We start from the raw sequence: 111,278 nt of genomic DNA on the forward strand, positions 1-111,278 counted from the left end.
AGCGGGGGCGGGTTCGGACAACAGATCGGAGGCGATCCGCATCAGGCGCTCGGCCTTTTCCAGCGGCGCGTGCCCGCTGGTGACCAGATCTTCCAGAAGGTCTGAAAGGTCTCGGTCCTGCGGATTTTTTCCGGCGTTCCGCCCCATCACATGACCCCCGGTCAGGAGGGCAGTTTTCGCAGGACGAAATCCATGACCCGATAATCCAGTTCGGGAAAGATCACCGAACCGGGATGATCCTTACCTTCGGGGGTCTTTTTGCCAACCGTCCCGAGAATACGGACCACCACCTCGTCGGTGCCGTCGTCAAAAGACAACCGCTCGGGGTCGACACCAAGTTTGGTGTCACCGAAATCGCCTGTCACGGCAAGAGTGACCGTGCCCTTCATCGTGCCGGGATTGTTGATGGCAAAAGCCGCATTCACAATCTCGCCGGACTTGCCCGCCAGCAGCAGCGGCGGGCGCGCGGTGTCCTGTGTCGCGGCGTCCTGCGGGGCCCCTTCGGTCACGGCAGAGGTAAAGGCACGCACATATTCGCGGCCCAGGTTCAATAAGTCGGCCGAGTATTTCAGGTTGACCGATGTGGCGCTTCGGATGGTTTCGCTTAGTTTCCTGTCAGCCATTGCCGCCTCCGGCGCGGGCCATTTCCGAGGGGCACGGGCGCATGACGTGGAAATGGTCATACCAGTGCAACTCGTAATCCGGCACGTCGTCCACGCTGACGCAGTGGCAGCAGGGGCGCGTCGCCTTGTCATCGCGGCAGATCACCCAGCGCAGGTAATGATCGGCACAGCCCCGCACCCAGATCAGCAGGTCCAGGTCGTCGCAGTCGCAGCAGCTTGTTCTTTTGTCCGGGTCTCTGTCATTGGCCGGAACGGTGGCACGGACCGAAACCGTGCGCCGTTCCTTGGGGCCAAGCACAAAAGACCGGTCCTTGGCATCCACCTGCACGACACCCGCATCCTGCCCTGCGGCCTTGACCTCATAGCTGTGGGGGCGGAAATCCTCGTTCACGATGTCAATGCACACTTCACCCTGTGCGCCGGGTGCAAGCCTGCATGTCACTTCTCCGACGGCGCGCGGCATCCAGCACGGGTCGGGGATGTCACAACAAGACGCGCCCCGCGGCAGGCTCATGCCGCGTGCGCCATCCGCCAGGATACCGCCCCCTGCCAGCAGCGCCTTTACAAGTTCGCGGCCCAGGCCCAGCTGCGCGGCGATAAGGTCCCCAAGGGCGGAATCGACGCCGCTCATATCCATGTCAGGTCTGCATTTTGAGGTCATCATACGGCTCCGTTTGTGACGGACAGTGAAATGGGAAGGTCGAAATATTCCGTGCTGGCAATCCCGTGAAACCGGCGTCCTGCCCCGATCTCTGCGGGGATGGTCAGCCTGAAATCCGCAGAAAAGGTGGTTGCGGGCCCATGCGATCCAAACCCGCGCGCAATCGCCAGCTTGAGTATCCCGGTATGCGCCTGCCGCAGCCTGCCATGAAACGCCGAGACAAAGGCATCCATCGTGTCGCGCGGCTTGGCATAGCTGGCGGCAAAGGCGGATTCGATCCCGTCATCGTCAAACAGGGCAACCGCAATCGCCCGCGGCAGGGCGACGTCGGTATTGCCGTTATTGGAAAAGGCCAGTGTCACGACGGGCCGCGCGCCGGGTGGGCCGGAAAAATCAAGCGCACCGGTAAGCACGTCCAGGCTGGTATTGGCCAACACGCGCGCCGTGAAGGCATGGCTGGCCTTGCCGGCCGAAATCTTTCCCTTGTAATTCCCCGGCGGGGTCTGCGGTGCAAGGCGCAGGTTCATCCCTGCCGCGCGCCGCCCGGCGCGCCGCACCCGCAGCGCCAGCCGCCCCGGAGAAAGCAACTTGGCCACCGGCCCCGTTATCGTCGCGGGCTGGGCCAGTTCGGGCACTTGTCCAACCGCCACCAGACGCCTGGGCGGACCGATGAATTCGAACATGTGGTTGGCGGTTTTTCCGGTGCTCTTTGCCATGGCCACACCTATCCAACCGGCACGGGTTTCGGTGGTTTCTGAGGCTTCTGCGGCTTGGGCTCGCACGGGTAGGGCACATAAGGTTCCGTGATGAACTGCCCCTGCCCGCACAACGAAACACAGGCCACTTCGCGCCCCAGCAGGTTGAACCCGATCTTGTAGTTCACCGGCAGATGGCCGCGTATCGACGGGATTTCCTTCAGCCGCAGCGACAGGTCGATCGGCCGTATCTCGATGGGCGCCAGCTCTTTCACGCTGACCGAGAAATCCGTCGGTATGTCAATGCTATAGCTTGTCGGAATGTCGATATCGAGACCGCCATCCAGATCAATACCAAATGTAAACTTCGAGGGAATCTTGACGCTCATCCGGCACACTCCGCGGGTACAAAATGGATCAAATATCCATGCATAATAACACATCGCGGCCCCAAACCATAGGCGCGCACCGGTGGATGGCGGTCTTTTGCCGCCTGCTTACGGGCGTGACGGTCCGCAACACGGCCCTGTCGCGTTTCGACATCGCGGGACGCAATCACCCACGGGTGGCGCGAACGGCTGAATTCGGTCGGGCGGGCGCAGTCCCCGGTCGAGGTCGCGATCCTTGGCCCCGATGGCAATGCGCCGGACGCGGACACCGTGAGCGAGATGGCGGTGGTCGGACAGACCGATCCGCGCGACATGCTGCGGGCAGTTCCCGCGGATCACAAGGCGCGCAAACCCGGCCCCTAGTGCCGAGCGCGCCGATCAATAGCTGAAATCGGAATAAATCCGGGTCAGGTCGCCGTGCCATTCTTCGTGGTACCGCGACAGCAATTCGTCGGCGGGCACATTGCCGGTTTCAAGGCTGTCCTTGAGCGCGTTCAAAAAGTGGGTTTCGTCGGGCACCAGCCCGCCAGCACCGGGGCGGGCACGGGACTTGAGGCCGGCATCGGCAATGGCAACGACTTCGCGGGCCAGATCGTGCATTTTGATGCTACCGACCTGCGCCTGCAAACCGTCCTTGGCGCCCTCGATACGCAGTGCCTCGCGGGTCTCGGCGTCCCAGCCTTTCACCAGATCCCAGGCCGCATCCAGCGCGCCCTGATCATAGGTCAGGCCAACCCAGAACGCGGGCAGCGCACATAGGCGGCGCCACGGGCCGCCATCGGCGCCGCGCATCTCCATGAATTTCTTGATCCGCGCTTCGGGAAAGGCGGTGGTCAGGTGATCGGCCCAATCGGACAGGGTCGGGGTCTCACCCGGCAGCGCTGGCAATTTGCCCTGAAGGAAGTCGCGGAACGACATGCCCAGCGCGTCGATATACTGGCCATCGCGATAGACGAAATACATCGGCACATCGAGCGCATATTGCACGTAACGCTCGAACCCAAAGCCGTCTTCGAACACAAATGGCAACATGCCCGTCCGCGCATCATCCAGGTGCCGCCAGATATAGCTGCGCCAGCTTTTCTGACCGTTCACCTTGCCCTCAAAAAACGGGGAATTGGCAAACAGCGCAGTCGCCACCGGTTGCAGCGCCAGCGCCACGCGCAGTTTCTGCACCATGTCGGCCTCAGACCCAAAGTCGATATTGACCTGAACCGTACAGGTGCGCCGCATCATGGCGCGCCCCATGGTGCCAACCTTTTCCATATAGTCGTTCATCAGCCGGTAACGCCCCTTGGGCATCAGCGGCATCTGGTCATGGGTCCAGATCGGCGCGGCGCCCAGACCGATGAAACCCACGCCGATCTCGTCGGCGATATCCTTTACCTCACGCAGGTGGATGTTCACCTCGTCGCAGGTCTCGTGGATGGTTTCCAGCGGCGCACCCGACAATTCCAACGCGCCACCCGGTTCAAGGCTGACATTTGCGCCGTCCTTTTCCAGGCCGATCAGGTGCCCCGCTTCGCGCACCTCGGACCAGCCGTGGCGATCACGCAGCCCCTCAAGCACGGCCACGATCGAGCGCGTGCCGTCGAACGGCAGCGGCTTCAGGGTATCCTTGCAATAGCCGAACTTTTCATGCTCGGTTCCGATGCGCCAATCCTGCTTGGGCTTACAGCCCGATTCCAGATATTCGGCCAGTTGTTCGTGGCGTTCGATCGGCCCGCCGCCGGATTGGGGGATGGACATGAGACCTGTGCTCCGATCCTGATGTGTCTTTCTTGGGGTCAGTCGTGGGCGCAAACCGCCCCGGTGTCAATGCAGCCGAAGATGGGCAGGCCGCATCGGTCGGCGTTCCCAAATGACGACGGGATGGACCGTTTCGCCATTCAGTTCGGCCAGCATCTGTTCGGTTTTCAGACCCGGCAGGTTTGAGAAAACGTCAAACAGCGCCTCGGCGCCTTCGGCATTCACAGGAATGTGAAGCGTCGGCTGCCCCGGCTGGTCCAGCACCCAATGCGCAGGGTTCGAGGTCGGGTCCAGCGCCAGCCGCTCGATCTCGCGGGTGGCGACGATGCCGCCATCCAGCGGGCCCAGATAGGTGATCTGGCCCTCGTCGACGGTCACCACGCCCGGACCGCCCGCTCCGGTACGAAATCGCGCGCGCTGGATGCCGATGACTGCAAGAGCCAGCGAAACCGCCACCAGAACCCAACCCAGCCAGCCCAGCAAACCGCCGGGCCCGCCAATCCAGCTTAGGCCGAGGACAAGCACAAACCCCGCCACCAGAACTTCGCGCCAGCGCCACAGGGTCAGTTTGGCTTCGGGTCGTATGAAACTCATGCCGCGGGTTCCTTGTTGGTGCCGAACGGGGTCCGCGCGATGCGGCCCGCCGGATCGGGTCTTACCGCGATATAGGCACGCGGCGCCGAATCCAAAACAGAAAACACAGCGGCGTGAAAAACACCGGGCGTCAGGTCGCATGCGTTCGCCATCAGGCCCAGTCACCAAGCGCCTGCTGCCACATCGTCAGCGCAGCGACCGCGGCCGTGTCCGCGCGCAGGATTCGAGGCCCGAGGCTGACCACATGGGTAAAGGGCAACCCGGTCAGACGCGACCGTTCGCGCGCTGAAAACCCGCCCTCGGGACCGATGAGAATGGCCCAGGGCGCGCGCCCGTCCTGCCCGGCCAGCCGCAGGGCCGAGCCGACCTCGGCCTCGTCACAGAACATCAGTTGCCGACCGTCCGGCCAGGCATCCAGCACCTTGTCCAGACGGGTCAGGTCCGTGACTTCGGGCACGAAGGTGCCGCCACATTGCTCGGCCGCCTCGACCGCATGGGCCTGCAACCGGTCCTGCCGGATGCGTTCGGAATTGGTAAACTCGGTCTGTACCGGCATGATCCTGGCCGCCCCCATTTCGGCGGCCTTTTCGACGATGAAATCGGTGCGGGCCTTTTTGATCGGCGCAAAAAGCAGCCACAGGTCGGGGGGCAGTTGCAGTGGTTTCGATTGCGCAACGCAGGTCAACGCCCCGCCGCGCTTGCCGGCCTCGGCCACCTCGGCCAGCCACTCGCCATCCCGCCCGTTGAACAGGGCGACCTGGCCGCCAACGGATTGACGCATCACGCCGAACAGGTAATGCGCCTGCTCGCGCGTCAAAGGAACCGATTGCCCCGCACCCAAAGGGTGATCTACATACAGTCTGATCTTTGCACTCATGAGACCTTACATATGCAAGGCAATGCCCCAACACCAGACGGTCAGGTCGCCGATGCCGTCAGCGGCAACTGGGTCGACACCCACGCGCCCGCCTTCGCCCGCCCTTACCTGCGGCTGTCGCGCGCCGACCGGCCCATCGGGACCTGGTTGCTGCTGATTCCGTGCTGGTGGGGGCTGGCGCTGGCGGCTCTGGCGGGCGGCGACGCGCGCCTGGGCGATCTGTGGATCGCGGTGGGCTGCATGCTGGGCGCATTTCTGATGCGCGGCGCCGGATGCACCTGGAACGATATCACTGACCGGGATTTCGACGCCCGGGTCGAGCGGACAAGGTCGCGCCCGATCCCGTCCGGGCAGGTCAGTGTCCGGCAAGCGGTGATCTGGATGGTGCTGCAATGCCTGCTGGCCTTTGCAATCCTGTTGACCTTCAACCGCGCCGCTATCGCGATGGGCGTACTGTCCCTGCTGCCGGTCACCATCTATCCCTTTGCCAAACGGTTCACCTGGTGGCCGCAGGTTTTTCTGGGCCTAGCCTTCAACTGGGGCGCCTTGCTGGCCTGGGCAGCCCATAGCGGAACGGTCGGGTCACCCGCAATTCTGTTGTACCTGTCCGGCATCGCCTGGACGTTGTTCTATGATACAATCTATGCGCACCAGGATGCAGAGGATGACGCCCTGATCGGGGTCAAGTCCACCGCCCGGTTGTTTGGCACGGACACTGCGAAATGGCTGAAGTACTTTTTGGTTGCGACCGTGGCCCTCATGGGGCTGGCCATCATTGACGCCGCCGTGCCGGACGCAGGCTTTGCCGCGCTAGTGGTGGCCATCGCCGGACCCTGGGCCATGGGGTGGCATATGGCCTGGCAATTGCGCGGGCTGGACACCGAAGACAACGCCAAGCTGCTGCAACTGTTCCGCGCCAACCGGGACACCGGCTTGATTCCGCTGATCTTCCTTGGCGTTGCGCTGCTGCTCTGATTGCACCTCTGCCGTCAGGGATATATGAGTTCAGTCCAATCGCCGGAGGAGTCACAAGCCAACCCATGCGCCTGCCGTTTTCCATCACCGTTGCCGCGATCTTTACCGTGTCCGCCCTGCTGTCTCTTTTGGCTGCCGGGCTCATGGTGACCAAGACCGAGGAAGCATCGGAATTTGCCGTGCGGCGGGCCCTGAACCTGAAAGGGCTGGACTGGGCCGAGGTACAGGCCGACGGATTGCGGGTGGTGCTGACAGGCACCGCACCGGACGAGGCGACGCGGTTCAACGCCCTGACCGCCGCAGGCACCGAGGTCGACACCTCGCGGGTCATCGACGAAATGGAAGTTGCCCCAACCGCCGATCTGGCACCGCCCCGGTTTTCGGCTGAAATCCTGCGCAACGACAGCGGTATCTCGGTCATCGGTCTGATCCCGGCCAGCGAGGACCGCGAGGCCCTGGTCGAACGCTTGCAGGACCTGGATGGCGGCACATCGGTTTCCGACCTGATGGAAAGCGCGGATTACCCCAAGCCAAAGGGCTGGGACGATGCGCTGAATTTTGCAATTCGGGCGCTGTCCAGCCTGCCCCGCGCCAAAATCTCGGCCAGCCCCGGCCTGGTCAAGATCACCGCCATCGCCGACAGCCAGCAGGAAAAGGACCGGCTGGAACAAAGCCTGACGCGGTCGGCACCGCCAAGCCTGCGCATCGGCTTGTCCATCTCGGCGCCGCGGCCTGTCATCACACCGTTCACGCTTCGGTTCCTGATTGATGATCAGGGCAGCCAGTTCGACGCCTGCTCTGCCGAAACCGAAGAGGCCCGCGACACGATCGTCGCGGCAGCGCGGGCCGCGGGGATGGACGGGCCTTATTCCTGTACGATCGGGCTGGGCGTGCCTTCGCCGCGCTGGTCGCTTGCCGCGAAGCAAAGCATCGCGGCACTGGCCGAAATCGGCCAGGGCTCGGTAACCATGTCCGATGCCGATATCACCCTGATCGCGGCACAAGGAACACCACCGGGACTGTTTGACAGGGTCGTGGGCGAGCTGGAAAACAAACTGCCGGATGTCTTCGCACTGCACGCGGTTCTGCCCGAGCCGGAAACGCCCACCCAGGCCGGACCGCCCGAGTTTTCGGCCACCCGCAGCCCCGAGGGGCTGGTGCAATTGCGCGGACGTCTGGGCGACGACGCCATGCGCGACATGGTCGACAGCTTTGCCCGCGCCGCCTTTGGCACTGAAGAGGTCCATATGGCAACCCGGATCGCCCCCGACCTGCCATCGGACTGGCCGGTGCGCGTTCTGGCCGGGCTGGAGGCGTTGTCGCAGCTGCACAATGGGGTTCTGACCGTAACCCCCGACGCCGTCGAGCTGAGCGGAATTTCCCACGACGAGAGCGCGCGTGCGACTGTCGCCGGGTTGCTTGCCGACAAGCTTGGCGATGCGCAGGATTACACGCTTGCCATCACCTACCAGGCCCCGCCAGAACCCGCCGATGCCCTGCCCGACCCCGAAACCTGCGAGGCCCGGATTGTCGAGATCCAAACCGGCAACAAGATCGCGTTTGAACCGGGGTCGGCTACCGTCGCCGAAGAATCCCGCGAGACCGTGAACCGCATCGCCGACATCCTGCGCGACTGCGGACCGATCCGCATGGAAATCCAGGGTCACACCGACAGCCAGGGCCGCGAGGAAATGAACCAGCAACTCAGCCAGGCGCGCGCGCAATCCATCCTGAACGAACTGCGGGGACGGCGCGTTCCAACGTCAAGCTATTCGGCCGTGGGGTATGGCGAAACGCAGCCCATCGCCGATAACGACACCGAAGAAGGTCGCGAAGAAAACCGCCGCATCGAATTCCGCCTGATCCGACCCGAGCCGGTGGACAATACGCCAACCGGGCTTGACGCGATAGAAGCTGAAAGCGCAACACCTGAAACCGACGCAACGGATGCGGGCTCGGAGGAGCAGTAAGTTGAACAGAACAGAATTCATCATCGCCACGGCCATCATCCTGTTCGCGGCCTTCTGCATGGGATGGTTCGCAAACTGGCTGGCCCATCGCCTGTCCCGCGTCCGTCAAAGCGACGTGGCGGACCTGGACCGCATGAGCCAGGAATTGCACGAAGCCGAGGAAACCCGCGATCAGGCGATCACCTATCTTCAACAGCGCGAAGCGGAACTGACCAACCAGTTGACGCAGACCGAGGCAGAGCTGGCGGCGGCAATGGACGGGTTGCGCGCCGCCCGGCACGAGGCCGAAGAACTGCGCGGGCGGATCAACAACGCCGACTGAGCCTGCTACCAGCGGGTCAGCGCGTCTTCGTCTTCATCCTTGGCGGCGACCCATTCCGCACCGGATGTGGTGATCTCTTTTTTCCAGAACGGCGCGCGGGATTTCAGGTAGTCCATCAGAAACTCGGCCGCTTCGAACGCGTCCTTGCGATGCGGTGCCGCGGTCGCGACCATCATGATCCTGTCCCCCGGCACCAGCCGCCCATAGCGGTGGATGACCAGAACATCGCCCAGCGACCACCGCGTGCGGGCCTCTTCGGCGATTTTGGTGATGGCACGCTCGGTCATGCCCGGGTAATGCTCGATCTCCATCCTGTCCAGATTGCCCTGGGCCAGGTCGCGCACAACGCCCGTAAAGGTCACGATGGCACCGTTTGCGGTATCCCGGTCGGCAAAGGCGTTGGACTCTGCGCCCAGGTCGAACTCTTGTTCCTGAACCGCGATGCGCATGGTGTCAGCCCCCGGTCATCGGCGGGAAAAAGGCAACCTCGCGCACCCCCGCCAATGAGGCGTCGAAATCCGACAATTCCTGATCCAGCGCCACGCGCAGCGCGGACAGGTCGGCAAAGGCTGCGGCATAGCGGTCTTCGCGCGCGCTGAGCTCGGTCACCAGATCGGCGACGGTTGCGGCGTCGGTTTCGACCCGCTCTTTCGGCAGGCCGATCCGTTCGCGCACCCATGCAAAATACAGCACGTCCATCCCTTAACTCTCCTTCAGATGAGGCATGGCCTTGATGAGATAATCATAGCCGGTGATCAATGTCAGACCAGCCGCAATCCACAGCAGCCACAGCCCCACCTGGCCCGACCAGACCATCCCGTTGTAAAAGCCGCGCAATCCGACCTCGTCGCTGACCTGCCCTGTCAACACCTGTTCAACAAGCGCGGGGTCCATGCCCATAACGGACATGCCCAGGTGGTGTTCGAATATCCCTTGCGAGAACAGGACCGCAATCGCCACCATCTGCGCGGTTGTCTTCCACTTGGCCAGCTTGGTCACCTTAAGCGTTCCGGCCACATCCCCCAGATATTCACGCAGCCCCGACACAAAGACTTCGCGGAACAGGATCACGGTTGCGGGCAGCACCAGCCACGGTGTCCAGTGTTCGGTCGAGTACCCGACCAGAATCATAAGCGCGATCACCACCATCGCCTTGTCCGCGATGGGGTCCAGCATCGCCCCGATCTTGGTTTCCTGTTTCCACGCGCGCGCCAGGTAGCCATCGAACCAATCGGTGATCGCGGCCGAAAGGAACAGGATCAGCGCAAACCAGTCCGCATAGGGCCGGGTAAAGTACAGGAACATCACAGCCAGCCCCGGCGCGGCCAGCAGGCGCAATACAGTCAGAATGTTTGGCAGGTTCCATTTCATGCCCCGGACCCTACATCGCTGTTTCGGAACAGGAAAGACGGGATCATGATTTTCCGCGCCATTCCCTGCCCCGGCGGGCCAATAAAGGCAAAGCGCCGCATGCATCGCTCCCATCACGGAAATGGCCTTGGCTATGGGCTGAAATCGGACCAGATTGCGCCGGATACGCCCTTGGGCGACCTATCCGTTTCCAGCCCGCAGGAGCACAGCTTGCCATGACAGCCCACATACGGACCGACGCGCGGGCAAACCTGGCGGGCAGCGCCTGGATGATTGCGGCCATGGCTGGATTCGCGTTTGAGGACGCCCTGCTGAAAAGCGCAACCGCGGCGGTGCCGATCTGGCAGGTCATGATCCTGTTCGGGGCCGGTGGTGCGCTGGTCTTTGGCTGCGCGGCAGGCTGGCGCAGGGCGCGCCTTTTGCACCCCGACGTCTTATCCCGCCCGATGAAAATCCGCGTCCTGTTCGAAGTACTGGGCCGGTTGTTCTACGTTCTTGCGATTGCCCTGACACCGCTCTCGTCTGCCACGGTGATACTGCAGGCAACCCCCCTTGTGGTGGTTGCGGGTGCTGCGTTGTTTTTCAACGAAACGGTTGGCTGGCGCCGGTGGAGCGCAATTTTCGTCGGTCTCGCGGGTGTGGTCGTTATCATCCAACCGACAGGCGACAGCTTTACCGCCCTGTCCCTGCTGGCTGTTCTTGGCATGATCGGTTTTGCCGGGCGCGACCTGGCCAGCCGCGCCGCGCCGGCGACGCTGGGCACGGCGGTACTGGGGTTCTACGGGTTCCTCTCGATCCTTGCCGCCGGAATCGCCTATCGGTTCTGGGAAGGGGCGCCGATGGTTTCCCTGTCCGCCCATGCGTGGATGCATGTCACCGGCGCGATCATCATGGGGGTCCTGGCCTATGCCGCGCTGATGAAGGCAATGCGCACCGGCGAGGTTTCAGCCGTTACGCCGTTCCGCTACTCCCGACTGTTGTTCGGGGTGGCACTGGGCGTGTTCCTGTTTGGCGAAGGGCTGGACCAGTCCATGTGGATTGGCAGCGCCCTGATCGTTGCATCGGGCCTGTACATCCTGTGGCGCGGGCGCAAGACCTAACCCTTGTCGTGGAAAAAGTCGTAAACCTTCTGCGCCAACCCGGCCGAGATCCCTTCGACCGCTTTTAGATCGGCCAGATTGGCCCGGCTGACGGCCTTGGCGCTGCCGAAATGTGCCAGCAGCGCACGTTTGCGCGCCGCGCCCACACCGGGGATTTCATCCAGCGGGGTCGCTCCGATCGCCTTGGCCCGTTTCGCGCGATGCGTGCCAATGGCAAAACGGTGCGCCTCATCCCGCAGACGCTGAACAAAGTACAACACCGGATCGTTGCGTTTCAGCGCAAAGGGGCGTTGGCCCATACGGTGGAATTCTTCCTTGCCGTGGTCGCGGTCGACGCCCTTGGCGACGCCAATCATCGGGATATCTTCGACCCCGTGCTGGGCCATGATCTCATGCACCGCGCTTACCTGCCCGGCCCCGCCGTCGATCAGCAGAAGATCGGGCCACAGCCCCTTGTCCCGGTCAGGATCTTCCTTTTGCAGACGGGTGAAACGGCGGGTCAGGACCTCTTTCATCATCCCGAAATCGTCACCGGGGGTCAGGTCGTCGCCGCGGATGTTGAACTTGCGATAGGCGTTCTTCATGAACCCTTCGGGGCCAGCCACGATCATACCGCCCACCGCATTGGTGCCCTGAATGTGGCTGTTGTCATAGACCTCGATCCGGCTGGGCGGCGCATCCAGTTCGAACGCCTCGGCCACACCGCGCAACAGCTTGGCCTGCGTGGCGCTTTCGGACATCCGGCGGGCCAGCGATTCACGCGCGTTGCGCAGGGCTCCGGCCACCAGTTCCTGTTTCTCACCCCGCTGCGGAACAAGGATTTCAACCTTGCGCCCGGCCTTTTCGGCCAGAGCCTGTTCCATCAGGTCAGCGTTTTCGATCCCGTCCGACAGGATCAACTGACGCGGTGGCTCCTTATTGTCGTAGAACTGCCCCAGAAAGGCTTCCATCGTCTCTGCGGGCGAAACCTCGGCCCCGACGCGCGGATAGAAATCCTTGTTGCCCCAGTTCTGGTTGGCGCGGATGAAGAACACCTGAACACAGGCCTGCCCGCTGTCCATATACAGTCCGATTACATCCGCCTCGGTCACGCCGCGCGGGTTGATGCCTTGGGACGTCTGAACCTGCGTCAGCGCCCGGATGCGGTCGCGCAGACCGGCGGCGCGTTCGAACTCCATCGCCTCGGATGCCGCCATCATCTGTTCGGCCAGTTCCTCCTGCACCTTGGTCGACCGACCCGACAGAAACCGTTCGGCATCCTTGACGCTTTCGCGATAGTCACCTTCTGTGATCAACCCGACACACGGCCCTGAACAGCGCTTGATCTGATAGAGCAGGCAAGGCCGCGTTCGGCTGTCGAACATCGAATCCGAGCAATTGCGCAAAAGGAATGCCTTTTGCAGCTGGTTCAGCGTCCGGTTCACCGCACCGGCACTGGCGAAAGGGCCGAAATAGGCACCCTTTTCCTTTTTCGCGCCGCGGTGTTTCTTGATTTGCGGAAAGGCATGGTCCTTGGCCACCAGAATATTCGGAAAGCTCTTATCGTCCCGCAGCAGCACGTTGTATTTCGGCTTGAGCTGCTTGATCAGGTTCTGCTCAAGCAGCAGCGCCTCGGTCTCGGTCCGCGTGGTCAGAAACATCATCGACGCGGTTGCGGCGATCATCTTCTCGATCCGCCCCGAATGGCCGGGCCGCGTATAATTCGACACCCGCGCCCTGAGGTTGCGCGCCTTGCCCACATAAAGAACACGACTGTCGGCATCCAGCATCCGGTAGACACCGGGCGAGCTGTCCAGCGTCTTTACATAGCTCTGGATACAGGCATAGCCCGTGGGCCGCGTATCAATCGGAGGGTCATCCTGAGGCGTCATGACTTGGACATATGATTCTCTGCGCGGGGCTGCAATCTTGGGCCTTTCAGTTCAAGAGAAAACAAATCCACGGAATCTGTGGATAACTGTGCAGATAACTTTGACAGCGCCATGAATTTCCCTTGTGATCAAGCCATTTCCGTTATTTGCCCAATTATTGGGCAATATTGTAATGCCTTGATTTTATTGTATAAATTTTTTAGCGCGCGACAAGTGTATGAAAAAAAAGACATTTTTGTAACGGAACGGTAACGCACCGGTGTGCGGTGCAAAACTTGACTCGGATTTGTCTATTCCACGCCCACGATGTCAGGAGTTTGCCAGCCCAGATGCTGGCCTCCGTCAACGCAAAGCAACTGTCCGGTTACCGCCGGAGCGTCCAGGAAATAGCCCAGCGCGGCGGTGATATCCGACGGGTTCGAGCCGCGTTCCAATATCGTGTTTTCGCGTTGCGCCTGAAAATGCGCCGCGCTTTGGCGGTGGCCTTGCAACGTGGGGCCCGGGCCGATCGCATTGACACGAATGGCAGGTGTCAACGCCTGTGCCGCGGTGCGCGTAAGGGCCCACAGCCCCATTTTCGCAATCGTGTAAGACATGAATTCGGGCGTAAGCTTGCGCACGCGCATATCGACCATGTTCACGATCAGCCCCGTGGCCACGGGTTCGCCCATATCGTCGCGTTCGGGCTTCAGCCCCTGTTCGGCCATGGCCTGGGTCAGGACGAAGGGCGCGCGCAGGTTGCTGTCGATATGGCGGTCCCAGCTTTCGCGGGTTGCTGTGCGGATATTGTCATATTCAAAGATCGACGCGTTGTTCACCAGGCAGGTGACCGGACCGCCCAGCGCCGCGACCGCCTGGGGCACAAGGGCACTGACCTGTGCCTCATCCAGAAGGTCCGCGGGCAGCGCAACCGCGTTTCGGCCCATCGCCTGGACTTCGGCAACGGTTTCAAGGGCCGCGTCCTGCGAGGTGGCATAGTGGACGGCCACGTCCATACCGCGCCGGGCCAGGTACAGCGCCATGGCGCGGCCCAGTCGCCTGCCGGCGCCGGTTACAAGTGCGCGGGTCATTCGCGGTTTCCTTGGGTCAGATCAAACCAGTAGGGTGATGATGTACATCGCATAGAGCAAGGTCAGAACCAAGCCCCAGATCCGCGTGATATCCTGTTTGAAGAATACGAACGGAACCAGCAGAAGCGACGCGCCCAGCATGACCCACAGGTCGAAACGCAGGAATTCGGGGTCGACCGGAATTCGTCCGAACAGGGTCGCAACCCCGACGATGGCCAGCAGGTTGAACATGTTCGACCCGATGACATTGCCCAGTGCTACATCCGCCTGCCTGCGCAACGCCGCCATGACCGTCGTCGCCAGTTCGGGCAGCGATGTGCCGACGGCAATCAGTGTCAGCCCGATCACGGTTTCGCTGACCCCATAGGTCCGCGCGATCACGGTCGCGTTTTCGACCAGCAGATGCGCCCCCATCGGCAGGCCGACCAGACCCAGGATGAGGTATACCGAGACCTTCCAGTACGGCATGTTCGGATCGGCCTCTTCAAGGCCCTCAAGGTCGTCATCATCGCTGCAGGCGGGTCCACATGCCTTGCGGTGAGCGTGGGCCTCGCGGAAGGCATTCATCAGCATCAGGGCCAGTCCTGACAACAGGATGGCGCCGCTGAACAAGGTGAACGTCCCGCAAAAGGCCAGCGCAATAAACAGCACCGAGGCCAAAAGCATGAAGACATAGTTCTTGCGGCTGTCACATTCGCTGGTGTGAAGCGTCGCCAGCAGCGCCGGCAAACCCAGGACCAGCAGGATATTGGCCGTGTTCGACCCGACGACATTGCCCAGCGCAATACCCGGCGCATTTTCCTTGATCGCGCTGATCGCAATCAGCAATTCCGGCGCCGAGGTGCCAAAGGCGACGATTGTCAGGCTGACGATCAGGGCGGGGACGCCCAGTCGCAGGCTGAGGTTGACGGCACCACGCACAAGCGCATCGCCGGCCAGCAGCAAGATCAGCAACCCAAGGCCTGAAAGCAGCCACGCCGTCATTTTCGACCCCTTTCTTCACACGCGCACGGCCCTTTGCCGATCTTGAAACGGCCGCAGCGCGGGCATTTGGCCGCGTCCAGACGGTTCTGCCCCGGAAGGCGGAGCTTGCCGAACATCGCCAGAACGACAATCGCGATGAGGAAAAGGAAAACGACCTTGATAATCACGTTACAAACCGAAACGCGCATAGGCCGCGCGCTCCTCAAGCCCGGCGATTGCATCCTGTGCCAGCGTGGCCCCGAACCGGGACCAGATCGGTTTGCGAAGCCCATAGCGGCGGAACTTGACCTTGTCGCCGTACCGGTCCTGCATCATGGGTTCCAGGTGTCCGATCCCGTCGATCAGACCCAGTTCACTGGCGCGCCGGGCCAACCAGATTTCACCGGTAAACAGGTCCTGAGCCTGATCCAGCTTGTCACCGCGCCGGGATTTGACATGGGTGATGAAATTCTGATGGATGTCGCCCAGCAGCCGCTCAAGCCGTTCCACATCTTCTTTCTTTTCCGGGGAAAACGGGTCCAGCATGGATTTCGACTGCCCGGCGGTGTGGACGCGGCGCTCGACCCCTTGCCGGGCCAGAAAGACATGCGCGCCGAACCCGGCCGAGATCACCCCGATCGACCCCAGCACAGAGCTGTCATCGGCCCAGATTTCGTCAGCCGACGCCGCCAGCCAATAGCCGCCCGAAGCCGCGACATCCTCGACAAAGGCAAAAACCGGTATCTTCATCTCGTCCGCCAAACGTCGGATGCGCGCCCCGATCAACGAGCTTTGAACGGGCGATCCGCCGGGTGAGTTGATCTCAAGCGCGACGGCCACCGGTTTGCCCTTGCGGAACGCCTTCTCAAGCACCGGCGCCAATGTGGTATCGTTCAGCGCCCCGCGCCCGGTCAGACCGATGGCACCGGACATACGCACTATGGCCACGCAGGGCTGCTTTTTGAGAAACGGAAGGCTGAGTTTCATGGATGCCGATGTAGAGCCCCCACAACCCGTAAACAAGGGACCGCGGCGGGCCAAGACGCGACGTGATCCAATTTCGTGACCGCGATGGGCAAAAATGCAACGCACGCCCAGGCCTAGCTGCGGATGCGCCAACCGGTTTTGAAAATCCACCAGATCACCGCCAGGCACAGCCCGGTAAACGCAAGAATGGCCAGCAGGCTGAACACGACCGGAACATCCGCCAGGCCATAAAACGACCAGCGGAACCCGGAAATCAGGTACACAACCGGATTGAACAGCGTGATGGTCTGCCACAGCGGCGGCAGCATCGTTATCGAATAGAACGTGCCCCCCAGAAAGATCAGCGGCGTGACAACAAGCTGCGGTATCAGGGATATCTGTTCGAAATTGCTGGCCCAGATTCCGACGATGAACCCCAGCAATGAGAAACTGAGACAGGTCAGGATCAGGAACGCAGCCATGGCCAGCGGATGTTCGACGCGGATGTCCACGAAAAAGCTTGCGGTGATCAGGATGACCACACCCACGAACAACGCCTTGGTCGCAGCAGCGCCAACATAGCCGATCACGATCTCGATGAACGTTACCGGCGCCGACAGCAATTCGTAAATGGTGCCCAGAAACTTGGGGAAATAGATCCCGAACGAGGCATTTGAAATGGACAGCATCACAACCGAAAGCATGATAAGCCCCGGCACGATGAACGCGCCATACGATACCCCTTCGACCTCTTGTATCCGGCTGCCGATGGCGGTGCCGAACACCACGAAATACAACGAGGTCGACAGCACCGGCGACAGAAAGCTTTGCGCCAGGGTCCGAAAGAACCGCGCCATTTCAAAGCGATAGATTGCAGCAATGGCCGTCCAGTTCATGCGGGCTCTCCCGACACAAGGTTTACGAAAATCTCTTCCAGGCTCGACTGGCGCGTCTGTACATCGCGCAGGACCAGCCCGGCTTGTGCCACGTCGTTCAACAACGTTGTTATACCGGTGCGTTCGGCATGGATGTCATAGGTATAGATCAGCGTGTCACCTGCGCCATTCAGGGTCAGGTTATGTGCCGCCAGCGACGCAGGGATTGCGGCCACCGGTTCGGTCAACGTGACCTCGATCTGTTTCTTGCCCATCTGGGCCATCAACATCTTCTTTTCCTGCACCAGCAGCAGCTTGCCCTTGTCGATGACGCCGACACGATCGGCGATGGCCTCGGCCTCTTCTATGTAATGCGTGGTCAGGATGATGGTGACACCGGCCTGCTTGAGTTCGGCGACGATCTCCCACATGTCCTTGCGCAGTTCGACATCGACACCGGCCGTCGGCTCATCCAGGAAAAGAATGCGCGGTTCATGCGCCAGCGCCTTGGCGATCAGGACGCGGCGCTTCATGCCGCCCGACAATTCCTTGATCGAGCTTTTGCGTTTTTCAAACAGCGACAGCTTGCGCAGAATTTCTTCGATCCGGGCATTATCCGGCCCGTGACCAAACAGGCCACGCGAAAACCGCACCGTGTTCCAGACCTTCTCAAACGGCTCCAGCGCAATTTCCTGCGGCACAAGGCCGATCATGCGCCGCGCGGCGCGAAAATCGCCGACAATGTCATGCCCGCCGACCGTAACCGTACCCGAGCTTGGCGTCGTGATACCGCATATGGTCGAGATCAGGGTCGTTTTGCCAGCACCGTTTGGCCCAAGCAAAGCGAGGATCTCGCCCTCTTTTATATCCAGCGACACCCCTTTCAAGGCCTCGAAACCGCCGGCATATGTTTTGTACAGGTCCTTGATGGACAGAATAGTAGTCATGCGCGTCCCCGTTCTGGCGCCGACACTATCGCGCCGATCCGGGGCCGAACAGACCCAAAACGCACGACGTTTCAGGCAGGAAACTCCCGCAAGCCGCCGCGCGCTCTAGGCGGCGCTTTTCATTTCGGCGATCCGTTTCTGCACCAGTTCCAGATGCAACCGCGCGTCGTATTGAACCTGCCGATAGGCCGGTGGCAGGCGCAGCGCCGCCAGCTTGTCATCCAGGTCTTGCAACTGCACGCGCATCTGGTCCAGTTCGGTGATGCCGGGGTCTTTTCCCAAGTCCAGCTCGATCTGCCGGATTTCGGGATAGTGATGCCAGACCCGCCAGCGCATTGCATAGCCATAGGCCAGCGGCAACAACCGCAACAACGGCACGACGATAAAGAAGAAGGGCAACAGCAACAGCAAAACACGGTTGATCTGTGCCGCAATCCAATAGGGCAACCAGTTATGCCAGGTCGTGGGACCTTCCAGGATCAACTGGCGCGCCGTGTTGTTCACGGTCAGCCCGGTTCCTTCGATCCCCGGAAAGACACCGGGGTTCGTGATGATCCCCCGTGCGCCGTGCAATTCAATGGCCGCCATCGTCAGCCGGTTGACAAGGGCCGGGTGCATATCGGGCCGCACAAGCAACCGCGCCTGCAGCGCAATCAGGTCAACGGGCCGTGGCGGCAATACAGGGTCCAGAGACATCCCGCCGGCCGGCACCGTGACCACCGACGCATAGGACAACCGCCGCGAGATCGCTTCGACATATTCAAGCTCCAGCACCCTGAGCGCGGGTTCGTGATAAGCCGCGACCAGATAAGGTGCGTCGATGGGGGCGACGTAAACGGCGATATCAAGCTCGCCCGCCAACAGGGCCGCCGCCGCATCGGCATAAGCTATCGATAGATGGGTGTTGTCCTCATATGCCAGCCCGACCGCCGTCTCGAAATCCCGGAACGTCGCGGCTGTCCCCGATCCGGGCGCCCCGCTGTTGATACGCAGGTTGCGCCATTGCGAGGGGTTGCGCGGGATGATGGCATCACCGCGCACAAGAAACACCACCGGCTCGAAAAAGACATTGCCCAACGCCTCGGCGCGTTCAGTGTCCACCGGGATGCCGCCCTGAACAAAGGCGGCATCTACCTGCCCCTGGTCAATCAGCTCGGCGTTTTCGACAGACCCGGCCGTTTCGGCAATGTCCACATGGATGCCGTCGCGCGCAAGAATTTCGGCATATTTATTGGCTTCGGTCTCATAGGCACCGCCCCGCGGGCCAGATGCCAGGCGAAAGCTGCCCGGCGGCGGCAACTGAATAGCCAATATCGCCACGACGGCCAGCACCAGCGCCAGCCAAAGAAAAACCCAAAACCGCATCCGTTCCTCACGCGATCCATCCCGTTGCAGACGCTAAGCCGCCGCGGGGACGGTGGCAAGTATTCGCACCCTTTCCCGGCCCCCGGCCCTGCGCCCCGTTCCACAAACGCCACGTCGTGACATCCAGGTCTTGCAATCAGCGCGGACCACCCCGAGGCTCAGACCCAGGGAGATCTACAATGCTCGACGGAATCCGCGTTATCGAACTCGAAGGCCTGGGCCCCGCCCCTTTCGCCGCCATGCTGCTGGCCGATCTTGGCGCCGATGTCATCACCATCCACCGCAAGGGCGGCCCCGCGACCCCCGGAATGCCGGACCGCTCCGTTCTGGACCGCGGCAAACGGTCCATCGAACTGGACCTCAAGGATACGACCGACCTGGCCGTGGCCCGCAAGCTGATCACCGGGGCCGACACCCTGATCGAAGGGTTTCGCCCCGGCGTGATGGAAAAGCTCGGCCTCGGGCCCGAGGTCTGCTGCACCGCAAACCCATCGCTTGTCTATGGCCGCATGACCGGTTGGGGACAAAACAGCCCGCTGGCCGAAACCGCAGGCCACGACCTGAACTACATCGCGATGTCGGGCGCCCTGTGGTACGCCTCCGCTCCGGATCAGGCCCCGATGACCCCGGCAACACTGGTCGGCGATATCGGCGGCGGGGCCATGTACCTTGTGGCGGGCCTCCTGGCGGGCCTTTTGAAAGCCCGGCGAACCGGCGCCGGAACTGTGGTGGACGCCGCGATCTACGACGGCTCGGCCCATATGATGAACCTGCTCATGAGCCTGCGCCAAAGCGGCAATCTGTCCGAAACCCGCGGCCAAAGCCTGCTGGACGGCCCCCATTGGAGCCGCTGCTACCGCTGCGCCGACGGCGGCTTCCTGTCCGTGCAATGTCTCGAACCCAAGTTCTACGCCTGCTTTCTGGATGTACTGAACCTGTCCGATGACCCGAACCTCACCCCCCAGTTTGACCGCACCCGCTGGCCGCACCAGACGGAACGCCTGGCGCAGATCTTTGCAGGCAAACCCCGCGATCACTGGGCCAGCCTGTTTGACGGAACGGATGCATGCGTGGCGCCTGTTCTCAGCCCGTCCCAGGCACAGGCCCATCCGATGAACCAGACACGCCAGGCTTGGGTTACCGAAAACGATGCCCCGCAAGCCGCCGCCGCGCCGCGCTTTTCCACCTATGACTGGCAAGCCAGGCCCAGCCCCACCCGCGGCCAGCACACAGCCGAGATACTGGCCGAACTCGACCCTCCAGGCGGGTCCGCCCCTTCATCTGGCCAAAAATATCCCGGGGGTTGAATTGGCCAAAGGCCAAGAAGGGGGCTGGCCCCCTTCGCCCGCCTACGTCCCGCGGACCGTGTCGATCATCAACTGGACATTGTCAGGATCGGCATCCGGCGTGATCCCGTGGCCCAGGTTAAAGATATGCGGCCCCTTGCTGAACGCCTGCACAATCGCGCGCGTTTCATCCACCAGAGCCTGCCCGCCCGTCACCATATGCGACGAGGCCAGGTTGCCCTGCACGCACCCGTCACGCTGAACGTTCTCGGCAGCCCATTGCGGCGCAACCGAGTTGTCCAGCGCGACGCAATCGACACCGGTCGCTTGCGCAAAACCGACATATCCCTTGCCAGCTTCGCGCGGGAAACCGATGACCGGAATGCCGGGATGGCGCTCTTTTATGGCCTGCGTGATGACCCTGCAGGGTTCAACGGCGTATTTCTCAAAATCCGCGCCCTTCAGCGAGCCGGCCCAGCTGTCAAATATCTTCACCGTTTCGGCACCGGCCTCGATCTGCATCGAAAGATACTCGATCGTGGCCGCCGTGATCCGCTCAAGCAGGGCTTCGAACAGCGGCTGATCTTCCTGGCGCAGCGCATGGGCCGGGCCCTGATCGGGCGTGCCGCGCCCCGCGATCATATAGGTCGCAACAGTCCAGGGCGCACCGGCAAACCCGATCAACGCTGTCTCGGAGGGCAGTTCCCGCGCCAGGATCCGCACGGTCTCGTAAACGGGGGACAGGGTTTCATGGATGTCCGCAACCGGCTTCAACCGATCAAAATCGGATTGCGCCGTAATCGTCGACAGGCGCGGCCCTTCACCGGTCACGAACCACAGATCCGCCCCTAGCGCCTGCGGCACCAAAAGAATGTCGGCAAACAGGATGGCCGCATCAAACCCATAGCGGCGGATCGGCTGCAAAGTCACTTCGGCAGCCAGGTCCGGCGTATAGCACAAGGACAGAAAATCCCCGGCCTGCGCCCGGGTGGCGCGGTACTCCGGCAAATAACGTCCGGCCTGACGCATCATCCAGATCGGCGGCACATCCAGGACCTCTCCTGCAAGCGCACGCAGCAATTTCTTTGTCTCGGCCATAATCGCCCCCTCGTCCGGTTTGGTGCAACGGGTCTGCCTTCGGCGACAAAATGTCAAGCTCAGCCCCCATTGTCAGGGCAATGTGACGCGACTAAAGCTGTGATCATGACTTTGACCCTGCCCACACCCGCCTCGCCTCTCAGGATCGGCACGCGCGGCTCGCCCCTTGCGCTGGCCCAGGCCTATGAAACCCGTCAGCGGCTTGGCGATGCCTTCGATCTGCCACAGGACGCCTTTGAGATCGTCGTCATAAAGACGACCGGTGACAACCGCGCCATGATCGACGCGGACCGGCCGCTGAAAGAGATCGGGAACAAGGGCTTGTTCACCAAGGAAATCGAAGACGCCCTGCTGGGCGGCAAGATCGACATTGCCGTCCACTCGACCAAGGATATGCCGGTGGAACAGCCCGGCGGTCTGGTCCTGGATACTTTTTTGCCGCGCGAAGACGTGCGGGATGCTTTCGTATCGCCCAGCCTGAGCGCGATCCACGACCTGCCCCAGGGCGCGGTTGTCGGCACGTCTTCGTTACGGCGGCGGGCACAGTTGCTGAACCGCCGACCAGACCTGCAGGTGGTCGAATTCCGGGGCAACGTGCAAACCCGGCTTAAGAAACTTGCCGATGGCGTGGCTGATTGCACGTTTCTGGCCATGGCAGGCCTGCGGCGTCTGAACATGACCGAGGTCCCGGCCACCGCCATCCCGACCCAAGACATGCTGCCCGCCATTGCCCAGGGCACCATCGGGATCGAACGGCGCGCCGCAGATGGCAGGGCGGCGGAAATGCTCGAAGCCATCCACCACGCGGAAACCGGGCAGCGCCTGGCCGCCGAACGGGCCTTGCTGGCCGCGCTGGACGGGTCGTGCGAAACCCCGATTGCAGGCCTGGCCGAGATCAGCGACGGCGATTTGGTCTTGCGTGCCGAAGTTCTGCGCCCCGACGGCAGCGAGTCCATCGCCAAAACGGCCCGCGGCGCGGTCGCGGATGGTGCCGATATTGGCCGGAACATGGCCCGCGACCTGCTGTCCGAGGCTGGACCCGGATTTTTTGATTGGCGCCAGTAATAAAAAATTAACTTAATGTGAACTACATCACTGTCGTCCACTCCAAAGTGGGGCACTAAGGTGCCGTAAGGATCGGAACAGCGGATTGGTCTCGAATATATCGAAAGGTTTAGGTTGTTTTGTTTTAGATAGTATTCGAGGGGGCGAGACCAATAACCCTTTCTGATCAAAGCGGGTCGCTGTGTATTAGGACAGCGGCCCGCTTTTTTCGTTCGCCTAGTGCCGCCGGGGCCCGGAAATGTCCGGGCTGTGATGGCTGAACAGCAATTGGTCTGACCGCACATCGGACCGGAAGTCGGCCGCCCGCCCCGGCAATGCGCGGTAAAACCCCTCAAGGCCGGGGTCGACCCGCATTCCCATCGCGATGCAATCGGCGCACAGCTTTTGGATATGATCAAAGGATTTGCGCGACCGTATGGCCCGGATAAGCTTGGCATGGACCTGTTCGAGGCCACGAAAGGCGTCCTGATTGATCGCCGCGCGGTCCCCGACCAGCACGAAGACGGGTTCAAGGTCGCTTTTGCCCTTGAGATCGACAAACCCCGCCTCAAGCATCGCGAGATCGTGCTGCACCACGTCAAACACCGAGCGGGACAGCAATATGTCATAGTTCACGTGGCGGCAGGTCTGCTCGATCCGGGCCGCGACATTCACCACGTCACCGATGACGGTATAGTTGAACCGACGTCGCGACCCGATATTGCCGACGCAGGCACGACCCGAGGCGCAACCCGTGGCCAGGGCAAGCGGCGCGCGCCCCCGCATGACCTCTGACGCGTTGAATGCCACCAGCGCCTGCCGCATCAGCAACGCCGCCCGCGCGGCCCGAAGGGGATGATCCTGCACCGGCAAGGGGGCGTTCCAGAACGCCATGACGGCATCCCCTATGAACTTGTCGATCGTTCCCCGTTCCTGCAGGATCTGGTCGCCAATTTCCGAAAACAGCGCATTCAGCAGGGTCACCAGCTCGGTCGCCGACACAGATTCGGACAAGGGTGTAAAGCCCCGGATATCCGAGAACATGACGGTGATTTCCTGCGTTTCCCCGCCCAGTTGCAGCTGGTGGCCTGTGGCCTCCATTTCTTCCAGGATTTCCGGCGCGACGTAATGCGAAAAGACCTGTCGGATCACCCGTTTCTCGCGCTCGGTGGATATGAACAGATACCCGGCCAGCAACCCGAAATTGGCCATTCCGCCCATCAGCGGAAAGGTCACGTCAAACAGAACCAGCTGGTTCTGAAAGGCCAGCCAACTGATGACGATAACAACCGCGGCGGCAATCCCACCGGCCAGGAATGATGCAACGGCACCAAAGCTTGACATAACAGCGGTCACCACCAGCCCCAGCACGACAAAAGCCAGCAGTTCCAGCGCGGCCGTCACGTCCGAACGGCTCAGCATTTCGCCCATCAGCACCTGTTCGATCACCTGCGCGTGGATCGACACGCCCGGCACGGATTCCCCCAGCGCCGTCTGGCGCATGTCGAACAACCCCGCCGCAGATGTGCCCACCAGCACGATCCTGCCTTCGATCTGCGCCCGCAGGTCTGCGGTATCGGTGCCAAGCATGATGTCATTCGCCGACAAGTAGGCATCGGGCACGTCGCGTCGATACCTGACCCAGATTTCCCCGTTTTCCGTGGTCGGCAGGCGAAATCCGCCAACCTCGACGCCCAGCACGATACCGGATTCGTCCGGTGCGCCTTCGGCCAGAATGACGGTTTCGCCCATCGCCACCCTCAGCGCCTCGATGCCGAGGCCGGGCAGAATTCCATCAGGCCCACCCCACAAAACCGGGACGCGCCGAACGACATTTGTTCCCCCCAGTGGCGAGACATTGACCCCGCCGATCCCGGCCGCGTCACGGTCCAGCGGGATTGCGGGCGGGGTCCAATAGGGGACGGTTATCAAGCCCTGACCTGGCGTTTCGCCAATTTCGATGATCCCCGCCTTGGGCAAAACCGGCCTGTCCCCCGGTGTCAGACGCGCTGCCGCCCCCAGGATCACGGGCCATTGGGCGATCACCTCGCCGAATGCGACGTCATTGTCCATCTCGCCCGCCGCGCGGTCGACCTTTAACACCCCCGCCAGCGCCGGGTCGCGCACCAAACGGGCTGGCGAATACCGGTCCGGTTCCACGAACAGCATGTCAAATGCAATTGCCGCGGCGCCCAGTTCACCAAGGCGCCCGACCATCTCGGCCAGCAGGGTGCGGGGCCAGGGCCATTGCCCCCAGGTCGACAGCGACTCTTCGTCGATATCCACGACGCGTACCGGTATCTGGGGGTCATAATCCCGTGGCGAAAGCCGTTGCAGCACGTCGAAATAGATCAACCGCGACATCCGAACCGGATAGGGGTCGACGACCCGGATGAAACACCCGAACAGGATCAGGCCCAACCCGACCAGCAAAAAGGCGAACCGCCTGCCGTTCCTTTCTTTTCTTCTGCCAATCATCGTTGCCCCCGGACCACGCATCCGGGTCTGTTTGAACCGCCACGGATTTCAGCAACCGGTGCCGCGCGGCCGCACAACCTACCGCCCCGGATCGATGTTCGCGGCCGGCACATCCCGTCGGCTGAACGGATCCCTCTGAACCGCAGGTGCCGGCTTTGAGACAGGCTTCGACGCCTGCCTTTGGCGCGGCGCGGGCGCATCTGACTTGGCGCGCCGCACAGGGGCCGCCTCGCGCGCGCAGCCCTCAACCTCGGCCTGGAACGGGCGCAACAATCTTGCCTGGGACTCGATAAAGGGAAATCCCAGCTGCAGCGCCTTTTCGTACTCGCCCTGGTCAATCGGACGCCCGACATTGCCGCGCTGGCTGGTTGCAAAAAGGCTGCATTGCCGCCCCGTCGATCGGCAACCGCCGCGCAGACCGCACATGCGTACCGTGCCTTCCAGCACCACCATTGCGCTTTGGCTGCCCGGGACCACCCACATGTCAAAGATTGTTCCGCGCACCGCCATGGTGGCAGTTGGCGTCTTGATGGAATAGGCGCGTTTTCTGCTTTTGCCAGAGATAAAGCGGAAACTGCCGCCCAGCGCCTGAACCGCAAAGCTTTTGGCCTTGCGGTTGCCGCGCAGCATCGTCACGTCCAGGGTCATTCGGGCGTTCGGCCCGATTGCAATCTTGGTTTCATCCACAAAGACCAGTTGCACGACACCGCTGCTGTTGGTGGAAATTGCGTCGCCCGAAGCGACCTGCATTCCCTGCCGCAGAGGTTGCGTTTTGCCCGCCCTGGTGATTTCCGCACCGGGCTTTACACTCAACACCTCGCCTATGGTCGATAATGCCTGCGTTGGCAGCACCCACACAAACCACGTAACCAAAAATACCTTTAACCACACCAAAACCGGTTCCCCTTCCCCCAAAAGGTTCATGTCAGACGTTCTCGTCTGCTGCCCGGTCTACCCCTCGAAAATTCTTTTATTGTTCGTTCAATAATAGATTAAACCTGCGCAAATATGCCTTGAACATGGTCCATTTGGCAAGGTTTCTGTTTGACCCGGCAGGTTTACAGCCAATTCAACGCCAAATTCAGGTGCCGCAAGGCCGGTGGCCCCAGCCAGACCCGCGCGGCGTCGCAGCCTGCGACACACAGGTTGCCGCGGTCAAGTTTCCGCCAACTTACGGCCGCCAAGCTGCATTTCAGAAAAATGTCGCGGGTCGGGAAAATCGCCTTGTATCTGGGTGACTGGCAAGGATATACCCGCCAGCGGAGACGTGGCCGAGTGGTCGAAGGCGCTCCCCTGCTAAGGGAGTAGGCGGGAAACCGTCTCGAGGGTTCGAATCCCTTCGTCTCCGCCATAAAAACTCATTAATGCATCGAATTTTATAGATAAAACTATAATTCAATATGCTGGTTCCCACATTTATTCCCACACCTTACTGTGCTTTACCCGCCTGGCGCTTCAATCACCCAAAACGTCATCATCTGACTCGCCGGTAACAAGCGCGCGTTGGCGTTCGCGGCTGATTTGGCCGTAGCTGCGCAAAGTCGTTAAAACGTCTGTGTGGCCGAGGTTCTGGGATGTTGCGACAAGTTCGGCGACGGAGGTGCAGGTTTTGGCGACGTGGCGCGCGAGCATGTGGCGAAACGCGTGCGGGCCGAAATTTGGAAGATCTGCAGCCTTAAAGGCAGTGTTGACGATCTTGCGGACAGGTTCTGTGCTTTTCCAAGAGCGGCGATCGAAACCGGTTGCCTGAAATCCGGTGTTTGCACTGCAGGTCAGCGCGGTTGCAGGAAAAAGCGGATCGTCCGGGCCATAGAGAGCGGTTTCGTCCAGATAGGTCAGCCATGACGTCAGAACGGCTTCGGCCTCTTCAAAATCTTTCGCAAAGAACGTGTCGATAGGCTTGCCAAACTTTGTCGCAACCTCACGCGGGTTTTGGGTCACGGACTTCTCGGCAAGGTCGATGTGTTTGATGCGGAGAGAAATAAGTGCACCGACCCTGATGCCCGTCAGGCACAAAAGCGCGAAGACGGCCTTGTCACGCAACTCCTGTGGCGTGCTTTCGGGCATAGCGGCGTATCAGCTTCCCAGACACACTGATTTGACCTCTCGCAAATGCAATCCGAGCATCAGTAAGGTCGGCCAGAGTAGATAGGTTTGGATTTCAACGTTCTCTCCAAAGGTCAGCAGGAGAACTGTGAGCAACAGCCCGAGCGGCAGCCTCCCGCGTTCCGACTTTATGGCGTCCAGGGTGACGATTGCTAAATGACCGAGGAAGGGAACGAGAAACGCTGCAAATCCGGTCAGCCCTTTGACGAATAGCAACCCGTACCAAGTGTGGTGGCTGCCGATCGGCATGTATTCAACTAGATGTGCTCCGGGTCTGACCGTGCCATGCCCGAAGATCATCGCATCTGACTGCCATCGTTCATATGCGATACGCTGCAAGGTTTCACGCACACGGGTGCTGTCGGCGCGCGCGGATTTGAAACTGTAGAGGGCTCGGTTCCCGATATCGACAAAGGCGGCGCCCCAAACGGCTACGGCTGTCGCGACTGCGGACAATAAGACCCAACCCAAACTGCGGGCGACAAGGGGCAAGAGGCGCGGTGACATTGAGCAGACCACCAATCCAACCAAGCCCATGCGGGATTTGGACATCAAGATCATCAGAACTCCGGCGGTCAAACCGATAGCCTTCCATCTGCGGTGCTTTTCTTCCAAAGCGAACAGGACCATGCAGACGCCCAACAGTGCAGCGAAGGGCGACCAGGGCGCAAAGAATTGCCATCGCGGCGTACCGCTGGCGGGGTCGATTGTATACAAGTAGACCGAGAAATATTCAGGTCCCGGGCCGCCAACTGCTTTCAGTGGAGACGTAAACAGCAGATGCGGCAGTCCGGCATAAGGGGCGACAATGAGTAGTGGCAGAAGGCATAAGGTCCAAAGGCCCAGCACGCATTGCCCTCTGACCAAAACCTCGCGCCGTATTGGCAAAACCGCCCCTGCTAGGATAAACAACGGGATCAGCGCCCAACCCTTTGCCCATCCGATACTCGATTTGATCGTTTTGGTGGTGCCAAGGTTCCAATCCGCGTGACCTGCCCAAAGTGAGATTAGCATCACCAGCATGCTAACGCTCCAGATCCAGACCATAGCGGGTACAGGTCCCGTTGCTCGCATATCTGAGCGGATCGCAGGGCCGAGATAAAGTGACAACCCGGCCATCGCAGCCAGCATCCAACCCAGCACCGGACCGACGACATAAAGCGCGCCAAGCCCGTAGAACGGCCATGTCCAGATCAGCGTACACCAGACGATCTTTTCGGCTGGCGTTTGAGGGGCAACACGCGTCAAACTGCGGCCTCTTTCTGGTCTTTCAGCAGCTTTGAGATCAGCGGGTTTCGGATCCATGCCAGAACCAAACCCATCAGCAGCATAAGGCTTGCAGCGATCCCCGCGGCAATCGAGATCTTCTTGTTTGGTGAAGACGGGCGTGATGGCAGCGATGGGTTTTCCAGCACTTGGATCAACGGGTAGGAGGCATAGACATCGGTCTTCTTCGACTCGGACCGAGCGATGGCAGAGGCGAACACGGCCTCTGCCACGGCAAAATCTCTTTGACGGTCCTCCAGCTCAGCGGCGATGGGGGCGAGGTCCGACAGGCGCAGGGTTTCCAGACGGACTTGTTCGCGCAGTGTCGCGACATGTTCTTCCAATCCGGCACGCAAGGCATCCTCGCGCACCAACTCACTGAGCAACTGCGCCCGTTGCCCTTCCGGCGCGCGATCCAGTCCACCGAGCTGCTCGGCCGTGAGGCCCGTCACCTGCGACGCGCGTTCCAAAGCAACCGATCGCGCCCCTTCATAGTCGTTTTGGGCATTCACGTAGATCGGATGCCGCGATCCATAGGTTGCATCGGCCTGCGCCAGCTTTGCAGCCCCCACCGATACGTCCTCAAGCAGCGACAGGTACTGCGCATCAGCATAGAGTTTCAGCGTTGCCGCCGCTGCATCAGAGGGCAGATTCAACGCGACTTGAAGCGCGGCGACACGTTCCGATTGGCGTGCCAGCTCGCTCTCCTGCGTACGCAATTCTTGCTTTGCACGGTCATTTGCGGCGACCTGTTCTTGGTATTGCGCCACCGAGATCAGCCCGCTTTCTGATTGCAGCTGTTTGATCTCGGCCCGCGTGCCCTGAATCGCGCGGGTGTAGTCTTCGATCGCGCCTGTATTGCTGGCCTCTCGGGTCGCAATTTCATCAGCGCGCAGGGCGTCAATCTCAGCGAAAAAGGCGGCCACCAAGGCGTCACCATATTGCTGAGCGTCTGCCGGAGAGGTCGCCTGAAGCTCAATATGAATCAGGCTGGTTTGATCGACCAGTTGAACCCGCGGCTTACCAAACGCGTCCCGGTCAGCCTCTACCGCCTTGGCCGCCGCATCGAGGATCCTGTCGGCCGACAACAAACGTTTGTATGTTTCCGTCGGGCTGATCGACCCATTGGCAAAGGCAGAGTTCGCGTACGAAGATGCCTGACCGATATTGGCCAGATTGACTGAAGCCGAAGCGCCAGATCCTGGCAGGATCAATGATGCATGTGAGGTGTATTTCACAGGCGCGGTTGCCAGATATCCGCTGATCGGGGCCCAGATAAAGCTCGTTCCCAGAAGGAACAGAGCCACATAACGGGGCAGGCGGCCTGCGTCGCTGAGGCGTCCGCCTTTTACGATCCGACGCCACCCGAGCGTTCTGAAATTAGATCGCGAAATGCGCGCCCAGTGCAGAAATTGCGTGTCGCGCGTGGAAGCAGAGGAGTTCGAAATCTGTTGCGGCATGGAAAAACCCTTTCTTGCAAGGGTGATACACCGCAACTTATCGCTGATCATTCGCTCAGCAGGCTAGGGGCCGAGGGGATTGGGAGCGCCCCCTATCCCTTCGGATAGTGACGCTTAGAACAATCCGGCCTCACGCGCGGCCAGGGCGGCCTGCGTTCGATTGCTGACACCAACTTTACGGTACAGAGTCTTCATATGAAGTTTGATCGTCGGTTCGGACAGATCCAGATCACGGGCGATTTCCTTGTTGGATTTTCCTTCGGTCAAGCCTTTCAGAACCTGCCGCTCACGCTCGGTCAGTTTTTGAGCCATCGGGTGGGAGTCTTCCGGCTGCTCTGCGTTCATGAAACCCGCAGGAAGGTACTGTTCCCCCATCGCCATGAAGCGGATCGCGTTGACCAGGGATTTTGCCGGTAGAGTTTTGGGGACGAAACCCGCTGCCCCAAGCTCCAGGGCGCGTTGCGCCAGATCACGCGAGGTGTCGCCGGTAAACAGGGCCACGTGCTGCGCGCCTTCCATGGCTATGCAGGTTTCAAGCCCGCTCAACCCGTTCATACCGGGCATGTTCAGGTCCAGAAGGACCAGATCAAAGGCTCCGTCGTTTTCAATCAGGGTTCTCGCGGTGGGAAAATCCGGCGCGGTCTCTACCTCGATCCCGCCTGCGGCGTCTATGAACGCAACGAGCGTGTCCAAAATAAGCTCGTGGTCGTCAGCAATAAGAACTTTCATCTCAAATCTCCGTCTACCCCAACCACCCCTAAGTTCGTCAATAGTTCTTTGCGCGCATGGCATGAAGCCTGGCAGTCGGGCAGGTGAATATCCGATCGGATAGGTGAGTGGGCCATTTTCTCCACGCTATGTGCTGCGGGGTCGCTTGAATAGACCTAATCTCCGATTCCTCTCCTGATGTTCGCCTATCGGTTGCGAATTCAAATTGGCAGTCTGAAGGCACAGATTGTCATCGTTGATCGGAGAGTTCCATGCAGTTCCTGTCAGTCCAAGATATGTATGAGGGTGCGCAGCCAATACCAGGCCCGGCTCTGGGAAAGACAGAGATTATGGGGTTGCCAATAGTGAATGCCCAATCCGGACAGGTGATTTCGAAACTGCTGGATGGGACACGCCGGACGGTGTTCTTCCTGAATGCACATTGCGCAAATATTCGGGCCCGCAACCATACCTATCGAGCGGCATTGGCCCGGGCAGATATGATCCTACCTGACGGGATTGGGGTAGCGGTCGCGGCGAAGTTGCAAGGTGTTCAATTGGTCGAGAACCTGAACGGCACGGATTTTGTTCCCAAGCTACTGCAGCGTGCCGCGCAGATGGGTCAGTCGGTTTTCCTCCTGGGCGGACGCCCCGGAACGGCTCAGGCTGCGGCAACTCGGTTGCAGCACATGATCCCTGATCTGTCCGTAGCCGGTATGCGCGATGGCTACGAAGGGGCCGCGCGCGTTGATGAGGCCATTGACGATATTAACCAGTCCGGCGCAGACATCTTGTTGGTCGCAATGGGCGTCCCGCTGCAGGAGCTGTGGATCACGCAATACCGCCATCGACTGGACCCTCGCATAGCAGTGGGCGTGGGTGCGTTGTTCGATTTCCTCGCTGGAAATGTACGTCGCGCACCGAGTGTCGTTCGGCGCGCACGGATGGAGTGGGCATGGCGCCTGGCGATGGAGCCGCGCCGTATGGCCCGTAGATACCTGTTGGGCAATTTTGAGTTTCTCGGGCGCGCGTTACGCGATTCCGTTTCCAAGTTGACAGCGTGTCGTTTCCTGGACCTGGGGCTGGCGATGGTCGCGTTGTCGGTTCTGGCCCTGCCCATGGGTGTAATCGCAGCATTTGTGCGATTGGACAGTCGCGGCCCAGCATTTTTCCGGCAGACGCGAATTGGTCAAAACGGGGTGCCTTTCACGATGTACAAGTTCCGCTCGATGGCGCAGGACGCTGAAAAGCGTCGTGCGGACCTGCTCGCCCATTCAGATCGTGAGGGCGTATGCTTCAAAGCCAAAAATGACCCACGCGTTACCCGCGTCGGAAAGGTTCTGCGTCGGTTCTCGCTGGATGAACTGCCGCAAATCTTCAATGTGCTGAAAGGGGATATGTCGCTGGTCGGTCCGCGCCCCGCTCTGCCCGAAGAGGTTGCCGCCTATCCTGAACAAGCGCTGGAGCGCCTGCAGGTGCGCCCCGGTATCACTGGCCTATGGCAGGTTTCGGGCCGCGCCGGCATCGGCTTTGACCGCATGATCGAGCTGGATACGGCCTATGTCCGCTCTCGCTCGCTTCTTCTGAACCTCATCCTTATCGCAATGACCGCACGCGCCGTCGTGTCGGGCAGAGGCGCTTACTGATCAAATCTAGGAGTATTGAAATGACACGTATTCGCAAAGCTGTTTTTCCGGTCGCGGGTCTGGGCACAAGATTTCTTCCCGCTACCAAATCGGTGACCAAGGAGATGTTGCCGCTGATTGACCGCCCCCTGATCCAATATGCGGTGGACGAGGCCCGCGCGGCTGGGGTTGAGGAGTTCATCTTCATCACCTCAACCGGCCAATCCGCGCTTGAGGCGTATTTCGGGCGCAACTCGGGGCTGGAGCGCAAACTGAAAAATGGTGGCAAAACCAACCTGCTGAACCGCTTGCGCCGCACGAACCTTGAGGATGAGACATACAGCTTTGTCCAACAAGATAGCCCACGCGGCCTGGGCCACGCGGTGTCTCTGGCACGTGACATTGTTGGTGATGAACCCTTTGCCGTGATCCTGCCGGATGATGTGATCCACGCGCAGCGCCCGGTCCTGGCGCAAATGGTCCAGAAGTTTGAAGGCAGTCACATGATTGCGACCGAGGCTGTGCCGTCCGACCGGATCAGTGCCTATGGCGTGGTCGATATCGAGCGCAGGTCAGGCCGGGTGCAGCATCTGCGCGGTTTGATTGAAAAGCCTTCTGCCGATCAGGCGCCGTCAGAGTTTGGCATTGTTGGGCGCTATCTCCTGCAACCTTCGATCTTTGATCGTCTGGATGGCCTGGCGCCTGGTGCGGGCAATGAAATTCAACTGACCGATGCGATCGGGGCCGATATTCAAGGGACCGGATGTAGCGGCTTCGCTTTTGAAGGCGAGCGCTTCGATTGTGGCTCGGTCGCGGGTTATCTTGAGGCGACAACCGTCTTTGCGTTAGAGCGCGCCGAGCTGCGCGACGGGTTCCAATCAATGCTTCGTCAACGCATGAACCTTATGTCTGCTGCAGCATGAGATATTGGCACCTATCCGTTCGGATAGGTGCTTATCCCCATGCCCCCTGTCGCGGCGAACCTCTTTCTGGTTTCTTTTGGTCAAAGGAATGGAGACAATGATGCGAATGCTATTTGCTATCCTCACGGCAACTTTCACCTTTAGTCTGGCTACTGCTCAGGCAGAAGACCTGACAACTCCGCAAGGTGACGTCGTTCTGACCATATCTGGTAATGTCGCGAAGACCGGGCCGGAAGGAACTGCGCAGTTCGATATGGAAATGCTGCAGGCCTTGCCCCAGCGTAGCTTCGAAACTTCGACGATCTGGACCGAAGCCGAGACCAGTTTTGTCGGCGTACCGCTATCGGTCCTATTGGAGCATGTCGGGGCACAAGGTACGACGATCCGGGCAACGGCAATCAACGATTACACAGTGGAAATTCCGGTGGCTTCAATCTCAGCACGGGACCCGATTGTCGCCTATGAAATGGACGGGGCGGCCATGTCCAGACGACAGAAGGGGCCGCTGTGGATCGTTTACCCTTATGATAGTGATACCAAATACCAGGCCGAGGTGATTTACTCTCGCAGCATCTGGCAACTCGACAGGTTGGAGATCGTGAAATAGCGTGGGGTTGCAACAAAGTCCCGGGCAGTGGGTGCAGGAAATAGCTTGACGACCGAAAAACCAAACCACTCGCGACGCCGGTGGGCCTTCGGGCTCATCGGTATCGCCGTTTTAGGTGCCCTTGCATTGGTCGTCTTACTGTCAGTCAAGGTGATAGCTGACCTGCGCGACCGGCAATCCGCCCAAACGGACAACGTGCAATGGACGCTGACGCAGGTTGAGGTTGAATTTCTGTATTACCAGAACGCGCTTGTGGCAGGTGTTTCGGATACAGAGCTAAAGCCTGAAAGCCTGGACCTTGTACGTCGTCGTTTCGATCTTTTGTACAGCCGCATCGATATTCTGAACACCTCGCGGCTGTTTGAAACCCTGCGCGGTGATCCTAAGTTTTCCGAACCTCTGGCGCGGGTCGCTGACTATCTTGAGGTATCGGTTCCCACAATCGACGCTGAGGATCAGTGGCTAAGACTTGAGTTGCCGGATCTTCTTAGAAACGCCGAGGGGATCGCACCACAAGTACGCGCACTGTCGATTTCGGCACTCGCTTATTTCGCGCGCCAGTCTGACCAGAGACGCGAAGAAACCGCGTTGAGCCTTGTACAACTGGCCGTTTTGTCCGGAGGGTTGCTCCTGACACTGGCCGCAGCCAGCGCCTATCTATTAGCGGTTAACCGCAAAGCCATTCGACGGGGGCGCGCGATCCGGCAGGCCAACCAGCGAATGAATACGATCCTGTCGACATCATTGGACGCCGTAATCGTGGTGAACGCCGCTGGCAAAGTGCTGGAGTTCAACGCGGCGGCACACGCGATTTTCGGGTATTCCGAGTCAGAGGCCAAAGGGCATTCGATCGGTGAATTGATCGTGCCTTCGCATCTACGCGCTGCCCATGATGAAGGCATAGAGCGGATGCAAAGCGGAGGCGACCGACATGTCGTCGGCAAAGGGCGCGTTCAGCTTGAGGCGATGCGCAAGAACGGTGATGTCTTTCCCGTCGAACTGGCTTTGCAATCCGCCCAGGCCGGGGACGAGGAAATCGTCATCGGCTTCGTGCGAGATATTTCGCAAAGTGTGGCGGATCAAAAAGAGCTCGTCTTGGCCCGCGACCGCGCTCTTGCCGGGGAAAAGGCCAAGTCGGATTTCCTGACTGTCATGAGTCATGAAATCAGAACGCCATTGAACGGGCTGCTCGGCAACCTCACCCTGCTCAAAAATACTCGCACGACCAAACAGCAATCGCAGTTTGTCCGAAACATGGAAATCTCGGGCCAGGTATTGCAGAACCATGTAGATACGGTGCTAGACATTGCTCGATTCGAGGCGGGTAGACTGTCCGTCGCGAACGAACCGACGGACCTGAACGCGATGCTGCAGGACCTGGTGGATGGCCAAAGCGGCAATGCGGCTTCGCGCGGCAACTCGATCTCGTGGCAATGGGTGGGTGGGGCCTATCCGCATGTTGCGGCTGATGCGCAAAGGTTGCGGCAAATTCTGCTGAACCTTGTGGGCAATGCGATCAAGTTTACCGAAAACGGCCGTGTGTCGATTGAGGTCGAAAGATGTGAACCGGCAGATCAGGGTAAGGCACATGTCTATGAAGTGCGTGTGATCGATACCGGCGCAGGCATCGCCGAGGATGAGATCGACGCCATTTTTGATGACTTCTACACCAGCGATCCCTCAATCGGTCGCACGGTCGGAGGAACCGGGCTTGGTCTGGGGATTGCCCGTCGTTTCGCGCAGGCGATGGGCGGCGAGGTTGGTGCGGAAAGCACATTAGGCGAAGGCAGCGTCTTCTGGCTGCGGATACCGTTGCAGCCGTCTGCGCGTGACCAACTGCTAGATGCTGCTCAGATCAATACAGAGACCGTGCGCCCTCTGAACCTGCTGGTGGTCGAAGACAACGAGATAAACCTCGAAGTCATCTGCAATATGTTGGCGCTGGATGGACATCGCGTCACGACGGCGGAAAATGGGCAAGTTGGCGTCGAAAAGGCTGGCCGTCAGAGGTTCGACGCGATTCTGATGGATATCAGCATGCCGGTGATGGATGGGCCAACCGCTGCGCGCCATATTCGTAACGGCCAGGGACAGTCGGCGGATGTGCCGATTATTGCGGTGTCGGCCAATGTCCTGCCAGACGCAGTTGAGACTTTTCGCGCGGCTGGGATGACGGCTTTCATTGGCAAACCGATCTCGATTGATGCCCTGCGCAAGGCGCTTTCGGTGGTCACACGTACTGAAGGGCGGGTTTCGCAAAGCGCGCAACCTGATGCCTTGGCAGAGTTGAAAGACAGCCTCGGGCCCGAGGTCTTTGCCCGTCTGCATAGCAAATTTATTGCTGAAGGGGATGAGTTCGTTGCACGGCTACGAACCGGAGCATTTGACCATTCCGATTTAGACCAAATCGCACGGGCTTGTCACAAACTGGCTGGCAGTGCGGCGACCTTCTGTGCGGAAGAGTTTCGAGAGGCGTTAATTGCGGTAGAGACTGCAGCCAAGGAACACAAAGATATCACTGACAAACTCGCTGCAGTCTCCGCCGCATGGGAACGGGCGAAAGCATCGCCCGCTCGGGGTTGATTTAGGGGGCCAGCAGCGCCGCTGCGCCAACGATGCCTACCGCGCGGGCGACTTCGGTCAGGCCGGTCACTTTGCTGTCGTAGCAGGCAATCGCATCACCCGGCAGAACATAGGGGTCATAGTCATCCCGATCCCCGCGTCGCAGCAGCTTTTCGATGTTGCGTTCAATGACGATCGAGTTTCCGGTCATCGGGTTTCGTGTGAACAGGACCGCGCTGCGATTGGCATTGGTGGTCTTGGCCCCGCCGACGCAGTTGGTATCGACTACGGCCTGCAGGTAGCGCGTGCCATAAGGAACCTCACGCACGTCGCGTCCAATGGCCGACTGCGCGTTTCCGGTCGCAGGTTGTGTGAGGTTGGACATATAGAGCGTCACGCCGGGTGGGCTGATCGGGCTGGGTCGCATCAGATCATCCTGAAAACACCCTCGACTGTTGACCACGATCTGATCCCCGGTCAACAGCATGATGTCGGTCGGGTCCGAGCCTTCGAATACGCCGCGCAGGTCCATGCGATAGATTGTGCCCTGCCGGTGCAGCTCGACCGCCGACAGATCCGCATCTGGGCGCACGCCTCCGGCGGCGCGAATGGCGACTGACAAGTTGCGCGCCTCGGTCGACGCACCCAGCACGCCCTGACGCCCCCGATCCAGCGCGTCGCCTGGAATGCCTCCTATCTCGACTGAGTGGGGCTCGAACACTGCTCCTTTCACGCCGACAGTGACCGAGGCGAAATCGCTGATGCGCGCCGTTACGCGCGGGGTGCTGTCGTAGAACTGCGCCGCCACCAGAACGCGGGCAACATCCCGTTCCACCTGTTCAGTCGTTCTGCCTTGCGCGCGCACGGGCGGCAGGTAGGGCAGCTTCAGATCGCCATCGCGGGACACAACATAGGTGTCACTGAGGAGCTCATCCCCGTCGATGGTGATCTGCACCATGTCGTTGCGCGAAAGCTTCTCGCCCAACAGCGGGCTAAGTGCGGGCTGGGACCATTTGGCAAAGGCGTTTGCGCCCTGATCACCGGTCTGAGGCATACATGCGCGCCCGTTCATATGCTCTGCCTGCAGCAAAGGTGCATTTGTCCGGTGTCGCGATGGGGCGCGGTACTGCGCCTGATAGCTTTCGCCTTTGGCGACGGGTTCGATGTTGCGCGGGGTTTTCATGCTGCTGCACCCCGACAGCGCAATCGCGCTGACGGCCCCTAAAACCAAAACTTTGAAATGTCGTGTCATTTTGAACTCTCCTGAACTGCATCCACAGCTACAGCAGTGTCTTGATGTGCGTCAGACCGGCATCGGGATTGCCGCTTATCCCATTCGGATAGGTCGCTCGCCGGATGGTTCGTATGGCTGTCCTCCCGCGTCTGGGACAGGGATATCGCGGCCAATTAGAACTGGTCCCAACACTGTTTTTGGACATTTGGCGACATGACTCAGCGATTGGCACATTCCGGTTTCTTGCGGCACTTGCTGGCCTATGCGGCCTCCGAAGTGGCTGCAAAGGCGTCGCGCCTTGTGGTCGTTGTCGTCGTGGCCCGCAGCCTTAGCCCCGAGGCTATAGGGCTGGCTGCCGCTGCCCTCGCGGCCGGGGATATCCTAAAGGCGCTGACCGAGAACGGCGTGGGGCAGAGGATTATTCAGGCCCCACAGGCCGATCTGGAACAGCGTTGCAACACCGCACATCGTATTTTCTGGGTTTGGTGTGGAGGGCTGTTTCTGCTGCAGGTGGCAATTGCCGTTGTCCTTTACGCGATGGGGTATCAGACTTTGGCTCTGCTGCTCGCCATTCTGGCCGGAGAGTATCTGTTCATGCCTGCAGGTCTGGTGCAGGCCGCGCTTGCGATGCGCGAAGGCAAGTTGCAACAAACCGCAGCCATTGCCGGGGGGCAGGTGCTTGGTGCGAATCTCATGGCGGCGCTACTGGCGCTGCTCTGGGCCTCGCCGCTTGCCTTGGTGCTGCCCCGTTTGCTGGCTGCACCGATCTGGCTGGTTCTGATGCGCCGCCTGCGCCCCTGGGTTTCGGACGCGACACATGGGTTCGCCGCCCTTCGCCCATTTGTTGACTTCGGCTGGGCCGTGCTGGGGGTCGAGATCGTCAAAGTTCTGCGTTTGCAGGCCGACAAGCTTGTGGTTGGCGCGATACTGGGGGCTGAGAGTCTTGGCATCTACTTCATGGCCTTCAACGCCGGGCTCGGCTTGGCGACATCTTTCACGCAGGCCTTTTCAGTTGTTCTTTTCCCACATCTTTGCGCAGCCCCGGATAAAACCAAGGCGTTGCGTCACGGGCTCGGCACGTCCCTCCTGGTGCTGAGCCCGCTGGTTTTGCTACAAGCCGCCCTTGCACCGGTCTATGTGCCGCTGCTGCTGGGGGCCGAGTGGAAACAGATTGCGCCGGTGGTCTCGGTGCTGTGCCTTGCCGCATTGCCAAGCGTCATCTGGTCCGCTGTGGCGGGTTGGCTGCGGTCCGAAAATCGCGCGATTACCGAGCTTCGGGTCAGCGCGGCCCTTGCATTCGCATTGATCCTCAACACCGTGATCATGGCGCCGTTCGGGCTGATGCCAGTGGCGGTCGGATACCTGCTGACCAGTGCTGCCCTGATGTTGACGGCCTCATGGGTGCTGCTGCCTCGGGATCACAAAACAACAGAAAGGTTCGGCTTCCAATGACCCTCTTTACCATTATCGTTCCGTTTCACAACGATGCGGACACAATTGCCGAAACGCTGACCAGCATTCGCACGCAAAGTTTCACGCATTGGGAAGCGATCTGCGTCGGCGATCGCCCCTCCAAAGCGTGCTTGTCTGTCGTGCGGGAACACATTGAACAGGATTCACGCATCCGGGACGCAAGCAGCCCGTTTGATGGCCCAAGTGCCGCCCGCAACTATGGGGCCAAGGTGGCCAACGGGGATATACTCGCGTTCTGTGATGCAGACGACCTGTGGCACAAGGACAAGCTGGCGCAGCTTAACGAAGCCTTCCAATCCTCGTCGTCCGACGCGGTTTTCGGGCAGATTCGGTTCTTCGCCGATCAGCCTGGAGATTCTCAAACATGCTCGACCGTTCCTGTCTCGCCACTGACCATTCAGAATCTGTTGGCTGAGAATCCGGTCTGCACCATGTCCAATCTTTCGATCCGCCGAGAGGTCTTCAACGCCGTTGGCGGGTTGGACACGAGAACAGTGCATAACGAAGACTTGGAGCTGCTGATCCGCCTCGCAGGCGAAGGCTTCACCATCAAAGGGGTCGATCAGTTCCAGGTCTGGTATCGTACGAGCGCTGGGGGCTTATCTTCGGACTTGAACGCGATGCGCGCTGGGCGGGGCTATGCGGTAAAAACGGCTGCGTCTTATGGCGTGTTCCCGTCGCGGTCGTCCGAGGCCGTCTATCTGCGCTATCTCGCGCGCCGGGCGCTGCGGTTGGGGCACCACGGTCAGGCCCTGTCTTTCACACGCAACGGCTTAGGCCTTCATGCGCGCAGTTTCCTGCTGCCGTTGCGTCGGGGCCTGCCCACAGCAGCAGGGGCAGCACTGGCCCCGATCCTGCCGCAAGCAATCAAACGCGCGTTGTTTTCATGAGAATTCTGAAGGAGATCACCATGCCCACAGCATCCATCGTTGTACCCGCCTACAATGCCGAAGCAACCTTGGCTGAAACGCTCGCCTCACTGCAGGCGCAAACCTATGATGATTTCGAAATCATTATAGTCGATGACGGATCGCAGGACGCGACCTCGGAGATTGCCCGCACTCACCAAGGCGACCCACGCGTGCGACTTGTCCGGCAAGCTAACCGCGGGCTGGCGGGGGCCAGAAATACCGGCATCGCTGCTGCGCGGGGTGCGTTCATCGGCTTTTGCGACGCCGACGATCTGTGGATGCCCGAGAAGCTGGCGGCTCATATTCACCATCTCAAGGCAGAACCGGATGTGGGGGTAAGTTATTCCGGCAGTGCCTTGATCGACGAGGCGGGGTGCATGATGGGGATCAAGCAAGCACCCCGCCTGAAGGATGTGACCGCAGCACATGTTCTGAACCGCAACCCAATCGGCAACGGATCGGCAGCCGTTTTTCGAAAAACAGTGCTGGAGGCTCTGGCGTACCGCCCGAGTTTTGAGACCGAGCGGGATTGGATCTTCGATGAGACCTTCCGGCAATCCGAAGATATCGAATGCTGGATGCGGCTAATGTTGAAGACCGACTGGCAGATCGAAGGTATCCCGGGGTTGCTGACCCTCTATCGGATCAACGCAGGCGGACTGTCTGCGGCTTTGGATCGCCAGTTAGAGGCGTGGGAGCGGATGGTCGCGAAGCTGCGCCCGCTGAACCCTGAGTTCTTCGCGCGGCACGAACCCTCGGCCCGCGCCTATCAACTGCGTTATCTGGCACGGCGTGCGATCACCAACCTCGACCGGGACACAGCTTGGGAGTTGTTTGCGCGAAGCGTCCAGGAAAGCCTCCGTCCGGTGTTGGAGGAACCTGCAAAGTCGTTCAGCACTTTCGCCGCAGCCTTCGTGTTGAAAACGTTTGGACCCGGCCCAATCACTCGGCTGGGGCAAACGAAATCCAATGTGCAATCGATCTGAGTGAGGTATAATCATGGCACAGAAAAAGATACTCCACCTTGTAGACGACACCACGGCGGGTGGCGTGATGCGGATGCTCGACCATCTTTTGGCGCAGTCAGATCTGTCCGAAACGGTCGATCAAAAGGTGTTGAAGGTCAAACGGACTGCATTTTCTTGGGGCAAACTAAATGCGGATGTCATTGTGTCCCACGTCGTACCAAGCTGGAGAAGCCTGCCCGCGTTCTCGGCCCTTCGCGCGATGCATCTGGACACACGGCTGGTCCATGTCGAACACAGTTACACCCGGGCATTCACCACCCTGAATGTCCCACACAAACGTCGGTTCTTTGCCATGCTGAGGGTGATCTATTCCTTCTTCGATCAGGTGGTCGCAGTCAGTCACGCGCAATCGGACTGGATGAAGGAGCGACGCCTGGTCTCTGCGGAAAAGCTGACCGTTGTTCCTCCTACTGTTGATCTTGAGCAGTTGTCGCGAAAGACGATGCCCCCCAAGTCAAAAACCACAATTGGTGCCATAGGGCGTTTGGAGCAGCAGAAAGGTTTCGACGTCTTGATCCAGGGCTTTCGGTCAACCCAATTGCCTGAGGCGCGCTTGTTAATCTTCGGGGAAGGCAGTCAGCGTTCATACCTTGAGGAACTGGCAGAAGGTGACCCGCGCATCGAGTTTCGGGGCCACGCCGAAGATCCAGCAGAGGCTTACCAAGCAGTCGATATCATTGCGATTCCATCGCGTTGGGAGGCATACGGACTTGTGCTGGACGAAGCGCTTGCCGCACAGCGCAATGTGATTGCAAGTAAAGTTGATGGGTTACGTGATCGTGAAGGAGATACGAGAATTTCATTCTGCAACCTTGACCCTTATGATTGGCGCCGTGCGATCAATAATTTTCTGCTTTCCAACACTATTGAGAAAAGCAGCTGAATCAAAATTTGACACTGGATCTTTTGTGTTTTAGCCGAGCCATTCGCTGCAAAATCAATTGTGATTTCAAAGAAATTGCCTGAGGCCAGCTTTGCGTTTTGTGCGCGAGCCTACTTAGCGCAGTAAATCTTGGTGCCCTCTGTGGACTGCGAGCGGTTATTGCCTTGTGCCAAGTGGACGGCAGCTATGTCCCGCGACTTTCTAATTGGTGCAAAGTGCAGCGAAAGGCACGTCGGTTTGAACCAGCTCTTGATACCGTTCGCGGCGAAACAACCTGAAGAGCCCAAAGCGGACACAGTTTCTTTGAAAGAAGATCGAGCATTATGCGGTATCCAAAAAAACCGAGCGCGCGATACAGCGAACCTTACTGGGACTTCGCTGGGATGTTCTGCGAATAGTCTTTTCACTCGTCCACAACACGAAACTCACCGGAAGGCGCATCAGTAGGTGGTTCCTCAAACTCATTGGAAATCAGACCGCGGCGGATGAGTTCTCTAATGGCGGCCGCTCTGGATGGCAGTCTGTTCTCGAACCGCCAATCATCAATGGCTTTAAGCTCTTCGAGGTCGAGCATCAGTTGCAGTTTTTCCGTGCGCTTTGGCGGTCGATTTTGATCAGACACTGGCATGACCTCAGTAGCTTACGTCAGTTACTCCAAGCATGTATGGCAATGGGCCTGTGTGTCTACATCAATCTTGGCATGTTGTGCCGGATACCCAGGATCATGAAGCGCCCCATGATGTGTCGGATACCTAACTTAAGTATATGATTTTATTTGAAATTTTATGAATCGCTCTTAGGTTTACTCCGCAAGCAACGAAACGGAGTGAAAATGATACAGCAAGTCTTAAAGTCTGAAGTTCAGGAAGAAACCAACGACACAGGCATCGACAAGAACGCCTGGATCGCCAACGCGGTGACGGAAGTACTGGCCGATACCATGGTCCTGATGGTGAAAACACAAGGCACACATTGGAACGTCGTGGGCCCGCTATTCCTGCCGATCCATGAACTAACAGAGCGTCAGTATCGCGACCTGTTCGAAGCTGCGGATGAATTGGCCGAGCGTGTGCGTGCGTTGGGTCAGGTGGCACCGATCTCGTTCACGGACATGGTTAGCCAAGCCAAGCTGACCGAAGAAGAGACGGTTAAAGATGCAGAGGGCATGATCAAACAATTGGTCGCAGACAACGAAGCGATTGTCCGGAACCTGCGTGAGACGGCTGCGACCGCCGCTCGTTATGGCGATGGGGCTACAGAGGACCTGATGAACGCCAGGATGGCGAAGCATGAGGAAGCCGTCTGGATGCTCAAGGCAATTGTTGCGGCCTAATTGGCGGCTCCCCTCGATTTGAACCAAGGTTTGCGAAGAAAGGAAAAACGATGACACGTGTTGGGTACGAGAAAAAGGCACAGCTGCAACTGGATAGTTGGAATGCCCAGATTGATGTTCTCGAAGCCAAGCTGAAGGTGGCCGAAGCGGACGCCAAACTCGAGCTCGAGGAGCAGCTCAGCAAGCTCTACAAGGCAAGATCTGACGCAGAGGCTCAACTGAATGATTTGAAGTCGACTAGCGACGAGGCCTGGGAAGATGTCAAAAAGGGCTACGAGGCTGCATGGGGCGATATGCAGAGTGCTTTGAAAAAAGCGGCCGACCGGTTCTCGTAGAGCTGTGTTTGTGAACAAAGCTCGTGTCGTAAATGGAGACAGGAATGCAAACACCTAGAGAATTAGTGAGGTACTTTCGTGGGTTCCTAACTATCCCTGCCGCCATTAGTCTTTCAGGGCTTTTGGTGGCTGGGATTGTCTTCAAGACGGAGCAAGCGCTCGCGAGTTGGGGTTGGTCCGCTTCCGATTGGCTGAGCGTTTCTAATCGTACTGCGAGCGATGTACTAAGCGCAATCTCGGCAGCATCCATGTCCGCGTTGGTCATGGTCTATTCCATTGTTTTGCTGGTCTACACCTTAGCAGCCGGATCAATTGGGCCCAGGCTCTTGCAGCGTTTTGGCGAAGACAGGGTAAATCAGATTGCAGTTGGCTCACTTGGAGCGACGTTTTTATACAGCTTGTTGATCTTGTGGCTGATACGCGATGACACATCCGTAAATTTGGCCGTTGCGATTGGAATAGTCTATTCGATCATCTCAGTTCTTTTGCTGTTGCTCTTCGTTCATACAGTATCGACGCGCGTAACCATTGATCAGGAGGCGGCGCGGATTTCTGAGGCCTTGGATCGCCAAGTCAGCACCGCAATCGAAAACAGCGCAGATACTCCATCTTCAGAGGCAGTCCCTGAGGAGGGAGACAAGCGCCAAGTCTTGGCTTCGGGCACTGGATATGTGAATTCGATCAATACCGAAGGTCTAGTGAGTGCGGCCAAGGAAGCCGGAGCAGTCGTCGTTTTTGATGTGCAGCCAGGAGACTTTATGGTTCCATCGGACACTTTGGCCAAGGTTTATGGTGATAGTGACGAAAGTCTTAATGATCTGGTGCAAGCGGCAGCTCCGTTAATCTCCGCGCGAGATCCTAATGGCGATATCCGCTTTTCTGTCCATCTTCTCGTTGAAATCGCACTTCGGGCGTTGTCACCGGGTGTCAACGACACGTTTACCGCAATAGTCTGCATCGACCGACTGTCGGCGTCTCTGGCTCGAGCGTGGTCGTCAAAGCTCTGCACGGGTGTGTATCGGGATGATGACGGAAACGTACGGGTGGTTTACCCGTCCATCACGGCTGAGGCACTGTTTCACGACTCTATGCCAGCTCTAAGACGCGCTGCCCGGGGTAATGGCCTCGTAACGGCCGCCCTTATTCGCGCTTTGGTGCGCATCGCAGAGGCAGCTCCAGAAGAAGATTTGCTGGCTGTTGTAGATGAACTATCTGCGGTCAGAGATGAGACCCGAGAAAGCGATATGCTTGAGCGCGATATTGATAAGTTTTGTGGCCAGGTCGAAACCGCAATTGAAGGGTTTTAGTCAACCGTCCTGGACAATTGCAGTCCAGTGCGGCTGGGGGGTGGTTTGTGAGTGGGCCATCCCCCAACTTATGGAAAAGTGCTCTTCGAAAGGTCTTAGTTACATTTCAACGAAAGGTAGTCAGTGAGTGGCGAAACCAAACGGCTACTTTGTCCGCACTTTTCGAGTTGGTGCGCTGCGCAGCGAACGGCATACCCTCCCAGACCAGCCGCTCGTAGATCATGCAGCGAAGGTGTCAGAAGAGCCCAAGTCACCGAATGCTGCGTCGCAACTAGATTATTCGTTGTTCAAGTTCCGAAGCGTCATCCACGTCGACGTGCCAGAATGCGTCTGATCCTTCGGGCATTTTCTGAAGCACACGCTCGAAGTCTCTTTTGTTCGTGCAGCGCCGGATCGCCCATGCAGTTGCTTCGATCGCATTGTCCGGGGTCAAGTTGTGGTTCACGCGAACCTGCTTTACTTCGCTCGTCAGTTCAGTCCGCTCGGAGAAGCGAGCAGGATGCGCCGCAGGTTCCCAATTGTTCACGAAAATCGCACGAAGCACACTTGGCAGAACCGACGCGAAGTCCAAGCCCTGTTGTGCAGTCAGGCGACGGCGAAACACCTGGAGTACTGCGTCAACGGCGGTGTAGGTCATGTTGTCTGACTCTAGACACATGCGCTCTTTCGCATCATCGAGAAACGCTCTCCATTCCTTTGACGCGTGTCTATATGTCCATGGCATGGGCATGTGAGGTTTCGTTCCTGAGAAATTCCAACAAGGAAAGCCTACCAAATCTGGTTCCGAGCTGTCGATAAATGAACGGCAGCTCCGTCCGCACAGCCGTCATTGAAGATGCCAGAACCGGTTAAATGCCCAACCAAAACCGTCAGATGTCAGCTTCGAGCCCAAACTGTTAAATGCTGCACACTGCTGGAAAAACCGCGAGGCACCAGAAGCCGACATTTGCAGGTACCAGGGTTCCTATTAACCGACCTTGAATGCGAACGAACAAACCGTCCTTACACCCGTCGATCCAGGCATCGAAGTATCAATCCTTCGCGATTGCGGGCCGAATTTCAACGCGGGCACCGTAGTTGTTTTGGCCAACCGAGAATGGAAACGCGGAGAGCGCGGCGTCGGGCAAAACGGAGCTTCCTTCAGTCAAAGTGTTGAAATCGGGCCATCCGTCGCGCATCCAGACAGTGCCTTCAGGCATTCGGCGCGTGACCTTGGCGCGCGCGTGGAATGCGCCGCGTGCGTTAAACATTTCTATACAGTCACCATCCGTGATCTCGCGTGCCGATGCATCATCGGGGGCAATCCAGAGTTCTGGTTCCGCCTCTCTCGCAGCAAGGGTTGGAAGTGCGCGACCGTGATCAAAAAATGCGTGGAACTGCGCGAAAGTGCGCCCGTGTGCAAGGGCGAGCCCATCGACTGGCGGTTCATTTGGCGGCATCGGCAAAGGCGGAAGACCCATGGCTTGCGCGCGCTCGGAGAAGAATTCGATCTTACCGGATGGGGTTGAGAACTCAAGGGTGGGATACGCTACATGAGAGATCTTGAGAGGCACGCGCCCGCCGTTCGCACGAAGTGTTTGGACCGTGGCATGACCAGTCGCAGGGTGGTCGAGCACAGCATTAATAGCAGCTTCTTGATCGACCCATGGGTAGACGTCCTTGACGTCTAGTCGCGCTGCAAGCCCTTTATAGAGATTATAGACTGGGCGCGCCTCGCCCGCAGGAGGCAGAACCCGGTCAGACAGATGAACATGGGAGTTTGTGGATTTCGCGCCGATCTCTTCTAGCCATATCGTCCCGGGTAAGACGATATCGGCCAATTCTCGGATCGTTTGATTGGGGAAGATGTCGTAAGCAACGACCAAGTCGGCCTTAGCAAGGGCAGCTCGGGTGCGTGCAGTGTCCGCAAAACAAGACAGCACGTTTGAGCCAATTGTGACGAAGACCTTGACCGCACCACTTTCCAGCGCCTCCACAATAGCTTCCATCTGGTTGGGAATGTAACTGCCGGGTGGCCTCCGTTCAGCCGCAGAGACATCATTGAAGCCGACGCCGTGGCTGCGCCCTCCGTGGCGCGGGCCTATGCCGCCGCCTTTGACCCCGAAGTTGCCCGTGAGCGCGGGCAGGCAGGATATGGCGCGCGCCGCCTGCCAAGTATTTCTACCTTTGTGGAGCGAAGATCCTCCGATGACGATCATCGCTGGTTTGGTGGCCGCGTATTGGCGTGCGAGCTGAACGATCTGCTGCGCCGACACGCCCGTGATGGCGGCGGCCCAATTGGGTGTCATGGAGGCCACATGAGCGCTCAACGCGTCCAGCCCGATCGTATTTGCGGCAGTAAAGTCGGTATCGTGAGACCCATCGGCTAAGATCACGTTCATCATTGCAAGTGCGAGTGCCGCGTCGGTTCCGGGCTTCACGAGGATGACGTCATCGGCCAATGCAGATGCCTCGGTGCGACGCACATCAATCACGACGATCCGTGCTCCGCGCCGTTTTGCGATTTCAACGTGCCGCAGTGTATTGGCCTGGCTCACAGTGTTAGCCGCCCAGAGGATCACAAGCTCAGAGTTTGCGCCAAGGTCCTCTTTGGTCGAGGTCTCAAGAGCACCGGTGATCCCAACACCAAAGCCACCCAAACCCCAGCAGATCATTGCAGGGTTCCAATACTGGCAGCCGTATAAGTTGGCGAACCGATCCATCTGCGCGCGCTTGAGGCCAAATGCGTAGTCATTGCCCCAGTTGCCGTGTGCTTGCCAGAACCCGACCCGCTCACGTCCCACGTCCTGCATCTTTGCGGCTATGTAATCCATGGCGGCATCCCAGCTCACATCTTGCCAGGTCTCACTTCCGCGCGAACGGCGCATCTGCGGTGTCAGCAGGCGCTTGTCGTTCCCCACGATCTCGTGGGCAGCCTTTCCCCGCATGCAGAGGAAGCCTGCGCTGTCGGGATTCGTCTCATCCCCTTCAATAAGAACCTGCCCGTCGTCGTGTTTAGTGACCTTCATCCCGCAGAGCGTCGGATGACAGTTCATTGGGCACATTGTTGTGAAGGTTTCCAACTGGGGGTCATGCCTGTCGTTTTTTGCAATCACTTAACCTTAACTGAGGCAAGCGAGTCTGAGAAGGCTGTTAGCTCCTGAAGCCAACGTCAGCTTTACCGTCTCATCAAAGTATTACTACATTCGTTCGCGCCCAAAGCGGACCCCGTAAGTTCAAGGTTGAAAGGTCGCTTCGTCCCGCGGTGCGGACCTTCTGGGTGGCAGAAACCGAGCAAGCGCGGCGAATGTCGGCAAAGCGGGCTGCAGCCGCAGCATCTAAATGGCCCGCCAAAGGTCGGCTCTGGGCCGTCCCTGGTGTGGGCGCGCAACCTGTCAGGCAAGCATGCTGCGACCGATCTAATGGCGGCAGCGAGCCCAACCTGCCAATTTGATATTCGTGCTGCGCGTGCTCGCGGCGAAAATTTCTCTGCAGCTGCATTAGTTGCAGAACCGCAGCGCGGCCAGAAATCCGGTCGTTTAGATTTTGCGCAGCGCAGTTGGGCTTGCCAACTTACAGGTCGCCTGAAAATTATGGGGTTGACCGAAATAGTTTCATAGCCCAGTAATCAGTTCGTCGGTTTTCTTACGAAATTAATAGGGAATTCGCGGCGTACTTTGTGCGTTAAACGAAACTGCCCCCGCAACTGTAGATGGCGAGCCACATTTCAATATCCACTGAGCCTACGTGCTTGGGAAGGCGAAATAAAGCAAAGATCCATCAGTCAGGAGACCTGCCGACGAAGACACTTTAACCGGACGGGGATGTTCGGGGTGGATCGTGGCATTATGGTTTAGGTTGATCTTTTCAACTGCGCGTCCCTTCCCGGTGACCTCGCTCAACATTGGCGAAGGAGCCTAATAATGATGAAAACGCTTTATGTGCCAGGGGCGATGGCACTTGCACTGATAACGACAGCCGCAGCGGCGCAACAAACAAACTATCCGCTGACAATTTCTAACTGTGGCTATGACCAGACTTTTGACGCGGCTCCTGCCTCAACCGTCACCATCGGTCAGTCTACGACCGAACTTCTGTATATGCTTGGCCTTGGCGACAAAGTTGCCGGTACATCTGTTTGGTTCAACCCAGTTCTGCCTGAGTTTGAAAAACTGAACGCTGGTATCGAGCGTCTAGCAGACAATGATCCAAGCTTTGAAAGCGTTGTGAACAAAAAACCAGAGCTGGTGACCGTCATGTATGAATGGCACGTTGGCGCAGAAGGTATCGTTGCAACACGGGAAATGTTCCACGATGTTGGCATTCCAACCTACACCATGCCGACGGACTGTGAGAAAAAGGACAATCTGACAGGTGTTGACGGCACCCGGTCTGAGCTTTTTTCAACAGAGACCTTCTACAAATCGATTTCTCAGCTGTCTGAAATTTACGATGTTCAAGCCCGTGGTGCCGAACTGGTGGAAGAGCTGAAAGCCGCCGAAGCCGACGCAATTGCCAAAGCGGCTGCACTAGATCTGCCCGAAGGGACGTCAGGCCTGTTCTGGTTCTCTTCCGCCGATATGGAAGCAGATCCCTATGTTGCAGGTCAAAAAGGTGTACCTGCCTACATGATGGACAAACTGAGCGTTGAGAACGTCGTTCAATCTGATGAGGAATGGCCACTGGTTGGTTGGGAAACCATCGCCAAAGCAGATCCTTCTTTCATCGTCATCGCTGAAATGGATCGTCGCCGCTTCCCAGCGGATGATATCGAAATGAAGCGTAAGTTCCTGATGGAAGACCCAGTTGCCTCTGAAATGACCGCTGTGAAAGAAGGCCGCATCATCACCATCGATGCACACGCGATGAGCCCAACCGTTCGCGCGATCCTGACACTGGGTCAGGTTGCGGACGCTTTGGAAAGCTATGACCTGAAATGAGTGTGACCGACCGGATACCTGTCCGGTCGGCCTCTCGCAATATCTGGAAGTGGGCGGTGATCGCGCCGCCTCTTCTTTTTCTTGCTTTGGTGGCTGGCACGGCTTTAGGCGAAACCCACATCCCGATGGACGTTGTTCTCAAGGTGCTGGCCAATAAAATAATTGGTGCAGACTATGCAGTAGATCGCATCGATTCCGGAATTATCTGGAATTACAGGCTTTCACGTGCTGTTGTAGCCGCTTGCTGCGGTGCTGGTTTGGCCCTGTCTGGTGTCGTTTTGCAGGCTTTGTTGAGGAATGCACTGGCAGATCCTTATTTGTTGGGCATTTCTGCAGGCGCTTCGACTGGCGCAGTCACCGTCGCAATTCTTGGCATCGGAGGCGGCGCGATCTCGATGTCCGCTGGCGCATTTGCAGGTGCTATCTTTGCCTTTGCCTTTGTCGCAATGCTGGCCCAGGTCGCTGGCGGCGGCACAGGGTTAAGAGCCGCTGGCGTCATCATTTTGGCGGGGATCGCTGGGTCTCAGCTTTTTAACGCCTTAACCGCATTCATCATTGCCAAATCCGCCAGCGCGGAACAGGCCAGAGGTATCATGTTCTGGCTCATGGGAAACCTAAGCGGAGTTCGTTGGCCTGATACAGTTGTGGTTGTGCCCGCCGCCTTGTTTGGTTTGATAGCCTGTCTCTTTAATGTTAGGGCGCTGGATGCTTTCATCTTTGGCGCAGACAGCGCGGCATCCCTCGGTATCGCGGTTCGGCGCGTGCAACTTGGCCTGATCGGGATTGCTGCCCTTATGACCGCGGCAATGGTGTCGATCACCGGATCCATCGGCTTTGTCGGGCTTGTGATCCCGCATGCCATGCGGATGGTCGTTGGCACGCGCCATCGTGCTTTGATCCCAGCTTCGGCTTTGGCTGGCGCTATTTTCTTGATCTGCGCTGATGTGATTTCGCGCACAGTGATCCCAGGGCAAGTTCTGCCAATTGGTGTGGTCACAGCACTGGTTGGCGCGCCAGTATTTGCCCTGATCCTGATCGGGCGGAGGGCAGCAGTATGATCTTGCGATGCGAAGACCTCGGCTGGCGTATCAAACGGAAAGCGATCGTCTCAGGCGCAAACCTGACCGTGAATGAAGGCGAAATGCTGGGGCTGATCGGCCCCAACGGCTCGGGCAAATCAACCCTACTGCGAATGCTGGCCGGGGTCAGATTTCCTAGCATGGGTCGTGTCTTCTTAGGTGATGCCCCAATGGCGGGGTTGCGACAACGAGAGATCGCACAAAGGCTCGCACTGGTAGAGCAACACGCTGATACCGAAGAACGCATCACCGTGCGCGACGCAATTGAACTGGGTCGCACGCCTTTCCTGTCGGCGCTGCAGACTTGGGGCCACGACGACGAAGCAATCGTCGCGAATACGCTGGCAGCGGTCGATTTGCAGGGGTTTGAAGATCGGGTTTGGCATACCTTGTCCGGTGGCGAACGTCAGCGCGTTCAAATTGCCCGTGCTTTGGCCCAGCAGCCGAAGGTTTTGCTAATGGACGAACCGACAAATCATCTGGATATCAAACATCAACTGGCGATCTTGCACCTTGTCAGAGAGCTGCCCATCACAAAAGTCGTAGCACTGCATGATCTGAACCAAGCGATGATGTGTGATCGCATCTGTGTCATGCAGGCTGGAAAAATCGATGCTCTCGGCACGCCCGCTGAAATCCTTACTGAAGAACGTTTGATACAAACATTCGGCGTCTGCGGTCACTTTATGACCGACCCTTTCGACGGCTCGCCAGTTATTCGGTTCCACAGCGCCCATAAAGGAGAGTGATCCATGCGCTTTATGCTTTCGTTCCTGTTACTATTGATACCAAGTTTGGCATTGGCTGAAATGTATGAAGTTCAGATGCTGAACCGGAATGCCAATGGATCCATGATCTATGAACCGCCTTATTTGAATGTTCAGGTTGGAGACAGCGTAAAGTTCTTGGCGACACGCCCAGGCCATGATGCGGTCAGCATCGAAGGGATGGTACCAGAGGGGGCGACGCCGATCAAAGGCAAGCTGAACGAAGAAATCACTGTGACATTTGATGTCGACGGTCTCTACGGCATCAAATGCACTCCGCATTATGCAATGGGCATGGTGATGTTGATCGAAGTGGGTGAGCAAAAAGCCAAGTCAGAAGATCTACCACAGGATATTCCTGAACGCGCTTTGGTTCGTCTGCAAGACTATTTGGATCACACGAATTGAGCAACTATCGACTGCATGCACGTCTCGGCTCCGGCAGCTTCGTCATTGAAGCTGTCTTGGCGTTGCTGCAAATTCCCTATGAATTGGTTTCGATCGAAAGCACGCCCAGCACGCCCTTACCGGAGGAGTTTGTAAAAACAAACCCCTGGAAGCAAATCCCTGTTTTGGAACTTGAGACGGGCGAGACATTGACCGAGGTTGCAGCAATCCTGTTTTGGCTAGAAAGACACCATCCCGATGCCTTCCACAGATCCGACTTTAGTATTGCGGATATGGCTGCGTTTTATCGTTGGACCGTCTTTCTTGCTGTAAACATCTATGAAGGAACGCTTCGACGGTCCTATCCCCGCCGTTTCGTCAACATTCCACATGCAGACAATCCCGAAGTTATTCAGGCTATCCAAAGCGCTGGGTTTACCCGAAATCAGGAAGCCTTTCGCCTATTGGAACGGGAACTGCAAAATCAACAAGGCCTTTGCGGCGACTGCCTTTCTCCAACTGATGTATTCGCAGCGATGCTGTACGCATGGCACAATGAGCAGCCGGATTTACCACTTTGCGCTGAGCTGACTAGCAGAGTCGCAAATCACCCGGATATTGCGCCGATATGGACTCGGAACTTCGCTCATAGACTGGATCATAACTGGGTTAGGTACACCGCCGTTGCATGAGGTACATGATATACGTCTCGCTGATGCCGCTCTTTGGCAACAGGATGAGAAGGTACGAAACTCTTGGCGCATCCTAAGTGCCTCTTGAGGTTTTACTTTCGTGTAGCTTTGCACACCTTACTGCAAGGCCATACGATCGAATTACCGCCGTGACAAACAGCAGTGACAACAGCATCCCCGAGTGACCGCTTGGGTGACGTAAGTTGCAACGCAGCAAAAAGGTGCGCCGTGAATGCAAACGGATGCTGCATCAGCAATAGCTGCGGTAGCGCAAGGCGGCTTCGTCCGCATGTGAGACATTCATGCCCGGTGCAGCGAACGTCCAGTGCTAGCCAAAGCGGCCTTTCAGAACCAAAACTCTGAGCTTCCAGTCGCGAAAGCGCAAATTTAAGCCTTTGGTGAGAGCTCTCGCAGTAGCAGAACGCTCCCCATTGGCTCTATCACGACAAAGTCACAACATTGCCGCCCAGTTCGCGTTTCATTGCTACCGAAGCCCACGCTTCCATCAGATCGCGCCGCTTGTCGAACAAATCTGATCGTGCGTAGGCTGCTTCGGCCTTGTCTTTTATGCCATGGGCCAGCGCCGCTTCAATAACTTCGCGTGGGAAGCCAGTAGTCTCGCCCGCCCAATCGTGAAAAGTGGACCGAAAGCCATGTACTGTGATGTCGTTGCGCTTCATTCGGCGCAGGACCGCTGTCATGCTCATGTCGGAAATGGGTCTTCCAGGCTTGATTTCGCTTTCAAAGGCCAGCACCGTATCATTACGGCGCGCACCAAGACACGCGATAGCCGCGTCGCTCAACGGCACACGATGTTCCTTGCCCGCTTTCATCCGTTCGGCAGGAATGGTCCAGAGTTGTGCGTCCAGATCGATTTCGGCCCACGTCGCCCCGCGTGTCTCGCCGGATCGCGCCGCGGTTAAGATAGTGAAGCCCAATGCGCGCGCGGCGACGCCACTCCGGGTGCCTAAGTCGGACATGAAAGCTGCAATTTCGGCATGAGGCAATGCTGGGTGATGCTTGACCGCTCGCACCTTTGTAGGTTTGGGCAAGAGGTGATCCAGATGGCCCCGCCAACGTGCTGGATTGTCTCCGGCACGGATGCCAAGGGCGGTCGCGTAGTCCAGAACTGCCTCAATCCTTTGGCGCACACGGTTGGCGGTTTCGGGTTTTTCAGACCAGATCGGTGTCAGCGTGCCGATGATGTCAGCGGTTTCAATCTTGCTAACCTGTATTTGCCCGATCTTTGGAAACACGTAGGTTTCGAGTGTCGACGTCCATTGCGCGGCGTGCTTTGCATTCTTCCAACCGGACCTTTTGCTTTCGATCAGTTCCTGCGCCGCTTCTTTGAAAGTTTTGGCTTTGGTTTGTTGTTTCTTGGCGATCGGGTCTTCCCCCTCGACAATGAGCCGCCGGGCTTCCGTTGCGCGGTCGCGGGCCATTGCAAGGGTCACGTCAGGATACGACCCCAAACCCAGGTCGCGCCGGCGTCCTTGTACTTGATACCTCAACACCCAAGAGCGTGCGCCTGACGGCTTCACATAGAGAAATAACCCGCGGCCGTCGCCATGCCTTCCTGGCGGTGCCGATTTGACCTTTTGAACACTTAGCGACATTTCGTTCCCACGTTCGTTCCCACATATTTTCTTGATTTAGGATGAACGCGCGTGAACGCCAACGAGTGAGGATGAAACTAATGCACTATAAAACATGCGATAAAACGAATTGTAACGAATTACAGCGAACGCCAGAAAACAGGGGTTATACGGACTTCGTCTCCGCCACTGGCTTTTCGCGAAGCGAAACGCCAAAGACCTCAGGGACAAAATGCTGGGCGGCCGTCGTTTCGAAGAAGCGGCGAGAGCGTCTTGGGCTTGAACTCTTTCCGGTCAGGTACGCTATAATTCTTGCACCACGCCTCCCGCGGATGGGGCCGACCAACGGGACGCCGGGTCTGCAAAGAAATCAGGGCGTTCCGAATTGGAACGCCCCCCGGGTTGGCTTCAGGTCAGACCGTGCTGCCTTTCAGGCGGATTGCGCAGCCAAGGCTGCCTGCGCACAGACCTACGACCACGGCAATCAACAGGTCCAGGGTGCCGATCTGGGAAAAGTCCCAATGGGCAAAGACCACCGTTTCAGCGACCCCCACCATGGCCCCCATCAGGGCGCCAAGCCAGAGGCGCCGGGTCATCATACCCAGCGCGAGGCCAAGAATGCCCGGCAGGCTAAGGATATTGCCACCTATGGTTCCGAGAATCTCGAGCATGTCTTGCCTCTTTTCAATCTTTACGGGTGGTCAGGAAAGACCGGATATCGGCCCCGTCGGCGGCTGCCTGCTGATGTGCCTTGGGCACGGATTGTGCATTCAATGCTTCGGTAACTTCCTGATATTTCTCAAGGTATCCCGGCGGCAGGCTGTGGGCGATGCCCTGATGGCAGTCAATGCAGGTCATGTCATTGTCGATCGCTCGCTGGTGTTCGGACGCCGCGCGCGTTTCCTGGATGGTGAAATCCATGTAGTCGAAATTGTGACAGTTCCGGCATTCGCGGCTGTCTGACGCTTTCATCTTTTTCCAGACGGCAGAGGCCATGCTCAGGCGGTGATCCTCGTATTTTTCCGGCGTGCTGATGGTGCCGGCCAGTTCGTGGTACACGTCCTTGACCGCCATGATCTTGGCCTTGATCTTGTGGTTCCATTCATCCGGAACGTGACAGTCCGAACAGATTGCGCGCACACCCGAGTGGTTGTTGTAGTGGACCGTTTCCCGGTATTCGCCCAGGTTGGTTTCCATCGTGTGGCACGAAACACAGAACTCCTCGGTGTTTGTCAGTTCCAGCGTCCAGTGAAAGCCACCCCAGAACAGAATGCCCGCAAGAAACCCCGCGATCAGAAGAAACCCGGCGCTCAGCATGGCTGCGGGTGTCCAGAACCAAGTCCAGATGCGACGGATAAAACCGCCTTTTTCGGGAGAATCGGCCATTTTCAGTACTCCTTTCAGACAGGTTTTGGATTAGTTGCCAGAGGAGGGCTGAAAGTCGTTATCGACCAGCGCAGGCGCATCAGCCTGCGGAACGTGACACTGGTTGCAGAAATACCGGGTGCCCGCGATCTGATCCAATTCGTTGCCTTCACGATCCAGGTAATGGGTCATCGACAAGGTCGGGGCGCCCCGTTCACCTGCCTTGGTCCAGTCGTGGCAGGACAGGCATTGGTTGGTGCGCAGGTCGATCTGGTATTGATCGATCTTGTGCGGCACCAGCGGCGGCTGTTGTCGGTAATTCCGCTGCATGCGGCCTTCGACGTTGCGATGCACCTGGTCAAGCACGACGGGTTCGTCGACTTCGGCGCCCCGGAGCGAGTCGACCTGGGCGGATTGCGCAAGTGCAAGCCCGCTCAGGAGCAATACTGGTATCAGGGCTATTCCGCCTGTAACGATTGGCTTTTTCATCATGGCACTCCCTTAAATAGGTCTGGCGGCGCGCGATTCTGGCGCGGCAACTGGATCGGAAGGCGCGACGAGGCTGTCGTCGAACCGGTGAGTAAAGGTGAAGACATCGACCGCGCAGACATCAATGCAACGGCCGCAATTGGTGCAATCGGGTGACAGGATCACGGGCGAACTGCCCGGCTTGCCCTTCAGCGCGGGGGATATCACCTGGTTTTCGGGGCACACCGCATAGCAATCCATGCAGTCATCGCAGGCCGAGCGGTTGGCGGCACTGACCCGCAGCAGGCTTTTCGAACCGACCAGCCCGTAAAAAGCCCCGACCGGGCAGATATGCCCGCACCAGCCATGGCGCGCGACGAAAAGGTCAAAGACAAAGATCCCGGCAATCATGGCCCAGACAAAGCCCATTCCGAACACCAGGCCACGGTGCAGCATCGTGATCGGGTTTATCAGCTCCCACGCAATGACCCCGGTCAGCGCGGACACGATCAGAACCATGGCCAGCACCCACAACCGGGTGGAACGTTTCGGCTGCCAGCCCTTGGGCAGGTTCAGACGGCGATGCAGCCAATGAGCGGCGTCGGTCACGGGATTGATCGGGCAGACCCACGCGCAATAGACCCGACCGCCAATCATCGCATAGGCGACCAGAACGATCAGCCCACCGACCAGCGCGGTCACCTCGGGCCAGTGCCCTGCGACCATGCCTTGAAGCAGGACCAGCGGGTCGGTCAGTGGCAACACGCCAAGTGTCAGTGACCCAGCCAATGTCCCTTGCACGACCCACAGTCCGAACCAGGGCCCAAGCAGAAACAGGACCAGGAAGAAAGCCTGGCTCAGGCGTCGCAGCAACAAAAAGCGATGCGCGCCGATCCAGCCCTTGGCGGCTTGCGCTTCGTGCCCGACGGGTATCTGGACACGCGCGCTCATTGGCCGACACCCGGCAAATCGTATCCCGGAGCAAACCCGCCCGGTGCCACCAGGTTATCCGTGCCCGGTCCCGGCAGCCTGTCGGGCAGATCAATCAGCCCTTCGACGATTGGCCCGCCCTTGGCCTCTTTTTCTTCCCAGCCTTTCAAATAATGCTCAGCCGAGCTGCCGCGGGCCAGTCGGGCCGGAAGGACCTTGATTGCAGCTTCGGGCAGCACGCAGCTTTTTTCGCACATCCCGCACCCGGTGCACCGGTCCGCATGGACGGTGGGCGCGAAAATCGCGTGATGACCGGATCGGGTATTGTGCGAAAGCTCAAGCGTGATCGCCTCGTCGATCACGGGGCAAACGCGGTAACAGACGTCACAGCGCAGACCCAGAAAGTTCAGGCAGTTTTCCTGATCGACCAACACGGCCACGCCCATTTTCGCGTCGTCGATATCGTCAAGGCCGGGGTCCAGCGCGCCCGTGGGGCAGGCCGCGACGCAGGGGATGTCGTCACACATCTCGCAGGGAATGTCGCGGGCGGTGAAATAGGGCGTACCCGTGGCCACGACATCGACGCCAAGCTCGGCCAGTTTCAACGTGTCATAGGGACAATCCCGCACGCACAGACCGCAACGGATGCAGGCGGACAGGAATTCTTTTTCAGGCAATGCCCCAGGAGGGCGCAGGGCCTCGGCCGGCAACGCGCGGGCGTCGCGGGCCAGATAGGCCAGCAACGATCCGGCGACGATGCAACCGCCCGCCGCACGCGCCGAATCCTGCAGGAAACGGCGCCTTTGCGGCGAAAGGGGTGTTCCGGCGAGGGACATGGGGATTACCTTTGCGATCCGGGCCGGTTATGCGCGCTCGACCTTGCAGGCGCACTTTTTGAAATCGGTTTCCTTGGACAGCGGGCAGGTCGCATCAAGCGTCAGCTTGTTGGTCAGTTGCCCTTCGTCAAACCACGGCATGAAAACCAGGCCACGCGGCATCTTGTTGCGCCCGCGGGTCTCGACCCGGCTGGTGACTTCGCCGCGTCGGGTCGACAGCACGATTTCCTGCCCGCGACGGACGCCGCGATCCTTGGCGTCTTCGGGGTGCATATAGACAACGGCCGCCGGGAAGGCGCGGTGCAACTCGGGCACGCGCCGGGTCATCGAACCCGAATGCCAGTGTTCAAGCACGCGACCGGTGCACAGCCACAGATCGTATTCCGCATCAGGTTCTTCGGCGGCCGGTTCATATGGGGCAAAGATGATCTTGGCCTTGCCATCCTTGTGGCCATAGAACTTTACGTCCGCGCCTTCGGGGACATAGGGGTCATAGCCTTCGCGGAAGCGGTACAGCGTTTCCTTGCCGTCCACGACCGGCCAGCGCATGCCCCGCGCCTGATGGTACATTTCGAACGGCGCCAGGTCATGCGCATGGCCGCGCCCGAAACCGGCGTATTCCTCGAACAGGCCTTTCTGGACGTAGTACCCGAAATGCTCGGCATCGTCGTTGTCGAACCCTTCGGCGGTTTCGGACAGCGGGAACTTGTCGATGCTGCCATTTGCGAACAGCACGTCATACATGGTCTTGCCGCGATGTTCGGGCATCTTGGCCAGCTGTTCCTCGCCCCAGACCTCTTCGACGGTGAAGCGTTTCGAGAATTCCATCACCTGCCACAGGTCCGATTTCGCCTCGCCCGGCGCTTTGACCTGCTGGCGCCAGAACTGGGTGCGGCGCTCGGCGTTGCCATAGGCACCTTCCTTTTCGACCCACATGGCGGTGGGCAGGATCAGGTCGGCCGAAACCGCCGTCACCGTCGGATAAGGATCGGACACGGTGATAAAGTTGTCCGGGTTGCGATAGCCGGGATAGCCCTCTTCGTTCATGTTGGGCGCGGCTTGCATGTTGTTGTTGCACTGCACCCAATAGGCGTTCAGGTCACCGTCTTTCAGCTTGCGGTGCTGCAATACGGCGTGAAAGCCGGGCTTGGCCGGAATGGTGCCTTCGGGCACGTTCCAGGCGGTCTCGCAAATCTCACGGTGCTTGTCGTTCATCACCACCATGTCGGCGGGCAGACGGTGGGCAAAGGTGCCAACCTCGCGCGCCGTACCACAGGCCGAGGGCTGGCCGGTCAGCGAGAAGGGCGAGTTGCCGGGCTCGGAAATCTTGCCGACCAGCAGGTGGACGTTGTACATCAACGAGTTCACCCACGACCCGCGGGTGTGCTGGTTGAAACCCATGGTCCACAGGCTCATGACCTTGCGGTTGGGATCGGCATATTGCTTGGCCAGCTTTTCAAGGCTTGCCGCAGGAACACCGGACAATTCCGCAGTATATTCCAACGTGTATGGCGCGACCGACGCGGCATATTCTTCAAAGCTGATCGCTTCCAACTTGCCCGAGTTCGGGTTTTCTGCCTCTTGCTGCAACGCGTTGTTTTCACGCAGACCATAGCCGATATCGGTGGCGGTCTTGGTGATATTGACGTGGTTTTTGACAAAGTCCTCGTTCACCGCGCCGGTCTGAATGATGTAGTTGGCGATATAGTTCAGGATCGCCAGGTCGGTCTGCGGCTTGAAGATCATGCCATTGTCGGCCAGCTCGAACGAGCGGTGTTCGAAGGTAGACAGAACATGCACTTCGGCACCCGGTTTGGTCAGGCGCGTGTCGGTCAGGCGCGACCACAGGATCGGGTGCATCTCGGCCATGTTCGACCCCCACAGAACAAAGGTGTCCGCGTGTTCAAGGTCGTCATAACAACCCATCGGCTCGTCGATGCCGAAGGTGCGGATGAAACCCACCACGGCCGAGGCCATGCAGTGCCGCGCGTTGGGGTCGATGTTGTTCGACCGGAACCCGGCTTTCATCATCTTGGCCGCGGCGTACCCTTCCCAGACGGTCCACTGACCCGAGCCGAACATGCCGACACTGGTCGGGCCTTTCTTGGCCAGCGCCTCTTTCCACTTGGCGGCCATGACATCAAAGGCTTCGTCCCAGGATACGGGCTCAAACTCGCCGTTCTTGTCATATTGGCCGTTCGACTTGCGCAAAAGCGGCGTGGTCAGGCGGTCCTTGCCGTACATGATCTTGGACAGGAAATAGCCCTTGATACAGTTCAGGCCCCGGTTCACCGGCGCGTCCGGGTCGCCTTGGGTGGCGACGACGCGGCCTTCCTTGGTGCCGACCAGGACGGAACAGCCGGTACCGCAGAACCGGCATGCGGCCTTGTCCCAGCGAATGTCCGGGCCCGCGGCTTGTGCTGCGGCGTCGCCCGCGGCCAGGGGAATACCCGCGGCCGAGGCGGTCGCGGCGGCGGCGGAGGACTTGAGGAAAGTACGACGTGATTCAGAGATGGTCATGGCATGGGCCTCCTGCTTGTCGGTTGGCTTGGGGCATCAGGGCGCGGAGTGCTTTCCGCGAGATCTTCGAAATGGTGGTAGGTAAGGCTGAGCGAGATCACACCGGGGATCTGATGCAAATCCATGATGGTCTCGGACGCCAGTCGATCCGGCGTATCCTCTACGACGACGACAAAGCGGCCATCTTCGGCCGCTGCGTGAATTTCGACACCGGCGGTGTCGCTGACGGTGCGACGGGCGCTGTCAACGCGGTCAGGTGCAACATGTATCAGGCATCCGCAGATGTTCATTGGGCTGCTTTCGTTTGGTGTTCGGGTTGACGTTCAAGCGCGATGGCCCCTGCCGGGCAGGACGCGGCACAAGCGCCGCATCCCGCGCAGGCATCGCGGTCCAGAACCGGTTGCGCACGACCGCCCAGTTGCAGCTTGAACCGGATCGCATCGTGATCGCAGTTGTCGTGACACACCCGGCAACTGACACCGTTCAGGGACAGGCACGTATCTTCGACCCTGGCGCGCCAGGGCCAGGCATCCATATGGTCAACATCCAGCGCGCCGGTCGCACAGGACCGAGCGCAATCGCCGCAAAAGGTGCAGGGGCTGGATTGCAACTGGACATATGGGAAACCGTCCTGCCCGAACGCGATGATCTCTTCGGGGCAGGCCTGCGCACAATCACCACACGCCGAACACAGATCGTCAAACCTGTCCTCGATGGCCCCCGGCGGCCTGATCGCGTCGGGTTTCCGACGCAAAATGCGCGCGCTGAGAAAGGCGCGCCTGTTGGTAACTGTACCCATGTGCTGGTGACCTATGTTCGCTTAGGTAACTTGCTTTGCAGGATCGTGCTTACCGCGATTGCAGCTTAACAGAATTGACCTAGATCATATCAGTCTTGCATTATTTTTGCGTGCCCCGGTCCGGTTTTCACTTGCAATACAGCGCTTTCACAACCGCTACATGCAAGGCCACGGCCCGATCTGTCGCAAAAATTTCACACGAAACCAGGCACAATACCGCTCGAATCATATTGCGGAAATCCTTTATTTCGATAAAACGCGAAATATGGAAACAACGATCCCTCTCCGCCTTTCGGTCCTTGGACATGCGCAACGCCTTGCGGTGTTCCGGCTGCTTATGCGCCGGTATCCCGACAAGGTCCCCGCCGGTGAGATTGCCGCCGCGCTGGACGTGAAACCCAGCACGCTGTCCTCTTACCTGTCTGCATTGATGCAAGCGGGGCTGGTGACGCAATCCCGCGATGGGACGTGGCTGTTCTATCAGGCCGACATGGGCGGGATTCGCGAAACGATGGATGCGCTGTTCCTGGACTGCTGCCGCGGTCGCCCCGAAATCTGTCTTAGCGTTTACCCTCATGACGATCCGGAGAACACACCGATGACTGACACGACCTATGACGTATTGTTCATCTGCACGGGAAATTCCGCGCGCTCGATCTTTGCCGAATGCCTGTTGCGCGACGCCGGCAAGGACCGCTTTAACGTCTATTCCGCAGGGACCAGACCCAGCTCGGAACTGAACCCGTTCGCGGTGGAGGTTCTGCGTGCGAAAGGGCACGACGTCGAAACGCTGCGCTCCAAGAATGTCAGCGAGTTCATCGGGGAAGATGCCCCCCAGTTCGACTTTGTGTTCACCGTCTGCGACCAGGCCGCAAACGAAGAATGCCCGGCCTGGGAAGGGCAGCCGATTTCCGGCCATTGGGGCATGCCGGACCCCGTCAAGGTCTCGGGAACCGAAGCGGAAAAGAGCCTTGCCTTTCAACAGGCCTATGGAACACTGAAAAACCGCATTCGGGCGTTTTCGGCGCTGCCGATCCAGCAGCTTGACCGCATCTCGCTGCAAAAAGCCGTCGACGATATCGCGATCAACCACTGATCCGCGACGCCAAAGGAAGAAAGAGAATACGATGACTGTCTATGCGTTGAACGGCCTTGGCCGGATGGGAAAACTGGCCCTCAGGCCGTTGCTGGAAAGCGGCGCTGAAATCGCCTGGATCAACGATGCCGTCGGCGATCCGGCGATGCATGCGCATCTTCTGGAATTCGATACCGTGCATGGCCGTTGGCAGGCGGCTTTCGCCGCGGATGCGGACGCGATCACCATAGATGGCACACGCCTGCCGGTGCACAACGCCAAGCGGATCGAAGACCTGCCGCTGGATGGTGTAGATGTGGTGATCGACTGTACCGGCGTCTTCAAGACCGAGGCCAAGCTGGCCCCCTATTTCGAGGGTGGCGTGAAAAAGGTGATCGTGTCTGCCCCCGTCAAGGATGGCAACGCAGCCAATATCGTCTATGGCGTCAACGAAGACACATACGACCCCGCGCACCACCGTATCGTGACCGCAGCCAGTTGCACGACCAACTGTCTTGCGCCGGTCGTCAAGGTGCTGCACGAGGCGCTGGGAATTCGTCACGGCGCGATCACCACGATCCACGACGTGACCAACACGCAGACCATCGTGGACCGACCCGCCAAGGACTTGCGGCGCGCCCGCTCGGCGCTGAACTCGCTGATCCCGACCAGTACCGGCAGCGCCACGGCGATCACCCTGATCTATCCCGAACTGACCGGCAAGCTGAACGGTCACGCGGTCCGGGTTCCGCTGCTTAACGCGTCGATCACCGATTGCGTCTTTGAAGTCGAACGCGAGACCACCGCCGAGGAAGTCAACGCCCTGTTCAAATCCGCCGCCGAAGGACCTCTGTCAGGCATCCTGGGCTATGAGGAACGGCCGCTTGTTTCGGCCGATTACACCAACGATCAACGCTCTTCTATCGTGGACGCACCCTCGACCATGGTGGTGAACGGCACGCAGGTCAAAATCTACGCCTGGTATGACAATGAAATGGGCTATGCGCACCGTCTGGTCGACGTCGCGCGCATGGTGGGCGAAGGATTATGACCGCAACCGGCAGACCTGGCGGCAAGCCATCCGGGCTGTCGGCCTATGTGGCGGTCACGGCCGCCTATTGGGCCTTTATGCTGACCGATGGCGCCCTTCGGATGCTGGTGCTGCTGCACTTTCACACATTGGGTTTCACACCGGTTCAACTGGCCTATCTTTTCGTACTGTACGAGTTCGCGGGCATGGCCACCAACCTTTCCGCAGGCTGGATCGCCGCGCGGTTCGGCCTGGCCTCGACGCTGTATGCGGGGCTGGGATTGCAGGTCGTGGCATTGTTGGCGCTGGCGCAGCTGGACCCCGGATGGCAAATCGGCTTTTCGGTCGCGTTTGTCATGGTGGTGCAAGGGCTGTCAGGCGTGGCCAAGGACCTTGCCAAGATGTCCTCGAAATCCGCGGTCAAGCTTTTGGCCCCAAAAGATGGCGACGGGCTGTTCCGGTGGGTGGCGGCGCTGACCGGGTCAAAGAACGCGGTCAAAGGCCTGGGTTTCCTGCTGGGGGCCGGGCTGCTGGCGCTGGCGGGTTTCACGGTGGCAACTCTGGCCATGGCCGCGGTGCTGTTCGTGATCCTGATCGCGGTGGCCCTGGCCATGCCTGCTGGCCTGCCTGCGGGTCGAAAAGACGCCAAGTTCTCTGAGGTCTTTTCGAAGTCGTCCAATATCAACTGGCTGTCAGCCGCCCGCGTATTCCTGTTCGGCGCGCGGGATGTCTGGTTCGTGGTCGGTATTCCGGTCTATTTCTACGCCGTCCTGTCGGATGGCACCGAAGAGGGAAACCGGGCCACGTTTTTCCTGATCGGCAGCTTCATGGCGCTGTGGATCATCTTTTACGGGGCCATTCAGGCCTCGGCCCCGCGCCTGTTGCGGGCCGCGGACCGCAGCGAGGCTGATCTGATCGCAGCCGCGCGTCACTGGGCCAGCGCGCTGGCGGCCATTCCGGCGCTGCTGGCGATAGCCGCCTGGGCTGCGGGACAACCCGCATTGTGGCTGACCGTGACGCTGGTATTGGGCCTGCTCGCCTTTGGGGCGTTGTTTGCGGTGAATTCTTCGCTGCACTCATACCTGATCCTTGCCTTCACCAAGGACGAGCGGGTCACGATGGATGTCGGGTTCTACTATATGGCCAACGCAGGCGGGCGGCTTCTTGGCACTGTACTGTCTGGCCTGACCTACCAGCTTGGCGGCGTTCCCGCGTGCCTTGGCACTGCGGCGGTGATGGTGGCCCTAAGTGCATTGGCCGCTGGCCGTTTACAAAAAAACACACAATCCGAGGCTGAGGCATGAGCATTTTCGAAAGATACCTGACCGTCTGGGTGGCGCTGGCAATGATCGCGGGGATCGTATTGGGGAACATGGCCCCCGGCCTTGTCGACGCGATTGCCGCCGCCGAGGTCGCAAATGTGAACCTAGTCGTTGCAGTGCTGATCTGGGCCATGGTCTATCCGATGATGATCGGAGTAAACCCGTCCAGCCTGAAGGACGTGGCCCGCCAACCCAAGGGATTGGCCATCACTCTGGTCGTCAACTGGCTGATCAAGCCATTCACCATGGCGGCTCTTGGCGTATTGTTCTTCGATGTGGTCTTTGCCCCGTTTGTACAGCCTGCGGATGCGCAGCAATACATCGCCGGGCTTATCCTGCTGGGGGCGGCGCCCTGCACCGCAATGGTCTTTGTCTGGTCACACCTGACCAAGGGCGACGAGAACTATACGTTGCTGCAGGTTTCGGTGAACGATCTGATCATGGTCTTCGCCTTTGCCCCGATCGTCGCTTTCCTGTTGGGTGTCACTGACATCGAGGTTCCTTGGAACACGCTGATCCTGTCGGCGGTGCTGTTCGTGGCGCTGCCTCTGGCCGCCGGGCTGTGGACCCGCAGCCGGTTGCACGACGAAGAGCGGATCGCGGGATTCCTCGCGCGGATCAAACCTGTTTCAGTGGTTGGCCTGATCGCCACCGTGGTGATCCTTTTCGGACTGCAGGGCCAGGTCATCCTGGACCGCCCCGCGGTGATCGCAATGATCGCGGTGCCGATCCTGATCCAAAGCTATGGCATCTTTTTTGTCGCCTACGGTGCCGCCTTTGCCCTGCGGGTGCCGCACCGGATCGCCGCGCCCTGCGCGCTGATCGGCACGTCGAACTTCTTTGAACTGGCGGTCGCGGTGGCCATCAGCCTGTTCGGCCTGCATTCGGGGGCCGCGCTTGCGACAGTCGTCGGGGTGTTGGTCGAAGTTCCGGTCATGCTGACCCTGGTCGCCTTTGCCAACCGGACACGCGCGCGGTTCGCACCCGTACCCGCGCCGCAACAGCGGGTCTGAACCGCCCCCCGTTGATCGCGCCGGTTCGCGGAATGACGCGCGTGCCTTGCGGCAAAAATGTTTGTTCTTGTCGAATCAAACCGAATTGTGTTCAGTCGCCGGGATGGTTCCCGCTGGCACACTGCCGGTTGGGATAAAAGGGAATACGGTGCGGCCATGCAAGTGGCCAAATCCGTGACTGCCCCCGCAACTGTAGGCGGTGAGCGACCCGAGATCGTCCACTGGGCATTCGCCTGGGAAGGATCGGGACAGCTTTGACCCGCAAGTCAGGAGACCTGCCATCCGAATTTTAGACCTGGGCGGGGTGTCCCAGAGGGAGATGACAATGTTTCAAGCGGTTCCTGCCGTTCAAACACTTGCACTCGCTTCGCCCCCGTCCGAACGGAGGAGGCGATGCTGTTGTCATTGCAAAACACTGGTTCCCGGCCCTGCACATTCGGCAGCACTCGCTGTGCGTCTCTGGTCATAGTTTCAACTGACCGCACCTTGTCCCGTCGGGGCAGACAATGACACGGCGGGGCGATCACTTTGACGCCGCCACCAGCCGGGGCCGATGCCTGACCGAGCTCAGCGTTCCGGTGCTTGTGGCTGGTGCCCTGATGATGTCGGCGCTGCTTTGGCTCGCCATCTACGCGGTGATCTGATGTCTGCCGTTCTTGAACTCCGCAACCTGTCGCTTGGATACCGCGACCTGACCCTGTTCAGCCGCCTGTCGATGGACATTCAGGCCGGAAGCACCCTGGCCGTACTGGGGGCCAACGGGTCTGGCAAAAGCACCTTTGTCAAAATGCTGCTGGGCCTGATGGATCCGCTGTCCGGCAGCCTGAACTGGCCCAAGGGACGCCCCGCTGAAATCGGATACCTGGCGCAGATGACCGAGTTCGACCGGCGCTTTCCCATTCGCGTGCGGGATCTTGCCGCGATGGGGGCCTGGCGCGGTTTTGGCCATCGGTTCGGGCTGGACAGCGCGGCGCGAGACCGGATGGTTTCCGCGCTGGACGATGCAGGTGTTCTGGATATTGCCGATCGTCCGCTTCACATGCTGTCAGGCGGGCAACTTCAGCGCGCCCTGTTTGCACGGGTCATCATGCAGGACGCCCCGCTGATCTTGCTGGATGAACCCTTTGCCGCCGTCGACCAAAGCACCGAGGCGCATCTGCTGTCCATCATCCGACGGTGGCAGGATGAGGGCCGCGCGGTGGTTCTGGTGGTCCACGACCTGTCATCTGTTCTGGATCATTGCAGCCACGCCCTGCTTTTGGGTGGCCGCGAGGCCACCCATGGCCCCGTAAACGACGTCCTGACCCCGGACCGCCTGGTCGCGCAGGGCTATCTGTCGGAAAGCCAGGCCGCGTGGATGTTCCGAAGCACGCCCCCCGCAGCGGAGACCGCGCATGTTTGATCTTTTCGCTGAAATGTGGGGCTTTGCCTTCATGCGCCGCGCTTTCGTGGCGACCACGGTGCTGTCTGTATCGGTCGCGCCCGTTGGCGCCTTCCTGGTTCTGCGCCGATTGTCGCTGGCAGGCGAGGCCATGGCCCATGCGATCACGCCGGGCATCGTCATCGGCTTTGTCACCGCGGGCCTTTCGGTCATGTCGCTGCTGGTCGGCGGCCTGATTGCGGGGGTCGGCGTTGCCCTATTGACCGCATTTCTGGCCCGCCGCACCATTCTGCGCAGCGATGCCAGCCTCGCATCCCTGTACCTGATCGCACTGGCTGTCGGGATTTTCATTCTGTCGGCGGCAGGGTCGGCGGTGCCGTTGAAAAGCTTCCTGTTCGGCTCGATCCTCGGGATCGACGACGCCTCGATGCTGCTTGTGGGCGGTGTCGCAACGGTGACGCTTGTGGCCTTTGCCTTCCTGTTGCGCCCGCTGATCGTCAGCACCTGCGACCCGATCTTCTTTGAAACCCAGACCCGCCGCCCCTGGCTGGTTGATCAGGGTTTCATGCTGCTGTTGGTCCTGAACCTTTTGGCCGCGTTCAAGACCCTGGGCACGCTGATGGCCGTTGGCCTGATGATCCTGCCCGCAACAGCCGCCCGCTATTGGGCCAGCACCATTACGGCGCAGCTTGTGCTGGGCTTTCTGTTTGCCCTGGCCAGTTGCTGGATCGGGCTTACGCTGTCCTACCTGTTCCCGGAAACACCGTCCGGCCCGGCCATCGTGCTGGTCGCGGGGGCGTTTTTCCTGTTCTCGGCGATATTCGGCCCCCTTGGCTTTGGCAGGCCGTTGCGCAAGCGATCTGCTGCAAAAGACCTTCCCTTGACGCAAATCCAACAAGAAGAGAGTGCGAAATGACCCTGACGAAATCCCTGTATGCCGGAATGGCCTCGGCATTTTTGGCCTTTGCGGCGGTCCCGGCCTTGGCCGGAGACGACCATGTGCACGTCGTCGCCAGCTTTTCGATCCTTGGTGATATGGTGCAAGAGGTCGTGGGCGATCTGGCCGAGGTGACGACAATTGTCGGCCCCGACGCCGACGCGCATGTCTATCAGCCATCGGTTGCCGACGCCAAGGCCGTGGCCAAGGCGGACATCATCTTTGTCAACGGCCTTGGGTTTGAGACCTGGTCCGACACCTTGATTTCAGAATCCGGGACCGAAGCGTCCGTGCATGTTGCCACCGACGGGATCACTCCGGTTGAAGTTGAGGGCGAGATTGACCCGCATGCCTGGAATTCCCTTTCGAACGGCGTGATTTACGTGACCAACGTGGCCGACGTGATGAAACAGGCGATGCCCGAACATGCCGACGAGATCGCTGCCAATGCCGACGCCTACATCGCTGAACTGGAGGCTCTGGATGCGGAAACCAAGGCTAAACTGGCCGTTCTGCCCGCAGACCGCCGAACCGTCGTGACCGCGCATGATGCGTTTGGTTACCTGGCGGACGCCTATGGGATGACATTCCTGGCACCTGTGGGAATCGACACCGAGGCCGAACCTTCCGCGAAAGACCTCGCTGTCCTGATCGACCAGCTCAAGGCCGAAGGCGCGGCGGCGCTGTTTGTCGAAAACATCACCAGCCCGGCCCTGGTTCAGCAGATCTCGGACGAGACCGGCATCGAAATCGGCGGCCGCCTGTTCTCGGACGCCCTGTCTGAACGCGGCGGCCCGGCCACCAGCTATCTGGCGATGTTCAGGCACAACCTGGGCACGCTGATGGACGCCCTGTCGCGCGGCACCGAAAGCTGATCTCCAAACACGGCACAGGGCGTCCCCAAGGGACGCCCTGTGCTTTGGCATTGATGACGGGAAACGACCCCCGGCGAACACAAAATATTAATATTACTCAGAAATCCAGATTCTCGACGCTCAGGGCGTTTTTCTGGATGAACTCGCGGCGCGGTTCGACGACGTCACCCATCAGCTTGGTGAACAGGTCATCGGCCTCGACCATGTCGTCCACCTGAACCTGCAGCAAAGTGCGTGCGTCCGGGTCAAGCGTGGTTTCCCAAAGCTGATCGGGGTTCATCTCGCCCAGCCCCTTGTATCGCTGCAGGGACAGGCCCTTTTCACCTTCGTCCAGAATGGCTCGCAGCAAATCCAGAGGGCCGTGGATGACCTGGCTGCGATCGCGGCGGATCAGTGTGGCTGAGGTGCTATAGACCTCTTGCAGGCTCTGCGTAAAGCTGCCTGTCTTGCGGGCCTCGCCCGAGCGCAGCATCGGGCCATCCAGTGTGCGGACCTCTTCAACGCCGCGCAGGATGCGAGCCAGGCGGATACCGTGATCCTGGGTGATCCGGCCCTGCCAGCCGCGCTCGTATTCCAACGCGATCAGGTCAAGACGGGCGGCAACCTTGTCGGCCACGCCTTGCAGGTCGGCATCAACCGCGCCGGGCACAAAGGCGCCGGCAACGGCAGCTTGTTCCAGAATGTGGCGCGGGTAATGGGTTGGGAAAGCGTCCAGAACGCGCTTCAATTGCCGCGCCTCGTCGACAACGCGGGTCAGATCCTGGCCCACGATCTCTTCGCCCGAGCCAAGCTTCAGAACAGCACCCTCGACACCCTGGTTGATCAGGTAATCGTCCAGCGCGGCCTGGTCTTTCAGATACACCTCAGACTTGCCACGCGACACCTTATAAAGCGGTGGCTGCGCGATATAGAGATACCCGCCTTCGATCAATTCCGGCATCTGCCGATAGAAGAAGGTCAGCAGCAGCGTCCGGATATGCGCGCCATCGACATCCGCATCGGTCATGATGACGATCTTGTGGTAGCGCAGTTTCGAGATATCGAACTCATCCCGGCCAATGCCAGTGCCCAGCGCCATGACAAGGTTGCCGATTTCCTGGCTCGACAGCATCCGGTCAAAACGCGCACGTTCCACGTTCAGGATTTTCCCGCGCAGGGGCAGAACGGCCTGGGTCAGACGATCCCGGCCTGTTTGGGCGGACCCGCCGGCCGAGTCCCCCTCGACCAGAAAGACTTCGGTTTTGGACGGGTCTTTCTCGGAACAATCCTTCAGCTTGCCGGCCAGATAATTCACATCCATCGCCGTCTTGCGGCGCGTCAGTTCGCGGGCCTTGCGGGCGGCTTCGCGGGCCAGCGCGGCCTCGATGATCTTGCCGACGATCCCTTTGGCCTCGTTCGGGTTCTCTTCGAACCACTCGGCCAGCTTTTCATTCATCAGACCCTCGACTGCGGGGCGCACTTCGGACGACACCAGCTTGTCCTTGGTCTGGGATGAGAATTTCGGGTCTGGCACTTTGACCGACAACACACAGGTCAGACCTTCGCGTGCATCGTCACCGGTAAAGCTGACCTTTTCCTTTTTCGCGATCCCGCTGGATTGCGCATAGTTGTTGATGGTCCGCGTCAACGCGCCCCGGAAACCCGCCACATGGGTGCCGCCATCCCGCTGCGGGATGTTGTTGGTAAAGGGCAGCACCGTTTCGTGATAGCTGTCATTCCACCACATGGCGATTTCGACGCCGATATCGTCACGTTCGCCCTTGATATAGATCGGTTCCGGCATCGCAGGCGTTTTCGAACGGTCAAGGTATTTGACAAATTCCTTGACGCCGCCGTCATAAAACAGCTCGGTCTCAAGCCGTTCGGCGGGGCGTTCATCGATCAGGATGATCCGCACGCCCGAGTTCAGGAAGGCCAGTTCGCGCAGCCGCTTTTCCAAAGTATCAAACGAGTATTCGAGGTTCGAAAACGTATCGGTCGAGGCCAGAAAACGGACCTCGGTTCCCGTGCGATCACCGCATTCCTGGACCACCTTAAGGTGTTCGGCTGTCTCACCGCTCTCAAACCGGGCGACATGTTCCTTGCCGTTGCGCCAAACGCGCAGCTCCAGCCAATCGGACAGGGCGTTCACCACCGAAACGCCCACGCCGTGCAGACCGCCAGACACCTTGTATGAATTGCTGTCGAACTTACCGCCCGCGTGCAGCTGGGTCATGATGACCTCGGCCGCTGAAACCCCCTCTTCGGGGTGAATATCCACCGGGATGCCACGGCCATTATCGCTGACGGAAACGCTGGAATCGGCGTGAATTTTCACCGTCACATGGTCGGCGTGACCCGCCAAAGCCTCGTCAATTCCGTTGTCGACAACCTCGTACACCATGTGGTGCAGACCCGAGCCATCGTCCGTGTCACCGATATACATGCCGGGGCGCTTGCGAACCGCCTCCAAGCCTTTGAGAACTTTGATGGAATCGGCGCCATATTCCTGGGGTGCCTGTGCGTCTTCGGACATGCCGTGAGTACCTATATTATTTTGGTAACTTATACGTTTTCTGGTGGGGGTTGTCACGCGCTCCCCCCATATTTTGTGGTTTTGATCCGCTTTATTTGCGTTTCAAAGCCGATCAATATCTGCGGCGATATCCTCGGCGATTTCCAACGCGTTCACGTCGTCACGCTCTGCCGAAAGACGCAGACCCAAAAGATCGGACTGATACCGCGCCGCAAGACGGTCCGGGTCATGATCCGGCGATATCTCTCCGGCCGCCTGCGCGCGGCGGAACAGGTCCGCAAAACAGGCTTTCATCGTGACCATATGGCTGCGCGCCTGGCCCGCCAGTTCGTGATCCTTGGCCTGCAATTCCGCATATGTCTTGGCCAGCATGCAGGCTTTGGTCGGCGCGCCCGATGCGTCGATCACGCGGCGCAACTGGGCCTTGAGCGCACCAAGCGGCCCCAACAGCTGCGCCATCTCCTCCAGGTTGGTCACCCCATCCCGCGCATACCGCTCCAGCGCCATGGCATAAAGCGCATCTTTCGACCCAAACGCCGCGTAGAAACTGCCGGGTTTCAGCTTCAACTCGCGCTCAAGGTCCTTCAGCGACGTACCGGCCCAACCGTGACGCCAGAAAATGTCACGCGCCTGATCGATCAACGCATCGCGGTCATATGAGGGTTTGCGGGGCATCATCTCACCGTTTCTTGAACGTTCGCTCAAATATATACTTGAGTGATCGCTCAAGAAACCCTAAATACGACCAAACGCGCCAAAATCAGGAGATTAGAAATGGCCAACTTCCCGTCCCACGACCTCGAATCCGCTCCGGAAGCGTCCAAACCGCTGCTGGAAAAATCGCAGGCCGCCTTTGGCCGCCTGCCTGGCCTGCACAAGGTAATGTCCGAAAGCCCGCAGCACCTGGAAGGCTATCAGGTCCTGCACGGCCTCTTCCTGCAGACCGATTTCGACAATGACGAGAAAACCGTCGTCTGGCAGACCATCAACGTTGAAAACGAATGCCACTACTGTGTCCCCGCCCATACCGGCATCGCCAAGATGATGAAGGTTTCGGACGAGATCACCGAGGCCCTGCGCAACGAAACCCCGCTGCCCTCGCCCAAGCTCGAGGCGCTGCGCAGCTTCACCCTGCAAGTGATGGAAACACACGGCAATCCGGCCCAGGAACAACTGCAAGCGTTCTTTGACGCCGGTTACTCGCACCGTGCGGTTCTGGACGTCGTGCTGGGTCTGGCGCAGAAGACAATGTCGAACTACGTCAACCACATGGCCAAAACCCCGGTCGATGAGGCCATGCGCGGCTTCCTGTGGGAACGCAAAGTCAACGAACCGGCCTAAAGCGTTTTGCGATTCAACTGAGACAAAGCGATCTAAGCCGACACGACCGAGCCCTCTTCGCCTTCGGTCACGATCAGCGTTTGGGCCCGGTCGCCCAATTCCGCAAACAGTTCAGGCCCGGTGCCCGTCATCCAGGCCTGAGCGCCCAGCGCACAGATCTCATCATAAAGCGCCGCGCGACGCCCGGCATCCAGATGCGCGGCCACCTCGTCCAACAACACGATCGGCGGCGCACCGACGATCCCGGACAGCGCCCGTGCGTTGGACAGGATCAACGAAACCAACAGGGCCTTTTGTTCACCTGTGGAACAATCCTTGGCCGGAACGCCCTTGGCCGCAAACACCCCATACAGGTCTGACCGATGCGGCCCAACCAATGTGCGCCCCGCCGCCAAGTCCCGAAACCGGCTCTCTGCCAGTGCCTCGGACAAATCAGCAACGGTCTCGGGCATGGCCCCTTCGGTTTGAACCAACGACAATTCGGCCGAGGGAAATGCGGTTTCGGCCCGGTCCTGCGCCGCACGCAAATGATCCAATGCTGCAATACGCGCGGCATGAATGCGGTACCCTGTCTCGGCCATCTGCCCCTCAAGCGCCGCATACCAATGGGCATCCCGCACCTGCTCCTTCAACAGCCGGTTGCGTTCGCGCATCGCTTTTTCATACGTCAGCGAAGCCTCGGCATGGGATGGGTCAAAGCTCAGCGCAATCCGATCCAGAAACCGCCTTCGCCCTTCGGCCCCCTCGATCCACAGCCGATCCATTGACGGGACAAGCCAGACCACCCGCGCCAGGTTGCCCAGATCAATCTGGCTCGATGCCTTCTCGTCAATACGAACCTGCCGCGCAGACCCGCCTTCCGACCATGTCTCAACCTCAAACCCACGGCCCAGGACCCGCAGCACCCCGCTCAGCTTCCAGCCCAGCGCCTCTGGCCTGCGCGTCATTTCGGCCGCGCTCGCCCGCCGCAACCCGCGACCGGGCGAAAACAATGATACCGCTTCCAGAATATTGGTCTTGCCCGCGCCATTCGGCCCATGAATGGCCACCGGTCGCCCATCCAGCGACAACCGCGCCAGCTTGTGCGACCTGAAATGCGAGACCGTAAGCTCGGTCAGGGCCAATCCCATGACCCCTCCCTTCATCTTTTCAAAAATACTCCCGCCGGAGGCATCGCGCCTGCGCGATCAGACGCGCATCGGCATAACGACATAGACGGCGCTCTGATCATTTCCTTCGCGCATCAGGGTCGGGTCACCGGCGGAATTGAACATGAAAACGGCGTTCTCGCGATCCACCTGGCTGGCGATCTCAAGCAGGTATTTTGCATTGAACCCGATCTCAAGCCGTTCATCGCCGTACGCCACGGCCAGCTCTTCCTCGGCCGCACCGCTGTCCGGCGCGTTCACCGAAAGCACCAGCTTGTCCCCATCCAGTTGCAGCTTCACCGCACGCGAACGTTCCGAGGAAACGGTTGCCACACGATCCACCGCCTGCGCGAATTCAGCCGCGTCCACTTCCAGTTTGCGGGTATTTCCCTGCGGGATTACCCGCGTATAGTCCGGGAAGGTCCCGTCGATGACCTTCGACGTCAGCGTAATATCCGGCGTCGCAAACCGCACCTTGGTTTCGCTGACCGAAACCGCGATATCCATTTCATCATCGTCCAAAAGCTTGCGCAACTCGCCCACGGTCTTGCGCGGAACAATCACGCCCGGCATGTCCGCCGCGCCCTCGGGCACATCCGCATCAATGCGCGCAAGTCGGTGACCGTCGGTGGCAACACAGCGCAGAACCTTGCCGCCCTCGGGCCCATCCGCCACATGCATGTAGACACCGTTCAGGTAATACCGGGTTTCCTCGGTCGAAATGGCAAATTTCGACTTGTCGAACAGCCGCCGCAACATCGCCGCCGAAGCGGTGAAATTCGACTGGTACTCGGACGAGGCCATGACCGGGAAATCCTCTTTCGGCAACGTCGCCAGGGAAAAGTTCGACCGGCCCGCCTCGACGGTCAACCGGCCCGCCGCGCTGTCGGCTGTCAACGTCACCAGCGCCCCGTCTGGCAGTTTGCGCACGATCTCGTGCAGCGTCGTGGCAGCCACGGTGGTGGCACCCGCCTTTTCCACCTGGGCGGTCGCCTTGTCGACCACTTCGATATCCAGATCGGTGGCTCGGAACAGGGCTTGGTCGCCTTCGGCCTCGATCAGCACATTGGCAAGGATCGGGATCGTGTTGCGACGTTCCACAACGGATTGGGCCTGCGAGACGGCCTTGAGAAGGGTGCCGCGTTCGATGCTGATCTTCATACCCTCAATTCCTCTGACTTGAGTGCTTTCATGGGCGGGACTGGCACGTTAGCGGTTCAGCCCTGAGGCACAAGGATTTTTTATGGTTTTCTGGGTCGGAATGGCCCAAGCGTCAAGGGCCTCGTGCTGCTGCGGGCACAGATCGCGGCTGACCGTGGGCAATTGCGCACATGAAAACGCCCCGGTTTTGGTGAACCAGGGCGTTGCTGAGTGGATTGGGGATGTAACTCAGGCTTCCAGTGACCGGCGCAGCATTTCGACGTCTTCGGCAATCTGCCCGTCGGTCACTTTCAATTCTTCGATCCGCTTGACACCGTGCATGACCGTGGTGTGATCCCGCCCGCCGAACCGGCGGCCAATCTCGGGCAAAGACCGGCTGGTCAGTTGCTTGCACAGATACATCGCCACCTGACGCGGGCGCGCATAGGACCGCAGCCGTTTGGGGCCAATGATGTCGCTGAGGCGGATGTTGTAATACTCGGACACTTTGCGCTGGATCTCTTCGACCGTGATCTTGCGCTCGGATGCGCGCAGAACATCGGCCAGGCAATCCTGCGTCAGTTCCATATCGATTTCCCGCCCGACCAGCGAGGCAAAGGCAAACAGCCGCGTCAACGCACCTTCGAGAACGCGCACATTGGTCGAGATGCGATGGGCCAGGAACTCCAGCACGCCATCGGCAATGCTCAGGTCGGGATAGGTGCTGCTGTATTGCTGTACCTTGTTCTGCAAAATGCCCAGGCGCAATTCGTAATCGGTGGGGTGCAGGTCGACGACCAGACCGCATTGCAGGCGCGATTTCACCCGATCCTCAAGATCCTTGATCTCACCCGGCGCACGGTCGGCCGAGATGATGATCTGCTTGTTCTGATCAACCAGCGCGTTGAAGGTGTGAAAGAACTCTTCCTGCGTGGAATCCTTGCCCGCGATGAACTGCACATCATCGACCATCAGAACGTCGACCGAGCGGAACAGGTGTTTGAAATCCATCATCCGACGTTCGCGCAGCGCCTGAACAAAGCGGTACATGAACTGTTCAGCCGACAGGTACAGAACATTCAACTCGGGATGCTTGGTTTTCAGCTCCCATGCGATGGCGTGCATCAGGTGGGTCTTACCCAGGCCAACGCCACCATACAGAACCAGCGGATTGAACGTGACCGGGCCGCCTTCGGCCACGCGGCGCGCGGCGGCATGGGCCAGTTCATTGGGCTTGCCGACCACAAAGCTGTCAAAGGTAAAGCGCGTATCCAAGGGTGCGGCCTGCAGCGAATCCAGCGCGTCATTGCCCGGTTCGGCGCGATGCGGAATGTCGGCTTGTTGCGTGGCGGGCGCAGGCGATGCCGCGCCTGTTGCCGCGACCGGCACCGGACGGGTCGGAGAATTGGCCGCGACACGAAACGCCAGCCTCTGAACGGTTTCACCCGACGTATTCAGTTCATACAGGATAAGATCAGCGAAATTCTGGCTGACGTAGTTTCCCATGAAATTCGTCGGTACGGAAAAAACCGCCACACCGTCTTGCAGTTCCTGAAACTCCAGCGGCTCGATCCAGGTGGTGTAATTGTTCCGGCCGACGGTCTTCAGCAACTTGTTACGCAGTAGTCCCCATTTTTCTTGTGTCATCAAGCGCCTCACGCATCCCATTCTTTATTGGCCTGTCGGCCTTATCACTGTGGCCGGATGACCGGCCCGTTTTATGGCGTTCACTCACGCAAAGGTATTGCGGCGCCGGACCAGAAGGTTCGGCGATCAATCCGTATTTGGTAGCGCAATCCAGATCAGGCCACGTTCCAAATAAGAACGAGTCCGGCGCCTGTATGCGCGTCACCTTCAAATTGTTCGACAGGGCCGAGGTCACCGGTAAACCCGGGAACCCGTAGCAGATCGTCAAACCGGCTCTGGCCGGTTGCCGACATTCGTTCCTTGATCATCCTGATGCCCGTCAGTCAGATCGTTGGAACAGCCTGTCCCCCCAAGCGAGTGAATCGCTGAATCAGTGGTAACAAGAGCGACAGGTGCGCGGCAACGAAACTCTGATATTGACTCGGCTGTTTGGCCGAAAGAATCTCTCAGATTTGTGTAGACGCGGTTTTCCGGCAACAGCAAAAAGGCGCCGCAATGCGCGACGCCTTTTTAAATAGTTCAGCCTTGTTTACCTGACCTGAGGTCAAGGCAAATGTCAGCCCAGCGCTTTGACCCGCGACGACAGGCGGGACATTTTGCGTGCTGCGGTATTCTTGTGGAAGACACCTTTGGTGACGCCGCGCATCAGCTCGGGCTGAGCTGCGCGCAGGGCAGCGGTTGCCGCCTCTTTGTCGCCGGAAGCAATCGCTTCTTCGACTTTGCGCAGATAGGTGCGGATGCGCGAACGACGTGCTTTGTTGATTGCGAAACGCTTTTCGTTCTGACGCGCGCGTTTTTTAGCCTGGGGCGAGTTAGCCATGTGTTTCTGACCTTTGTTCGGTACGGTTATCTTGGGTTGCGCGCCACGGAGTTATCCGCACCGGATCAGAAATCACGAGTGTGAGTCGGGCCAGGCGGGCCGCACGCGCATGTATGACGGCGGTCTCTACCTAAGTTTACCGGCTTTGCCAACCCGATTCTGTCTTGTTGAAGACCGCACAAGAAAAAGGCGGGCCAGGCCCGCCATTTCCGAAGCCCAAAATTGGGCGTTTACCTGTCGCGGAACTGCGCGGCGCGTTTTTCAAGAAACGCTGCCATGCCTTCCTTTTGGTCTTCGGTCGCGAACATGGAATGAAAGACGCGGCGCTCAAACAGCATGCCCTCGCTCAGCGCAACCTCGTAGCTGCGGTTCACCGCCTCTTTGGCGGCAATCGCGGTCAACTGGGATTTCTCTGCAATCTTCTGCGCAGCGCCGGTCGCTTCTTCCAACAGTTTCTTGGCAGGGACCACACGGCTCACCAGCCCCGCGCGCTCGGCCTCTTCGGCGTCCATGAACCGGCCCGTCAGGTTCATGTCCATCGACTTGGACTTGCCGACAAAGCGCGTCAGCCGCTGGCTTCCGCCCAACCCGGCAATGACGCCCAGGTTGATCTCAGGCTGACCGAACTTGGCCGTGTCTGCCGCGATGATAAAGTCGCACAGCATGGCCAGCTCGCACCCACCGCCCAATGCGTAACCCGCAACCGCGGCGATGATCGGCTTGCGGATCGCGGTGATCCGGTCGTTGGCATCGGCAAACAAGTTGATGTTCGAAACATCAACAAAGCTCATTTCGGACATCTCCTTGATGTCCGCACCGGCGGCAAAGGCCTTGTCCGAGCCGGTAATGACGATGCAGCGCACCTTGTCATTGCTGTCGGCTTCTTCCAGCGCTGCGCACAACTCACCCAGCAATTGGGTGTTCAGCGCATTCATCGCGTCCGGTCGGTTAAGCTTGATAAGGGCGACGTGGTCTTCGATTTCGACGATGATCGTCTCAAAAGCCATGAGGTACGAGCTTTCGGTTGTTCCGTTCAGGTACGATTCCTTATCACGCGAAAAACTTCGATCAAGCTATCTTTGGCATTGCGCGCAATAGAAGGATGAGCGACCGGATTGGGTGATTCTCTGGATCATTGCCCCGCATCCATCGCTTCGGCATGGCTTTCCTTCGCGGCCGTAGACATCAAAGCTGTGCTGAAAATATCCAAGTTCTCCATCGGCTTGCCGGAAATCGCGCAGGGATGACCCACCTGCTTCGATGGCTTCCTGCAACACCTGACGGATAATCGGCACCAGCAGGGCAACGCGGCTTGCGGAAATCCGGCCCGCCTTGCGACGTGGCGACACACCGGCCCGGTAAAGAGCCTCGCAAACGTAAATGTTACCCAGCCCGGCAACGATTCCCTGATCCAGCAACGCCGACTTGACCGGAGTGTTCCTGCCCCGGAACGCCGCAATCAGGTGCTGTTCGTGAAAGTCGTTGCCCAAGGGTTCGGGCCCCAGAATCGCCAGCAGCTTGTGGTCTTCGGCGGTGGCCGTGGGCAACAGGTCCATCGCACCGAACCGCCGGGGATCGTTGAAAGTGACGCGCGCGCCGTTGGCCATGTGAAATACCACATGATCATGCTTTTGCATCGGCGGATGATCATGCACGAACTGCCCCAGCGGGTCACCGGAAACCGTCATGCGCCCGGACATGCCCAGATGAATCAAAAGGGTCTCGCCGCTGCCAAGATCCGCCAGGATGTATTTTGACCGCCGCCGCAACCGCTCGATCCGCTGCCCCGTCAGCCGTTCGGCCATGCGGTCGGGAAACGGCCAGCGAAGATCCGGCCTGTTCACGTCCGCCCGTTCGATGATGGCGCCCTCCATCGCGGGTGTCAGGCCGCGTCTTACTGTCTCGACCTCGGGCAATTCGGGCATTAGACGCCTCCTATTCCAAAGGGCCGCATTGTGCCCCGGTATCAACGCCCTATAACAGAGGCGAAATTCGACAAACGGCAAGGCTTATGTCCGACAACAGCGACAAGACCACTCATTTCGGGTTTGAAACCGTCCGCGAAACCGAAAAGGCCGGGCGCGTACAGGGCGTGTTCAACTCGGTTGCTTCCAAGTATGACGTCATGAACGATGTCATGTCGATGGGCATCCACCGCGTGTGGAAAGACGCCATGATGGACTGGCTTGCGCCCCGTCCCGGCCAGCGCCTGCTGGATGTCGCGGGCGGCACGGGCGATATCTCGTTCCGCTTTCTGAAACGCGCGGGCCACGGGCATGCCACCGTTCTGGACCTGACCGAACCCATGCTGGTCGAGGGCCGCCAACGCGCCGAGGCCGATCAGATGGCCGACAGCCTGAACTGGGTGGTGGGCGACGCGATGTCCCTGCCCTTCGAAGACAACACGTTTGACGTCTACACGATCTCATTCGGCATCCGAAACGTGACCCGCCCACAAGAGGCGCTGAACGAAGCCTACCGCGTGCTAAAGCCCGGCGGCCGCCTGATGGTGCTGGAATTCAGCCAATTGCCCAATGACGGTCTGCAAAAGCTATACGATCTCTACAGCTTCAACGTCATTCCCCGCATGGGCAAAGCCATCGCGGGCGACTATGATAGCTATCAGTACCTGGTGGAATCGATCCGCAAATTCCCCGATCAGGAAACCTTTCTGACCATGGTGCGCGCCGCAGGTTTCGAAAACGCCAAATATCGCAACCTCAGCCTGGGCATCGCCGCGCTGCATTCCGGCTGGAAGATCTGATGCGCGGCCCACACAACATCATTCGGCTGATACGCACGGGCGCCACCTTGGAACGCACCGGCGCCATGAACGTGGTGCTTGATGCGTTCGAGGCACCAAAGGCAATTCGCATCCTCGCGCATGTTCTGGGCAAGCCGTTCCAATGGCTCGGCTACAAGGGTGACCCCGAGATGCCGCCCGCAACCCGCGCCCTGAACGCACTTGGCCCGGCCTATATCAAGTTCGGTCAGGTCCTTTCGACACGCCCCGACGTCGTCGGCGATGAACTGGCCGAGCAATTGCGCGTCCTGCAGGACAAGCTGCCGCCATTCCCCAAGGCCGAAGCCATGGCAGAGGTCGAGAAAGAACTAGGCCAACCCCTTTCCGACATGTTCAGCGATTTCAGCGAACCCATCGCCGCTGCCTCGATCGCCCAGGTCCACAAGGCCAAGCTGGCCAGCACCGGCGAGGATGTCGCCGTCAAAGTCCTGCGCCCCGGAATCGAACGTGCCTTTCGCAAGGACGTGGACGCATTCTATTTCGCCGCGCGGATCGTTGACCTGTTCGCCCCCGGCGCGCGCCGCCTGCGCCCCATGGAGGTGATCGAACATTTTGACGGTGTTGTGCGCGGCGAGCTGGATTTGCGCCTGGAAAGCGCCGCGGCCTCGGAATACGCCGCCAACACCAAGGACGACACCGGGTTCTGGCTGCCGCCGGTGGTCTGGTCCCTGTCCGCGCGCCGGGTCATGACGCTCAGCTGGGCTGATGGCATTCCGCTGGGCGACAATGACGCGCTGGACGCCGCGGGCCACGCCCGCAGCGACCTGGCCGAACGCGTGCTGCGCCTGTTCCTGCTGCACGCCCTGCGCGATGGCTATTTCCATGCCGATATGCACCAGGGCAACCTGAAGGTCGCCGCAAACGGGGACATTATCGCCTATGACTACGGCATCATGGGCCATATCGACGAATACACCCGCCGGGTCTATGCCGAAATCCTGTTCGGCTTCATCCGCCGCGACTATAAACGCGTGGCCGAGGTGCATTTCGAAGCCGGCTATGTTCCCGCCGGCCAGGATGTCGACGAATTTGCCCGCGCCCTGCGCGCCGTGGGCGAGCCGATTTTCGGCATGGATGCCACGCATATCTCGATGGGCCGCCTGCTGAACTACCTGTTCGAAGTCACCGAACGGTTCGGCATGGAAACAAGAACCGAACTGATCCTTCTGCAACGCACGATGGTGGTGGTCGAAGGCGTGGCCCGCTCGCTGGATCAGCATATCAACATCTGGGAAGTCGCCCGCCCGGTCGTCGAAGACTACATCAAGCAATCAATCGGCCCCCGCGCCGCCCTGCGCGACTTCGGCAGAACCGCTCTGGTCCTTGCACGTTTCGGACCGCGCCTGCCCGCGCTGGTCGAAAACGCGCTGATCGCACAAACCCACAAGGAAGAGCCGCAAAAGACCCGTTTCGCCGACTGGCTGGCCCCCGCACTGATCGGCGCTGCCTCGGGCGCGGTGATCATGCTGGTGTTCATGACGTTCGGCTGACGTTTTCCGCCTGCTTCATCTGGCCCGAAATATCCTCGGGGGGAATCGCGCCAGTGGCGCGATGGGGGGCAGACAGCCCCCCGCATGCCCGGGGCTCAGAGCCGCTCTATGGCGATGGCGATCCCCTGACCGCCACCAATGCACATCGTAATCAAACCTTTCGACCCACCGACACGCTCCAATTCATAAAGCGCCTTCAAGGTGATGATCGCACCGGTTGCCCCCACCGGATGGCCCAGCGCAATTGCACCGCCATTGGGGTTCACCTTCGCCGGGTCCAGACCAAGCTCCTGATTGACCGCCAGGGCCTGCGCGGCAAAGGCTTCGTTGCTTTCGATCACATCGAAATCATCCGCCGACAGGCCTGTCTTGCGGAACAGGTTCTGCACTGCGGGAACCGGGCCGATGCCCATCACCTCGGGTCGCACCCCGGCATGCGCATAGCCGATCACGCGCGCCTTGGGCTTCAACCCGGCCTTCTCGGCGGCGTCGGCGGTTGCCAGAACCATTGCCGCGGCACCGTCATTGATGCCGGACGCATTGCCTGCTGTGACACGGCCATCCTTCTTGAAGACCGGCCGCAATCCCGCCAATGCCTCGGCTGTGGTCGCCTTGGGATGCTCGTCCACCTTGAAGTCAACCATGTCGCGCCTGACCTTGACCTGCACCGGCGCGATCTGGCTTTCGAAAAACCCGGCCTCGATCGCCGCCGCGGCGCGGGTCTGGCTGGTCATCGCAAAATCGTCCATCTGCGCCCGGCTGATCTGGTGTTCGTCGGCCACATTCTCGGCCGTCACTCCCATATGGCCGGTGCCAAACGGGCAGTTCAGCGCGCCCAGCATCATGTCCATCGAGGTGACATCGCCCATCTTGGCGCCCCAGCGCGCCTGCGGGACGATATAGGGGCTGCGCGACATACTCTCGGCCCCACCGGCCAAGGCAAACTCGGCATCCCCCAGCATCAAGGACTGAACCGCCGACACAATCGCCTGCGCCCCCGAACCGCACAGCCTGTTCACGTTCATGGCGGGCGTCCCGTTCGGTATCCCCGCCTGCATCGCAGCAACCCGCGACAGGTACATGTCGCGGGGCTCGGTATTGATGACGTGCCCGAACACGACATGCCCGATCTGCGCCCCTTCGACCCCGGATCGCTCCATCGCGGCCTCTGTTGCCACGGTTGCCAGGTCAATCGGCGCAGTCGAGGCCAGCGCGCCGCCAAAAGTGCCTATTGCGGTGCGGGCACCGTCGAGAATAACGATATCGGTCATGAGTTTCTCCTCCGGGATTCGCGGGCATTATGCACCTGCGGCAAGAGCCTGTCCCGCAAGACGTACCGTCACGGTCCGAATTGACATCTGCCTGCACAAGGCGCATGGATTCCGTCATGACGGACAACCCTGACGATATTCTGACCCGCCTGCCCGCCCGCCTGAAAGAGGCGCGCCGCGCCAAGGGGCTGTCACTGGAAGCGGTGGCCAATCTCAGCGGCGTGTCCCGTTCGATGGTCAGCCAGATCGAACGCGGCGAAAGCAGCCCCACCATATCGACCCTCTGGAATCTGACCCGTGCCCTGCAGGTCGATTTCGCAGGGCTGCTGGAAGACGGCAAATCCTCGGACCAGATCGAAATATTGCGCAAGGCCCAGGTCCCCAGCATCGACAATATGGGCGACAAATGCAGTATTCGCATCCTTTCACCGCCCGAAGAGGCCGGCGGGCACGAGGTCTATGACATTCGGTTTGATGCAGGCGGGGCCCTGAACAGCCAACCGCATGCACGGGGCGCGCGCGAACAGCTGACAGTGCTGGATGGCACGGTCCGCGTCACCTCGGGCACGGCGGTTTCCGAACTTACCCAAGGCGATACCGCGCGCTATGCCGCCGACATTGCGCATTCCATATCCGCCGACCTTCCTGCCCGCGTTTTCCTGATCGTGAAAAACGCCTGAACCGGCAAAATTCCGCCTTTACGGATTTTTTTCCTTCATACTGCAATTCCCCTATTTGGGAATTTCATCCGCTATGTTAGACGTGCGACTCAGTCAAACGGAGGCCGCCATGGCAGATGCATTCCTGTCCCATATCACGGACACACTCGCCCAGATCGAAGCCGAAGGTCTGTATAAACGCGAGCGAATGATCACCTCGCCGCAGGGCGGTGAGATTACGGTGGGCGACAAACAGGTGATCAACCTGTGCGCCAACAATTACCTGGGTCTGGCCGATCATCCGGCCCTGATCGATGCCGCCAAAGGCGCGATGGAGCCCAAGGGGTTTGGCATGGCCTCGGTCCGGTTCATCTGCGGCACGCAGGACATCCACCGCGAGCTTGAACAGAAACTGGCCCAGTTCCTGAACAAGGATGACGCAATCCTGTTCGCCGCCTGTTTCGATGCCAATGGCGGGCTGTTTGAACCTTTGTTGGGGCCTCAAGACGCGATTATCTCGGACAGCCTGAACCACGCCTCGATCATCGACGGTGTGCGGCTGTGCAAGGCCAAGCGGTACCGTTACATGAACAATGACATGAACGACCTCGAAGCCTGGCTGAAACAGGCGCGCGAGGACGGCGCGCGGCATATCATGATCGCGACCGATGGCGTGTTTTCAATGGATGGTTACCTGGCCAACCTGCCGAAAATCCGTGAACTGGCCGACAAGTACGATGCGATTGTCATGGTCGACGACTGCCACGCCACCGGTTTCATGGGGCCAAACGGTGCCGGTACGCCGGATCACTTTGGCGTCGATGTGGACATTTTGACGGGAACCTTGGGCAAGGCACTTGGCGGGGCAATCGGCGGTTATATCGCCGGGCCGCAGCCAGTGATCGACCTGCTGCGGCAGCGGGCGCGGCCCTATCTGTTCTCGAACTCGCTGCCGCCCTCGATCGTCGCGGCCGGTCTCGAGGCGATCCGCCTTGTCGAACAAGGTGACATGCTGCGCAAGCAATTGTTCGGCAACGCCAAATACTGGCGGGACGGGCTTGAAAAGCTGGGCTTTGACCTGCTGCCGGGCGAACACCCGATCATCCCGGTGATGCTGGGTGAGGCGACGCTGGCGCAGGACATGGCGTCACGCCTGTTTGACGAAGGCGTCTATGTCTCGGGCTTCTTCTTTCCGGTCGTCCCGCGCGGGCAGGCCCGGATCAGGACACAGATGAATGCGGCCCTGACCAAGGACGAGCTGGACCGGGCGCTGGCCGCCTTCGGCAAGGTCGGTAAGGATCTGGGGGTGATCTGATGCGTGCAAACACGATGAAGGCGCTGGAAAAGTCCAGGCCCGAACAAGGGCTGTGGGCGGTACAGGCCCCGGTGCCCGAGATCGGCCCCGATGATGTGCTGATCCGCGTCAACAAAACCGGTATCTGCGGTACGGATATCCATATCTGGAACTGGGATGACTGGGCCGCACATACGGTCCCGGTTCCGATGATCACCGGGCATGAATTCGCGGGTGAAATCGTCGAGCTGGGGCGCAACGTGACCGGGCTTGAAATCGGGCAGCGATGCTCGGGCGAGGGTCACCTGATCGGCACTGACAGCCGCCAGAGCCGCGCGGGCAAGTTCCACCTTGACCCAGGCACCCGCGGGATCGGCGTGAACGAACAGGGCGCGTTTGCTGAATACCTGAAACTGCCCGCCTTCAACGTCGTACCCTTGCCGAACGACATCCCGGACGAGATCGGCGCGATCCTAGACCCGTTGGGCAATGCGGTACACACCGCGCTCAGCTTCGACCTGCTGGGCGAAGACGTCCTGATCACGGGCGCGGGGCCGATTGGCATCATGGCAGCAGGCGTTGCCCGCCACGCCGGGGCCCGCCATGTGGTGATTACCGATATCAATCCCGACCGCCTGAAACTGGCCGAACATGTGGTGCCAACCGCACGGGCCGTCGATGTCAGCCGCCAAGACCTGAAGGCCGTGATTGCAGATCTCGGGATGAAGGAAGGCTTTGACGTCGGTCTTGAGATGTCGGGCTCGCAAGCCGCGCTGGACCAGATGGTCGAGGCATTGGTCATGGGCGGCAAGATCGCCCTGCTGGGCATCCCCCCCGGCAAGTCGCCCGTCGACTGGAGCCGCATTGTCTTTAAGGCCATCACCATCAAGGGCGTCTATGGCCGCGAGATGTTCGAGACCTGGTACAAGATGATCGCCATGCTGCAAAACGGTCTGGACGTCAGCCGGGTGATCACGCATCGGTTCACCGTCGATGAATTCGCCAAGGGGTTCGCCGCCATGAAATCGGGGCAATCGGGCAAGGTTGTTCTGGACTGGACATGAAAAACGGTTGATTTCACGCCCGCGCTGTCCAAGGAATACCCTGACGGAAACAGGGGTGTTTGATGCTGTATCGCGGGTTTTCCCAAGCCGAGCTTGAAGAGCAATATGCGCCAAGCTCGATGGTGGGCGGCGACCTTGCGCCCTATCTTGCCAGCTATGGCGCGCTGAGCGCCCAAGCCCGCAATGACCTGTCACCGCGTGAGAACCTGCGCTATGGCGATGGCCCGGCACAGGTGATGGACTTTTTCCCGGCACAGGGTGTCGATGCGCCGCTGCATGTCTTTATTCATGGCGGATATTGGCAGGCCCTCAGCCAGCGCGAGTCGGCCATGATGGCCCCGGCGCTGGTGCAGAACGGGCACGCTTTTGCCTGTTTGAACTACACCCTGGCCCCAAAGGCCCGGCTGGGCGAGATGGTCCAGGAATGCCTGAATGCCTTGCTGTGGCTTGCCGCACAGGCCAGGTCACTGGGGATCAACCCGTCGCAGGTCACCTTGTCCGGGCACAGCGCCGGTGCCCATCTGGCCGCGATGGTCATGGCCACCGCGTCCGATGCCCTTGCCCGAGCAGGCATGCGGGTGCGCGATGTCATCCTGATCAGCGGCGTCTATGATCTTGAGCCTATCAGCCTGACCCCCGTGAACGATACGCTGCACCTGACCCCGGTTGAAATAAACGACCTGTCACCCGCGTTGCACCTTCCCGCGCCGGGGCCGCGATACCGGATCACCGTCGCCGAACGGGACACGGCCGAATTTATTCGTCAAAGCCGCGATTATGCGGAGTTGCTGCGCAAGGCCGGGCATTCTGTCGGCTTCGATCTGCAAAAGGGAATGCACCATTTCGACATCATCCTGCATCCCGGCACATTCGCGCCGCTGAAACAGCGGTAACAACAACAAAAAACAGCGGCCACAATGGACCGCTGTTTTTCTTGTTCATTCCGCTTTCCCGGATCAATCCAGGGTGCGGGTGACCTCTTCGCGCTCGAAAATCTCGATCACGTCGGCAGGGCGGATATCGTCGTAGTTTTCGAACGCCATACCGCATTCCTGACCCGACTGAACCTCGGCCACTTCGTCCTTGAAGCGTTTCAGCGTCTTCAGCGTGCCTTCGTGGATCACCACGTTGTCGCGCAGCAGACGCACACCGGCAGACCGGCGGGCGACGCCTTCGGTGACCAGACAGCCCGCAACCTTGCCGACACCGGTAACCTTGAAGACCTCTTTGATCTCGGCATAGCCGATGAACTTTTCGCGGATCTCGGCGCTGAGCAGGCCGGAAGCGGCCGCTTTCACGTCATCCACCAGGTCATAGATCACCGAGTAATACCGGATCTCGACACCCTTCTGGTTCGCGGTGTTCCGCGCCGATGCGTTGGCACGGACGTTGAACCCAAAGATCGGCGCGCCGGATGCTTCGGCAAGGCCGACATCCGTTTCGGTGATCGCGCCCACACCCGAGTGCAGGACACGCACGCGCACCTCGTCATTGCCGATCTTCTCCATCGCCTGAACGATAGCCTCGGCAGAACCCTGAACGTCGGCTTTCATCAGAATGGGCAGTTCGGTGACGTTCTCGTCTTCCTTAGCCTTCTGCATCAACTGCTCAAGCGTGGTCGCGGCACCGGCGGCGGCGCGTTTGTCCTTGGCAGCCTTTTCGCGGTATTCGGCGATTTCGCGGGCCTGTGCTTCGGTTTCCGTCACGTTCAGCACGTCGCCGGCTTCGGGCGTGCCGTTCAGGCCCAGAACCTCGACCGGGACCGAGGGGCCAGCTTCCTTGACGCGTTCGCCCTTGTCGTTGATCAGCGCGCGGACCTTACCGTACTGCTCGCCCACAACAAAGATGTCGCCCTGGCGCAGCGTGCCGTTCTGAACCAGAACGGTGGCCACGGGGCCGCGGCCCACATCCAGCTGCGCCTCGATCACGGCACCTTGGGCGGCGCGGTCGGGGTTGGCTTTCAGTTCCAGAATTTCGGCCTGCAGCGCGATGGCTTCCAGCAATTCGTCCAGACCCTGTCCGGTGATGGCCGAGACTTCGACGTCCTGAACCTCACCCGACATTTTCTCGACGATCACTTCGTGTTGCAGCAGATCGGTACGCACCTTGTCGGGGTTGGCGTCCGGTTTATCGACCTTGTTGATTGCCACGATCATCGGTACTTCGGCCGCTTTGGCGTGGTTGATTGCCTCGATCGTCTGCGGCATCACGGCGTCGTCAGCCGCAACCACCAGAACCACGATATCCGTGACCTGAGCACCGCGCGACCGCATCGACGTAAACGCCGCGTGGCCCGGAGTATCCAGGAATGACAGCGTGGTGCCGCCATCGGTTTTCACCTGATAGGCGCCGATATGCTGGGTGATGCCACCGGCCTCGCCTGCAACAACACGTGCGTCGCGGATTGCGTCCAGCAGCGAGGTCTTACCGTGGTCAACGTGACCCATGATGGTAATGACCGGCGGACGCGGCTTCAGATCTTCGTCCGTGTCCTCGACCTCTTTGATGACGTCCTCGACATCCGAATCGGATACGCGGGTCACCTTGTGGCCGAACTCTTCGATGATCAGTTCCGCGGTATCGGCGTCGATGGTCTGGTTCTGCGTGACCATCATGCCCATGTTCATCAGCGATTTGACGACATCAGCCACACGCTCGGCCATACGGTTGGCCAGCTCGGACACCATGATGGCCTCGGGCAGCTGAACGTCGCGGATCACCTTTTCCCGCTCGACCGTGCCGCCCATGGCTTTTTGGCGCGCGCGCTCTTGCTTGCGCTTCATCGCGGCCATCGAGCGTTGGCGGTTGCCTTCGCCGCCGGTGGCCTGACCCAGTGTCAGCTTGCCCGAACGGCGGTTGTCGTCACGGCCTTTGCCACGACCGCGCTGTTCGCGTTCGCGGTCCTGCTTGCGCGGCGCTGCGGCCGGGGCTGGTTTGTTGACCGGACCACGGGCCGCCTTGGGTTCTTCGGCGGCAGGTGCCGCGGCTGCGCGTTTCGCGGCGTCTTCCGCCTCTTTGCGCTTGCGCTCGTCTTCCTCGGCCTTGGCGCGGGCTTTCTCTTCGGCCTCACGCTGTTCGCGTTCCTTGGCCTCTTGTTCGGCACGGCGACGGGCGCGTTCCTCTTCACGCGCCTTTTCGGCGGCCTCACGGGCGGCGGCCTCTTCGGCCTCGCGCGCCTTGGCAGCCTGAAGGGCCTTCATCCGGCGGGCCATTTCAGCGTCGGAGATACCGGCGGGGCGACGCGACGGATCACCCGAGGGCGTTGCTCCGCCACCCGGTTTGCCGGCGCCCGGCTTGGGAACCACCACGCGTTTGCGTTTGGTTTCCACCACGACATTCTTGGTACGCCCGTGGCTGAAACTCTGTTTCACATTTCCGGGGCGTGCCCCGCCACGAAGACCCAATGTCTTTTTGCCGTCATTATCGCTCATAAAGCTTCTTACCCTTCCGAGCGGCCCCTGCCGCCGTCATCCGTTTCGCGCAAGCCACGCAGGCGCTGCGCTTCCTCTACAACACGTTTGGCGAGTCCGCCAGAGGCCAGCGCCGCATGAATCACGGTTTGGCGCCCAAATGCCTGTCCCAACTCGTCCGCCGTCAGCCAGCCGATATATTTGCCGAAGTGCGGCGTGCTGAGTTTCGACTTGCCGCGCCCCGATCCGTCGGCGGCCTGAAGCAGAACACTCGCCTCTTCCCGATCCAGCCACGTCTTGACCTTTTCATAGCCCGCGACCGCATCCCCGGACTTGCGCGCAAGGCTGAGCAATTCAACCACGCGGCGCGCGATCTGTTTCTCGACCTCGTCCGTCAGGTCCTTGGGCACCGCGACCTGCGCCTTGAACCCGCGCGTGAACAATTTCTTGTTCACGGCCTTGTCCAGCGCCTCGCGGCTTGCCGCCACATAGACCCCGCGCCCCGGCAATTTTCCCGCGACATCGGGATAGACCTGTCCGTCGGGCCCCGTCACAAAGCGTATCAACCCATATTTAGGCTGAATATCGCCGGTGGCGATGCATTTCCGCTCAGGTCCTTCGGACCGATCCTTATGGACGCCGCCGCGACCCATCTGCGCCACCCGAGGCCCTGAGATCAGGCCTCGGCTTCCTCTTTGGCAACATCGGCGTCGACATCTTCTTCAGCCTGTTCCAACTCGGCCGGATCAACCCAGCCCAGCATGATGCGCGCGGTCATGACCAGATCCTGCGCCTCTTCCAGCGTCACGCCAAAGGGCTCCAGTACACCGTCATCCTTGATGCGCTCGCCGTCGACCGTGGTCCAGCCACCGGCCAGTTCCCAGTCAGCGCAGGTGGCAAAGTCTTCCAACGTTTTCACGTCGTCCTTGGCCAGCGCTTCTACCATCTGGGGTGTCAGGCCTTCGAATTCAATAAGGCTGTCCTCGGCGCCCAAGCTGCGGGCCGCGTCCAGGGCGGCCTTGGCCTGCGCCTCAAGGAATTCACGCGCACGGGTCTGCAATTCCTGCGCGGTGCCCTCGTCAACGCCGTCAATGACCAACAGTTCGTCGATCTCGACATAGGCAACCTCTTCGAGATTGGTGAAGCCTTCGGACACCAGCAGCTGTGCGAAGAACTCGTCCAGATCGAGGCTTTCCATGAACAGTTGGGTGCGGGCTTCGAATTCTTTCTGACGACGCGCCGATTCTTCGGCCTCGGTCATGATGTCGATGTCCAGATTGGTCAGCTGGCTGGCCAGACGCACGTTCTGACCGCGGCGACCGATGGCAAGGCTCAGTTGTTCTTCGGGCACCACAACTTCGATCTTGCCGGCTTCTTCGTCCAGAACCACCTTGGAAACCTCGGCAGGCTGCAGCGCGTTCACCAGGAAAGTCGGCTGATCTTCGTTCCACGGGATGATGTCGATCTTTTCACCCTGCAGCTCGTTCACAACGGCCTGCACACGGCTGCCGCGCATACCGACGCAGGCACCGACGGGGTCAATCGAACCGTCATAGGAAATCACAGCGATCTTGGCGCGCGAGCCGGGGTCGCGGGCCACGGCCTTGACCTCGATGATGCCGTCATAGATTTCCGGCACTTCCATCTTGAACAGCTCGGCCATGAATTCCGGCGCGGTGCGCGACAGGAAGATCTGGTGGCCACGAACCTCGCGGCGAACCTCTTTGATATAGGCACGCACGCGATCGTTCGGGCGATAGCTTTCGCGACCGATTTTGTCATTGCGGCGCAGAACGGCCTCGGCACCGCCCAGATCGACGATGACATTGCCGAATTCCTCGCGCTTGACCGCACCGTTGATGATGGTGCCCGCACGATCCTTGAATTCTTCGTACTGACGGTCACGCTCGGCTTCGCGCACCTTTTGCAGGATCACCTGCTTGGCGGATTGTGCCGCGATACGGCCCATTTCGACCGGAGGAACCTCTTCGACAAAGACGTCGCCAACCTCGGGCGATTCCATGTATTGTTTGGCCTGCTCGACGGTCATTTCGGCCTGATAATTCTCAAGCTCTTCATCCTCGACCACGGTGCGCACGCGGGTAAAGGTCGCCTTGCCGGTCTTGCGGTCGATCGAGACACGAATGTCCATTTCAGCGCCGTAACGGCTCTTGGCGGCGCGGGCGAGCGATTCTTCCATCGCTTCGACAACCAGACCGGGGTCGATCATCTTTTCGCGGGCCACGGCCTCGGCGGTCTGCAGCAGCTCCAGCTGGTTGGCTGAGGTGATTGCCATCAGTTCGTCTCCTCTTCGGACCCTTCGGTCTCAATCTCGTCGAAAGCGTTTTCGTTCAGGGCGCCCGCGTCTTTGCGCTGGCGCAGCATTTCCTTGATCAGGTCATCGGTCAGGACCAGCTTGGCGTCGCTCAGCCAGTCGAATTGCAGACCGATGGTAATGGTCTCGGACCCTTCGGGGATGTTGATCAGAACCTCGTCCCCTTCGATCCCGGCCAATTCACCCTTGAAACGGCGGCGGCCGTCGATCAGCTCGGCGGTTTCGATCTTGGCCTCGTACCCTTCGAAATTCTCAAAGTCCTTGAGGCGGGTCAGCGGCCGGTCGATACCGGGGCTGGAAACCTCAAGCGTATAGGCGTCAAGGATCGGGTCCTCGACATCCAGCGTGGCGCTGACCGCGTTGGAAATCTCGGCGCAGTCATCCACTTCGATACCGCCATCGGGCTTGTCGGCCATGATTTGCAGCGTGGTGGTCTTGCCGCTCATCAAACGGATGCGGACGAGTTCATACCCCAGATCCTCGATCACGGGGGTGATGATCTCGGCCAGTCGCCGGTCAATGGCCGCTTTGGCTATCAGGTCGTTTGTCATCAGGTTCTCTACCCTATCGATCGGGCACAAAAAAACGGGCGCGCGGCCCGTCGAATTTTCCGGTGGAGCCTTGGACCAGAAGTCCAACGCGCCGCTGTTGCAACTGCATATACGCAGGAGTTCCCGAGTCTGCAACCCCCGGCGAAAAACGTGACCGGATTTACGCCAGCCACCACCGTTCTGCAATGCGGCCATCATCCAGGGCACGGCCCTGAGCGATCTGGCGCGGCATCCCGACATGAGAGGCCACGGCCAGCGCCATATCCGCCTCGCTGGGGTGATACCGCAACCCGCGCTGACCCCTGAGATCGTCGCCTTCGGGCAAAGCGGCGATGTCTACATATCCGTCGCGCAAAGCCTCTGCCCGGACACGGGCATCAGGGATCACGATGATTTCCAGCGTATCGGCCCAACCGGCCTGACCATCCTTATAGTGCCCCGCAACCCTGCGACCCAGGAAATGCCGCCCATCCTCGGCGCGCTCGACCCGGTAACATCCGGTTCCGTTCGCCGCCTGCAGAGGCGTCACGCCGTGCCCGTCGCGCGTTACGACGAAACGGTTGTCAGCCAACAGAAAGGGCAGCCCTGTATTAGACGCGGCCAGCTCCAACCTCACGCGGTTGGGGGACAGGGCCTCGACCCGTCCCAGCTCGGCCAGCACTGCCATGACATCATCGACCAACAAGGCTGTGCCGTCGTGAAACACGACATCCGCGCGAATATCAAAGCTCCAAATGCGGGCGTTTTCTTCGGTTTGCCAGCCGGTCGCCAACTCGCCGCGCAACGTGCCATCTGGCGCGATCTCGGTCAGCGTATCGAATACCGCGCCGCGCGCGACTTTCTCAAGGCTGCCATCGCGCGGAACCGCCAGACGCAGCGTGCCGCCCGCCTTGGGCGTATCCGCCAGCGACGCCCCGGTCGCGGCCAGCAAGGCGGCGGCGGCACCGGACGCGAATAATGCACGGCGATCAATCCGGGTCATACCGTCCCCTCTGCGATTCGGTCCATGATCCGGACCAGTTCAGCACTTATGCCGGGCTCGGACAGGGCGTGGCCCGCGTGGCGCACCATTTTCAGCTCGGCATTCGGCCAACGCTCTGCCAGGGTCCAGGCGGCCTGAGGCGGGCAGATCATGTCATAGCGGCCCTGAACGATAAAGCCCGGAATATGCGCAATCCGATCCATCCGGTTCAGAATCTGCTGATCCCGATCCAGGAATCCTTCGTTGATGAAATAGTGGTTTTCAAGGCGCGCAAAGGCGCGCGCATATTCCCCCGGGGTTTCACCCGCTGCCCCGTTCGAATGAATTGACGCCAGCGCATTTTCCCAGGCGGACCAGGCGCGGGCATACAGGATTTCGGTGGCGCGGTCGCCCGAGAACAGGCGCCGGTGATAGGCCCCGATCGTGTCCGACAGCTCGGCCTCGGACAAAAGCGCGGTGAATTTCGCCCATTGCTCGGGCCAGAATTTTCCCGCCCCGCCGCCATAAAACCAATCCAACTCCGCGCGGGTCATAAGGAAAACGCCGCGCAGCACCAGCCGGCTGACCCGGTCGGGATGCGACTGCGCATAGATCAGCGCCAGCGTGGCACCCCAGCTGCCGCCAAACACCACCCATTCGTCAATGTCGAACAACGTTCTCAGCCGTTCGATATCATCCACAAGGTGCCAGGTCGTGTTGTCCGTGACCGAGGCATGCGGCCGCGAACGTCCGCACCCGCGCTGGTCGAAAAGAATCACCCGATAGGTTTTCGGGTCGAAATACCGCCGCATGGCGGGGCTGCACCCGCCGCCCGGGCCACCATGCAGGACAACCACAGGCACCCCATCGGGATTGCCGCATTGTTCCACATAGATACGATGCCCGTCGCCCATATCGACCATACGCTGATCGAACGGGTCAATCGGCGGGTAAAGATATTGAACTGCGCGCTTTTGGTCCGGGTACTTGTCCATTATGGCCCTATATAGTCCTTGGGACGTAAAAGAGCATACGGAGACAGGAATGCAAGCGCATCCGAACACGGTCGACCCCTCCGAGATCGCAAAATTCGAAGCGATGGCAGAGGAATGGTGGGACCCGCATGGTAAATTCAAACCGCTGCACATGCTGAATCCGTGCCGTCTGGACTATATCACGCAGCAGATCGCGGGCGAGTTTGACCGCGACCTGAAAGCACCGAAACCTTTCGAGGGCCTGCGCCTGTTGGATATCGGCTGCGGCGGCGGGTTGCTGAGCGAGCCGATGGCGCGGCTGGGCGCTATGGTCGTCGGGGCGGATGCCGCCGAAGGGAACCTGCCCGTTGCCCGTATTCATGCCGCTCAATCCGGTCTGGAAATCGACTATCGCCACAGCACGGCCGAAGACATGGCCGCCGCGGGCGAACAGTTTGACGTGGTGCTGAACATGGAAGTGGTCGAACATGTCGCCGACCCGCTGTCCTACCTGACCGCCACGCAACAATTGCTGAAACCCGGCGGGTTACAGATTTGTTCGACCATCAACCGGAACCCGAAATCCTATGCGATGGCCATTTTCGGCGCCGAGGTGATCATGCGCTGGCTGCCGCGCGGGACGCATGAATGGAACAAGTTCATCACTCCGGATGAGCTGTTCGACCTGCTGCGCCAGGCAGGGCTGGACCCGGTGGACCGCAAGGGATTCGTGTTCAACCCGGTGCTGTGGACATGGTCGATCTCGGACCGGGACCTAAGCGTCAATTACGTGACGGCCAGCGTCAAACCCGGCTGAGGTCACTCGTCTTCGAGTTTCTGCCGCAGGTCCCTCAGCACGGGTAGCGTGCTGCGAACGCGTTCCCGCCCCAGGTCGCCAACGACGCGGTTGATCAGGGGCGCGATGGACGAGATCGCCTGTTCGCGGGCCCGCCGCCCGGCCGGGCTGATGGCTACCATCTTTCGCCGGGCGTCATCCCAATCGGGGCGCACATGCACATAGCCGGCCCATTCCAGCTTGGCCAAAGTATTGGTCATGGCACCACGCGTCACGTGGAACGTGTTTGCCAGCTGCGCCGGGCTGCGTTCGCCGCCGACAAAGACCAGGTGATTGAGCACCGAGAAATGCGAAATCTCCATGCCCTTGGGCAGAACCCGGCTAAGCCGGTTCCGCAAAAGCTGGTCGGCGGCAAGAATCTCGCTGAACAGCGTCACCGCAAGGGCATTGTTTTCGTCGTTCATGGTCCGGTTCTGGATCAGGGTCCGTCAAAAGGACGGATATGGGACAAAGACGGCACTCGGCGCCGCGCTTCTGTTACAGAAGTATCATCCAATTCGAAAATGTGAATGCCCGGTTCCGTCCCTGCGTCGATCAGCACCTCTCCCCAGGGTGCGACGACAAGGCTGTGACCATAGGTGTGGCGGGTCCGGCCGCGGGTCTTGGCATGCGTCCCGGTCTGAGCCGGAGCAAGTACCCAACACCCGTTTTCTATGGCCCGCGCCCGCAAAAGCGGCTGCCAATGGGCGGCACCGGTAACCGGTGAAAAAGCGGCCGGAACGGTCAGGATACGCGCGCCTGCCCGTGCCAGGCCAGCATACAGATGTGCAAAGCGCAGATCGTAACAGACGCTCATCCCGACCGCGCCAAAGTCGGTTTCGGCCACAACCGCCCGGTCGCCGGGGCGGTAATTTGCCGATTCGCGAAATGTCTCGGTCTCGGTGACCTGCACGTCAAACATGTGGATTTTGTCATACCGGGCCACGACCTGCCCCTGCGGGCCGACCATGTAGGACCGGTTGGCAAAACGGCCGTCCGCGTCACGCGTCTTGATGGCCAGCGACCCGATCAACAGCCACACGCCAAGGGCTTGCGCCTGTTCGCGCAGCCCCGCAAGCGTCGCGTCGTCTTCCTCATGCTGCAGCACCTGGCGCTGCCGCGTCGTGCTGGTGGACACGCAATTCGTGACCTCTGGGGTAAGGATGAACCGGGCGCCCTGCCCTGCGGCGTCTGACATCATCGCTTGGACGACCTGCAAATTCTCGGCCGGGTCGTCAGACGATGTGATTTGCAGCAGCGCCGTCTTCATCACGCGGCCAGCAGACCATCCAACTGGCCCGCGCGATCAAGATCAAAAAGATCATCGCAGCCGCCGACATGGGTTTCGCCGATGAAAATCTGCGGAACCGTGCGGCGCCCGCCTGCCCGCTCAATCATCTCGGGCTTGCGCTTGGGATGCAGCAAGACGTCAATTTCATTGAACGTGACGCCTTTCTGTTTCAGCAGCCGCTTGGCCGCGTGGCAAAAGCCGCAAAGCGGCGAGGTGTAGATTTCGACCGGTTTCATGATCCGTTCCCCTGAGTTGGCGTAATTCTGGGGGAATTAGGTATCCTTGGCAACGCGCGCCAGCACCAACACGAAAATATTACGTGCGCCGGACGCTAGGCAGGCCCGCGAACAGGCGGACAGGGTGGCCCCGGACGTCATCACGTCATCGATCAGCAGGACATCGCGACCACGCAGCCGGTCGCCCCGGCCCGGATGCACCATCAGCGCCCCGGCGACGGTTTCAGCCCTTTCAGCGGCGGATTTACCGTCCAGCACTGGTGTCCGAACCTTGCGGACCAGCAGGTCGGGGCAATGCTCCAGCCCGGTATCGCGGCCGATATGCTGCGCCAGCAACGCAGACTGATTGTATTTTCGCCGGATCAACCGCGACCAGTGCAAGGGCACGGGCGCGATCAGCATGCCGGGGCGGAACAGGTCTTGGCCCGCCTGTGCCATCCATCGGGCGGCTGGCCGGGCCAGCTCGGGCCTGTCACCATGTTTCAGCGCCAAAATCAGCGACCGCGCCTTTCCCTGGTACAACAGCGCCGCACGCCCGTCCCGCCATGGCGGCGGCGACCTGACGCAGTCATCGCAGGTAATCCGGTGCCCGTCGGATGTGCCCGGCACCTGTGTGCCGCAGCTGTCGCAGACGGTGCCGCCAATGAACGGCGTATCAACCCAACAGGCAGCGCACAGCCCGAAATCCGTTTCCGTCAGCGCTCCGCACCCGATACACTGCGGTGGATAAACCAACCCAACGGCGGTTTGAATTCGCTGCAACATGCGATAATTGCGGCCTATGAAAATGCCAGCGTCCAATCCGCCCTCTTTGTTTGATCGCAAGACACTTGCGTTGCACCGCACCCGTATTCAGGACGACGCATTGTTTCTGCACCGCGCCTGCGTGGATGAGGTGGAGGATCGCCTCTCCATGGTTAACAAAAGCTTTACGGCTCCGGCGGTCGTGACACCCTTTGCCCATCTCTGGGAGGGCATCCTGCCGCAGGCGACGATCGTCCCGGATGACGAAACGCTGTCCCTGACGCCTGGCGCGCATGACCTTGTGATCCACGCGATGGCGCTGCATTGGGCGAATGACCCGGTTGGCCAACTGATCCAATGCCACAGGGCCTTGCGGCCTGATGGCCTGATACTGGTGGTCTGCCTGGGGGGCGAAACCCTGCACGAACTGCGCGCGGCCCTGGGCCAGGCCGAGGTCGAAACCTCGGGCGGGCTGAGCCCCCGCGTCGCCCCGATGGCCGAGCTGCGGGACATGGGCGGGCTGCTGCAAAGGGCCGGTCTGGCCCTTCCCGTGGCTGATCTGGCGCGCCGTCAGGCCAGTTATCGCGATATCTATCACCTGATGCACGACCTGCGCGCCATGGCCGAGACAAATGTTCTGGCAAACCGCCTGAAACACCCCACACGGCGGGCCGTTTTCGAACGGGCGCAGCACCTGTACGCGCAACATTTTGCAACGCCCGAAGGCCGCCTGATGGCGACCTTTGACCTGGTTTGCCTGACGGGGTGGTCCCCCGATGCCAGCCAACCAAAACCGCTCAGACCGGGCTCGGCCCGCCACAGCCTTGCCGAAGCGCTTGGAACCAAAGAAGGCAAACTGCCTGATTGACGACAGGTTTTTTCCCTTTATCTCAGTGCGGAATGCCAGAACTCAGGAAGCAGCCAATGACCGAAGCAACCCGACCCGCAAACGCGCCCTCGGACCACCCCAAGGTCAAGTCAGGACGCGTCGGCGTTTTGCTGGCCAATCTTGGTACCCCCGACGATTATGGCTATTGGTCGATGCGCCGGTATCTGAACGAATTCCTGTCCGACAAACGGGTCATCGACTATCCGGCCTGGAAATGGCAACCGATCCTTCAATCCATCATCCTGACCAAGCGCCCGTTCAGTTCGGGCGAGGCCTATAAGTCGATCTGGAACCACGACAAGGGCGAAAGCCCGCTGATGACAATCACCAAGGACCAGACAGCCAAGCTGCGCGATGCGATGCGGGACCGCTATGGCGATCGGGTGATGGTCGATTTCTGCATGCGCTATGGCAATCCTTCGACCAAATCCAAGGTGCGTCAGATGGTGTCAGAAGGCTGCGACCGCATCCTGTTTTTCCCGCTATATCCGCAATACGCCGGTGCAACCACTGCCACGGCAAATGACCAGTTCTTTCGGGCGCTGATGGAAGAAACCTGGCAACCCACCAGCCGGACCGTGCCTGCCTATTTCGACGATCCCACCTATATCGACGCCCTGGCGCAATCCGTCGAGCAGGCCTATGAGGCGATGCCGACACAGCCGGATATCCTGGTCTGTTCTTATCACGGCATGCCGGAAAGATACCTGCAGCAGGGCGACCCCTATCATTGCCAATGCGCCAAGACCACGCGACTGCTGAAGGAACGGCTGGGATGGGCGGACGATCAGCTTGTTTCGACATTCCAGTCCCGCTTTGGACCCGAGGAATGGCTGAAACCCTATACGGTGGATCACGTGGCCACGCTGGCCCGGCAGGGCAAAAAGAACATCGCCGTCATCGCACCGGCATTCTCTGCCGACTGCATCGAAACGCTGGAAGAAATAAACGAAGAAATCCGCGAAAGCTTTGAAGAGGCCGGGGGCGAAAGCTTTACCTATATTCCCTGCCTCAACGACCAGGACAGCCATATCGCGGCGCTGGGCGCGGTCATCACGAAAAACCTGCAAGGCTGGTTGGACTAAATGTCCGGCCCCGACCGAACCCTGACAGGGTGGCGGCACAAAAAAAGGCGGTGGTTTGACCCACCGCCTTTTCTTTGAATGTCGCTTGTCGAATTAGCTTGCAGCAACAGCTGCGGCAACGACAACCAGCAGGATCAGCGGCAGGATGATGCCCTGCGACGAACCCTGAGTTTCTTCTACAACAACAGGTGCTTCAACAACCGGCTCTTCCAGGTTGCCTGCATAAGCGGTCGAAGCAGCAGCGGTCAGTGCAGCGGCGAGAACGAGTTTCTTCATATTAACCTCCAGAATTTGCGCGATTCCATCATTAGGAACCGCACACCCAAGACTTACCTCGTGGGTTTTTCTAATCAGCAATGGCACGGGAATGCAATTGCAACTTGAACCTCGGGCGCGTTCGCGCGCGAAAATGTCGTCAAATTAGCAACACTTGCGTGCCGACCTTCGCCATTGAAAACAGCTCGGCGATGTCCTCGTTGAACAAACCGATACAACCGTTGGACGATCTGCGCCCGATTTTGCGCGTGTCATGCGTTCCGTGGATGCGGTAATACTTCCAACCCAGATACAAAGCATGCGTTCCCAACGGGTTATCGGGCCCCGGCGGGATATAGTCCGGCCATTCCGGGTTTCGTTTCTTCATCGACGGCGTCGGCGACCAGCTTGGCCCTTCGACCTTGCGGATGACGCTTGTCCTGCCGCGCCGGGTCAATTCCTCGGTCAAAGGCACTGACGAGGGGTAAAGTTTGTAAACCGACTGGTCGTCCGACCAATAGTGCAATGCCCGCGAAACCGTATCCACCAGTATGGCGCCGTTTTTCGTGTTCGAGAAATAGGGCTGCCATTCAAGCGCCCGAAAGCCCGAAACGTTGCGGCGCACCGCCGGCTCGGCTTCGGGGGCGGGGCGCAGCGGGTCGCCGGGGATATATTGCGCGACCGCAGGTGCGGCAAGCGCAGCGCCCGCGCTGGCCAGAAAACCGCGGCGGGTGGACAGACGAATGTGTTTCTTGACCATATCAAACGGTCCCTTGCTATGATTGGATGCAAATTTTGGACCATTTTATTGCCAGAATGCTTCAGTCGCAAATCAAACCGGCAGAATCACGCGAGGTTGTGTCATTGCGCGTTTACTCAAGGCGGCAAGGCAGGCTATTCCCCAATACGAAACCACAATCAGGCCGATCATGACGCGCATTGTTTCTTTTCTATTGATTTCATTCCTCGCCCTTGCGGCATGTACCGACACCAGCGGCACGACGGCCCTGGGCGCAGACGGACGCCCGCTGCCGACCGTTTACAAAATTCGCGGCAATCCCGAAAAGCTGCAATACCGCATGCTTGATTCGGTCAATGCCCTACGCCAGTCCTCGGGGCTTCAACCTGTGCAGCTGAACGCCCAGCTCAACGCGGCGGCGGCAACCCACTCCAAGGACATGTCGCGCCAGAACCGCCCCTGGCACTTCGGCTCTGACGGGTCATCGCCTTTGGATCGGGCCCAGCGGGTTGGGTATTACGGCACCTTCCTGGGCGAGGCGATTTCGGAGACCTACGAAACCGAAACCGAAACCCTGGCCGCCTGGATGCAGGAACCGGGGCCGCGGTCGGTCATCATGGACCCGAAAGCGACGCAGATGGGCTTTTCCTGGCATCAGGAAGGCGGCGGCAAGATCTGGTGGACTCTTGAAATGGGCACCGGCGGCTGAGACCCGGCGATATTCCAACACAAAAAGGCCCCCGGCATCGGGGGCCTTTTTTGTGTCAGCACGAAACGTGTTTGGTCAGTAAATCCGCAGGTCAGGCAGCCTGCATGGATTGCGGCGCGGTCAGGATAGCGTACAGCTTAACCGGGTCGGGATTGGCCCGCAGCTTGGCGCATATCGACTGTTCGCGCAGGGTCCGGGACACCAGAGCCAGCGCTTTCAGGTGGTCAACGCCGCCATCTTCAGGTGCAAACAGCGCAAAGGCCAGATCGACCGGCTGTCGATCCACCGAACCGAAATCCATCGGCTTTTCCAGCATCACGAACACACCAACCACGGCGTCCAGCCCGGACAGGCGCGCATGCGGCAGGGCGACACCGTGGCCAACCCCGGTCGGCCCCAGGCTTTCACGTTCCAGCAGACCATCAACGATTGCCTGCGGGTCCAGCCCAAGCGTTCCGGCCGCCACGTCACCGATTTCCTGAAACAGCCGCTTTTTGCTGGAGGCGGCGGATAGAACGCGCACCGCCTCGGGCTTGAGAATGCTCGAAAGCTCCATAGTCATGCTCCGTGGCGTCACCCCCCGCATACGCGGGAGGGCGCCTGTTAACCTTGCCTATTACGGATCAATCCAGCCGATATTTCCGTCTTCACGACGATAAACGACATTCAATCCGTCCTTGTTCTCGTTCCGGAACACCAGCACCGGGGCGCCTGCAAGTTCCATTTGCATCACGGCTTCACCCACGCTCAGCGACGGGATCTTGGTTTCCATCTCAGCCACAATCATCGGCTGCAGAGATTCGGGTTCGTCGGCCGTAGACGATTCGTCAGAGGCGAGGATATAGGACGACGCCCCAAAGAGTTCAACCGGTTCGGACCGATCCTTGTGGTGGTCCTTGAGACGACGCTTATAGCGCCGAAGCTGCGTTTCCATCTTGTCGCAGCAACCCTCGAAGGCCGCATAGATCTCGGTCGCGTGGGCCTTGGCCTGCGCCGTCAGGCCGGTGGACAGATGCACGGTCGTTTCGCAAACATATTCATGCGCTGAACGGGAAAAGACGACATTGGCATCCGTCGGCCGCTGGGCGTATTTGCCAACAACCTCGCCAAGTTCGGTCTGCACGTGGGTTTGCAGGGCGGCACCGATGTCAATCTGTTTTCCGCTGATTTGGTAACGCATGTGATCTCCTTCACAATTCACACCCATTCTGAAGCCGCGGGTCGCGGCATACGTGTTTTTATCGGGTGGGGGGTAGCGACATATTCAGCGGTTGCCTTTGATCCGGCCCTTCAGTGAAGGGACATCGAGATCCAGACTGGAACCGAAGAATTGCCATGGCCCAATTGAGGCAAGAGACGGCGGAAGAGTCAATCAAAACAGGTGTGTATATACGCGATTTCCGGCATGCACCCGGCGCAAATCCGCGCAAGGTCATGAAATACGGAAATTTTCACCAAGATAGACCCTGCGGACGTTTTCGTTTTCGACCACTTCATCGGGGGTGCCTGACATAAGCACCTGGCCGTCATGCAGGATATAGGCGCGATCAACGATCTCAAGGGTTTCGCGGACATTGTGGTCGGTAATCAGAACCCCGATCCCGCGCTTTTTCAGGTCGGCCACAAGATGGCGGATATCGCCGACGCTGATCGGGTCGACACCGGCAAACGGCTCGTCCAACAGCAGGTATTTCGGATCGGCCGCCAGACAGCGCGCAATCTCGACCCGGCGGCGCTCACCACCCGACAGCGCCAGTGCAGGCGCGCGGCGCAGGTGTTCGATGGAAAAGTCGGACAGCAATTCTTCCAGCCGTTCCTTTCGCCGGTGGGCATGGTCCACAGTGATATCCAGAACCGCCGCGATATTGTCTTCGACGCTCATCCCGCGAAAGATCGACATCTCTTGCGGCAGATAGCCGATGCCCATGCGCGCGCGCCGGTACATGGGCAGGGTTGTGACGTTCTGGCCATCAATGGTGACGGTTCCGGCCTCGGGGAACACCAGGCCTGCGACGGAATAGAAGGTCGTGGTCTTTCCCGATCCGTTCGGGCCAAGCAGGGCAACGACCTCGGACCGGTCAAGGGTCATGGTGACGTCACGGATAACCGTTTTCTTGCGATAGGATTTCCGGAGCTTCTCGATCCTCAGACCCGATGCGCCCTGGGCCACTGACAGGTTGGGACGGGCCATCAGTTGCCACCCGGCTGAAGAATGGTCTTGACCCGGCCAGACATCGTCGCGGTGCCCGCCGACAGGTTCGCGACCATCTGATCGCCACTGATCGTGCTGGGGCCCTGCGTCAGCAGGACATTGCCCTTCATCACGATCACGCCGCTTTTGATCGTGTATTCCGCCCAATCGCCCTCGGCTGCATCCGGCGGGCTGACAAGCACAACGTTTTCGGTGGCCTCCATACGCTCGATCGCTGACCGTTCCTGGTTATAGATGACCAGAACGCGTTCAGCCGTCAGGCGCATTTCACCCTGAATGACAAGCACCTCGCCCACGAATTCGGCCGACCCGGTTTCCTGGTTTACATTCAGCGTTTGCGACGTGACCTCGACCGGCAGCGTCGGGTCGGCTTTCACCGATCCGAAAGCAACCTGTGCTTCTTGTGCGAATGCCGGGGCCATACCGGCGGCAAGGGCGATGCAAACTGGGACTAAACGAAAATCGAACACAGGTTATCTTTCTGCCTTTTCCGGCTCATATACCAATTTAACGCCATCTGTAAAAAGAATATGGACCGGGCCGTCCTTTTTGTCAGCGCCAAAGGTCATGCGCCCGGCGGTGAAATTTCCAATCGGGCCGGTTCCGTCCACCTGACCGGGTGTATCGCCCCGAATCTCGTCAAGCGATGTGTTCAGCAAATCCGTCGTGACCCGAATTCCGTCGGTGGTGGTGATGACGACATCCCCAACGAAGGTTGCAGTGCCCTTGTCAGGGCGTATCGACCCGGTCTTGGAATCCAGCGTGATGATACCGCCGTTCAACAGGTCAAAGCGGCCATGGAATTCATTTGCGGTCGCCGAGGTGCCATTGCCCCCCTGCGTGGCCTTGCGCGCATCGACCCGGATATTTTCGCCCTTTCGGGTGGTGCCTCGGTAATGCGGGCGGGTGACGACCTGACCTTCGATCCGTTCGCGGATGTCCTGCTGGGTAAAGGGCCCGGATACATTTGTCTCGATACTGCGCGAGAACAGGAAGACCGTCGACAGCAACAGGATCGCTGCCAGCGGAAGAAGGACCTTCAGCAACTGCACCATGCGTGAATAGCGGTCCACCTCAGCCTCCTGTCAGCCCAGACCGACCCGCAGGCAGTCATGGATGTGCAGCAATCCCTGAACCTGGCCCGGCCTGTCGGTGTCCACCACAAACAACGAGGTGATCTTGTAGCGGTTCATGATTGCAACAGCCTCTTCGGCCAGCGCATCGGGGGATATGGTCGTGGGGTCCTGGGTCATGACCTGCTTGGCCACATTGTCCAGCAACCCGTCCATGTGCCGCCGCAAGTCGCCATCGGTAATGATGCCTGCCAAACGGCCCTGCGCATCATTCACGCCCGCGACACCAAACCCTTTTTGGCTGATTTCGATCAGCGCGTCGCCCATGGGCGTGTCAAGCGACACCAGCGGCAGGGCCGTGCCGGAATGCATCAGGTCGCGCACCGTGCTCAGGCGCGCCCCAAGCTTGCCGCCCGGGTGAAAGGCCCTGAAATCCTCGGGCTTGAAATCCCGGTATTTCATCAGCGCGATGGCCAGCGCATCGCCCATCGCCAGGGTCAGGGTCGTGGAAATCGACGGCACCATGCCAAACCCGCAGGCCTCGCCCAGGGACGGGATCAGAAGATGCACGTCGGCCTGTTGCATCAGCGTGCTTTCGGGTTTGCTGGACAGCCCGATCAGCGGGATGCCGAACCGTCGCGTAAATGCCAGAAGATTGGCCAGTTCCGGCGCTTCGCCCGAGTTGGATATCGCCAGGACCACGTCGCCCCTGGACACCATGCCCAAATCGCCATGGCTGGCTTCGGCGGGGTGCACGAAATAGGCCGGTGTGCCGGTACTGGCAAGCGTCGCGGCGATCTTGTGGCCGATATGCCCGGATTTGCCGATACCGCTGACGATGATCCGGCCATTTGCGCCCAGGATCAGGTTCACGGCCTCGGCAAATTGGTCGTCAAGCCCCTCGGCCAGCGTGTCCAGCGCGCGGGCTTCGTCGGTGACGACCTGTCGTGCGGTTCTCAGAAATGCGTCGTTGTCGGTCATGAGTGCGCAAAAATATCCGTTTCAGGCCATCCGGCGAGGTCCAGCTTGGCACGCATAGGAAGAAAGTCGAAACAGGCTTGCGCCATCTCGACCCGCCCCTCGCGCTCCAGCCGCTTGTTCAGGGCATCGCGCAAACGGTGCAGGTACAGAACGTCCGAGGCCGCATAGTCCAGTTGCGCATCGGTCAGGTTCTCTGCGCCCCAGTCGCTCATCTGTTGCTGCTTCGAGATATCGACGCCGATCAGTTCCTGGCACAGGTTTTTCAGCCCGTGCCGGTCGGTATAGGTACGCACAAGGCGGCTGGCGATCTTGGTGCAATACACCGGCGCGGCCAGCGCGCCGAATGTGTGATACATTGCGGCAATATCGAAGCGGCCAAAATGAAACAGCTTCAGCACGTCCGGGTTTTCCAGCATGGCACACAGGTTCGGGGCGCTGGTCTGGCCTTTTTCGACCTGCACGATATGGCTGTTGCCGTCGCCGCCCGACATCTGGATCACGCACAAACGGTCGCGATGCGGGTTCAGCCCCATGGTTTCGCAATCTATGGCCACAACCGGGCCCAGGTCCAGCCCGTCCGGGAGGTCATTCTTGTACAGCGTATTTGCCACCGCGTTTTCCTTTGTACGATCGTGACCCCGAGATAGGAGGTTTGGCCGGCAAACTCAACGGCATCAGTGCCGCGCGCCCATTTCGGCACGGGCCCGTCACCATCCCCGGCTTTGCCCCCACCGCCGTTACCCGGCACATCCCAGGCCCCGCACAAAATCCATCCGCATCGGCGATCTGCGTGGCCAACACCCGCGCAAGCCTTGAGTATTGGCGCCCAACCAACATAAAACGGGCCATATCCCGAACGGAGCCGCCATGGATCAGCTGGATCGCCGCATCATAAACGCCCTGCAACATAATGCGCGCGATTCCACCACGCGGATCGCCGCCAAACTGGGCGTTGCCCGCACGACCGTGCACGAGCGTATCGCCCGGATGGAAGATCGCGGCGTCATCGCAGGTTATTCCGTGATTCTGCGCGAAACCGAGGATGCCCCGAAAGTGCAGGTCATCGTACTGCTGGAGGTGCAGCAGAACGAAACAACGCGCATCATCAAAAGGATCGAGACCTATCCCGAGGTAAAGCTGTGCCTGTCGATCAACGGCGAATTTGATTTGCTTTTGTCTGCCGAAGCCCCCCGGATCGAGGATCTTGATATTCTGGTCGATGACCTTGCGCGCATTCCGGGCGTATTGCGCACCAATACCAGCGTCGTTTTTGGCCGCCGGATCGACCGCAATTGAATCGCCGATAACGGTCTGTAAACGGATCATTGGCTAGGCTGCCCGGACCTGAGCAGAATCCGGGACCGGCAGAATGCCACGACACCACATCACGATCGCCTTGCTGGCCGCGCTTTACGGCATGGCACAGCCTGCGCTTGCGCTGACCAAAGCCCGGCCAGACAGTGTTTGCGACCTTGCCGCCCGTCGCGCGGCCCAGTCCGAGGGCGTGCCGCTGAACGTCCTCAGGGCCATTGCCCGCGTCGAAACCGGCCGGACCCGGAACAACCGGCTTGAACCCTGGCCCTGGACGATCAACCTAGAAGGCAAAGGATACTGGTTCGCGTCTGAGGCCGAGGCGAAATCTTACGTGTTCGACATCTTCAAATCAGGGGCCCGCAGTTTCGACATCGGCTGTTTCCAGATCAATTACCGGTGGCACGGCAAGGCTTTTCGATCCATCGACGCCATGTTCGATCCGGACGAAAACGCCACATATGCCGCACGGTTCCTTAAACAGCTGCACGCCGAACTGGGGTCCTGGGACCGGGCCGCCGGTGCCTATCATTCCCGCACGCCCGCGCTGGCCACCGCCTATGCAACGCGGTTTCAGACTGTCCTTGCAGGGTTAGAACCAGACGCCCCCGTGCAACTGGCCGCCAAGGAGCGCGATCCGTTCATTGGCGCGGCCGCACCGCTGATTTCGCATCAGGCGGGCGGCGCAGGCGCCCGGCCGGGCGCGTTGGGGTCGCTCTTGCCTGCGGCTGGCGACGTGCGCGCCTTTATTGCCTTCAACTAGGAGAACCGCGTGCCCCGCATTGATGCCCGTTCGCTTTTTTCCCCGACAGTCCTGCTGGCGCTGGCGCTCATGACGGTCATCGTGATGATGATCCTGCCCATGCCGGCATGGGTGCTGGATGTCGGGCTGGCCGCGTCATTTGCACTGGCAATCCTGATCTTCACGCTGACCCTGTTTATCGAACGGCCCTTGGATTTTTCCTCGTTCCCGACAATTCTGCTGGCGTCGCTGATGCTGCGCTTGTCCCTGAATGTGTCATCCACCAAGCTGATCATCGGCCAGGGTCACACCGGGCCGAACGCGGCTGGTGACGTCATTGAAGGGTTTGCCCAATTCGTCATGGGCGGCAGCATCTTTCTGGGCCTGGTGGTTTTCGGGGTCCTGCTGATCGTGAATTTCATGGTCATCACCAAAGGTGCCGCGCGGATGGCCGAAGTTGGCGCGCGCTTTGCTCTTGATGGAATGCCGGGCAAGCAGCTTGCCATCGACAGCGACATGTCGGCGGGGGCCATCGACCACCAGCAAGCCAAGGAACGGCGCGAGCGTGAGCAACAGGAAACCACATTTTTCGGGTCGCTGGACGGCGCATCGAAATTTGTCAAAGGCGATGCCGTTGCCGGGTTGCTGATCACGCTGCTCAACCTCGTGATGGGGCTGATCATGGGTGTCGCGGTGCACGGCATGCCAATTGCCTCTGCGTTCGAAACCTATGCGATCCTGACGGTCGGCGACGGGCTGGTGTCACAAATCCCGGCCGTAATCATCTCGATCGCGTCCGCGCTGTTACTGGCCAGGGGTGGAACGCAGGGCGCAACCGACAGCGCCATATTCTCGCAACTCGGGCGGCACCCGGCCGCCCTGGGCACTGTTGCGGGGCTCATGGTCTTGTTTGCGCTGGTGCCCGGTCTGCCGTTTCTTCCCTTTATCCTTGGCGCAGCCGTGCTGGGCTTTACCGCCTTTGATGTTCACAAAAAGCAGAAATCACGGACCGAGGCCGCGCAGGCGCAGACCCAGAAGCAAGACCACGAAACACCGCAGGCCATTGGCGACATACTCGACCTTGATGACGTGCATCTGGAATTCGCCCCTGATCTGGTCAGCATGGTCCTGAACCCCGGCACCGGCCTGGATGCCCGAATTGCCAATATGCGCACCTATGTCGCCTCGGGCTTTGGGCTGATCCTGCCCGACATCCGCCTGACAGATCGGGCCGATCTGCCCAAGGGCACCTATGTGATCAAGGTTCAGGGCGTCGAACAAGCGCGCGGCGTTCTCAACCCGGACCTCGTCCTGGCCCTGGTACAGGATGGCCCGGATCTTCTGCCCGAAGGCAACGACGTGACCGAGCCCGTTTACGGGGCGCCGGCCCGCTGGATTCTGCCCAAAGACCAGGAAATGGCCGCGATGAGCGGGGCCACCATCGTTGCGCCGCCCGAAATCCTGGCCACGCACCTGCTTGAGATCATCAAACAGAATTTTGCGCGCCTGCTGACCCTGAAGTCCCTGCGGCGCCTGCTGTCGGAAATGACCCGGCTCAGCGATCCGGTCCGCGCCGAAGCCAACCGCAAGCTGCTGGACGAACTGATCCCCGACAAAGTGCCGATCGACACGCTTCATGCCGTGTTGCGCCTGTTGCTGGACGAAAGGGTATCGATCCGAAACATGGCCCTGATCCTGGAAAGCATCGCCGAGGCGCGGCTGACAACGACGCAGCCCGAGGCCATTTGCGAATTGGTGCGTCAGAAACTCGGGTTCCAGCTTGTTTCCGAAATGAAGCGCGAGGACGGGTCGATCCCGCTGATACAACTGGCACCGGAATGGGAGGAAGCGTTTGCCACCTACCAGATCGAAACGCCCAATGCCGGGCTTGACGTTGCCTTGCCGCCGGATCTGTTCAACCGGCTGGGCGACCAGGTGGTCGGCAGCGTTGCACAATCAAGCGACAATGGGCTGTATCCGGCCCTTGTAACCTCGACCAGGCGGCGCCGGTTGTTGCGGACCATCATGCACGCGCGCGGCATTTCAAACCCGGTCCTGTCCTTTGAGGAGATCGGGCTTGAGGCGCGGCCTGCCCTGGTCGGGACGGTGCCCGCATGATCGCGCTTCCGCCCGAGTTGCTGCACGTCATCGGGCAGAATATCTGGCACCTGTTTGTCGTGTTCTTGCGGGTGTCGGCACTGGTGTCCCTGTTGCCGGCATTTGGGGAAACCAGCATACCGGCGCGGGTCAAACTTGGTTGCGCGGTTGCCTTTACGCTGATCGTGGCCCCGGCGGTTCCGCTGCCCACCTATGAGCCCGGATTGTCCAGCCTGGCCTGGCTGACCGGTTCCGAGGTTTTGGTCGGGCTTGCCATGGGGATGGGCTTGCGCCTGTTCGTTCTGGCGCTGCAAACCGCAGGGTCCATCGCCGCCCAGGCCACATCCCTGTCACAGATCCTGGGGGGTGCCGCGGTCGAACCGGTTCCGGCAATGGGGTATCTTCTGACCATAGCCGGGCTGGCTCTTGCTGTTCTGTTGGGGCTCCATGTCCGCGCGGCCCAATACATGATCAACAGTTACACCCTGTTCCCAATGGGCACCGTTCCGATCGCTGCGGATTTGTCGCATTGGGGCGTGCAGCAAATTGCAAACAGCTTTCGCCTGGCCTTTGGGCTGGCCATGCCCTTTGTCATCGCCTCGCTGATCTACAACCTGGCGCTGGGTGTGATCAACCGTGCCATGCCCCAGCTCATGGTCGCTTTCGTCGGTGCTCCGGCCATTACATTTGCCGGGCTGTTCCTGCTTTTCTCGGGGGCGCCCCTGATATTGTCGGTCTGGTCCGGGGCGTTGTTCGAATTCACGCTCGACCCGTTCGGGTGGTCGCCATGAGCGAGAATGACGACGACAGCGAAAAGTCCTTTGACCCGACGCCGCAAAAACTGCTCAAGGCCCGCAAAAAGGGCGAGGTGGCCAAATCCAACGACCTGACCATGGTTGCCGGGTTTTCGGGCCTGGTTCTTGCCTTGCTGGTCGCGGGGCCCACCGCGGTCAGGCAATTGGGAAATCTTCTCATGGTTTTGCTCGACCAGCCTGACAGGATTTCCGCGCTTTTGGTGTCAGGCCCGTCATCCGCCCTTGTCGGAGGGGTCCTTTCCACCGGGCTTGCCCCGGTTGCCACGGTGTTCGCCATACCCGCCGCAGCAGTTCTGCTGTGTCTTTTTGCCCAGCGCGCCATGGTGTTTGCGCCCGACAAGCTCAAACCCCGCATGTCGCGGATATCACTCATCTCGAACGCGAAAAACAAGTTCGGCCGTGCGGGATTGTTCGAATTTGCCAAGAGCTTTACCAAGCTCCTGATATATTGCATTTGCCTGGCGCTTTTCCTGCATGGCAACCTGGCCACGATCCTCACGGCTTCGGCCATGCCTGTGCAATCATCTGCCCCGCTGATGATGTCACTGCTGTTTCAGTTCATGTTCATCGTAGTCGCTGTCGCCCTGGCCATCGGGTCCATCGACTATGCCTGGCAATATGCCGAGCATATCCGCAAAAACCGGATGTCGCGGAAAGAGATCCAGGACGAAACCAAGGATTCCGAGGGGGATCCGCATATCAAGCAGCAGCGGCGGCAAAAGGCACAGGATATCGCAACGAACCAGATGATGGCGGAGGTCCCCAAGGCAGATGTCGTGATCGTCAACCCGACGCATTACG

The 111,278-nt window shown here is 59.8% G+C and carries 113 protein-coding genes, 1 tRNA gene and 2 riboswitches (2 of these 116 running past the window's edge); of the genes, 47 read left to right on the top strand and 67 right to left on the bottom strand.

Features of this window, described 5'->3' with window-relative positions:
• The 9 genes from ACXAG8_RS12805 to ACXAG8_RS12845 all read right to left on the bottom strand — a co-directional run.
• Positions 1 to 147, bottom strand: partial view of a PHA/PHB synthase family protein gene (locus ACXAG8_RS12805; protein WP_475225696.1) — the beginning only. The gene continues 1,635 nt to the left of window position 1, outside the view; the window shows 147 of its 1,782 coding nt (coding positions 1-147); its start codon is at positions 145 to 147; the stop codon falls past the left edge of the window.
• 14 nt (positions 148 to 161) lie between these two features.
• Positions 162 to 623 (bottom strand): hypothetical protein, encoded by a 462-nt coding sequence (locus ACXAG8_RS12810; RefSeq protein ID WP_475225703.1) that lies wholly within the window; start codon positions 621 to 623, stop codon positions 162 to 164.
• The gene (locus ACXAG8_RS12815) at positions 616 to 1,254 is read right to left on the bottom strand and encodes a COG1470 family protein (protein WP_475225707.1); all 639 of its coding nucleotides are present in this window, start codon (positions 1,252 to 1,254) and stop codon (positions 616 to 618) included. The genes ACXAG8_RS12810 and ACXAG8_RS12815 overlap by 8 nt, the downstream gene beginning before the upstream one ends.
• 29 nt (positions 1,255 to 1,283) lie before the next feature.
• The gene (locus ACXAG8_RS12820) at positions 1,284 to 2,000 is read right to left on the bottom strand and encodes a hypothetical protein (RefSeq protein ID WP_475225710.1); all 717 of its coding nucleotides are present in this window, start codon (positions 1,998 to 2,000) and stop codon (positions 1,284 to 1,286) included.
• 8 nt (positions 2,001 to 2,008) lie between these two features.
• Positions 2,009 to 2,368, bottom strand: coding sequence for a hypothetical protein (locus ACXAG8_RS12825; protein ID WP_475225713.1), 360 nt, complete (start codon positions 2,366 to 2,368; stop codon positions 2,009 to 2,011).
• Positions 2,369 to 2,746: 378 nt separating this feature from the next.
• Positions 2,747 to 4,117 carry a glutamate--cysteine ligase gene (locus tag ACXAG8_RS12830; protein ID WP_475225720.1) on the bottom strand — a complete coding sequence of 457 codons (1,371 nt, stop codon included), beginning with the start codon at positions 4,115 to 4,117 and terminating at the stop codon, positions 2,747 to 2,749.
• A gap of 66 nt (positions 4,118 to 4,183) precedes the next feature.
• Positions 4,184 to 4,711, bottom strand: coding sequence for a hypothetical protein (locus ACXAG8_RS12835; RefSeq protein ID WP_475225725.1), 528 nt, complete (start codon positions 4,709 to 4,711; stop codon positions 4,184 to 4,186).
• The gene (locus tag ACXAG8_RS12840) at positions 4,708 to 4,863 is read right to left on the bottom strand and encodes a hypothetical protein (protein ID WP_475225728.1); all 156 of its coding nucleotides are present in this window, start codon (positions 4,861 to 4,863) and stop codon (positions 4,708 to 4,710) included. Before ACXAG8_RS12840 ends, ACXAG8_RS12835 begins: the two co-directional genes overlap by 4 nt.
• Positions 4,863 to 5,588 carry a 16S rRNA (uracil(1498)-N(3))-methyltransferase gene (locus ACXAG8_RS12845; RefSeq protein WP_475225732.1) on the bottom strand — a complete coding sequence of 242 codons (726 nt, stop codon included), beginning with the start codon at positions 5,586 to 5,588 and terminating at the stop codon, positions 4,863 to 4,865. Before ACXAG8_RS12845 ends, ACXAG8_RS12840 begins: the two co-directional genes overlap by 1 nt.
• A gap of 12 nt (positions 5,589 to 5,600) precedes the next feature.
• Here ACXAG8_RS12845 and ubiA point away from each other — a divergent pair, with 12 nt between their 5' ends.
• From ubiA to ACXAG8_RS12860, 3 genes are all read left to right on the top strand, one after another.
• Positions 5,601 to 6,563, top strand: a complete 963-nt coding sequence (ubiA, locus tag ACXAG8_RS12850) for a 4-hydroxybenzoate octaprenyltransferase (RefSeq protein ID WP_475225735.1) — start codon at positions 5,601 to 5,603, stop codon at positions 6,561 to 6,563.
• 65 nt (positions 6,564 to 6,628) lie between these two features.
• Positions 6,629 to 8,533 (top strand): OmpA family protein, encoded by a 1,905-nt coding sequence (locus tag ACXAG8_RS12855; RefSeq protein ID WP_475225741.1) that lies wholly within the window; start codon positions 6,629 to 6,631, stop codon positions 8,531 to 8,533.
• Between the two features lies 1 nt (position 8,534).
• Positions 8,535 to 8,855 carry a hypothetical protein gene (locus ACXAG8_RS12860; RefSeq protein ID WP_475225747.1) on the top strand — a complete coding sequence of 107 codons (321 nt, stop codon included), beginning with the start codon at positions 8,535 to 8,537 and terminating at the stop codon, positions 8,853 to 8,855.
• A 5-nt stretch (positions 8,856 to 8,860) separates the two neighbouring features.
• Here ACXAG8_RS12860 and ACXAG8_RS12865 read toward each other — a convergent pair whose 3' ends face one another.
• Genes ACXAG8_RS12865 through pgsA form a run of 3 tightly spaced genes read right to left on the bottom strand, consistent with a single transcriptional unit; the run spans position 8,861 to position 10,226 of the window.
• Positions 8,861 to 9,304 (bottom strand): molybdenum cofactor biosynthesis protein MoaE, encoded by a 444-nt coding sequence (locus ACXAG8_RS12865; protein ID WP_475225751.1) that lies wholly within the window; start codon positions 9,302 to 9,304, stop codon positions 8,861 to 8,863.
• A 4-nt stretch (positions 9,305 to 9,308) separates the two neighbouring features.
• Positions 9,309 to 9,554 (bottom strand): molybdopterin converting factor subunit 1, encoded by a 246-nt coding sequence (gene moaD, locus ACXAG8_RS12870; protein WP_475225756.1) that lies wholly within the window; start codon positions 9,552 to 9,554, stop codon positions 9,309 to 9,311.
• Between the two features lie 3 nt (positions 9,555 to 9,557).
• A complete protein-coding gene (pgsA, locus tag ACXAG8_RS12875) occupies positions 9,558 to 10,226 on the bottom strand; it encodes a CDP-diacylglycerol--glycerol-3-phosphate 3-phosphatidyltransferase (protein ID WP_475225762.1) in 669 nt (222 codons plus the stop codon).
• A 215-nt stretch (positions 10,227 to 10,441) separates the two neighbouring features.
• Here pgsA and ACXAG8_RS12880 point away from each other — a divergent pair, with 215 nt between their 5' ends.
• Entirely contained in the window at positions 10,442 to 11,326 is an 885-nt protein-coding gene (locus tag ACXAG8_RS12880; RefSeq protein ID WP_475225769.1) for a DMT family transporter, read from the top strand.
• Here the strand turns inward: ACXAG8_RS12880 and uvrC are convergent.
• From uvrC to ACXAG8_RS12915, 7 genes are all read right to left on the bottom strand, one after another.
• Positions 11,323 to 13,197: an excinuclease ABC subunit UvrC gene (uvrC, locus tag ACXAG8_RS12885; RefSeq protein ID WP_475225775.1), complete on the bottom strand. Its 1,875-nt coding sequence runs from the start codon at positions 13,195 to 13,197 to the stop codon at positions 11,323 to 11,325. The two genes, ACXAG8_RS12880 and uvrC, sit on opposite strands and share 4 nt — an antisense overlap.
• Positions 13,198 to 13,487: 290 nt before the next feature.
• Positions 13,488 to 14,267 (bottom strand): SDR family oxidoreductase, encoded by a 780-nt coding sequence (locus ACXAG8_RS12890; protein WP_475225783.1) that lies wholly within the window; start codon positions 14,265 to 14,267, stop codon positions 13,488 to 13,490.
• 21 nt (positions 14,268 to 14,288) lie between these two features.
• A complete protein-coding gene (locus ACXAG8_RS12895; RefSeq protein ID WP_475225790.1) occupies positions 14,289 to 15,251 on the bottom strand; it encodes a calcium/sodium antiporter in 963 nt (320 codons plus the stop codon).
• Positions 15,252 to 15,419: 168 nt separating this feature from the next.
• Positions 15,420 to 16,217 (bottom strand): S49 family peptidase, encoded by a 798-nt coding sequence (locus ACXAG8_RS12900; protein ID WP_475225799.1) that lies wholly within the window; start codon positions 16,215 to 16,217, stop codon positions 15,420 to 15,422.
• Between the two features lie 113 nt (positions 16,218 to 16,330).
• The gene (locus ACXAG8_RS12905) at positions 16,331 to 17,092 is read right to left on the bottom strand and encodes an ABC transporter permease (RefSeq protein WP_475225808.1); all 762 of its coding nucleotides are present in this window, start codon (positions 17,090 to 17,092) and stop codon (positions 16,331 to 16,333) included.
• A complete protein-coding gene (locus ACXAG8_RS12910) occupies positions 17,089 to 18,018 on the bottom strand; it encodes an ABC transporter ATP-binding protein (RefSeq protein WP_475225817.1) in 930 nt (309 codons plus the stop codon). The genes ACXAG8_RS12905 and ACXAG8_RS12910 overlap by 4 nt, the downstream gene beginning before the upstream one ends.
• A gap of 105 nt (positions 18,019 to 18,123) precedes the next feature.
• Positions 18,124 to 19,383 carry a TAXI family TRAP transporter solute-binding subunit gene (locus ACXAG8_RS12915; RefSeq protein WP_475225826.1) on the bottom strand — a complete coding sequence of 420 codons (1,260 nt, stop codon included), beginning with the start codon at positions 19,381 to 19,383 and terminating at the stop codon, positions 18,124 to 18,126.
• Positions 19,384 to 19,562: 179 nt separating this feature from the next.
• Here ACXAG8_RS12915 and ACXAG8_RS12920 point away from each other — a divergent pair, with 179 nt between their 5' ends.
• Entirely contained in the window at positions 19,563 to 20,690 is a 1,128-nt protein-coding gene (locus ACXAG8_RS12920; RefSeq protein ID WP_475225831.1) for a CaiB/BaiF CoA transferase family protein, read from the top strand.
• 42 nt (positions 20,691 to 20,732) lie between these two features.
• Here ACXAG8_RS12920 and hemE read toward each other — a convergent pair whose 3' ends face one another.
• Positions 20,733 to 21,767, bottom strand: a complete 1,035-nt coding sequence (gene hemE / locus ACXAG8_RS12925; RefSeq protein ID WP_475225835.1) for a uroporphyrinogen decarboxylase — start codon at positions 21,765 to 21,767, stop codon at positions 20,733 to 20,735.
• Between the two features lie 105 nt (positions 21,768 to 21,872).
• On the opposite strand from hemE, the gene hemC reads away from it, so the two are divergent.
• Positions 21,873 to 22,832, top strand: a complete 960-nt coding sequence (gene hemC, locus ACXAG8_RS12930) for a hydroxymethylbilane synthase (protein ID WP_475225840.1) — start codon at positions 21,873 to 21,875, stop codon at positions 22,830 to 22,832.
• A 216-nt stretch (positions 22,833 to 23,048) separates the two neighbouring features.
• On the opposite strand, the gene ACXAG8_RS12935 is transcribed toward hemC, so the two are convergent.
• Positions 23,049 to 25,289: a CHASE2 domain-containing protein gene (locus tag ACXAG8_RS12935; protein WP_475225844.1), complete on the bottom strand. Its 2,241-nt coding sequence runs from the start codon at positions 25,287 to 25,289 to the stop codon at positions 23,049 to 23,051.
• 78 nt (positions 25,290 to 25,367) lie between these two features.
• Entirely contained in the window at positions 25,368 to 26,105 is a 738-nt protein-coding gene (locus tag ACXAG8_RS12940; protein WP_475225847.1) for a FecR family protein, read from the bottom strand.
• 445 nt (positions 26,106 to 26,550) lie between these two features.
• Here ACXAG8_RS12940 and ACXAG8_RS12945 point away from each other — a divergent pair.
• Positions 26,551 to 26,640: transfer RNA gene (locus tag ACXAG8_RS12945), tRNA-Ser, on the top strand.
• Positions 26,641 to 26,744: 104 nt separating this feature from the next.
• Here ACXAG8_RS12945 and ACXAG8_RS12950 read toward each other — a convergent pair.
• From ACXAG8_RS12950 to ACXAG8_RS12965, 4 genes are all read right to left on the bottom strand, one after another.
• The gene (locus tag ACXAG8_RS12950; protein WP_475225850.1) at positions 26,745 to 27,356 is read right to left on the bottom strand and encodes a tyrosine-type recombinase/integrase; all 612 of its coding nucleotides are present in this window, start codon (positions 27,354 to 27,356) and stop codon (positions 26,745 to 26,747) included.
• 9 nt (positions 27,357 to 27,365) lie between these two features.
• Complete coding sequence (locus ACXAG8_RS12955) at positions 27,366 to 28,700, bottom strand: O-antigen ligase domain-containing protein (protein WP_475225855.1); 1,335 nt, start codon at positions 28,698 to 28,700, stop codon at positions 27,366 to 27,368.
• The gene (locus ACXAG8_RS12960; RefSeq protein WP_475225859.1) at positions 28,640 to 29,968 is read right to left on the bottom strand and encodes a GumC domain-containing protein; all 1,329 of its coding nucleotides are present in this window, start codon (positions 29,966 to 29,968) and stop codon (positions 28,640 to 28,642) included. Before ACXAG8_RS12960 ends, ACXAG8_RS12955 begins: the two co-directional genes overlap by 61 nt.
• 267 nt (positions 29,969 to 30,235) lie before the next feature.
• Positions 30,236 to 30,850 carry a LuxR C-terminal-related transcriptional regulator gene (locus ACXAG8_RS12965; protein WP_475225863.1) on the bottom strand — a complete coding sequence of 205 codons (615 nt, stop codon included), beginning with the start codon at positions 30,848 to 30,850 and terminating at the stop codon, positions 30,236 to 30,238.
• A gap of 329 nt (positions 30,851 to 31,179) precedes the next feature.
• Between ACXAG8_RS12965 and ACXAG8_RS12970 the strand changes: the two genes are divergently transcribed.
• From ACXAG8_RS12970 to ACXAG8_RS12985, 4 genes are all read left to right on the top strand, one after another.
• Complete coding sequence (locus ACXAG8_RS12970) at positions 31,180 to 32,475, top strand: WecB/TagA/CpsF family glycosyltransferase (protein WP_475225870.1); 1,296 nt, start codon at positions 31,180 to 31,182, stop codon at positions 32,473 to 32,475.
• Between the two features lie 20 nt (positions 32,476 to 32,495).
• Positions 32,496 to 33,377 carry a UTP--glucose-1-phosphate uridylyltransferase gene (locus ACXAG8_RS12975; RefSeq protein WP_475225873.1) on the top strand — a complete coding sequence of 294 codons (882 nt, stop codon included), beginning with the start codon at positions 32,496 to 32,498 and terminating at the stop codon, positions 33,375 to 33,377.
• Between the two features lie 97 nt (positions 33,378 to 33,474).
• Positions 33,475 to 33,984 (top strand): putative pterin-binding protein, encoded by a 510-nt coding sequence (locus ACXAG8_RS12980; RefSeq protein WP_475225877.1) that lies wholly within the window; start codon positions 33,475 to 33,477, stop codon positions 33,982 to 33,984.
• A 45-nt stretch (positions 33,985 to 34,029) separates the two neighbouring features.
• Positions 34,030 to 36,567, top strand: a complete 2,538-nt coding sequence (locus tag ACXAG8_RS12985) for an ATP-binding protein (protein ID WP_475225882.1) — start codon at positions 34,030 to 34,032, stop codon at positions 36,565 to 36,567.
• Between the two features lies 1 nt (position 36,568).
• On the opposite strand, the gene ACXAG8_RS12990 is transcribed toward ACXAG8_RS12985, so the two are convergent.
• Positions 36,569 to 37,798, bottom strand: coding sequence for a polysaccharide biosynthesis/export family protein (locus ACXAG8_RS12990; protein ID WP_475225887.1), 1,230 nt, complete (start codon positions 37,796 to 37,798; stop codon positions 36,569 to 36,571).
• A 195-nt stretch (positions 37,799 to 37,993) separates the two neighbouring features.
• On the opposite strand from ACXAG8_RS12990, the gene ACXAG8_RS12995 reads away from it, so the two are divergent.
• Genes ACXAG8_RS12995 through ACXAG8_RS13010 form a run of 4 tightly spaced genes read left to right on the top strand, consistent with a single transcriptional unit; the run spans position 37,994 to position 42,075 of the window.
• The gene (locus ACXAG8_RS12995; RefSeq protein ID WP_475225890.1) at positions 37,994 to 39,232 is read left to right on the top strand and encodes an oligosaccharide flippase family protein; all 1,239 of its coding nucleotides are present in this window, start codon (positions 37,994 to 37,996) and stop codon (positions 39,230 to 39,232) included.
• Positions 39,229 to 40,143, top strand: coding sequence for a glycosyltransferase family 2 protein (locus tag ACXAG8_RS13000; RefSeq protein ID WP_475225895.1), 915 nt, complete (start codon positions 39,229 to 39,231; stop codon positions 40,141 to 40,143). Before ACXAG8_RS12995 ends, ACXAG8_RS13000 begins: the two co-directional genes overlap by 4 nt.
• Before the next feature lie 20 nt (positions 40,144 to 40,163).
• Entirely contained in the window at positions 40,164 to 41,150 is a 987-nt protein-coding gene (locus ACXAG8_RS13005; protein ID WP_475226678.1) for a glycosyltransferase family 2 protein, read from the top strand.
• A gap of 13 nt (positions 41,151 to 41,163) precedes the next feature.
• The gene (locus ACXAG8_RS13010) at positions 41,164 to 42,075 is read left to right on the top strand and encodes a glycosyltransferase family 4 protein (RefSeq protein WP_475225899.1); all 912 of its coding nucleotides are present in this window, start codon (positions 41,164 to 41,166) and stop codon (positions 42,073 to 42,075) included.
• Between the two features lie 403 nt (positions 42,076 to 42,478).
• On the opposite strand, the gene ACXAG8_RS13015 is transcribed toward ACXAG8_RS13010, so the two are convergent.
• A complete protein-coding gene (locus ACXAG8_RS13015; RefSeq protein ID WP_152456637.1) occupies positions 42,479 to 42,697 on the bottom strand; it encodes a hypothetical protein in 219 nt (72 codons plus the stop codon).
• A gap of 210 nt (positions 42,698 to 42,907) precedes the next feature.
• On the opposite strand from ACXAG8_RS13015, the gene ACXAG8_RS13020 reads away from it, so the two are divergent.
• Genes ACXAG8_RS13020 through ACXAG8_RS13030 form a run of 3 tightly spaced genes read left to right on the top strand, consistent with a single transcriptional unit; the run spans position 42,908 to position 45,050 of the window.
• Positions 42,908 to 43,408 (top strand): Dps family protein, encoded by a 501-nt coding sequence (locus ACXAG8_RS13020; protein WP_475225902.1) that lies wholly within the window; start codon positions 42,908 to 42,910, stop codon positions 43,406 to 43,408.
• 50 nt (positions 43,409 to 43,458) lie between these two features.
• The gene (locus ACXAG8_RS13025; RefSeq protein ID WP_353391507.1) at positions 43,459 to 43,743 is read left to right on the top strand and encodes a sll1863 family stress response protein; all 285 of its coding nucleotides are present in this window, start codon (positions 43,459 to 43,461) and stop codon (positions 43,741 to 43,743) included.
• A 44-nt stretch (positions 43,744 to 43,787) separates the two neighbouring features.
• Complete coding sequence (locus tag ACXAG8_RS13030; protein WP_475225907.1) at positions 43,788 to 45,050, top strand: DUF2254 domain-containing protein; 1,263 nt, start codon at positions 43,788 to 43,790, stop codon at positions 45,048 to 45,050.
• Positions 45,051 to 45,321: 271 nt separating this feature from the next.
• Here the strand turns inward: ACXAG8_RS13030 and ACXAG8_RS13035 are convergent, their stop codons facing one another.
• Positions 45,322 to 45,687, bottom strand: a complete 366-nt coding sequence (locus ACXAG8_RS13035; RefSeq protein WP_475225912.1) for a DUF2267 domain-containing protein — start codon at positions 45,685 to 45,687, stop codon at positions 45,322 to 45,324.
• Positions 45,688 to 46,081: 394 nt separating this feature from the next.
• Positions 46,082 to 48,112, bottom strand: coding sequence for a molybdopterin-containing oxidoreductase family protein (locus ACXAG8_RS13040; protein ID WP_475225919.1), 2,031 nt, complete (start codon positions 48,110 to 48,112; stop codon positions 46,082 to 46,084).
• Between the two features lie 537 nt (positions 48,113 to 48,649).
• Positions 48,650 to 48,844, top strand: a riboswitch (cobalamin riboswitch).
• A 108-nt stretch (positions 48,845 to 48,952) separates the two neighbouring features.
• Between ACXAG8_RS13040 and ACXAG8_RS13045 the strand changes: the two genes are divergently transcribed.
• Genes ACXAG8_RS13045 through ACXAG8_RS13065 form a run of 5 tightly spaced genes read left to right on the top strand, consistent with a single transcriptional unit; the run spans position 48,953 to position 52,894 of the window.
• Positions 48,953 to 49,969, top strand: coding sequence for an ABC transporter substrate-binding protein (locus ACXAG8_RS13045; RefSeq protein WP_475225923.1), 1,017 nt, complete (start codon positions 48,953 to 48,955; stop codon positions 49,967 to 49,969).
• The gene (locus ACXAG8_RS13050) at positions 49,966 to 51,027 is read left to right on the top strand and encodes a FecCD family ABC transporter permease (protein ID WP_475225927.1); all 1,062 of its coding nucleotides are present in this window, start codon (positions 49,966 to 49,968) and stop codon (positions 51,025 to 51,027) included. Before ACXAG8_RS13045 ends, ACXAG8_RS13050 begins: the two co-directional genes overlap by 4 nt.
• Positions 51,024 to 51,797: an ABC transporter ATP-binding protein gene (locus ACXAG8_RS13055; protein WP_475225931.1), complete on the top strand. Its 774-nt coding sequence runs from the start codon at positions 51,024 to 51,026 to the stop codon at positions 51,795 to 51,797. Before ACXAG8_RS13050 ends, ACXAG8_RS13055 begins: the two co-directional genes overlap by 4 nt.
• 3 nt (positions 51,798 to 51,800) lie before the next feature.
• Positions 51,801 to 52,223 carry a pseudoazurin gene (locus ACXAG8_RS13060; RefSeq protein ID WP_475225936.1) on the top strand — a complete coding sequence of 141 codons (423 nt, stop codon included), beginning with the start codon at positions 51,801 to 51,803 and terminating at the stop codon, positions 52,221 to 52,223.
• On the top strand, positions 52,220 to 52,894 hold the full coding sequence (locus tag ACXAG8_RS13065; RefSeq protein WP_475225939.1) for a glutathione S-transferase family protein: 675 nt from the start codon (positions 52,220 to 52,222) through the stop codon (positions 52,892 to 52,894). The genes ACXAG8_RS13060 and ACXAG8_RS13065 overlap by 4 nt, the downstream gene beginning before the upstream one ends.
• 440 nt (positions 52,895 to 53,334) lie before the next feature.
• On the opposite strand, the gene ACXAG8_RS13070 is transcribed toward ACXAG8_RS13065, so the two are convergent.
• From ACXAG8_RS13070 to napF, 9 genes are all read right to left on the bottom strand, one after another.
• Positions 53,335 to 54,510, bottom strand: a complete 1,176-nt coding sequence (locus ACXAG8_RS13070) for a tyrosine-type recombinase/integrase (protein ID WP_475225945.1) — start codon at positions 54,508 to 54,510, stop codon at positions 53,335 to 53,337.
• 392 nt (positions 54,511 to 54,902) lie between these two features.
• Entirely contained in the window at positions 54,903 to 55,160 is a 258-nt protein-coding gene (locus ACXAG8_RS13075) for a hypothetical protein (RefSeq protein ID WP_475225949.1), read from the bottom strand.
• A gap of 13 nt (positions 55,161 to 55,173) precedes the next feature.
• Entirely contained in the window at positions 55,174 to 55,875 is a 702-nt protein-coding gene (locus tag ACXAG8_RS13080; protein ID WP_475225953.1) for a NapC/NirT family cytochrome c, read from the bottom strand.
• A gap of 30 nt (positions 55,876 to 55,905) precedes the next feature.
• Positions 55,906 to 56,346, bottom strand: coding sequence for a nitrate reductase cytochrome c-type subunit (locus ACXAG8_RS13085; RefSeq protein WP_475225958.1), 441 nt, complete (start codon positions 56,344 to 56,346; stop codon positions 55,906 to 55,908).
• Positions 56,347 to 56,355: 9 nt separating this feature from the next.
• Positions 56,356 to 57,273, bottom strand: a complete 918-nt coding sequence (napH, locus tag ACXAG8_RS13090) for a quinol dehydrogenase ferredoxin subunit NapH (RefSeq protein WP_475225960.1) — start codon at positions 57,271 to 57,273, stop codon at positions 56,356 to 56,358.
• Positions 57,270 to 58,088 carry a ferredoxin-type protein NapG gene (gene napG / locus ACXAG8_RS13095; RefSeq protein ID WP_475225963.1) on the bottom strand — a complete coding sequence of 273 codons (819 nt, stop codon included), beginning with the start codon at positions 58,086 to 58,088 and terminating at the stop codon, positions 57,270 to 57,272. Before napG ends, napH begins: the two co-directional genes overlap by 4 nt.
• 27 nt (positions 58,089 to 58,115) lie before the next feature.
• A complete protein-coding gene (napA, locus tag ACXAG8_RS13100; RefSeq protein ID WP_475225967.1) occupies positions 58,116 to 60,608 on the bottom strand; it encodes a nitrate reductase catalytic subunit NapA in 2,493 nt (830 codons plus the stop codon).
• A complete protein-coding gene (locus ACXAG8_RS13105; RefSeq protein ID WP_475225974.1) occupies positions 60,605 to 60,898 on the bottom strand; it encodes a chaperone NapD in 294 nt (97 codons plus the stop codon). Before ACXAG8_RS13105 ends, napA begins: the two co-directional genes overlap by 4 nt.
• Positions 60,895 to 61,407, bottom strand: coding sequence for a ferredoxin-type protein NapF (gene napF / locus ACXAG8_RS13110; protein WP_475225977.1), 513 nt, complete (start codon positions 61,405 to 61,407; stop codon positions 60,895 to 60,897). The genes ACXAG8_RS13105 and napF overlap by 4 nt, the downstream gene beginning before the upstream one ends.
• 265 nt (positions 61,408 to 61,672) lie before the next feature.
• Between napF and ACXAG8_RS13115 the strand changes: the two genes are divergently transcribed.
• The 8 genes from ACXAG8_RS13115 to ACXAG8_RS13150 all read left to right on the top strand — a co-directional run bounded on the left by ACXAG8_RS13115 (position 61,673) and on the right by ACXAG8_RS13150 (position 69,040).
• Positions 61,673 to 62,503 carry an arsenate reductase/protein-tyrosine-phosphatase family protein gene (locus tag ACXAG8_RS13115; protein WP_475225980.1) on the top strand — a complete coding sequence of 277 codons (831 nt, stop codon included), beginning with the start codon at positions 61,673 to 61,675 and terminating at the stop codon, positions 62,501 to 62,503.
• Positions 62,504 to 62,534: 31 nt separating this feature from the next.
• Complete coding sequence (locus ACXAG8_RS13120; protein ID WP_475225983.1) at positions 62,535 to 63,533, top strand: ArsJ-associated glyceraldehyde-3-phosphate dehydrogenase; 999 nt, start codon at positions 62,535 to 62,537, stop codon at positions 63,531 to 63,533.
• Positions 63,530 to 64,816 (top strand): organoarsenical effux MFS transporter ArsJ, encoded by a 1,287-nt coding sequence (gene arsJ, locus ACXAG8_RS13125; protein ID WP_475225987.1) that lies wholly within the window; start codon positions 63,530 to 63,532, stop codon positions 64,814 to 64,816. Before ACXAG8_RS13120 ends, arsJ begins: the two co-directional genes overlap by 4 nt.
• A complete protein-coding gene (arsB, locus tag ACXAG8_RS13130) occupies positions 64,813 to 65,847 on the top strand; it encodes an ACR3 family arsenite efflux transporter (RefSeq protein WP_475225994.1) in 1,035 nt (344 codons plus the stop codon). The genes arsJ and arsB overlap by 4 nt, the downstream gene beginning before the upstream one ends.
• An 87-nt stretch (positions 65,848 to 65,934) precedes the next feature.
• Positions 65,935 to 66,144: riboswitch (cobalamin riboswitch) on the top strand.
• Between the two features lie 209 nt (positions 66,145 to 66,353).
• Positions 66,354 to 66,491 carry a hypothetical protein gene (locus tag ACXAG8_RS13135; RefSeq protein ID WP_475225997.1) on the top strand — a complete coding sequence of 46 codons (138 nt, stop codon included), beginning with the start codon at positions 66,354 to 66,356 and terminating at the stop codon, positions 66,489 to 66,491.
• A complete protein-coding gene (locus ACXAG8_RS13140; RefSeq protein ID WP_475226000.1) occupies positions 66,491 to 67,249 on the top strand; it encodes a metal ABC transporter ATP-binding protein in 759 nt (252 codons plus the stop codon). Before ACXAG8_RS13135 ends, ACXAG8_RS13140 begins: the two co-directional genes overlap by 1 nt.
• Positions 67,242 to 68,144 carry a metal ABC transporter permease gene (locus ACXAG8_RS13145; protein WP_475226007.1) on the top strand — a complete coding sequence of 301 codons (903 nt, stop codon included), beginning with the start codon at positions 67,242 to 67,244 and terminating at the stop codon, positions 68,142 to 68,144. The genes ACXAG8_RS13140 and ACXAG8_RS13145 overlap by 8 nt, the downstream gene beginning before the upstream one ends.
• Positions 68,141 to 69,040 (top strand): metal ABC transporter solute-binding protein, Zn/Mn family, encoded by a 900-nt coding sequence (locus ACXAG8_RS13150; RefSeq protein WP_475226010.1) that lies wholly within the window; start codon positions 68,141 to 68,143, stop codon positions 69,038 to 69,040. Before ACXAG8_RS13145 ends, ACXAG8_RS13150 begins: the two co-directional genes overlap by 4 nt.
• Positions 69,041 to 69,137: 97 nt before the next feature.
• On the opposite strand, the gene gyrB is transcribed toward ACXAG8_RS13150, so the two are convergent.
• Positions 69,138 to 71,555, bottom strand: coding sequence for a DNA topoisomerase (ATP-hydrolyzing) subunit B (gene gyrB / locus ACXAG8_RS13155; RefSeq protein ID WP_475226014.1), 2,418 nt, complete (start codon positions 71,553 to 71,555; stop codon positions 69,138 to 69,140).
• A 102-nt stretch (positions 71,556 to 71,657) separates the two neighbouring features.
• Entirely contained in the window at positions 71,658 to 72,230 is a 573-nt protein-coding gene (locus tag ACXAG8_RS13160) for a TetR/AcrR family transcriptional regulator (protein ID WP_475226683.1), read from the bottom strand.
• Positions 72,231 to 72,329: 99 nt separating this feature from the next.
• On the opposite strand from ACXAG8_RS13160, the gene ACXAG8_RS13165 reads away from it, so the two are divergent.
• Entirely contained in the window at positions 72,330 to 72,896 is a 567-nt protein-coding gene (locus ACXAG8_RS13165) for a carboxymuconolactone decarboxylase family protein (protein WP_475226017.1), read from the top strand.
• Between the two features lie 32 nt (positions 72,897 to 72,928).
• Here ACXAG8_RS13165 and recF read toward each other — a convergent pair whose 3' ends face one another.
• The 6 genes from recF to mutM all read right to left on the bottom strand — a co-directional run bounded on the left by recF (position 72,929) and on the right by mutM (position 79,576).
• Entirely contained in the window at positions 72,929 to 74,026 is a 1,098-nt protein-coding gene (gene recF / locus ACXAG8_RS13170) for a DNA replication/repair protein RecF (protein ID WP_475226690.1), read from the bottom strand.
• 57 nt (positions 74,027 to 74,083) lie between these two features.
• Positions 74,084 to 75,205, bottom strand: coding sequence for a DNA polymerase III subunit beta (gene dnaN, locus ACXAG8_RS13175; RefSeq protein ID WP_475226021.1), 1,122 nt, complete (start codon positions 75,203 to 75,205; stop codon positions 74,084 to 74,086).
• 228 nt (positions 75,206 to 75,433) lie between these two features.
• On the bottom strand, positions 75,434 to 76,831 hold the full coding sequence (gene dnaA, locus ACXAG8_RS13180; protein WP_475226026.1) for a chromosomal replication initiator protein DnaA: 1,398 nt from the start codon (positions 76,829 to 76,831) through the stop codon (positions 75,434 to 75,436).
• Between the two features lie 556 nt (positions 76,832 to 77,387).
• Positions 77,388 to 77,651 (bottom strand): 30S ribosomal protein S20, encoded by a 264-nt coding sequence (gene rpsT / locus ACXAG8_RS13185; protein ID WP_475226030.1) that lies wholly within the window; start codon positions 77,649 to 77,651, stop codon positions 77,388 to 77,390.
• A 230-nt stretch (positions 77,652 to 77,881) separates the two neighbouring features.
• Positions 77,882 to 78,658, bottom strand: a complete 777-nt coding sequence (locus tag ACXAG8_RS13190; RefSeq protein ID WP_475226038.1) for an enoyl-CoA hydratase — start codon at positions 78,656 to 78,658, stop codon at positions 77,882 to 77,884.
• Between the two features lie 66 nt (positions 78,659 to 78,724).
• On the bottom strand, positions 78,725 to 79,576 hold the full coding sequence (mutM, locus tag ACXAG8_RS13195; RefSeq protein ID WP_475226041.1) for a bifunctional DNA-formamidopyrimidine glycosylase/DNA-(apurinic or apyrimidinic site) lyase: 852 nt from the start codon (positions 79,574 to 79,576) through the stop codon (positions 78,725 to 78,727).
• 86 nt (positions 79,577 to 79,662) lie between these two features.
• On the opposite strand from mutM, the gene ubiE reads away from it, so the two are divergent.
• Complete coding sequence (gene ubiE, locus ACXAG8_RS13200; RefSeq protein ID WP_475226044.1) at positions 79,663 to 80,415, top strand: bifunctional demethylmenaquinone methyltransferase/2-methoxy-6-polyprenyl-1,4-benzoquinol methylase UbiE; 753 nt, start codon at positions 79,663 to 79,665, stop codon at positions 80,413 to 80,415.
• A complete protein-coding gene (gene ubiB, locus ACXAG8_RS13205; RefSeq protein ID WP_475226049.1) occupies positions 80,415 to 81,944 on the top strand; it encodes a 2-polyprenylphenol 6-hydroxylase in 1,530 nt (509 codons plus the stop codon). Before ubiE ends, ubiB begins: the two co-directional genes overlap by 1 nt.
• 95 nt (positions 81,945 to 82,039) lie before the next feature.
• Here ubiB and ACXAG8_RS13210 read toward each other — a convergent pair whose 3' ends face one another.
• The gene (locus ACXAG8_RS13210) at positions 82,040 to 83,215 is read right to left on the bottom strand and encodes an acetyl-CoA C-acyltransferase family protein (RefSeq protein WP_475226054.1); all 1,176 of its coding nucleotides are present in this window, start codon (positions 83,213 to 83,215) and stop codon (positions 82,040 to 82,042) included.
• Between the two features lie 116 nt (positions 83,216 to 83,331).
• On the opposite strand from ACXAG8_RS13210, the gene ACXAG8_RS13215 reads away from it, so the two are divergent.
• From ACXAG8_RS13215 to ACXAG8_RS13230, 4 genes are all read left to right on the top strand, one after another.
• A complete protein-coding gene (locus ACXAG8_RS13215; protein ID WP_475226057.1) occupies positions 83,332 to 83,895 on the top strand; it encodes a helix-turn-helix domain-containing protein in 564 nt (187 codons plus the stop codon).
• A 109-nt stretch (positions 83,896 to 84,004) separates the two neighbouring features.
• Positions 84,005 to 85,189 (top strand): glycine C-acetyltransferase, encoded by a 1,185-nt coding sequence (locus ACXAG8_RS13220; RefSeq protein ID WP_475226063.1) that lies wholly within the window; start codon positions 84,005 to 84,007, stop codon positions 85,187 to 85,189.
• A 14-nt stretch (positions 85,190 to 85,203) separates the two neighbouring features.
• Positions 85,204 to 86,232, top strand: a complete 1,029-nt coding sequence (tdh, locus tag ACXAG8_RS13225; protein ID WP_475226698.1) for an L-threonine 3-dehydrogenase — start codon at positions 85,204 to 85,206, stop codon at positions 86,230 to 86,232.
• A 62-nt stretch (positions 86,233 to 86,294) separates the two neighbouring features.
• Positions 86,295 to 87,125, top strand: coding sequence for an alpha/beta hydrolase (locus tag ACXAG8_RS13230; protein WP_475226066.1), 831 nt, complete (start codon positions 86,295 to 86,297; stop codon positions 87,123 to 87,125).
• A gap of 63 nt (positions 87,126 to 87,188) precedes the next feature.
• On the opposite strand, the gene infB is transcribed toward ACXAG8_RS13230, so the two are convergent.
• The 6 genes from infB to pip all read right to left on the bottom strand — a co-directional run bounded on the left by infB (position 87,189) and on the right by pip (position 94,484).
• Positions 87,189 to 89,663 (bottom strand): translation initiation factor IF-2, encoded by a 2,475-nt coding sequence (gene infB / locus ACXAG8_RS13235; RefSeq protein ID WP_475226070.1) that lies wholly within the window; start codon positions 89,661 to 89,663, stop codon positions 87,189 to 87,191.
• An 8-nt stretch (positions 89,664 to 89,671) separates the two neighbouring features.
• Complete coding sequence (locus ACXAG8_RS13240) at positions 89,672 to 90,295, bottom strand: RNA-binding protein (protein WP_475226075.1); 624 nt, start codon at positions 90,293 to 90,295, stop codon at positions 89,672 to 89,674.
• Positions 90,296 to 90,318: 23 nt separating this feature from the next.
• A complete protein-coding gene (gene nusA / locus ACXAG8_RS13245) occupies positions 90,319 to 91,938 on the bottom strand; it encodes a transcription termination factor NusA (RefSeq protein WP_475226080.1) in 1,620 nt (539 codons plus the stop codon).
• Positions 91,938 to 92,528, bottom strand: coding sequence for a ribosome maturation factor RimP (rimP, locus tag ACXAG8_RS13250; RefSeq protein ID WP_475226083.1), 591 nt, complete (start codon positions 92,526 to 92,528; stop codon positions 91,938 to 91,940). Before rimP ends, nusA begins: the two co-directional genes overlap by 1 nt.
• Before the next feature lie 160 nt (positions 92,529 to 92,688).
• Entirely contained in the window at positions 92,689 to 93,510 is an 822-nt protein-coding gene (locus tag ACXAG8_RS13255) for an ABC transporter substrate-binding protein (RefSeq protein ID WP_475226086.1), read from the bottom strand.
• On the bottom strand, positions 93,507 to 94,484 hold the full coding sequence (gene pip / locus ACXAG8_RS13260) for a prolyl aminopeptidase (RefSeq protein WP_475226089.1): 978 nt from the start codon (positions 94,482 to 94,484) through the stop codon (positions 93,507 to 93,509). The genes ACXAG8_RS13255 and pip overlap by 4 nt, the downstream gene beginning before the upstream one ends.
• A gap of 49 nt (positions 94,485 to 94,533) precedes the next feature.
• On the opposite strand from pip, the gene ubiG reads away from it, so the two are divergent.
• Positions 94,534 to 95,280, top strand: a complete 747-nt coding sequence (ubiG, locus tag ACXAG8_RS13265) for a bifunctional 2-polyprenyl-6-hydroxyphenol methylase/3-demethylubiquinol 3-O-methyltransferase UbiG (protein ID WP_475226092.1) — start codon at positions 94,534 to 94,536, stop codon at positions 95,278 to 95,280.
• Between the two features lie 2 nt (positions 95,281 to 95,282).
• Here the strand turns inward: ubiG and ACXAG8_RS13270 are convergent, their stop codons facing one another.
• Genes ACXAG8_RS13270 through ACXAG8_RS13285 form a run of 4 tightly spaced genes read right to left on the bottom strand, consistent with a single transcriptional unit; the run spans position 95,283 to position 97,590 of the window.
• Entirely contained in the window at positions 95,283 to 95,723 is a 441-nt protein-coding gene (locus tag ACXAG8_RS13270; RefSeq protein ID WP_475226098.1) for a MarR family winged helix-turn-helix transcriptional regulator, read from the bottom strand.
• A 14-nt stretch (positions 95,724 to 95,737) separates the two neighbouring features.
• Positions 95,738 to 96,568 carry a carbon-nitrogen hydrolase family protein gene (locus ACXAG8_RS13275; protein WP_475226101.1) on the bottom strand — a complete coding sequence of 277 codons (831 nt, stop codon included), beginning with the start codon at positions 96,566 to 96,568 and terminating at the stop codon, positions 95,738 to 95,740.
• Entirely contained in the window at positions 96,568 to 96,825 is a 258-nt protein-coding gene (gene grxC / locus ACXAG8_RS13280) for a glutaredoxin 3 (protein WP_475226106.1), read from the bottom strand. Before grxC ends, ACXAG8_RS13275 begins: the two co-directional genes overlap by 1 nt.
• Positions 96,826 to 96,861: 36 nt before the next feature.
• Positions 96,862 to 97,590 (bottom strand): double zinc ribbon domain-containing protein, encoded by a 729-nt coding sequence (locus tag ACXAG8_RS13285; protein WP_475226110.1) that lies wholly within the window; start codon positions 97,588 to 97,590, stop codon positions 96,862 to 96,864.
• 16 nt (positions 97,591 to 97,606) lie between these two features.
• Here ACXAG8_RS13285 and ACXAG8_RS13290 point away from each other — a divergent pair, with 16 nt between their 5' ends.
• Complete coding sequence (locus tag ACXAG8_RS13290) at positions 97,607 to 98,437, top strand: methyltransferase domain-containing protein (protein ID WP_475226117.1); 831 nt, start codon at positions 97,607 to 97,609, stop codon at positions 98,435 to 98,437.
• Between the two features lie 56 nt (positions 98,438 to 98,493).
• On the top strand, positions 98,494 to 99,543 hold the full coding sequence (hemH, locus tag ACXAG8_RS13295; RefSeq protein ID WP_475226121.1) for a ferrochelatase: 1,050 nt from the start codon (positions 98,494 to 98,496) through the stop codon (positions 99,541 to 99,543).
• Between the two features lie 93 nt (positions 99,544 to 99,636).
• Here hemH and ACXAG8_RS13300 read toward each other — a convergent pair whose 3' ends face one another.
• Both ACXAG8_RS13300 and ACXAG8_RS13305 read right to left on the bottom strand, forming a co-directional pair.
• Positions 99,637 to 99,819, bottom strand: coding sequence for a hypothetical protein (locus tag ACXAG8_RS13300; protein WP_010442520.1), 183 nt, complete (start codon positions 99,817 to 99,819; stop codon positions 99,637 to 99,639).
• A 139-nt stretch (positions 99,820 to 99,958) separates the two neighbouring features.
• Positions 99,959 to 100,558, bottom strand: coding sequence for a L,D-transpeptidase (locus ACXAG8_RS13305; RefSeq protein WP_475226125.1), 600 nt, complete (start codon positions 100,556 to 100,558; stop codon positions 99,959 to 99,961).
• Between the two features lie 169 nt (positions 100,559 to 100,727).
• On the opposite strand from ACXAG8_RS13305, the gene dalA reads away from it, so the two are divergent.
• Entirely contained in the window at positions 100,728 to 101,246 is a 519-nt protein-coding gene (gene dalA, locus ACXAG8_RS13310; protein ID WP_475226132.1) for a divisome-associated lipoprotein DalA, read from the top strand.
• Between the two features lie 91 nt (positions 101,247 to 101,337).
• Here the strand turns inward: dalA and ACXAG8_RS13315 are convergent, their stop codons facing one another.
• From ACXAG8_RS13315 to ACXAG8_RS13345, 7 genes are all read right to left on the bottom strand, one after another.
• Positions 101,338 to 101,802, bottom strand: coding sequence for a PTS sugar transporter subunit IIA (locus ACXAG8_RS13315; RefSeq protein ID WP_475226136.1), 465 nt, complete (start codon positions 101,800 to 101,802; stop codon positions 101,338 to 101,340).
• A 60-nt stretch (positions 101,803 to 101,862) separates the two neighbouring features.
• Positions 101,863 to 102,426 carry a ribosome hibernation-promoting factor, HPF/YfiA family gene (gene hpf, locus ACXAG8_RS13320; RefSeq protein WP_475226139.1) on the bottom strand — a complete coding sequence of 188 codons (564 nt, stop codon included), beginning with the start codon at positions 102,424 to 102,426 and terminating at the stop codon, positions 101,863 to 101,865.
• A 252-nt stretch (positions 102,427 to 102,678) separates the two neighbouring features.
• On the bottom strand, positions 102,679 to 103,437 hold the full coding sequence (gene lptB, locus ACXAG8_RS13325) for an LPS export ABC transporter ATP-binding protein (protein ID WP_475226143.1): 759 nt from the start codon (positions 103,435 to 103,437) through the stop codon (positions 102,679 to 102,681).
• Positions 103,437 to 103,880 carry an LptA/OstA family protein gene (locus ACXAG8_RS13330; RefSeq protein ID WP_475226148.1) on the bottom strand — a complete coding sequence of 148 codons (444 nt, stop codon included), beginning with the start codon at positions 103,878 to 103,880 and terminating at the stop codon, positions 103,437 to 103,439. Before ACXAG8_RS13330 ends, lptB begins: the two co-directional genes overlap by 1 nt.
• Positions 103,881 to 103,931: 51 nt before the next feature.
• The gene (gene lptC, locus ACXAG8_RS13335; RefSeq protein ID WP_475226152.1) at positions 103,932 to 104,531 is read right to left on the bottom strand and encodes an LPS export ABC transporter periplasmic protein LptC; all 600 of its coding nucleotides are present in this window, start codon (positions 104,529 to 104,531) and stop codon (positions 103,932 to 103,934) included.
• A 12-nt stretch (positions 104,532 to 104,543) separates the two neighbouring features.
• Positions 104,544 to 105,512 carry a KpsF/GutQ family sugar-phosphate isomerase gene (locus tag ACXAG8_RS13340; RefSeq protein WP_475226155.1) on the bottom strand — a complete coding sequence of 323 codons (969 nt, stop codon included), beginning with the start codon at positions 105,510 to 105,512 and terminating at the stop codon, positions 104,544 to 104,546.
• Entirely contained in the window at positions 105,509 to 106,123 is a 615-nt protein-coding gene (locus ACXAG8_RS13345; protein WP_475226160.1) for a ribonuclease D, read from the bottom strand. The genes ACXAG8_RS13340 and ACXAG8_RS13345 overlap by 4 nt, the downstream gene beginning before the upstream one ends.
• 256 nt (positions 106,124 to 106,379) lie before the next feature.
• Here ACXAG8_RS13345 and ACXAG8_RS13350 point away from each other — a divergent pair, with 256 nt between their 5' ends.
• The 5 genes from ACXAG8_RS13350 to ACXAG8_RS13370 all read left to right on the top strand — a co-directional run.
• On the top strand, positions 106,380 to 106,808 hold the full coding sequence (locus tag ACXAG8_RS13350; protein WP_475226166.1) for an Lrp/AsnC family transcriptional regulator: 429 nt from the start codon (positions 106,380 to 106,382) through the stop codon (positions 106,806 to 106,808).
• A 73-nt stretch (positions 106,809 to 106,881) separates the two neighbouring features.
• On the top strand, positions 106,882 to 107,586 hold the full coding sequence (locus tag ACXAG8_RS13355) for a lytic transglycosylase domain-containing protein (protein WP_475226171.1): 705 nt from the start codon (positions 106,882 to 106,884) through the stop codon (positions 107,584 to 107,586).
• A gap of 69 nt (positions 107,587 to 107,655) precedes the next feature.
• A complete protein-coding gene (flhA, locus tag ACXAG8_RS13360; protein ID WP_475226701.1) occupies positions 107,656 to 109,683 on the top strand; it encodes a flagellar biosynthesis protein FlhA in 2,028 nt (675 codons plus the stop codon).
• The gene (locus ACXAG8_RS13365; RefSeq protein ID WP_475226174.1) at positions 109,680 to 110,453 is read left to right on the top strand and encodes a flagellar biosynthetic protein FliR; all 774 of its coding nucleotides are present in this window, start codon (positions 109,680 to 109,682) and stop codon (positions 110,451 to 110,453) included. The genes flhA and ACXAG8_RS13365 overlap by 4 nt, the downstream gene beginning before the upstream one ends.
• Positions 110,450 to 111,278, top strand: partial view of an EscU/YscU/HrcU family type III secretion system export apparatus switch protein gene (locus tag ACXAG8_RS13370; protein WP_475226178.1) — the 5' portion only. The gene runs 260 nt beyond the window's last position; the window shows 829 of its 1,089 coding nt (coding positions 1-829); the start codon lies at positions 110,450 to 110,452; its stop codon lies off the right edge, out of view. The genes ACXAG8_RS13365 and ACXAG8_RS13370 overlap by 4 nt, the downstream gene beginning before the upstream one ends.

The organism is Ruegeria sp. ABD4_443 (assembly GCF_056160865.1).

Excerpts from the sequence above, each read along its gene's own strand:
- gyrB (WP_475226014.1), bottom strand. The coding sequence starts at position 71,555 with ATGTCCGAAGACGCACAGGCACCCCAGGAATATGGCGCCGATTCCATC.
- ACXAG8_RS13350 (WP_475226166.1), top strand. The coding sequence starts at position 106,380 with ATGGATCAGCTGGATCGCCGCATCATAAACGCCCTGCAACATAATGCG.
- ACXAG8_RS12920 (WP_475225831.1), top strand. The coding sequence starts at position 19,563 with ATGCTCGACGGAATCCGCGTTATCGAACTCGAAGGCCTGGGCCCCGCC.
- ACXAG8_RS12845 (WP_475225732.1), bottom strand. The coding sequence starts at position 5,588 with ATGAGTGCAAAGATCAGACTGTATGTAGATCACCCTTTGGGTGCGGGG.
- ACXAG8_RS13150 (WP_475226010.1), top strand. The coding sequence starts at position 68,141 with ATGACCCTGACGAAATCCCTGTATGCCGGAATGGCCTCGGCATTTTTG.
- ACXAG8_RS12990 (WP_475225887.1), bottom strand. The coding sequence starts at position 37,798 with ATGACACGACATTTCAAAGTTTTGGTTTTAGGGGCCGTCAGCGCGATT.
- hemC (WP_475225840.1), top strand. The coding sequence starts at position 21,873 with ATGACTTTGACCCTGCCCACACCCGCCTCGCCTCTCAGGATCGGCACG.
- ACXAG8_RS13215 (WP_475226057.1), top strand. The coding sequence starts at position 83,332 with ATGACGGACAACCCTGACGATATTCTGACCCGCCTGCCCGCCCGCCTG.
- ACXAG8_RS13290 (WP_475226117.1), top strand. The coding sequence starts at position 97,607 with ATGAAAATGCCAGCGTCCAATCCGCCCTCTTTGTTTGATCGCAAGACA.
- moaD (WP_475225756.1), bottom strand. The coding sequence starts at position 9,554 with ATGGACGTGCTGTATTTTGCATGGGTGCGCGAACGGATCGGCCTGCCG.
- ACXAG8_RS13255 (WP_475226086.1), bottom strand. The coding sequence starts at position 93,510 with ATGACCCGGATTGATCGCCGTGCATTATTCGCGTCCGGTGCCGCCGCC.
- ACXAG8_RS13315 (WP_475226136.1), bottom strand. The coding sequence starts at position 101,802 with ATGGAGCTTTCGAGCATTCTCAAGCCCGAGGCGGTGCGCGTTCTATCC.
- ACXAG8_RS12970 (WP_475225870.1), top strand. The coding sequence starts at position 31,180 with ATGGGGTTGCCAATAGTGAATGCCCAATCCGGACAGGTGATTTCGAAA.
- ubiG (WP_475226092.1), top strand. The coding sequence starts at position 94,534 with ATGCAAGCGCATCCGAACACGGTCGACCCCTCCGAGATCGCAAAATTC.
- ACXAG8_RS13120 (WP_475225983.1), top strand. The coding sequence starts at position 62,535 with ATGACTGTCTATGCGTTGAACGGCCTTGGCCGGATGGGAAAACTGGCC.
- ACXAG8_RS12855 (WP_475225741.1), top strand. The coding sequence starts at position 6,629 with ATGCGCCTGCCGTTTTCCATCACCGTTGCCGCGATCTTTACCGTGTCC.
- infB (WP_475226070.1), bottom strand. The coding sequence starts at position 89,663 with ATGAGCGATAATGACGGCAAAAAGACATTGGGTCTTCGTGGCGGGGCA.
- ACXAG8_RS12825 (WP_475225713.1), bottom strand. The coding sequence starts at position 2,368 with ATGAGCGTCAAGATTCCCTCGAAGTTTACATTTGGTATTGATCTGGAT.
- dnaA (WP_475226026.1), bottom strand. The coding sequence starts at position 76,831 with ATGACACAAGAAAAATGGGGACTACTGCGTAACAAGTTGCTGAAGACC.
- ACXAG8_RS13075 (WP_475225949.1), bottom strand. The coding sequence starts at position 55,160 with ATGCTCGAGATTCTCGGAACCATAGGTGGCAATATCCTTAGCCTGCCG.
- ACXAG8_RS13135 (WP_475225997.1), top strand. The coding sequence starts at position 66,354 with ATGACACGGCGGGGCGATCACTTTGACGCCGCCACCAGCCGGGGCCGA.
- napF (WP_475225977.1), bottom strand. The coding sequence starts at position 61,407 with ATGGGTACAGTTACCAACAGGCGCGCCTTTCTCAGCGCGCGCATTTTG.
- ACXAG8_RS13230 (WP_475226066.1), top strand. The coding sequence starts at position 86,295 with ATGCTGTATCGCGGGTTTTCCCAAGCCGAGCTTGAAGAGCAATATGCG.
- ACXAG8_RS13030 (WP_475225907.1), top strand. The coding sequence starts at position 43,788 with ATGCAAACACCTAGAGAATTAGTGAGGTACTTTCGTGGGTTCCTAACT.
- dalA (WP_475226132.1), top strand. The coding sequence starts at position 100,728 with ATGACGCGCATTGTTTCTTTTCTATTGATTTCATTCCTCGCCCTTGCG.
- ACXAG8_RS12910 (WP_475225817.1), bottom strand. The coding sequence starts at position 18,018 with ATGACTACTATTCTGTCCATCAAGGACCTGTACAAAACATATGCCGGC.
- ACXAG8_RS12815 (WP_475225707.1), bottom strand. The coding sequence starts at position 1,254 with ATGAGCGGCGTCGATTCCGCCCTTGGGGACCTTATCGCCGCGCAGCTG.
- ACXAG8_RS13005 (WP_475226678.1), top strand. The coding sequence starts at position 40,164 with ATGCCCACAGCATCCATCGTTGTACCCGCCTACAATGCCGAAGCAACC.
- arsJ (WP_475225987.1), top strand. The coding sequence starts at position 63,530 with ATGACCGCAACCGGCAGACCTGGCGGCAAGCCATCCGGGCTGTCGGCC.
- ACXAG8_RS13050 (WP_475225927.1), top strand. The coding sequence starts at position 49,966 with ATGAGTGTGACCGACCGGATACCTGTCCGGTCGGCCTCTCGCAATATC.
- napA (WP_475225967.1), bottom strand. The coding sequence starts at position 60,608 with ATGACCATCTCTGAATCACGTCGTACTTTCCTCAAGTCCTCCGCCGCC.
- ACXAG8_RS13060 (WP_475225936.1), top strand. The coding sequence starts at position 51,801 with ATGCGCTTTATGCTTTCGTTCCTGTTACTATTGATACCAAGTTTGGCA.
- ACXAG8_RS13010 (WP_475225899.1), top strand. The coding sequence starts at position 41,164 with ATGGCACAGAAAAAGATACTCCACCTTGTAGACGACACCACGGCGGGT.
- napG (WP_475225963.1), bottom strand. The coding sequence starts at position 58,088 with ATGTCCCTCGCCGGAACACCCCTTTCGCCGCAAAGGCGCCGTTTCCTG.
- nusA (WP_475226080.1), bottom strand. The coding sequence starts at position 91,938 with ATGGCAATCACCTCAGCCAACCAGCTGGAGCTGCTGCAGACCGCCGAG.
- pip (WP_475226089.1), bottom strand. The coding sequence starts at position 94,484 with ATGGACAAGTACCCGGACCAAAAGCGCGCAGTTCAATATCTTTACCCG.
- ACXAG8_RS12995 (WP_475225890.1), top strand. The coding sequence starts at position 37,994 with ATGACTCAGCGATTGGCACATTCCGGTTTCTTGCGGCACTTGCTGGCC.
- ACXAG8_RS13275 (WP_475226101.1), bottom strand. The coding sequence starts at position 96,568 with ATGAAGACGGCGCTGCTGCAAATCACATCGTCTGACGACCCGGCCGAG.
- ACXAG8_RS13025 (WP_353391507.1), top strand. The coding sequence starts at position 43,459 with ATGACACGTGTTGGGTACGAGAAAAAGGCACAGCTGCAACTGGATAGT.
- ACXAG8_RS12915 (WP_475225826.1), bottom strand. The coding sequence starts at position 19,383 with ATGCGGTTTTGGGTTTTTCTTTGGCTGGCGCTGGTGCTGGCCGTCGTG.
- ACXAG8_RS13115 (WP_475225980.1), top strand. The coding sequence starts at position 61,673 with ATGGAAACAACGATCCCTCTCCGCCTTTCGGTCCTTGGACATGCGCAA.
- ACXAG8_RS12950 (WP_475225850.1), bottom strand. The coding sequence starts at position 27,356 with ATGCCCGAAAGCACGCCACAGGAGTTGCGTGACAAGGCCGTCTTCGCG.
- ACXAG8_RS13080 (WP_475225953.1), bottom strand. The coding sequence starts at position 55,875 with ATGGCCGATTCTCCCGAAAAAGGCGGTTTTATCCGTCGCATCTGGACT.
- mutM (WP_475226041.1), bottom strand. The coding sequence starts at position 79,576 with ATGCCCGAATTGCCCGAGGTCGAGACAGTAAGACGCGGCCTGACACCC.
- rpsT (WP_475226030.1), bottom strand. The coding sequence starts at position 77,651 with ATGGCTAACTCGCCCCAGGCTAAAAAACGCGCGCGTCAGAACGAAAAG.
- hpf (WP_475226139.1), bottom strand. The coding sequence starts at position 102,426 with ATGCGTTACCAAATCAGCGGAAAACAGATTGACATCGGTGCCGCCCTG.
- arsB (WP_475225994.1), top strand. The coding sequence starts at position 64,813 with ATGAGCATTTTCGAAAGATACCTGACCGTCTGGGTGGCGCTGGCAATG.
- uvrC (WP_475225775.1), bottom strand. The coding sequence starts at position 13,197 with ATGACGCCTCAGGATGACCCTCCGATTGATACGCGGCCCACGGGCTAT.
- ACXAG8_RS13240 (WP_475226075.1), bottom strand. The coding sequence starts at position 90,295 with ATGGGTCGCGGCGGCGTCCATAAGGATCGGTCCGAAGGACCTGAGCGG.
- recF (WP_475226690.1), bottom strand. The coding sequence starts at position 74,026 with ATGGGATTGGCCCTGACCGAGCTTACGGTCTCGCATTTCAGGTCGCAC.
- flhA (WP_475226701.1), top strand. The coding sequence starts at position 107,656 with ATGACGGTCATCGTGATGATGATCCTGCCCATGCCGGCATGGGTGCTG.
- ACXAG8_RS12935 (WP_475225844.1), bottom strand. The coding sequence starts at position 25,289 with ATGATTGGCAGAAGAAAAGAAAGGAACGGCAGGCGGTTCGCCTTTTTG.
- ubiE (WP_475226044.1), top strand. The coding sequence starts at position 79,663 with ATGTCCGACAACAGCGACAAGACCACTCATTTCGGGTTTGAAACCGTC.
- ACXAG8_RS13020 (WP_475225902.1), top strand. The coding sequence starts at position 42,908 with ATGATACAGCAAGTCTTAAAGTCTGAAGTTCAGGAAGAAACCAACGAC.
- ACXAG8_RS12975 (WP_475225873.1), top strand. The coding sequence starts at position 32,496 with ATGACACGTATTCGCAAAGCTGTTTTTCCGGTCGCGGGTCTGGGCACA.
- ACXAG8_RS12865 (WP_475225751.1), bottom strand. The coding sequence starts at position 9,304 with ATGCGCATCGCGGTTCAGGAACAAGAGTTCGACCTGGGCGCAGAGTCC.
- ACXAG8_RS13305 (WP_475226125.1), bottom strand. The coding sequence starts at position 100,558 with ATGGTCAAGAAACACATTCGTCTGTCCACCCGCCGCGGTTTTCTGGCC.
- hemE (WP_475225835.1), bottom strand. The coding sequence starts at position 21,767 with ATGGCCGAGACAAAGAAATTGCTGCGTGCGCTTGCAGGAGAGGTCCTG.
- ACXAG8_RS13000 (WP_475225895.1), top strand. The coding sequence starts at position 39,229 with ATGACCCTCTTTACCATTATCGTTCCGTTTCACAACGATGCGGACACA.
- ACXAG8_RS13035 (WP_475225912.1), bottom strand. The coding sequence starts at position 45,687 with ATGACCTACACCGCCGTTGACGCAGTACTCCAGGTGTTTCGCCGTCGC.
- ACXAG8_RS13220 (WP_475226063.1), top strand. The coding sequence starts at position 84,005 with ATGGCAGATGCATTCCTGTCCCATATCACGGACACACTCGCCCAGATC.
- ACXAG8_RS12820 (WP_475225710.1), bottom strand. The coding sequence starts at position 2,000 with ATGGCAAAGAGCACCGGAAAAACCGCCAACCACATGTTCGAATTCATC.
- ACXAG8_RS13340 (WP_475226155.1), bottom strand. The coding sequence starts at position 105,512 with ATGACCGACAACGACGCATTTCTGAGAACCGCACGACAGGTCGTCACC.
- ACXAG8_RS13300 (WP_010442520.1), bottom strand. The coding sequence starts at position 99,819 with ATGAAGAAACTCGTTCTCGCCGCTGCACTGACCGCTGCTGCTTCGACC.
- ACXAG8_RS13210 (WP_475226054.1), bottom strand. The coding sequence starts at position 83,215 with ATGACCGATATCGTTATTCTCGACGGTGCCCGCACCGCAATAGGCACT.
- pgsA (WP_475225762.1), bottom strand. The coding sequence starts at position 10,226 with ATGAAATGGAACCTGCCAAACATTCTGACTGTATTGCGCCTGCTGGCC.
- napH (WP_475225960.1), bottom strand. The coding sequence starts at position 57,273 with ATGAGCGCGCGTGTCCAGATACCCGTCGGGCACGAAGCGCAAGCCGCC.
- ACXAG8_RS12955 (WP_475225855.1), bottom strand. The coding sequence starts at position 28,700 with ATGGATCCGAAACCCGCTGATCTCAAAGCTGCTGAAAGACCAGAAAGA.
- grxC (WP_475226106.1), bottom strand. The coding sequence starts at position 96,825 with ATGAAACCGGTCGAAATCTACACCTCGCCGCTTTGCGGCTTTTGCCAC.
- ACXAG8_RS13160 (WP_475226683.1), bottom strand. The coding sequence starts at position 72,230 with ATGCCCCGCAAACCCTCATATGACCGCGATGCGTTGATCGATCAGGCG.
- ACXAG8_RS13330 (WP_475226148.1), bottom strand. The coding sequence starts at position 103,880 with ATGGCCCCGGCATTCGCACAAGAAGCACAGGTTGCTTTCGGATCGGTG.
- dnaN (WP_475226021.1), bottom strand. The coding sequence starts at position 75,205 with ATGAAGATCAGCATCGAACGCGGCACCCTTCTCAAGGCCGTCTCGCAG.
- ACXAG8_RS13055 (WP_475225931.1), top strand. The coding sequence starts at position 51,024 with ATGATCTTGCGATGCGAAGACCTCGGCTGGCGTATCAAACGGAAAGCG.
- ACXAG8_RS12890 (WP_475225783.1), bottom strand. The coding sequence starts at position 14,267 with ATGACCCGCGCACTTGTAACCGGCGCCGGCAGGCGACTGGGCCGCGCC.
- ACXAG8_RS12810 (WP_475225703.1), bottom strand. The coding sequence starts at position 623 with ATGGCTGACAGGAAACTAAGCGAAACCATCCGAAGCGCCACATCGGTC.
- ACXAG8_RS13355 (WP_475226171.1), top strand. The coding sequence starts at position 106,882 with ATGCCACGACACCACATCACGATCGCCTTGCTGGCCGCGCTTTACGGC.
- ACXAG8_RS13145 (WP_475226007.1), top strand. The coding sequence starts at position 67,242 with ATGTTTGATCTTTTCGCTGAAATGTGGGGCTTTGCCTTCATGCGCCGC.
- ACXAG8_RS13070 (WP_475225945.1), bottom strand. The coding sequence starts at position 54,510 with ATGTCGCTAAGTGTTCAAAAGGTCAAATCGGCACCGCCAGGAAGGCAT.
- ACXAG8_RS12840 (WP_475225728.1), bottom strand. The coding sequence starts at position 4,863 with ATGGCGAACGCATGCGACCTGACGCCCGGTGTTTTTCACGCCGCTGTG.
- ACXAG8_RS12895 (WP_475225790.1), bottom strand. The coding sequence starts at position 15,251 with ATGACGGCGTGGCTGCTTTCAGGCCTTGGGTTGCTGATCTTGCTGCTG.
- ACXAG8_RS12880 (WP_475225769.1), top strand. The coding sequence starts at position 10,442 with ATGACAGCCCACATACGGACCGACGCGCGGGCAAACCTGGCGGGCAGC.
- rimP (WP_475226083.1), bottom strand. The coding sequence starts at position 92,528 with ATGACAAACGACCTGATAGCCAAAGCGGCCATTGACCGGCGACTGGCC.
- ubiB (WP_475226049.1), top strand. The coding sequence starts at position 80,415 with ATGCGCGGCCCACACAACATCATTCGGCTGATACGCACGGGCGCCACC.
- ACXAG8_RS13140 (WP_475226000.1), top strand. The coding sequence starts at position 66,491 with ATGTCTGCCGTTCTTGAACTCCGCAACCTGTCGCTTGGATACCGCGAC.
- ACXAG8_RS12905 (WP_475225808.1), bottom strand. The coding sequence starts at position 17,092 with ATGAACTGGACGGCCATTGCTGCAATCTATCGCTTTGAAATGGCGCGG.
- ACXAG8_RS12980 (WP_475225877.1), top strand. The coding sequence starts at position 33,475 with ATGATGCGAATGCTATTTGCTATCCTCACGGCAACTTTCACCTTTAGT.
- ACXAG8_RS13365 (WP_475226174.1), top strand. The coding sequence starts at position 109,680 with ATGATCGCGCTTCCGCCCGAGTTGCTGCACGTCATCGGGCAGAATATC.
- ACXAG8_RS12835 (WP_475225725.1), bottom strand. The coding sequence starts at position 4,711 with ATGAGTTTCATACGACCCGAAGCCAAACTGACCCTGTGGCGCTGGCGC.
- ACXAG8_RS13285 (WP_475226110.1), bottom strand. The coding sequence starts at position 97,590 with ATGTTGCAGCGAATTCAAACCGCCGTTGGGTTGGTTTATCCACCGCAG.
- ACXAG8_RS13085 (WP_475225958.1), bottom strand. The coding sequence starts at position 56,346 with ATGATGAAAAAGCCAATCGTTACAGGCGGAATAGCCCTGATACCAGTA.
- tdh (WP_475226698.1), top strand. The coding sequence starts at position 85,204 with ATGAAGGCGCTGGAAAAGTCCAGGCCCGAACAAGGGCTGTGGGCGGTA.
- ACXAG8_RS13190 (WP_475226038.1), bottom strand. The coding sequence starts at position 78,658 with ATGGCTTTTGAGACGATCATCGTCGAAATCGAAGACCACGTCGCCCTT.
- ACXAG8_RS13270 (WP_475226098.1), bottom strand. The coding sequence starts at position 95,723 with ATGAACGACGAAAACAATGCCCTTGCGGTGACGCTGTTCAGCGAGATT.
- ACXAG8_RS13105 (WP_475225974.1), bottom strand. The coding sequence starts at position 60,898 with ATGAACATCTGCGGATGCCTGATACATGTTGCACCTGACCGCGTTGAC.
- ACXAG8_RS12965 (WP_475225863.1), bottom strand. The coding sequence starts at position 30,850 with ATGAAAGTTCTTATTGCTGACGACCACGAGCTTATTTTGGACACGCTC.
- ubiA (WP_475225735.1), top strand. The coding sequence starts at position 5,601 with ATGCAAGGCAATGCCCCAACACCAGACGGTCAGGTCGCCGATGCCGTC.
- hemH (WP_475226121.1), top strand. The coding sequence starts at position 98,494 with ATGACCGAAGCAACCCGACCCGCAAACGCGCCCTCGGACCACCCCAAG.
- ACXAG8_RS13165 (WP_475226017.1), top strand. The coding sequence starts at position 72,330 with ATGGCCAACTTCCCGTCCCACGACCTCGAATCCGCTCCGGAAGCGTCC.
- ACXAG8_RS13045 (WP_475225923.1), top strand. The coding sequence starts at position 48,953 with ATGATGAAAACGCTTTATGTGCCAGGGGCGATGGCACTTGCACTGATA.
- ACXAG8_RS12830 (WP_475225720.1), bottom strand. The coding sequence starts at position 4,117 with ATGTCCATCCCCCAATCCGGCGGCGGGCCGATCGAACGCCACGAACAA.
- lptB (WP_475226143.1), bottom strand. The coding sequence starts at position 103,437 with ATGGCCCGTCCCAACCTGTCAGTGGCCCAGGGCGCATCGGGTCTGAGG.
- ACXAG8_RS12900 (WP_475225799.1), bottom strand. The coding sequence starts at position 16,217 with ATGAAACTCAGCCTTCCGTTTCTCAAAAAGCAGCCCTGCGTGGCCATA.